Source organism: Salinicola salarius (genome assembly GCF_003206135.1).
Taxonomy (GTDB): domain Bacteria; phylum Pseudomonadota; class Gammaproteobacteria; order Pseudomonadales; family Halomonadaceae; genus Salinicola; species Salinicola salarius.
In genome coordinates this window covers 7250-118495 of record NZ_PZJT01000006.1, presented here as the reverse complement: position 1 = coordinate 118495, position 111246 = coordinate 7250, and the positions used below count along the sequence as shown (strand labels likewise).

The following is a 111246-nucleotide window of genomic DNA, read 5'->3' as shown; positions in this document are numbered from 1 at the left end:
TCTTGATCGCCAGCACCAGACGGTTACGCGACGATTCACGCAGCGCCGTCATGAAGTGGCGCGCATTGCGGAACGCCTCCAGATGCAGCAGCAGCGCCCGGCAGCGCCCGGATTGATTCAGGTAGTCGATGACATCCGGCAACTGGACGTCGAGGCTGTCTCCCAGCGTCACCAGATGGGAAAAGCCGACCTCGCGGCCAGCGGCCCAGTCGATCATCGCGTTGCCCAGCATGCCCGACTGGCCCAGGTAGGCAACGCTGCCATCGCCAATCGGCTGACTGGCGTAGGTCGCGTTGAGCCGCATGGAGGGAACCGCGACGCCGAGACACTCTGGCCCCAGTACCCGCATGCCGGATTGCAGCGTTGCCTTTTGCAGCCGCGCCCGCAGCGATCCTTCCCCCCGGGAGCCACGCAGCGATCCTTCTCCACGGGATCCAGCGAGCCCCTCGGCACCTTCGCCAAGCGACGCTCCGCCCGACACGATCAGCGCCGCCCTGACCTGCCTGGCACCTAGTTTTTCCAGGACCTCGGGCACGCCGTGCAAGGGCGAACAAATGATGGCGAGATCCGGGGTTTCGGGAAGGTCGGCAATACGCCGGAAGCAGGCCACGCCATGAACCTCCTTGTAACCGCGCGGATTGACCGCCCAGATCGGGCCGGGAAACCCTGCCAGAAGCAAGTTTTGAAGAACGACTCCCCCGGTCGACTCGGGCTTGGGGGAAGCTCCGATCACCACCAATGAGCGCGGAGCGAAAAATCGGCGCAGAAACTGCGTGGCCACGGTGGACCTCACGACGTTGGTTATGAGGTTTTCAACCCTACACGGTCAGGCCGTCGAGGTTTACCTCATAGACCAAAGTCGAAGCGCAACGGTGTGACGCAGCGCACCGCTCTCGCCCAGAATGGAGCGACTTCGAATCGGCTGGCGAGACCCATGATCACTTCGTATCTCACTCATCCCGACATCGCGCTGCACGACATGGGCTCTCACCACCCCGAGTCTCCCATGCGCCTCGAGGCCATACGTGCCAGGCTCATGCTGAGCGGCCTGCTGCAGCAGACGATGCAGTCGGAGCCCGGACCGGCGACGCGCCTTCAGCTCGAGCGAGTGCACGCCCCAGACTACCTCAGCGCGCTGGAGGCACAGCGACCGCAAAGCGGCCTTCAGCAGCTCGATAGCGACACGCGAATGGGACCGTATTCGCTGGAGGCCGCAGCGCTGGGCGCCGGTGCGGCGATCCGGGGTGTCGACCTGGTCTGCGGCAACCGTGCCGACAACGTCTTCTGCGCCATGCGTCCGCCCGGTCACCACGCCGAGCGGGCGCTGGCGATGGGTTTCTGCTTCTATAACAACGTAGCCGTGGCGGCCGCCCACGCTCGCGCCGTTCACGGCATCGAGCGCATCGCGATCCTCGATTTCGATGTCCACCAGGGCAACGGCACGCTGGACATCTTCCACGACGACCCCTCGATTCTGGTCTGCAGCAGTTTTCAGGAAGCGTTCTATCCCTGGCGCTATCTGACGGGCGAGTGGCCCAACATCATCAATACGCCTCTGGCTGCCGGCACGGGCAGCCTCGGCTTCAGGAGAGCGGTGGAAGCCGCGTGGCTGCCTGCCCTGGATCGGCATCGGCCCCAGTTGGTGCTGCTCTCCAGCGGCTTCGATGCCCACCGAGACGACCCGCTGGGTCAGCTGGCGCTCGATCACGAGGATTTCTACTGGATTACCACGCTGGCGATGGACGTCGCGCGGCGGCATGCCGGCGGCAGACTGGTCTCGGTGCTGGAGGGCGGCTATCACCTGAAGACCTTGCCGTTGAGCGTCGAAGCCCATCTGACGGCACTGCTGGGCCACCCCTATTCGGCCTGACTTCGTGCCGAGCGCTTTCGGCGCAGGGCCTGGGCGCCGCGCTGTGATATTCTTGGGCCATCAATGCTGCACAATGATTTTCCCACGCTCCTGACAGAGAGTTTCATGGCCGCCAGTAACGATCAGGATGCCGCACTGCGCATCGCCGCCGGTCGCAAAGCCTTCGTCGAACCCCTTCGCCTGGGCGAGCGGCTCAAGGAGATACGGCTTTCGAACCATTGGACGCTGGGCGACGTCAGCGCCCGCACCGGGCTGGCCCGCTCGACGCTGTCCAAGATCGAGAACAACCAGATCTCGCCGACGTTCACCGCCGTTCAGAAACTGATCACCGGCCTGGGCATCGACCTGCCGCAGTTGCTCAAGCCCACCAAGCCCAAACGGCAGTCCAGCGGCCGGCGCGACCTCACCCCGCGCGGCGACGGCAAGCAGCACCCGACCCCGACCTACGAGCACGAGCTTCTCTCGTGCCAGCTGGCCCAGAAGCGGATGATTCCGTTCAAGACGATCGTCCGCGCTCGGCACTTCGAGGAGTTTCAGGAGTGGGTTCGCCACGATGGCGAAGAGTTCCTGATGGTTCTCGAGGGCAGAATCCTGATGTATTCGGAATTCTACGAGCCGCTGGCGATGGTCGCCGGCGATTCGCTCTACTTCGACAGCGACATGGGCCACGCCCTGGTTTCCACGAGCGAGAACGACGCCGTGGTGCTTTCGGTCTGCACGCCCGGCGACACGGACTGACGACGCGACGCTTCCACCGTGATTAATCCCCGATTTCATCTCCAGCAACGACGGGAGTCCCCGATGCATCACCTCGACGACCAGACCCGCACCGAACTCGAAGCCGCCGCCTTTCGTCGTCTACTTCGTCACCTGGACGACAACAAGGATGTCCAGAACATCGACCTGATGATCCTGGCCGACTTCTGCCGTAACTGCCTGTCCAAATGGCTGGTCAGCGCGGCCGAAGCGCGCGGCACCGAACTGGATTACGAGACGGCGCGCGAATATGTCTACGGCATGCCCTATTCCGAATGGAAAGCGCACTATCAGGCCCCGGCCAGCGACGAGCAGCTCGCCGCGCTGGAAGCGCGCCAGGCTCGCAAGGCCGAGGCCAATGGCGGCAAGGAAAATTCATGAGCGACTCGACCCTGATTCCGCTATCGATCGCGGTCCTGACGATCTCGGACACGCGTGACGAAAGCAGTGATCGTTCCGGGCAGACACTCGTCGATGCTCTCGAGGCGGCCGGCCATCGGCTCGCCGAGAAGCGTATCGTGCCGGACGACGTCTACCGGATTCGTGCCGTGGTCGCCGGATGGATCGCCGATGACGACGTGCAGGTCGTACTGACGACGGGCGGCACGGGTTTCACCGGACGCGACTCCACCCCGGAAGCGATCGCCCCGCTGCTCGACAAGCGTATCGAAGGCTTCGGCGAACTGTTTCGTCAGCTCTCGTTCGAGGAGATCGGCAGCTCCACCGTCCAGAGCCGCTGCCTGGGCGGTCTGTCCAATGCCACCGTGATCTTCTGCCTGCCGGGTTCGACCGGCGCCTGCCGCACCGGCTGGGATCGCATTCTCAAGGAGCAGCTGGACAGCCGCCATCGTCCCTGCAATTTCGCCAACCTGGTGATTCCCGAGCGGGGGACGCATAGCCATGGCTGAGCAACCCCAAAGTGGACTCCAGAGTGTCGAGCAGGCACTAGAGGCGCTGCTCGACGGCGTCGGGCGCCTGGAGAGCGAGCGAATTGCCTGCCTCGATGCCGACGATCGCGTGCTCGCCGAAGATATGGAAGCCGCCATCGACGTGCCGCCGGCCGACAACAGCGCCATGGACGGCTATGCGCTGTTCAGCGCAGACAGCGGCAAGCGCTTGCCGATCTCCCAGCGCATTCCCGCCGGCCAGCCGCCGCAGCCGCTGACGCCCGGCACCTGTGCTCGAATCTTCACGGGGAGCGAAATACCGCCTGGCGCGGATTGCGTGGCGATTCAGGAAAACGTCGAGCTGGACGGCGACGACGCGATCGTCCCGGTGACCCAGATTGGCCAGAACGTGCGTCGCCGTGGGCTGGACGTGGCCACGGGGCAGCCTCTGCTGGCCGCCGGCACGCGGCTCGGCGCCGCGGCCCTGGGGCTGCTCGCCGGACAGGGTTTCTCGACGGTGAATGTGGTGCGGCGGCCGAAGGTGGCGCTGCTGCTCACCGGCGACGAGATCGTCGAGCCCGGCCAGGCGCTGGCGCGCGGACAGATCTACAACAGCAACGGGCCGATGCTGGCGACGTTGATCCGCCGCTTCGGTGGCGATCTCGTCAGCCAGGTCAAGGTGGCCGACGATTTCGATACCACCCTGGCGCGCCTGCGGGAAGCTGCGGCCAAGGCCGATGTCATCGTCACCACGGGCGGCGTCAGTGTCGGCGAGGAGGATCACGTCAAGCCGGCGCTCGAGCAGTTGGGCGAGCTCTCGCTCTGGCGCCTGGCGATGCGGCCGGGCAAGCCGCTGGCGTTGGGAACGATCGGCCGGACCCGACTGGTCGGCCTGCCCGGCAATCCGGTTTCGAGCTATGTCGGTGCCTGGCTCTATCTGCGCCCGCTGCTGGGCAAACTGCAGGGCTGCAACGACAGGCTGTCGCTACCGGTGGTCAGCGCCGAAGCGCAGTTCGAAACCCGGACACAGGGGCGGCGCCATTACATGCGTGCCAGTCTGGCGTTCGAGGGAGAGCGAGTCACTGCCAGCCTCTATCCCGAACAGAGTTCGGCGGTACTGACCTCCTGCGCGGCCACCAATGCCTTCGCCGTGATCCCGTCCGACAGCCATATCCGTCCCGGCGATCGTGTCGACTGTCTCTGGCTTCAATACTGAAGACTGGCGGCAAGCGTCGGTTCAGTCACGGAACCGGCGCTGCATGTCGGGCCATAGCGTGACGAAAGCGGCTTCGAGATTGTCGTACTCGTCACGCAGCCAGGGCGTCAGCGCGGCGAGCTGGTTGGGGCCGCGCAAGCGCTGGCCGATGCCGGCGATGGCGCGACAGGTGAAATCGAAATCGGCATAACATCGCAGCCAGTCGCCGTCGATCAGCGTTGGCACCATCCTCTCCAGGCGCGCCGGCGCCTGCCGCTCGCCAAGGACCCGGTAACAGCGTTCCACCAGTGCCGCATCCGGATGACGGCTGGCGAGAAAATGATCCCACACCACATCCAGCGCGATACCGGCGAAACGCCGCTGGGCTTTCGGCGCCATCTGCAGCAGGCGCAACACTTCCGCGTGCCGATCGATGGCGGCATCGACCTGACGGTGATGACGAATGCCAGACGCGACCGCTGCCGGCCACGGTTGGAGATCCGCCCCCTTGACCCCGTCGGCGATCAGGTTGCCGTAAAGGAATTCATCGCTGCCGTGGCGCGAAAGCCAGGCGTGAGCGAGAAAGTTCATGAAGTCTGGTAACCGGCGCTAGAGACAGTTGGTCGGCTTGGGCAGGCCGGCCAGCCTGGCGCCGACCTTGGCCGGGCTTTCGGGGAACAGTTGCATCAAGTAGATCGAGCTGCCCTTCTCCTCGCCCAGCGACTGCTTCACTGCCTTGACCAAGGGGCGCATGGCCGGTGCGGCCTCGAAGCGCTGGTAGAAGTCTCGCAATACCGCGATCACTTCCCAATGAGCCGGCGTCAGCTCACGACCGTCATCCGCCGCCAGCGCTTCGGCGACGCTTTCCGACCAGTCGTCGAGAGAGACCAGGTACCCCTCCGGGTCCAGCGCGATGGGCTGCCCTTCCACCAACAGTGTTCTTGCAGTTGTCGTTGCCATTAGAACCAGCTCACACAGCGTTGATGGCTTTCCGTCAGCGACAGAAAGCCGTTCATGTCGACGACCGCGATGGCCGGGCTGACCCGCTCGGCCAGCCCCCGGGATGCCAGATCCTCCGCCAGCACCGACACGCGCCCCTCGAAGGGTTCGAGCGCGGCACTGGCCGACGGCAGCGCCGCGTAACAGGCGTCTTCGATCAATAATAGATGATCGTCGGCCCCGAAGGCTTCGCCCAGTTCTCGATAGACGGATAGCGACTGCGGGGATCGATTGAGCAGATGCAACAGCATTGGCGTCGTTCCAGGCCTGGAAGATCGAAATGAAGATCCTAGAAGATCAAAGCATGAGGGTGGAGCGCAAAGCACTCGGCCACCGCCTCGGCATTCAGGGGCACCACCGGCAGCATCAGGTCGTCGGCCGAAAGCCCCCGCTCGGCGAGCGCCGTCTCGCTGGCCCAAAGCGTGTCGATGTCATACATCTCCAGCATCGCTATCTGCGGATGGGTGCCCTTTTGTCCCAAGGCGCCCGCCTGCTGACCTTTCAGCAAGGCATAGACCCCATCGCCCTGAAACAACAGCCCGACTCGCTGGCCGAAGGCAGCCGCCACCAGCGCGACATCGAGCCCCTCGCGAAGCCATTGCGAGCCGTGTGGCGGATGGCGCAGCACGATAAGCAGATCCTGCGGCACGGTTTCTACATCAGAAACGGTTTCCATATCCGAAAAAGTCGTCATGGCGCAAAGGTGATCAATCGATCATTGGCGAGCATGGCATCGACCAACTGGCCGACGCCGGTCAATTCGAACGGTGGCTCGACGCTATGCACAGCCAAGCCGTGACGGCTGGCCTCGCTGGTATCCAGCACACCCCGGCGCAACCCCGCCGCCACACAGACTAGCAGTTCGGCACCATGCGCTTCGTGGAGCCGTTTCCAGCCATCGGCCAGATGGACTTCGTCCTGGGGCGGTGACATCAGCGCCGAGGCGTTGTGGACCCCGTCATGATAGAAGAAGACCGTTTTCAGACGGTGCCCCCCCGCCACGACGGTCTCCGCGAAACGCAGCGCCGAAAGCGCCGCCTGATGACTGTAAGGCGCGGCGTGCAACAACAGAGCGTAGGTCAGCATCGGCAATCGGTCGCTCCGTTTCGTGAATCCAATGACACCATGGTACCAAACGACAAGGCCCCACCGTAGTGGGGCCTCGATGCCGTCGATGGAATCATCGAGCCGGATCCTAGTCGTCGGACATTACGCCCAGGATCGACAGCAGGCTCACGAACAAGTTGTAGATCGACACATACAGCGTGATGGTCGCGAGAATGTAGTTCGTCTCACCCGCGCGATTCACGATCTCGCTGGTCTGGTACAGGATCGCCGCCGAGGAGAACAGCACGAAGCCTGCAGATACCGCCAGCGCCAGCCCCGGGATGTTGAAGATCAGCGCCGCCACCATGGCCAGTACCAGCACGATGGCACCCGCCATCATGAAGTTACCCAGGAAGCTGAAGTCCTTGCGCGTGATCAGTGCAACGGCTGACAGACCCAGGAACGTGGCCGCGGTCATGCCCAAGGCGGTCATCACCAGTTGCGCGCCGTTGGGGATCGACAGGTAGAGATCGATGATCGGCCCCAGCGTGAAGCCCATGAAACCGGTGAAGGCAAACGTCGCCGCAATACCCGCGCCGGAATTGGCAGTCTTGTGTACCAAAAACATCAGGCCGTAAGCGCCGATAAAGAATACGAAGATGTTGAGTTGCGTAATGCCCATGGCCACGGCAGCGCCTGCGGTCACGGCGGAGAATAGCAGTGTCATGGCCAGCAACATGTAGGTGTTGCGCAACACCTTGTTGGTGCTGACCGCGCTCGATCGACGATCGGCGACGTCGTGCGATGTTCGAAAATCCATTGTCGTCCCCTCAGTTCTGTTGAAACTCACCCATAGACCAGAATGCCCTTGCAAAGTTCCCCTGACAAGCGCTATGGAAGCCCCGGAGAAAGAAATAACTTATTGAAAGCTAAAGAACCTATTGACGTTTTCGAACGAGCTGGTAGTATGCCTCGCCGTAAGCCGGAGGGATGGCAGAGCGGTTGAATGCACCGGTCTTGAAAACCGGCGTAGGTTAATAGCCTACCCAGGGTTCGAATCCCTGTCCCTCCGCCACTTTTTCGAGAAAGGTCAGCTACTTAGCTGGCCTTTTTTCGTTTCTGAATGGCTTAATCCATTGCTTTCTGGCTGCTGCCATCTCGATATAAAAATGCGCATGCTTTTTGGTCGTCGTGCTGCCGAAGTTCCCAGCCACCCTCATTTCAACTTTGCTCCGACATCCCCCCAGCGGGCTTTGTGAATAGCCCAGCCAAAACGCCGGCCCACGCTAGAGAGCAACCGTCAAAACTGTCATAGTGGGTAGCCTCCACTACAAGACAGGTAGCGTTTTGAATTCCATGAAAAATATTCTCGTTGCCGGGGCGCTGGGCGCCATCATCGGGTCAACCCAGGCGTCTGCGGCCGACTTCGAATGCTCGGCGGATAGCTTGATGGAGCATATCGGCGAGCAGACCCAGCAGATCGAGGCGTACATTGCCAGCAGTGACGATCCCCAGCAGACCCAGCAGGAACTGGCGAACATGGCGAGAGGCTTGCGTGAGAATGGTCGGGTTTCCAATCATGACGAGGAGATGAAAAAGCTGGCGAGCGGAGCCGACTTCCAGCCCTCCCAGTCGTTCTGTGACGATATGCAGACCACCATGTCCGCCATTCAGTCATACATGGAGAGCCACCCGCACTGAGTTCGCTTTCAGCACCGGAAGCCGTGCGGGCTTGGTTCGATATGGCGATGCAAGGCGTAGGTCCGATCGAGCGTCCCGTTTGTGTTCGCCTCTCTCCTGATGGATACTGTATGAATGAACAGTTATCTCGGAGCGTTCGATGGTCATCCCCTTCCCAACGCCTGAATCCAGACTCGTACGCCGGGCGGAAAAGCTCATCTCGCTGGCGCACGCCAATCGTCGTCATCAGGTGACGATCAGCCGAGGGGACGAAGAGCCCGTCGATGCCTGGGAGCGGCTTGTCGAGCAGTTCGAAGACAGTGACAGCATCCGTGTCATCCACATCACCCGCCATGACGTATTGCTCAACTGGCGCTCGCCCACCTCGGGCCTCGCTTCGTGACGCTGATCGCTGAAGACGTCTGCATGGGGTCGGAACCGAGATATCCGCCAGCCACTTTTTTTGATTGAGGGTGCGGATAAGGGGCCGGACGGTGCTACCCTGCGACTAGTCTCTAATGATGTTGCCAATGCACCGCGCGCTAATCTTCTTTCTCGTTTCCCTTCTATTGGCAGGCTGCGTGTCGGTGACGCCGCGGCTGACGGCCACGAATTTCCTGCAGGACAGCAATACCTGCGAGCGTCAGACGCACCAGATCGCTGGCGAACGCGAATATCAGCTATGCATGGCGCGCCTGGGCTGGCCGGACCCTCAGAGGCAAATGGCACTGGAACAGGCTGACGATAGCCGCAACGGTCAAAGTAGCGGCTTCATCGACGAAGCGATCAATGGCCTTCAGTTCGGTTTGCAGTGGGATCTGGACCCGGATTGAAGGCCGCTGAATTCGCTGTACAACGCCAGTGTCTCGACTACCCTGAAGGTCGATGTCTTTCCTGGAGGATTCCATCATGGCAGAACCGTTCGTCGAGATCAGAAAGACACATCTACCCGGCAACCCCCAACAAGTCAGCTATGAGGTCTACGATGGCGACACGGGTGGCAGCCTGGGGCATTTTCCGGAAGCTGCCCAGGCGCAGAAGCGAGCAGACAGCATGAACAGCATGACGTCTCGGGAGACTGGCAAGCGGCTGGACCACCCGACCGACGATGCAGACGTCGAGTAATACGCTTTTTCGACTACACAGATGCCGCTACGGAGCCATTCATGCAGAGCAAGGCCCCGTAGCCTTGATTCAGAAGCCTTGATTCAGAAGCTTTGATTCCGAAGCGAAGCCCAGCCGCTTCGATGGTCAATGATAGAGACGTAGACCCACTCGCGTGACGCGATTCCCTTCCATCTCGCTGACGACCCAGTGGAACCCATGCCAGTCGACGTCGTCCCCGACCACGGGATGACCGCCGACGCGCAGCGCCACGAACTCCCCTAGCGTCATCTCCTGCTCTCCGGGACTCAGCGTCAAACCGTAGGCGTTGGCCACTTCCTGCATCAGGGCCTCGCCATCCAGCGTGAAGGTACCGAAGAACGCACGCTCCCGCTTGAGCTTGGCCTCCCCGTTGAACAGCCGGTTGAGCGATGGCAGATCGCCGGTCCGCCCGATCAGACAAATCACGTCACTCAGCCGCAAGCGCGTACTCCCCTTGGGATGCAGCATGGCGTGCTGGCGAAAGATCGCCGAGATCAGCGTGCCGGATGGCAGGCGAAGCAGGCGAATCGGTACGTCATCGAGAGATTCGTTCTCGACCTTGTAGACGAACATCTCGTAGTCGTTTTCCGGCAGCACGCCCAGTTGCCCGCGCCGATCGGGCGTCGTGGTTTCCGGCAGCACCACCCGCATCCAGCGGGCAACCCGCGCCAGTGTCGAGCCCTGCAGCAGCAGCGAGATCAGCACGACGAAGAACGCCACGTTGAAGTAGAGCGTGGCGTTCTCGACACCGCTGATGACCGGGAAGATCGCCAGCACGATGGGAACGGCCCCGCGCAGGCCGACCCAGGAAATGAAACCGATCTCGCGCCATCGGAAATTGAAAAACGGCACCAGTGAAGCCATTACCGCAACGGGACGCGCCAGCACGATCAACGCCACGGCCAGAATGGCGCTCGGTACCGCGTAATCGATCATCTCCGACGGTGTGACCAGCAGGCCCAGCACCAGGAATAGCCCGATCTGGCTCAGCCAGGCCAGCCCGTCGTGGACGGGAAGAATGTGCGTGAGGTGACGTCCGGGCTGATTGCCGATCATCAGACCGGTGAGATAGATGGCCAGGAAGCCGCTGCCGCCAGCAGCGCTGGTTGCGCCGAAGATGCAGAACCCAAGCGCCAAAGCCAACAGCGAATAGAGACCGGGCGCCAGATCCAGGTAACGCAGCAGCTTGGCCGATACCCAGCCGCCGCCCAGCCCGACGGCGAGCCCCAGCCCGAACTGCAGGAAGAAGCGCATCAGCGTCTCCCATACGCCTCCGACGGCACCGGTCAGCAATTCGGCGAGAGTGATGGTGAGAAAGATCGCCATCGGATCGTTGGTACCGGATTCGATCTCGAGCGTTGCCCCCACGCGCTCGTTGAGATTGACGCCCTGCCCCTTGAGCATGGAGAAGACCGCGGCGGCGTCCGTCGAGCCGACGATCGCCCCCACCAGCAAGCCTTCGGTAAGCGTCAGATCCATTAGCCACATGGCCAGCAGGCCCAGAATACCGCTGGTCAGGAAGACCCCGATGGTGGCCAGCGACAGCGCCGGCCTGAGCCCCACGCGGAAGGTTCGGAAGCGCGTGCGAAGGCCGCCGTCGAGCAGAATCATCGCCAGCGCCAGGTGGCCGATCAGAAACGCCTGGGAGTAATCATCGAACTGCAGGCCTAGCACGCCTTCCTCGCCGGCGAGCATGCCCAGGCCCAGAAAGAGAACGAGCAGCGGTACGCCGATCCGGGACGACACCCGGCTGGCCAGAATACTGAGGGCTATCAGTGCCCCACATACAAGAAACAGGCTATTGATCGAGTCCAATTCTCAGCCATCGGTTATGAGTCGGGATGATCCAGGGTCTGTTGCCGTTCCGGCGCGGCCGTGCGTGAAACGGCAACAGGCCTTAGTATGCCATGCAGACGAAGTCTTGCGTGGTCGAAAATTGCTGCAAATTTAATCTTTTAGCCAGTGTGGATGGCCGATTACCCGGTCCCCGGCGCCTTCTCCATGCAACCCCAGCAGCACCGCCAGCGCCCGCATTCCGGGGCGATAATCGGTGAGATCCGGTATCGAGTGATAACGGCCATAAGCGGCGATGAAGGCATCGCGCTGGCCGGCATTTTCGAGCAGCAGTTCGAGCAGGCAGAGATCCAGCTCCAGCGGCGCCCACACCAACGCTTCCCAGTCGCTCCATAACCAGTCCGTCGCGCCTTCGAGAAATTGATCGCTGCGCAGATCCGGCAGGCACCAGACGCTCTTCGAGGGCTGCGGCCAACTCGGCACGTGGCCTATCCAGTCGCGCCGGGGGTGGTGCTCCACGAACGCGCGGGCACGCTCCGGCCAACTCGACAGCGGCAAGATGTCACCGACGGGATGACCAAACCCCGGCTGTGCTTCCCGATGCAGTAGCGCCAGTTGATCGCCGAGCCGCGCGGCCAGCGTCTCGCTCATCACGGGCGGGGCGGCATGGCGCCATGGCAGGCTCCAGAGCGGCGCCTGCTGCAACCGGTCGAGGAACGTCATCGGCAACGGCGCCATCGGCAAATGGGGTGGCAGCCATCCCGGCACGCGGGTCAGCGCTTCGGGAACCTGCCAGCGGTCGAACCCGAACAGCTGTCGGATCCCCCACCAGAAGCCGTCGGTCGCGGGCGATCTCCTCGCCAGCTTCAGCAACTGCGGAGAAAGCTCTTCGCTGCGCCACAGCCAGTTGGCGCTGTCCGGCCAGCGTAGCGCCAACGGCGTCAGCGACTTGCCCGTCAGCGCCGCCATGCGCCGGGTCAGTTCGTCATCCGCGCGGATCGCAACGTCTCGCATCGTCAATGCACTTCGTCCTTGTGTCGGTCCGATCATCGCCGGTGGGCAGGCGGTGACGGTCGGCGTACAATCGCAGGCACTGGATAGGGGTGCCCATGCGACGGGCTGAGAGTGCGGTATGCACAACCCTTGAACCTGAACCGGCTAATACCGGCGGAGGAAATGCCAGCAGTTCTCGCATGACTTCGCCCGGCCCCGATGGGAGTTGTCATGCCACCACCCGGACTCGTCGTCCGCCAGGCCTCGCTGACGTTCGGCAATCGCCCGCTGTTTCACGGGCTTCAGGCCCGGTTCGACGCGGGCAGCTGGACTTGCCTGCTCGGTCGCAGCGGCAGCGGCAAGAGCTCGTTGCTGCGCATGATCGCCAGCCTGAGACTGCCTGACAACCATCATCTCGATCTCGCTACCAGCGACGGTGCGCCGCTGACGGGCCGTCTCGCCTGGATGGCGCAGCAGGATCTCCTCGTTCCCTGGCAGCGCGTGGTGGGTAACGTGATGCTGGGTTCGCATTGGCGAGGACGACCCGCGCCTGAGGACCGGCAGCGTGCCCAGCGCCTGCTGGACCAGGTCGGTCTCGCCGACAAGGCCGGTCAGTGGCCGGACGAACTCTCCGGCGGGCAACGCCAGCGCGTCGCCCTCGCCCGTACGCTGTTCGAGGATGCCAGCGTCGTGCTGATGGACGAACCCTTCTCGGCGGTCGATGCCATTACCCGGCTGGAGCTGCATGACCTTGCCAGCCGACTCCTGGCCGACCGCACGGTGATCATGGTGACGCACGACCCGCTCGAGGCGCTGCGTCTGGCCGATCGAATCCTGATCCTGCAGGGCGAGCCCGCCCGCCTGGTATCGATACCCGTACCCGAAGGCGCTCGCCCGCGCCCGCTCGACAATATCGACCTGCAGCGTCGTCAGGCCGAGCTCGTCACCCGGCTGCGGGAGTCGGCTCATGCTTGAGAAGATCGCACCGGGCCGACTCGTTCGCCCCGTGGTGGCGCTCGTCGTCCTCGCTGCCATCTGGCAGCTGGTACTGATACTGACCGGCGTGCCGCGCTACATTCTGCCCTCGCCGATGGCCGTCGGTAGCGCCTTGATCGAACAGCGTGCGTTGCTTGCCCATCATGCCGGCATCACCGCGATCGAGATCGTGGCCGGGCTGATCGGCGGCATCCTGCTGGGGCTGGCAACGGCGCTGGCGCTGGCTCGCTTCCGCGCCCTGCGCCGCACGTTGCTGCCGCTGCTGCTGATCAGTCAAGCCATCCCGCTGTTCGCGCTGGCACCGATCCTGATGCTGTGGCTCGGTTACGGCCTGGGGCCGAAGATCCTGATGGCCATGGTCATCATCTACTTCCCGGTCGCATCGACCGGCTACGACGGGCTGCGCCAGACACCGCAGGGCTGGCTCGATCTGGCTCGCACCTTCGGGTTGAGCCGGCGCCAGCAGCTGCTGAAAGTCCAATTGCCGGCCGCCCTGCCGTCGCTCGCTTCCGGGCTGCGGATGGCGGCCAGCGCGGCGCCGATCGGTGCGGTGATCGGTGAATGGGTCGGCTCCAGTCAAGGGCTGGGCTACTTGATGCTCAACGCCAATGCACGATTGCAGATCGACCTGATGTTTGCCGCCCTGGTCGTGCTCGTGGCGTTTGCCGTCCTGCTCTACTTCGGCGTCGACGCTGCACTGAGGCTGTCGATGCCCTGGCACCGGGATCGTGTGGAATCCGGATCCTGAAACGAGATCACACCGGCTCTTTCTAGCGAATCGTAGCAACCATGCATGTCTTCATGAATACATCGAAATGACAGGGGAACAAACCATGGCAATCCAACCTTCGACACTATGGCGGCGCGGACTGGCGATGAGCCTGGCGCTGCTGGGCCTGGCCCTGGCGACGCCGACCTTGGCGCAGCAAGACGAAAATGCCCTGGCGCCGCCACAGATGATTCCGCTGAGCGTGATGCTCGACTGGTACGTCAATCCGGTTCACGCACCGATCGTCATCGCCAAGCAGCGCGGGCTGTTCGAGAAACGCGGCCTGGATGTCGACATTCAGGCCCCGGCCGATCCCAGCGTCCCGCCCAAGCTGGTCGCTGCCGGGCGGATCGATCTTGCGGTCAGCTATCAGCCGCAGCTGCATTTGCAGGTGGATCAGGGGCTTCCGGTCGTACGCGTCGGTACGCTGATCGCGACGCCGCTGAATGCGCTGCTGGTACGCGCGGATAGCGGTATCGAAGACCTGTCCCAGCTCGCCGGGAAAAAGGTCGGATACTCGGTCGGCGGCGTCGAGGAGGTTCTGCTGTCGGCCATGCTCGAGCACAGCGGCCTGAGCCTGGACGATGTCGATATGGTCAACGTCAACTTTTCGCTGACACCGGCGCTGATCAGCGAAAAGGTCGACGCCGTCACCGGGGCCTTCCGCAACTTCGAACCGGCGCAGATGAAACAGGAAGGCGTCGAAGGCAAGGCGTTCTATATCGAGGAACAGGGCGTGCCCACCTACGATGAACTGATCTTCGTCGCCAATCGCGAGACGCTGGATCAACACCGCGAGGCCGACCGCCGCTTCATGGATGCCATCGGCGAGGCGACATCCTGGATAATCAATCATCCGGACGACGCGTGGCAGAGCTTCATCGCCTACGATCCCGCGCTGGATACGCCGCTCAACGCGGCCGCCTGGAAAGCCACACTGCCCCGCTTCGCCTTGCGGCCGGCGGCGCTGGATGCCAAACGCTACCGCGATTTCGAGGCATTTTTGCTCGAACGCGGCCAGATCAAGGCCCAGAGTCCGGTCTCCCGCCTCGCGGTGGATCTCAACGCACCCTAGCGGAGGATCGTCTAGATTGGTGATATGAGTTCAATATCATCGCGTTATGACGCATTGCATTACGACCCGCGGCAGGATCCGACCCAGGCGCTGCCGAGCACGACCGTCGACGATCTGGGGGCGTTGCCGGCGCGGCCCGGGGTCTACGTCTTCTTCGGTCAGAATGAACTGCCGCTGTACGTCGGCAAGAGCATCAACATGCGCAGCCGTGTTCGCAGTCACGTGCAGCAGCCGGTTTCCCGCCGCCATGACCAGATGATGGCGCAGACCCGACGCATCGCGTGGATGCGAACCAGCGGCGACCTGGGCGCTCAGTTGCTGGAGGCCGACCTGATCAAGCGATGGGTGCCGCTCTACAACCGGCAGCTACGCAAGCGTGTACGCATGGTGAGCTGGAACTGGCCCGACGGCGATGATCGCCCGACGCTCACCGACGGCCAATGGGTGGTAACGGCACGGACACGGTTCTACGGCCTGTTTCGGAATCGCCGCGATGCCCAGATGACGCTCCGGGACATCGCCAACGACGAATCGCTGTGTCTGCGTGTCCTGGGGCTGGAAGCCGGACGGGGCCGCTGCTTCGGCTATCAGATCGGCCGTTGCCTCGGCGCCTGCTGCGGGAGGGAAAGTCTGGAGGAACATACCTGGCGAGCGCGGGATGGAATGGAGAAACTGCGCATCGAGAACTGGCCCTGGCCCGGCCGCGTCGCCTTCAGGGAAAGCGATCGTCAGGGCGAGGTCGGCCTGCATATCGTCGATCACTGGCACTACCAGGGCAGTGTCGAACGGCTCGACGATCTTGACACCTTGCCCGACACCCGCGGTTTCGATATCGATACCTATCGTATCCTCAATCGCTTCATCTCGTCCGAAGACGCGAAGATCGAGCCGATCCCGATCGATGGCGGAATCGACCCGTTATAGCGCCGAGCCGACATGACGTCGAATCGCTATGCTTACCCTTCGGGCCAGCCTTCGGCTGTTACTCCCTACGGTCGTTGCGCCTTGTCTGGCTATCGCTCGTCGATTTTCAGACAGAGCTTAGGAGCCGGTGGTGAAGCGATTCACGGCCTCCCGAAACGCCTCCGGCTGTTCGGCGTGCAGCCAGTGGCCGGCGCCTTCCAGGGTCTGCCATTCGACGTTGGGCATGACCGCGGCGACCGCGTCGCGATGACGATCCCGCACATAGTGGGAATCACCGCCACGAATCAGCAAGGCCGGACCTTCGAAGGGCTGATCGCCATCGGGCGGTGCGATGATGTCCTCGTACCCCGCGCCGATCTCGTCGAGCCCGACCCGCCAGCGCATGATGCCATCGTCGTCGCGCACCAGATTGGTCGCCAGGAACTGACGCGTGGGAGCGCTATCGATCTCTTCTTCCATTATCGCCGCGGCTTCGCGACGGGAGGTCGGCTGCCCCGTCTCGACCCGACGCATCGCCGCGAAGATCTCGTCATGGCCGTGCTCGTACGCCACCGGCGCGATGTCGGCGACGATCAGATGCGCTACCCGCGCCGGGTTGAGCCGTGCCAGCGTCATCGCGACCTTGCCGCCCATCGAATGCCCCAGCAGGTCGAAGCGTTCGATATCGAGCTCGTCCAGCAACATGATGACATCGGACGCCATCGCCGCGTATCGCATCCCCTCGACGTGAGGCGAGCGGCCATGATTGCGCAGGTCGACGGCGATCACGCGTCGATCGACCTGCCACTGCTTGATGTGGGAGCGCCAATTGTCGGCGCTACCGAACAGCCCGTGCAGCACGACCAGCGGAATCGCGGTATCGCCGCTCTCCGCGATTCCGGTATCGATACAGTGAAGTTGCAACGTCATCCCTCCTGAAATCCGATCCGACGGCTCGAGAAGCCGCCAGCTCGGTCAAGGATAACAAAACCCGGGGTTCGGCTCCGCCCCCGCGCAGGCGGACACCGCCAGCGCCCGATGGACGGCGTTGTGCGGCGACAAGCGGATGACTGCTATCCGCGCTGGCGCGACACGCCGGGCAGATTGAATCGATCTCCCTGGGCCAGCAGTCGACGCCCCAGGTAGGCCAGCAGAACGCCGTACAGCGGCAGGAAGAAGATCAGACTGATCGACAGCTTCACCGCGTAGTCGAACCAGGCGATCTCCACCCAGTGCTCGCGCATGAACGGATCGGGGCCCTGCCAGAAGGCGATGGCGAAGAACGCGAAGGTATCCGCCAGATTGCCGAGAATGGTCGAGAGCGTCGGCGCGACCCACCAGGCGCGAAGCCGGCGCAGCCGGTCGAACACGTGAATGTCGAGCAGTTGGCCCAGCACGTAAGCCATGAAACTGGCCAGTGCGATTCGGCCGACGAACAGGTTCCACTGGGCCAGCGCCTCCACCCCCTGGAACCGCCCCTGCTGAAACAGCACCGATACTGCATAGGAGATCAGTAGCGCAGGCACCATGACCCTGGCGATGATCCTTCTTGCCGGCGCCTTGCCGAACAGGCGGACCGTCAGGTCGGTGGCCAGGAAAATGAACGGAAAGCTGAACGCCCCCCAGGTGGTATGGAGCCCCCACAGGGTGAACGGTAGCTGGACCAGATAGTTGCTGGCAGTGATCACCAGCACATGGAAGCTGACCAGCCATAGCAGGGCAAGTCGGCGCTGGCGTTTGTCGAGTGTCAACATGAGTAACCTTTTTCGTTTGCCGTAGCTCTCATTGTCAAAGAGCTATTACCGGAGTTGGCCGAGGGGTTAGGGAACCCTCTGGAATGGCAGCAATGTCTGAATCGCTTGGAGCGGGCGCGAATTATAGGGATCAGCCGAAGAGATCGCTAGCACCACCACGGAGATACGCGCCAAAAAGCATTGTAACTTTACGTTACGTCACGCTAATATCAGTAACGACTGAACAGTGGGTTCAGTGTAGGCGATCCGCCAACGCGCACGCGGAACTTCATGATGACGACAATGATTACCCCACTTGGCGACCACCAGATCGGTCCTGCCACTGCGACTCTCAAGGCGATCGCCAATGAGAGCCGGTTGCGTATCCTTTGCCTGCTGATGCAGGGTGAGCATTCCGTGACCCAGATCAACAGAGAAATGACGCTGAGCCAATCGGCGCTATCACAGCATCTTGCCGTGCTGCGCCAGGAACGTCTGGTCGCGACCCGTCGCAGCTCTCAGGTGATCTACTACTCGCTGAACGGCGACGTGGCCGAACGCCTGATCCAGACGCTCGGCAAACTGGATATTGCCTGAGCCGCTTTCGCCCGGCTTGCCTATGCCGGGCGATGCCGAGCGGGTCAACGGCGTTGCCAGCGCAGATCTTCGACCCGCTGGAGAATATGGTCAATGCTTCTTTCCAGACCGCTCTCCATGCCTTTACCCAGTTTGCCCATCAGGCCAGCGCGTGATGCCAGCGACACATTGAGCACGCGTAGCTGCTGGCGCTGCTTTTCCAGCAGATAGGCGTCACTGGTACCCACCGCATCGATCAAGCCGGCGTCGAGCGCCTCGCTGCCATACCAGATCTCCCCCGTCGCGACGGTTTCGATATCCAGCGCTGGCCGCCGCTGGGCCACGTAATGCTTGAAGAGATCGTGGGTGGATTGAAGATCCTCGAGAAACTTGGCGCGCCCCTCTTCACTGTTTTCGCCCAGCACCGTCAACGTGCGCTTGTAGCGCCCGGCAGTCAGCAGCTCGACATCCACATCGTGCTTCTTGAGCAGCCGATGGACATTGGGAATTTGCGCCACGACGCCGATCGAGCCGATGACCGCGAACGGAGCGGCGATCAGGTGATTGGCGCAACACGCCATCATGTAGCCGCCGCTGGCCGCGACCTTGTCCACGCAAACGGTCAGACGAGCGCCGGCATCACGCAGGCGATCCAGCTGTGCCGCGGCGAGGCCGTAGCTGTGTACCAGGCCACCGCCGGACTGCAGACGCAACACGATCTCGTCCCCGCTCCTGATCTCTTCCAGCAGCAGCGACACCAGTTCGGCCAATGCCGACGTTCCGGAAGCTTTCATGTCACCTTCGAAATCGAGCACCCAGACACGCTCGGCCTCGCGTTTGGCCTCCTGCTTGTGAGCCAGTTTGGTGGACTTGCGCAACTGCTTGGCCAACCGGCGTCGACCCGCCTTGGGCACCGCGGCCAGATGCAGCTGACGACGCCGACGCTGAAAGCGCTCGTCCAGCTCGACGATCTTCAGTGTCGATCCGGCGCTGCCCTGCCCTTTGCGACGCCCATGGGCGATCAGCGTCAGAATCACGCCGAGGGCGATCACCAGTGTCATGGTCTTGGCGAGGAAGAGACCGTAGTCGGCCAACCATTCGATCACGTCATACTCCTTGTTCTAGCCATTCTGAACATTCACTGCTCTCGACGGAGGCATCGAAGAAAATCGCGTTCCCCGCTTCCGCCGCTTGCATGGTACTACCGGCGATGATTTGCTTAGCGCTTTCGCTGCAGGAGACGCCCTCATGGATGACGAACAATTGATCGCCAAACTTCGTGCCCGGTTCGATACCAATGCCGCCGAGTCGGTCTCGGCCATCTATCAGTTCGATCTCGATGATGTCGATGACTACTACATGACGATCGATCAGGGCTCGCTCGATATCCAGGCGGGCCGTCATCCCGAACCCAGCGTCACCATCTCGAGCGATACCACGACACTCATGAAGCTGGTGAGAAAGGAACTCAACGCCATGCAGGCCCTGCTGACCGGCAAAGTAAAGGTCAAGGGAGATATCGGTCTTGCCAGCCGGCTTCCCAAGCTGTTCGGTAAATCCTCCGTCTGAACCGACACATTCAGCGTATTGCGACCGCCTTGCGATGTGTCTCGATCAACTGCCGCGAAATCGAGTAGGTTGGCGGCAGTTGAGGCGGTTTTTCCGGGGTGAACCAGGCCGCATCGACGATCTCCTCGCCGTCGATCCGTATCCGCCGGCTGGCCGCCTCGGCGAAGAATCCCATCATCAGCGAATGCGGGAACGGCCAGGACTGGCTCTTGAAGAAACTTACCCGCCCTACCTCGACGCCGACCTCTTCCATCACTTCCCGCCGCACGGCCGCTTCCACCGACTCTCCGGGTTCGATGAAGCCCGCCAGCGTCGAGTAGCGCTGCGGTGGAAAGCGCGGGCTTCGCGCCAGCAGCATGTCTCTGCCGTGCGTCACCAGCGTGATGATGCAAGGCGAAATACGGGGATAGCCGCGCAGGCCGCAGTTGTCGCACTGCATGGCAAACTCGTGGGACAGCCGCCGCGTAGCGTGACCGCAACGGCCACAGAAGCGGTGATCCTGCTCCCAATGGGTGACCTGCAGCGCGGTCGCCAGCAGTTCGCTTTCGGAGGCCGACGCCTGTGCCAGCCAGTCGCGAAACGGTGGCCAGTCATCGCCGTCCGTCTCGACAACCACGGCCACCGGCTCGCCGTGCCAGTATCCCAGCCGCAGCGCCTGTTCGGGCCATCGTTCGCAGTAGACGAGCATGCTGCCGGATTCAGCCGGCGCGACTCCGCTCTCGCCCATGCGCAGCAACCAGCCGCCGACGACATCGGCCGGCGGTATTTCGCGGTGTAACATCAGTGCTGAGCCTCCGGCATTTCCAGGGCATCCCATTGGCATTGCCCGGCCGACTGGCGGATCTGCTCGAGCCGTTGCTGATGGGCCTGCCACTCGGCTTCGCTCGGCTTGAGCACCGTCAGCGGCATGCCGTTTCGCTCGACCCGACGCACGCCGCTGGCAGCACCAGGTTCGCGGCCGTCGCCCTCGTCATTGCCGGCGAGTGACAGTGCGGTCTGGCCCCCGGTCATGGCCAGGTAAACCTCGGCCAGGATCTCGGAGTCCAGCAGCGCTCCGTGCAGTACGCGCTGGCCGTTGTCGATGTCGTAACGCTTGCACAGCGCATCGAGACTGTTGCGCTGTCCCGGATGCATCTCCCGCGCCATCTTCAGCGTATCCAGCACGCTGCAATGCTCGGCCACGGGGCCCAGCACTGGCTCGCCACGCACAGCGTTCAGCAGCTTGAATTCATGATCGAAGAAGCCGACGTCGAACGGCGCATTGTGAATGACCAGCTGCGCGCCGCGCATGAACTCCCAAAGCTCATCGGCGATCTGGGCAAACACCGGCTCGTTGGCGACTCGTTCATTGGTGATGCCGTGGATCTCGACGGCTTCCGCCTCGATGTCCCGCTCCGGATTGACGTACTGATGATAGGTGCGCCCGGTAAACCGGCGGTTGACCAGTTCGATACCGCCGATCTCGATGATGCGATGGCCTTCTCGCGGGTCGATACCAGTGGTTTCCGTATCCATGACGATCTGGCGCATACGTTTTCCTCGCTTGTGCCTGACGGCAGTCATTCGTGTTTTGACGACAGGATCACGACTTCTGGTGTTCGGACCGCCGCATGAAAAACCGGATTATCGTGCCGAAGACCGACGCTTCGCGATGACTTCGTCGATCGCCTCGTTGACCAGCCGGTCGGCGGCCTCGTTTCCCTCATGGCCGCTGTGGCCCTTGACCCAGTGCCATTCGATGGCGTGGCGCTGCGTTTCGGCAAGCAGTTCCCGCCAGAGTTCCGCATTCTTGACCGGCTGCTTGGCCGCGGTCTTCCAGCCGCGTTTCTGCCAGCCGTGTATCCATTCGGTGATGCCCTTGCGAACGTACTGGGAATCCGTCCACAGAGCGACGCGACAGGGGCGGTCCAGCGCACGCAGGGCCTGGATCGCCGCCATCAGTTCCATGCGATTGTTGGTGGTTTCGGCCTCGCCGCCCTTCATCGGCTTCTCGTGCCGACCGGAGACCAGCAACGCCCCCCAGCCGCCGGGGCCGGGATTGCCGCGGCAACCTCCGTCGGTATAGATGGTCACGGCGGGCATCGTCGGCGATTCGGAATTCGGAGCGGGCAAGACGGACTCTCTTCTGGTGATGACGCTTCTGGTAATGAGGCTTCTGATCTTCTGGTGAAACGGGCTGTCGATGATGACAGGCGGTCGTTGAGGTCAGGCATCGTCTGCGGGGATCTGGCGGACGCTTGATCCCGGCGCTCGGCGTGGTCACGTTTCGACGAGAGACTCACGTTTCGACGAGCGACACGACTCGCCTTCCGTTCCCGGCGCCGCAGCGTCGACCGCCATGCAGCCTGCGGCCTGTATCGGCGTGCGATACGATTTCTGGCAACCGTGATGACCGGTCGGCCGGGTCTCCCTGGCCAGCCCCAGCCAGGCCCCTGACTTGCCGCCACCGAGTACCGGGTCGCGCAGCTTGATCGGCTGGACCGGGACACTGCGCCGGCTTGCCACCACCAGGTAGGCCGAGGACAGCGGCAGATTGTAGCGGCGCCCGAGCGTCTCCAGACGATCGCTGCCCAGCGCACGGCCGGGCAACCGGAAACCGCAATAGTCTACCCGCTCGATCTCGAAATCGACAAACGTCAGCCAGTCCCGCAGGCGCGCTGGCGTTCGCCACTGGTGCTGCCACGGCGCGGGGTGATAGCGCCGACGAAGGCCGGTCGGTCCGAAGGGATGCCAGCCGAATATCACCAGGCGACCGTCGCCGCGCGTCACGCGTGCCGCTTCCTGCAGAACGTGGTGAGGTTGATCCACGGCCTCCAGCAGGTGATGCAGCAACACCAGATCGACACTATCGTCGGCGAGCGGCAGGCTGCCGGGCAGGCAGACCAGACAGTTCTCGGTGCGAACGAGTTCGGTGGAAGGCGCCCAATCGAGCGAATGGCGAATCGGACACATGTCGCTCATCAGCGGCGCCATGCCCAGTTGCAGGCTCACCATGCCGCGATGCTGCTCGCAATGCGGCCCGAGACAGGCGCGCTCGGCGCGCCACAACGCCTGTCCGGGCGGCGATGCCCAGAACCGGCGTCCCTGGCGGACGGCTGCCTGCAGGCTTTGATCCGGCGGCGAGATTGACACGGACGGCTTTACTCCCCAAGGTTATCGCTTTTTGGACGGCAGCTCGCCGCTGAACCTGACGGCGTGAAGGCTTGCGGGAACCCGCGCGTGCTGCACGGGGTCAGACCAACGGCTCGACCCTCGATACCCGAATCCACAGACGAACCTGCCGGAGAAGAATGCCACATGTTGACCGTGAAGCCGATTCCCGCGTTCCAGGACAACTACATCTGGCTGCTGCGCCAGGACTCGCAGGAGCGCGTCGCTGTCGTCGACCCCGGTGATGCCAAACCCGTCATAGCCTGGCTGGAACAGGAAAATCTGACGCTCGACACCATCCTGATCACCCACCACCATCAGGATCACACGGGCGGGTTGCAGGCGCTGATCGAGCGCTACGCTCCCACGGTCTACGGCCCCGCCAACGACGCCATCTCCGGCATTGACCATCGCGTCGGCGAAGGTGACGAATGTCGCGTGCTGGGGCGCCGCTTCGAAGTCTACGCCGTCCCCGGCCACACTCTGGATCATATCGCCTTCCATGCGCCCGGCACACCAGGGCTTTTGTTTGCCGGTGATACGCTCTTCTCCGGCGGTTGCGGGCGCTTGTTCGAAGGTACTCCCGAGCAGATGCGGGACTCGCTGGCGAAACTCGACGCACTGCCGGAAGACACCCTGGTGTTTGCCGCCCACGAATACACCCTCGCCAACCTGGCTTTCGCCGCCGCCGCCGAGCCCGACAACGCCGCTCGCGACGCCTACCGGCGCGAGTGCCAGACCGCTCGCGACCTGGATCGGCCCACGCTGCCGACCACGCTGGGCCGCGAACGCCAGATCAACCCGTTCCTGCGCGTCGACGAGCCAGGCCTGCGCGAGACATTGCATGAGCAAGGGCCCGTCGATGACAGCATGGCCGCCTTTGCCACGCTGCGCGCATGGAAGGATCGTTTCTAGCATCGCAGAGCGAGACGACGTGATTCGCTGTCGACCTGACCACTGCGGTGACCGTGTTACCAAGGATCTTGAACGAATGAATTTCCCACCGAGGCGCTGCCATGTCTTCGTTGGCCTCGCCGGTAGCCTGCTGCTGTCCGCGCTTCCCGTGGCCGCCATGGCAAAAACGGCGCCGGAGGCCGCAAGCGGCGCTTCACAACGTACCTTCTGGTCTTCGCTGGTGCTCCAGGAGCGTCGAGCGCCCGATGTCTGGAACCGCCTGCGCAAAGGGTTCCGGATGTCCCACGAGACGGCCAACCCCCGCGTGGCCGAGTGGCTGGCGTGGTATCGCGAGCACCCGCAACACGTCGAGCAAGTGGCGGAACAGGCCAAGCCCTGGCTTCGCTGGGTCACCCGGCGACTGGAGGCCCATCAACTGCCCAGCGAGATCGCGCTACTGCCCTTCATCGAAAGCGGCTACGACCCGACGGCCACCAATCCGGGCGGGGCAGCGGGCCTGTGGCAGTTCATGCCTGGCACCGGTGATGCCATGGGCCTGTCGCGCACGGCCTGGTACGACGGCCGCCACGACGTGGTCGCCGCCACCGACGCCGCCATGAACTATATCAAGCAGCAGGCCGACCGCTGGTATGACGGTGACATGCTGCTGTCGCTGGCCGCCTACAATGCGGGCGCCGGCACCGTGAATGCCGCTCGGAACGCCGCGGCCAATCGCGGTGACCCGATCGACTACTGGCATCTGCGCCTGCCTGCGGAGACTATGGCGTACATTCCGCGTCTGCTGGCGCTATCGGCAGTGATCGCCGAGCCGGAGCAGTACGGTGTAGCGCTGCCCTCGATTCCCGACAAGACCCAGTTCGCCCAGGTCGATACCGGCGGTCCGCTGACGCTGTCGATGGCAGCGGACCTCGCCGGCGTCGACCCGCAGACGCTGCGCGATCTGAACCCCGGCTTCAAGCGGGCCTCGACGCGCCCGCGCGACGACGCCAGCCTGCTGGTACCGGCGGCAGCAAAGCAGCGTTTTCTCGCCAACCTGGCGACGCTGCCCACTGCGGAACGCACAGTGCTCAACCACTATGTAGTTCGTCGCGGCGATACCCTCTCGGCCATTGCCGTGCGCTTCGGCGCCAGCGTCAGCGAGATCCGTCAGGAAAACGGCCTCAAGGGGAGCATCATCCGTATCGGGCAGACGCTTTCCGTGCCCGCCACGACATTGGCGCAGAACGGCGATCATCGATAGCGTTTTTCCCTTGATCGCGCTTTGACAGGGCAGCGTTTAGCGGTACAACGATTTACCACGTCTGGCGCCCACACGGGCGCTCGCACCGAGATGAAGGATATCGAAGATGGCTGGATTCCGATGGCTCCTGGCTGCTGCCGCGCTGGCGCTGACCATACCGCTGTCGGCGCCGGTCAGCGCCCAGCCGACAGAAACGCCGGGGCAGAGCGCTGGCGTACCTACCGTGCATGCCATCGCGCTCTATGACGATCCGGCACTGCCCGCCGACTTCGACCACCTGCCCTACGCCAACCCCGCCGCCCCCAAGGGCGGGACGCTGCGCCGGGCAGCCAACGGCAGCTTCGACTCCACCAATCCCTTCATCATCCAGGGCACGCCTGCCGACGGCCTCAACCAGATCTACGACACGCTGATGGAATCCAGCGCCGACGAGCCTTTCACCATGTACGGGCTGCTGGCCGGCGGTATCCGGCTCGATCCCGACCGCCACTGGATGGAAATCGATCTCCGGCCCGAGGCGCGCTTCCACGACGGCACGCCGGTCACCGCCGAGGATGTCGTGTACAGCTTCCGGCTGCTCCGCGACAAGGGCTCGCCCTTCTATCGCGCCTACTACGCCAGTGTCGAATCGGCTTCGGTACTCAGCGAACGCACCGTGCGCTTCACCTTTTCCAACAACCAGTCGCGGGAACTGCCGCTGATCCTGGGGCAGTTGCCCGTACTGCCCAAACACTACTGGCAAGACAAGGACTTCACCAAACCGACCCTCGACAAGCTCCTGGGCTCCGGTCCCTACGAGATCGACGAAGTCGACCCCGGCCGGCGTATCGTCTATCGGCGCGTCGACGACTACTGGGGGCGGGATCTGCCGCTCAATCGCGGGCGCTACAATATCGATCGGCTGGTCTACGACTACTTCCGCGATCAATCGGTGGCGCTGGAGGCGTTTCTCGCCGGCGCGCTGGACATGCGCATCGAAAGCAGCGCCAAGAACTGGGCGACCGCCTACGATACGCCGGCCGTCGAGGACGGCGCGATCCAGCGGGTAATCGTGCCGGATGGCCAGCCGGCAGGAATGCAGGGCTACGTGTTCAATACGCGCCGCGACAAACTATCGGACCCTCGTGTACGCCGGGCGCTGGGGCTGGCGTTCGATTTCGACTGGCTCAACCAGCATCTCTTCTACGGGGCCTATCAGCGCACCGAGAGCTTTTTCCAGAATTCCGAGATGGCCGCAACCGGGTTGCCCAGCGACGGCGAGCTTGACTTGCTCGCACCCCATCGCGACCAGCTGCCCGCCGCGGTATTCGACCAGCCCCTGCCGATGTCCCGCCCCGAGGCGCTGCGTCCGCGCCTGCGTCAGGCGCTCGAACTGCTGCGCGAGGCCGGCTACGACGTCCGCGACGGCAGACTGGTGAACCTCGAGACGGGCCAGCCTTTCACGCTGGAGTTTTTGCTCTACGACAGCCAGTGGGAGCGCATCACCCAGCCGTTCATACGCAATCTGGAGCGGCTCGGCATCCAGAGCAAGATCCGCGTGGTCGACGTCAACCAGTACCTCGACCGCCTGCGCCACTTCCAGTTCGACATGATCGTCGGCAGTTTTCCGCAATCGGCCAATCCCGGTAACGAGCAGCGCGACTTCTGGACCAGCGACTATGCCGACGTCCCCCAGAGCCGCAACCTGGCGGGCGTGCGGGACCCGGTAGTGGACGCTCTGGTCGATGAACTGATCCAGGCGGACGATCGAGAGACGCTGGATGCCGCCTCCCGGGCACTCGACCGGGTTCTGCGGTGGGGCTTCTATGTGGTGCCGCAATGGAATTTCGACGGCACTCGCGTCGCCGTCTGGGACAAGTTCGACTACCCTCGACCGTTCCCGCGCTATACGCCCGATTTCACGGTGTGGTGGGTCGATCCCGACCGCGCCCAGGCCATCACCGCGCGCCAGCGCGGCCAGGAGTGATTGCCCGCCATGGCCAGCTATATCGTTCGTCGCCTGCTGCTGATGATTCCCACCCTGCTGGGGATTCTGCTGCTCAACTTCATCATCGTGCAGGCCGCCCCCGGCGGACCGATCGACCAGATGATGGCCCGCTTCGAAGGTTTGAACAGCAATGCCAGCACCGGTCTCGAAAGCGGTGGCGGCGACGGCAATAATGGCGGCAGCGCGCAGCGCCTTGCCGGTGTCAACGAGGAACTGCGTCAACAACTGACCGAAGAGTACGGCTTCGACAAGCCGGCCTGGGAACGCTTCGGCCTGATGCTCAAGGACTATGCCACGTTCGATCTGGGCGAGAGTTTGTTCCGGGGGCAGCCGGTGCTGGACCTGGTACTGGATCGGCTGCCGGTGTCGATTTCGCTGGGGCTATGGACGACACTGCTGGTCTATCTCATCTCGATCCCGCTGGGCATTCGCAAGGCCCTGCGCCACGGCAGCGCCTTCGATGTCTGGTCGTCGGGCGCGGTGGTGGTCGGCTACGCGATCCCCGGCTTCCTGTTCGCGATTCTGCTGATCGTGGTCTTTGCCGGCGGCAGTTACTTGAACTGGTTCCCGCTGCGCGGGCTGACGTCCTCCAACTTCAGCGAGCTGTCGCTGCTCGGCAAGATCCAGGATTACTTCTGGCACATCACGCTGCCGGTCCTCGCCTCGGCCATCGGCAGCTTCGCCACCCTCACCATGCTGACCAAGAACAGCTTTCTCGACGAGATTCACAAGCAGTACGTGCTGACGGCTCGCGCCAAGGGCGCCTCGGATCGGCGCGTGCTCTACGGCCACGTGTTCCGTAACGCCATGCTGATCATCATCGCCGGCCTGCCCTCGGCGCTGATCGGCATCCTGTTCACCGGCTCGCTGCTGATCGAGGTGATCTTCTCGCTCAACGGCCTTGGCCTGCTGGGATTCGAGGCCGTCATGCAGCGCGACTACCCGCTGATCTTCGGCACGCTCTACCTCTATACCCTGATCGGGCTGGTACTCAAGCTGATCTCGGATCTGACCTACGTCTGGGTCGACCCACGCATCGATTTCGGCACCCGGGAGTCGTGATGACATCGAGCCATCGCCGGCGCTTGTCGCCAATCACTCAGCGTCGCCTTCAGGTCTTTCGCGGCAACCGACGTGCCGTCTGGTCGCTCTGGATCTTCGGGTTGCTGTTCATCGTCAGCCTGGGCGCCGAGCTGGTCGCCAACGACAAGCCGATCGTGATGCAGTACGACGGCCATTGGTACGTGCCGCTGCTGGTGGACTATCCCGAAACCGAGTTCGGCGGTTTCCTACCGACGACCGCGGACTATCGCGACCCCGTCGTCTACGAGCAGATCGCCGACAATGGCTGGATGCTGTGGCCGCCGGTGCCGTTTTCCTACCAGACGCTGGACCGCGACGTGCAGGGGCCGGTGCCTTCGCCGCCCGGCAGCCGCCACTGGCTGGGGACCGACGACCAGGGCCGCGACGTCTTCGCCCGCGTTCTCTACGGATTTCGGCTGTCGGTGGCCTTCGCCCTGGCGCTCACCCTCGGCTCGATCTTCCTCGGCGTGGTGATCGGCGGCATTCAAGGCTACTTCGGCGGCAAGATCGACCTGATCGGCCAGCGCCTGATCGAAATCTGGTCGGGATTGCCGGTCCTGTTCCTGCTGATCATCCTGGCCAGCCTGGTCGAACCCAACATCTGGTGGCTGCTGGGCATCATGCTGCTGTTCTCGTGGCTGGGCCTGGTCGATATCGTTCGCGCCGAGTTCCTCCGCGCCAGGAATCTGGAGTACGTGAGAGCCGCGCGCGCCATGGGGCTACCCTCGCATCTGATCATGCGCCGACACGTGCTCCCCAACGCGATGGTCGCCACGCTGACCTTCATCCCGTTTCTGTTCACCGGCGCCATCACGACGCTGACGGCGCTGGATTTCCTCGGCTTCGGGCTGCCACCGGGCTCGCCGTCGCTGGGCGAACTGGTCGCCCAGGGCAAGAACAACCTGCAGGCGCCCTGGCTCGGCGTGACCGCTTTCGTCACCCTGAGCGTAATGCTGTCGCTGCTGGTATTCATCGGCGAGGGGCTGCGCGACGCATTCGATCCACGCCATATCCTCACCGCGAGCCGGGTCGACCGACCTGCCGCCCCACTCGATAGCCCGCGTCAGGAAAGCCTGCCATGAGCGACAAGCGACTGTTCGAACTGCGCCAACTGACCATCCGCTTCGGTGCCCAGGCGGCGGTAACCGCGCTGGATTTGCATGTCGATCGAGGAGAAACCGTCGCCGTGGTCGGGGAGTCGGGGTCGGGCAAGTCGGTCAGCGCACTGGGGGCGCTGGGCCTGTTGCCGGCGGGCACCGACATCCAGGGAGAGCGCTATTTCGACGGCCGCGATATCGGCCATCTCTCGCCTCGCCAATGGAACGCGCTGCGCGGCGGGCAGATCGGTTTCATCTTCCAGGAGCCGATGACGTCGCTGAATCCGTTGCATAGCGTCGGCAAGCAACTGGGAGAAACGCTGCGCCTGCATCAAGGGCTTCGAGGCGAAGCCGCCAGACGCCGCATCAAGGAGCTACTGACACAGGTCAGGCTGCCCCGGGTCGAGGAGCTGATCACGGCCTGGCCCCACCAGCTCTCCGGCGGGCAACGCCAGCGGGTGATGATCGCCATGGCGATCGCCAACGACCCGAAACTACTGATCGCCGACGAGCCCACCACGGCGCTGGACGTGACGGTTCAACAGGAGATTCTGGCGCTGCTGGACGACCTGCGGGATCGTCACGACATGGGCCTGCTGCTGATCAGCCACGATCTCAACCTGGTGCGTCGCCATGCCGACCGGGTCGTCGTCATGCGTCGTGGCGAGCGCGTGGAGACCGGCCCCACGCCCGTCGTCTTCGACACGCCGCAGGCCGCCTACACGCGACAACTGATCGATGCCATTCCCAGCGGTCGGCCGACGCCTCCGGAACAGGACGGCGAAACACCGCTGCTGGCCGCCGATCGCGTCAGCGTGGCGTTTCCCCGACCCAAGCCCTTCCTGCGGCCGCGCCCTCCGGCTTTCGTCGCCGTCGAGCCGTTGTCGCTGCAACTCCGTAAAGGGGAAACACTCGGCATCGTCGGTGAATCCGGCTCCGGCAAGACAACGCTGGCCTCGGCCCTGATCCGGCTGCTGCCCGCCAGCGGCGAGATCCGCTTCGCCGGACAGCGGCTCGATACCTTGAGCGGCGATGCGCTCAGGCGCCAGCGACGCGGGTTCCAGATCGTGTTCCAGGACCCCTACGGCTCGCTGTCACCGCGCATGCCGGTTGCCGATATCATCAGCGAGGGGCTGCGTTTCCATCATCCCGAGCTCGACGAATCGACCGTGGCCGAGCGCATTGCCGAAGCGCTCCGCGACGTCGACCTGCCGCCAGACTGCGGCGACCGCTACCCTCACGAGTTCTCCGGCGGCCAGCGCCAGCGTATCGCCATCGCCCGCGCCCTGATCCTCAAGCCGAGTCTGCTGGTCCTCGACGAACCGACCTCGGCCCTCGATCGCACGGTGCAGAAGCAACTGATCGAGCTGCTGCGCAACGTCCAGGCCAGACACGGCCTCGCCTATCTGTTCATCAGCCACGACCTCGCCGTGGTCAGGGCGATGGCGCACAACATACTGGTGCTGAAGGACGGCAAAGTCGTCGAACAGGGAGAGTGCGAGGGGCTGCTCGAAAACCCGCAATCGGCTTACACACGAGCGCTGATCGACGCTTCCTCCCTCTCCCCGCCTTGATGACGAATTCGAGGCAGCCTGAAGGTGTTTTTCCAAAACAAGATAACGGTATAAAAATTGAAGCCCGCGCTCCCGCTTCCCGCTGGAAGGCATTCAGAACGCGGCTATCTCTTCCGGGCGCAGATAGCGACATTCGCCGGGTTCGAGATCCGGGTCGAGCTCCAGCGGCCCGATCGCTTCACGGTGCAGCGTCTCGACCGTGTGCCCCACCGCCGTCAGCATGCGCCGGACCAGGTGGTAGCGGCCTTCGGTGACGCCGATCAGCACTTCGGTATCACCCACGGCTTCGAAGGTGGCCGGCCGGGTCGGCCTGTCGTCACCGTTCAACTCGACGCCCTCGGCAAACTGTTCCGCGATGCGCTCAGCCTCGCCCGCTATCAGAGGTTCACCCAATGTCGCCCGATAGCGCTTCACACAGGCGCGGTTCGGCGAGGTCACGCGGTGCGTCCACTTGCCATCGTCGCTGATCAGCAGCAGTCCCGAAGTATCGAGATCCAGCCGCCCTACCGGATGCACCCGCTCGATCTGCGGGATATCGATCAAACTCAGCACGGAGGGATGATGCGTCGGGCGCAGGGAGCACTCGACACCTACCGGCTTGTGCATCATCAAATATCTCCAGCCGACCCGTTCCAGTATGTCGCCCTGCCAACGCACCACCTGGTCGTCGGAAACCTGATACGAGGCGTCTCGCGTCACTTCGCCGTCGACGCTGACCTCGAACTGGCGCAGTGCGCGCTTGGCCTGGCTGCGCGTGAGTTCCGTGGCCTCGCTAAGAAATCGATCCAACCGCATTGTCAGTCATCCCAGTGAAAAGGTCAGTCACCCCAGTGAAAAGTGTCGGCATCTTGCCACGCCGGGAACTTGTCGCGAAACGTCTTTAACGCATCGCTGGAAATCGTGACGGTTTCGACGAACGCCTCGCCCGGCGGATGATCGGCCAGCGGCTCGCCCTTGAAGTCCACCACCATGGAGTCGCCGGCGTAAGGCAGCCCGTTGCCATCCTCTCCCACCCGGTTGACGCCGATCACGTAGCTCAGATTCTCGATGGCGCGCGCCTGCAGCAGCGTTCGCCACGGGTGTCTGCGCGGCGCCGGCCAGTTGGCGACGCACAGCAGCGCGTCGTATTCGAAAGGTTGCCCAGCGCCGGGTTGCTGGCGCAGCCATACCGGAAAACGCAGGTCGTAACACACCGACAGCAGGATACGCACGCCCTTGATCTCGACCACCTGGCGCCGGGTGCCCGCCGCGTAATGCCTGGGCTCATCGCCCATGCGAAACAGATGACGCTTGTCGTAATGGGTCATCACCCCTTCCGGCGTCATCCAGATCAGCCGGTTGTAGCGGCGCCCACCGTCGGCGATCGCCAGGCTCCCGGTGATGGTGCAGCCTCGCTCCTGCGCCTGGCTGCGCATCCAGTCCAGCGTCGGGCTGGCGTCGAAGGGCTCCGCCATCGCTTCGGCATTCATGGTGAACCCGGTGGCGAACATTTCCGGCAGCACGATCAGATCGGTCCGGCTGCCATCCAGCGTCCCCATGCGGCCATCCAGCAGGCGTCGATTGGCTGCCGGATCCTCCCAATGCAGCTCGCTCTGTACGAGGCTGACGCGTAACTCGTTCATGGCTTTCCTCTTTGAAATCGCCGCCTTCGTCTGACACGGAACATTCCGGTACATTTCCCGTCGACATCGGGCAGCCTGCGTGACGTTGGTCATGATAGATTACGGGCCCGAGATATGGAGCGTCGATCATGTCGAGCCCTGCAATGGATGATTCCCGACCTCGAACCACCGAGACGGCAGCCCCCGAGCGGCAGGCTTCCGCGAGCGATGCGCGCCTTGGCGTCGTGTTCGGCGTCGGCGCGTACGCGATGTGGGGCTGTTTTCCCCTGTTCTTTTCGCTGTTCGATGGCGTGCCCGCGTTCGAGGTACTGATCCAGCGCATCCTCTGGTCCTGCGCCTTCCTGATCGTCGTGGTCACGCTGATGAGACGCTGGGCCGTGTTGGGCCGTAGCTTTCGAAGCCCGCGCGATCTGGTCCGCGGGCTGAGCTGGAGCCTCGGCTGCGCACTGCTCATCGCGCTGAACTGGGGGCTCTATATCTACGCGGTGGAAACCCACCACGTGCTCGAGGCGAGCCTGGGCTACTTCATGACGCCGCTGGTCAATGTGGCGTTAGGGATGCTCGTGCTGCGCGAACGGCTGGGGCGCTGGCAGATGCTGGCGATCGGCCTCGCGCTCGGCGCCGTTCTGCTGCAACTGGTGATACTCGGCAAGCTACCCTGGATAAGCCTGGTGCTGGCCATGACATTCGGCACCTACGGGTTGTTGCGCAAGCGTGTTTCCCTGGATGCGCTGTCGGGTCTGTTGGTAGAAACAAGCCTGCTGCTGCCATTGAGCCTCGCCGCGTTGGCCTGGCTGGCCTGGCATGGCCAGTCCCATTTTGGCGAGACATCGAAAACCACCGCGCTGATGATCATCAGTGGCGTCGTCACCACCCTGCCACTGCTCGCCTTCGCTGGCGCCGCGCGACGGCTGACGCTCTCCACCGTCGGCTTTCTGATGTATCTCAATCCGACGCTGCAGTTCCTGCTGGCGCTATGGGTATTCGACGAAACCCTCTCGTGGCCCCAACTGACCACCTTCGTCCTGATCTGGATCGGGCTCGGATTCTACTCGGTGGAAACATGGCGCCAGCATCGCAAGCGTGGTGTCTGATGAACGCGAAAAGCCCGGCGGTCAAACGACCGCCGAGCTTCGGTGAAGCGCAAAACGAGGCCGGAAAAGCGCCTTAAATCTGCAGCCCCATGATTTCCTTGTACGCGGTCACGAGGCGATTACGTACCTGGACGCCCATGTCGAAGGCCACGCTCGCCTTCTGGGAATCGATCATCACGTCGTTCAATGCCACGTCGGGATCGCCGGCCTGGAAGGCCATGGCCTGCTGATTGGCGGACTGCTGCATCTGATTGATTCGTCCGAGCGAGGCCTGCAGTTCCCCGGCGAAGCTGCCGTGAGTCTCGGCAGCAGGGCTCTGCGCGCTCATGCCCTGTCCGCTCGCCTGAGCCGAGAGAGCCTGCATTTGCTGAAGCGCCGCTTGAATGGCTGGAGCACTCATGAAGTTTTTCCTGTATGACGGCGCCCCGTGGAAAGACGACACGACCGCCGGTGGATTCGACGCTGGCAGCCTATCAATAGCAAGCCAAACACTATCGCGGTAAATGCGCGTGAAAACATCGGCTTTTCCCACCTTCGCCATTAACGCATCGACACATAATGGCTGCCATCAAACTAACGCCCCGGCCAGGGCCGCGTCGGACTGACTCTCCGAGCGTGTCGAGGCACGGATGAGCAGACGCGTTGCAGGGAGCAGACTACTGCTATGTTGTCGAGTCGCACCACGTGCCATGAGCGGAGTCCGACATGAGCACGGCCACGTCGTCCAACGACGCTCAGAATTCAGCCAATGCATCCGCCCGGAATTCGAATCGCCAAGCCGCTTCGGAGACGACCTCCGGCGGCCGCGACTGGTTGAACAGATTGCAGCGGAACCCCCGTATCCCGCTGATCGTAGCCGGCGCCGCCGCCGTGGCTATCGTGATCGCCTTGCTGCTGTGGGCTCGCAGCCCGGAATATCGGGTTCTCTATTCGACGCTGACTGACGCCGACGGCGGTCGAATCATCACCCAGCTCGATACCATGGGCATCCCCTACGAGTTCAGCGAGGGCGGCCAGGCCCTGCTCGTCCCGGCCGATCAGGTCCGCCAGACTCGTCTCCGGCTGGCCGAACAGGGGCTTCCCGAAGCCAGCGGCGTCGGCTTCGAGCTGATGGACGACCAGGCATTCGGCATCAGCCAGTTCGCAGAGCAGGTCAACTACCAGCGGGCCCTGGAGGGCGAGCTGGCCCGTACCATCGGCACGCTGGGCAGCGTCGAGCGGGCCCGTGTCCACCTCGCCATGGCCAAGCCGTCCGTCTTCGTCCGCGAGAGCGAACCCGCCTCCGCCTCCGTCGTCCTCGATCTGCAGCCGGGTCGGGTACTGGGCGAAGGCCAGGTCAACGCCATCGTCCACATGGTCTCCAGCAGCGTGCCGCAACTGGCCATCGACGACGTCACCGTCATCGATCAGAACGGCGATCTGCTGAGCCGCTCCAACCGCAACAACAACCAGCTGGATGGTAGCCAGCTCGATTACGTCAACAATCTCGAAGACCAGTACGCCCAGCGCATCGAGGCGATCCTGGCGCCGATCGTCGGCGCCAGGAACGTGCGCGCGCAGGTCACCGCGCAAATCGACTTCTCCCAAAGAGAGCAGACCGCAGAGCGTTACGGCCCCAACCAGGCGCCGAACGAGGCCGCCGTACGCAGCCAGCAGACCAGCTCGTCGTACCAGAGCAATGGCGATCTCGCCATGGGCGTACCGGGCGCGCTGAGCAATCAGCCGCCGGGCGTTGCCGCCTCCCCGATCAACGCGCAGGGCACCCAAGCCCAGACCGATGGGGCCGACGATGCCGATAATGCCGACAACCAGAACGCGGATACGCAAGGCACCGAGACCGCTGACACCACCGACACCGGCCGGGCACGCCATGACAGTACCATCAATTACGAAGTCGACCGTACCGTAGAGCACGTCAAAGAGCACAGCGGCGACATCGAGCGCCTGTCGGCAGCCATTGTCGTCAACTATCGAGACGGCGTGGATGAAGACGGCAATCCGACCCAGGTCGCGCTGAGCGATACGGAGATGGAGCAGATTCGTGGCCTGGTTCGTCAGGCGATGGGTTTCTCGGCGGCTCGCGGCGATGCGCTCGAGGTCGTCAACAGCCCGTTCCAGATCGATGCACAGGATTTCGATACCCTGCCCTGGTGGCAGACGCCGGAAGTCTGGAGTCTCGGCAAGAGCGTACTGAAGTATCTCGTCGTCGCCCTGGTCGCCCTGTTCCTGTGGTTCAAGGTGGTGAAACCGCTCCTGCGTCGCCAGACCGCAGAGCCCGCTCCCGCGCCGGTGGCGGCACCGACACCCGCCACCGGCGCGGCGGCAGCCGCCGGTGCCGCGAGCTACCAGGCAGTCAGTGACAGCGGCGTCAGCGACGAGCCTGTAGAAGGCTCGAGACGCGAACGCAGCCGTCGCGGCGCCTCGAGCTACGAGCAGGATCTCAAGGAAGTTCGTGAAATCGCCCAGGAAGATCCCCGCCTGGTCGCCATGGTCGTCAGAAGCTGGATGGACAAATCATGACGGTGGAAATGACTGGCGCTCGACGCGGCGCCATCCTGTTGCTCTCCCTGGACGAAGACAGCGCAGCGGAAGTCTTCAAGTACCTCTCCAGCCGAGAGGTGCAGGAGATCAGCCAGGAAATGGCCAAGCTCGGCCAGGTCTCTCATCAGGAGATGGCGGCGGTATTACGCGATTTCTACGAGGAAGCCGAGCAGTTCACGGCCATCAATCTGCACTCCAGCGATCATATCCGCGCGGTTCTGACCAAGGCACTGGGCAGCGAACGCGCCAGCAGCCTGATCGAGGACATTCTCGAGACCAGCAATACGGCGTCGGGCATCGACTCGTTGAATCTGATGGAAGCGTCGATGGTCGCCGAAATGATCCGCGACGAGCACCCGCAGATCATCGCCACGATCCTGGTGCATCTGGAGCGCTCTCAGGCCGCCGATATTCTCGAACTGTTCGGCGACAAGCTGCGCGAAGACGTCATGCTGCGCATCGCCACCTTCAGCGGCGTACAGCCGGCAGCGCTGCAGGAACTGACCGAGGTACTCACTTCGATGCTCGACGGCACCAACCTGAAGCGCAGCAAGATGGGCGGGGTCAGGACAGCGGCCGAGATTCTCAACCTGATGAACTCCACTCAGGAAGAACAGGTCATCGAAGTGGTTCGCGCGCACAGCGAAGATCTGGCGCAACGCATCATCGACGAGATGTTCCTGTTCGAGAACCTGCTGGATATCGACGACCGCGGCATCCAGATGATCCTGCGCGAAGTCGAAACCAACTCCCTGGTGATTGCACTGCGCGGTGCCGAAGAAGCACTGGTCGACAAGTTCACGCGCAACATGTCTCAGCGTGCGGCGCAGCTGATGCTCGAAGACATGGAAAACCGAGGACCGGTTCGTCTATCGCAGGTCGAAAACGAACAGAAGTCGATTCTGGCGGTCGTACGGCGTCTGGCGGATTCCGGCGAAATCGCCTTGACGGGTGGCGACGATGGCTACGTCTGATCGCGGCAATCGGACCGGATCTGACCGTGTCGAATGGCACCGCTGGCAGATGGAAGAGCTCGCGCGCGCCCCGTCCCCGGCTCCCGGTCAATCCGCCGCAAACGCCGAAGCGCAGCGTCGTCGCCGGCAACGGGAAGACGCCGAGGAGAAGGCGCGCCGAGCGATCGCCGAAAAGGCCCGGCAACAGGGTTACGAAAGCGGCTACAGCGAAGGGCACGAGCAAGGCTATCAGGCAGGTTACAAGGAAGGTCTCGAAGCGGCCAACGCAGCCGCCGAACTGGAATTCAACAAGCGCCTGGACATGACGCTGCGCCCCCTTGCCGAGCTGGCCGACAATTTCCGCCAGGCATTGGCGACGCTGGATACCGAAGTCGCCGATCAACTGGTCGAGCTGGCGCTGATCACAGGCCGCCAACTGGCGGGCGAGTCGCTGGCCGCGAACCCTGAACATATCCTGAGCGTGGTGCGCGAGCTGCTCGATGCCGACACCACCCTGAACGGCAAGCCCCGCCTGTGGCTGCATCCGGATGACCTGGAGCTGGTAACGACGTCCATGGGCGACTCTCTCGAGGCCAGCGGCTGGGAGTGTCATGCCGACCCTTCGCTCGAGCGCGGTGGCTGCCATGTCACCAGTGCCGCGGGCGGACTCGATGCCAGCTTGAGCACCCAGTGGAAAGCGATTCTCGACCAGCGGCGCCAACGCAAGACGACGTCGAGCGGCCAACCGGCGGAGCCTGAATCTCAGGACAGCGAGCTCGAGTCAGGCCATGACCGCGCCCGCCGTGACGGCGCGAAGCAAGAAGGTGCCGATCACAGCGGTAGCCACAACGGCAACGGTCGTAAAGGCCTCGGTCACGAGAGTGCCGATGGCGAGGGTTTCGGTGGCGAGGGTTTCGATGGCGAGAGCTCCGATGATGAGTGACGCCACAGAGTCCTCGATCTCGTCGGGAGTCTCCCAGCACCACCAGCATTGGCGTCAAGTGCTGGGCAAGATCAGCCATCGTGTCGAATCACTCTCCCATTACCGCCACGAAGGCCGGGTGACTCGCGCCACGGGGCTGGTGCTGGAAGCCATCGGCATCCGCCTTCCGCTTGGCAGCGCCTGCCTGATCGAACTCTCCCCCGGCAACGGCCACGACGACGAACGCTTCGCCGAGGCGGAGGTGGTCGGATTCGCCGGGGACAAGCTGTTCCTGATGCCATTGGCAGACACCAGCGGCCTGTTGCCGGGCGCGCGGGTACTCGCGCTCAGCGGCAACCGCCTGGACATCGCCAGCGCCAGGCGCTTCCCGCTGGGCGACGGGCTGCTTGGCCGCGTCGTCGACGGTAACGGCCGGCCACTCGACGACCACGGCCCGCTCGAGCAGGCACCCCACGCCCCGCTGGACACGCCGCCGATCAACCCGTTGGCCCGTGCGCCCATCGATACCGCCATCGACGTGGGCATCCGTGCCATCAACGGGCTGCTCACCGTGGGCCGCGGCCAGCGCATGGGCCTGTTCGCCGGCTCCGGGGTCGGCAAGAGTGTGCTGCTGGGCATGATGGCGCGCTTCACCAATGCCGATGTCATCGTCGTCGGCCTGATCGGTGAACGGGGGCGCGAAGTTCAGGACTTCATCGAAAACATTCTGGGCGACGAGGGCCTGGCCCGAGCCGTGGTGGTTGCCGCCCCGGCCGATACCTCGCCGCTGCAACGCATGCAAGGCGCGGCCTACGCGACGCGGCTGGCGGAAGACTTTCGTGATCAGGGGCGCAACGTGCTGTTGATCATGGATTCGCTGACCCGCTATGCCATGGCGGCTCGCGAGATCGCGCTGGCCATCGGCGAGCCGCCTGCAACCAAGGGTTACCCCCCCTCCGTCTTCGCCAAGCTCCCGGCGCTGGTGGAGCGGGCCGGCAACGGCAAGCGCGGCGGTGGCTCGATTACCGCCTTCTATACCGTGCTGACGGAAGGTGACGACCAGCAGGACCCCATCGCCGACTCCGCCCGCGCGATTCTCGATGGCCACATCGTGCTTTCAAGACAGCTGGCGGAGAGCGGCCACTACCCGGCCATCGATATCGAGGCCTCGATCAGTCGTGCGATGCCGGCGGTGGTCGACACCAGGCGCCTGCGCCAGGCGCAAGGCTTCAAGCAGATGATCTCGCGCTACCAGCGCAACCGCGACCTGATCAACGTTGGCGCTTATATCACCGGCCAGGACCCCCAATTGGATCGCGCAGTCGCGCTCTATCCACGACTCGAGGCCTTCCTGCAACAGCGTATGAACGAGATCGCAGAGCTGGCTCCTACCCAGGCCGACCTTGACCGACTCATACCGATCGACGACTGACCTTCCGCCGCCCCCTCGAGTGGCAAATCGGCGCGCGCTGTTCCGGAATAGTGGCATTTTTCATCGCTTATCAATCCTTTGACGGGACGGCCCGAGCGCCACAATGGCAATCGGTGGATTGTCCCGGTGGATTGTCCCGGTGGATTGCCCCGATGGATCGCCACGGTGAATCGCCCCGGTTGACGGACGGATAGGAGGTAACGCTTTGGCCAACATGCACGCCATGCAGATGCTTCGTGATCTGGCGCAGCGCAGCAGCGACAAGGCTGTCGAGAACCTGGGTCATCTGCAGCGTCAACAGCAGGAGGCTCAGAATCAGCTCGGGCAGCTGCAGCGTTATCGTGACGAGTACCAGCGCAAGCTCCACGACAGTCTGACCCGGGGTGTCTCATCAAGCCAATGGCGGGACTATCAACAGTTCATCGCCTCTCTCGACAAGGCGATCGAACAGCAACAGCGCCGGCTCGGCGAGCACCAGTCTCGCGTCGAGAACGGCAAGCAGCACTGGCAGGGCGAACGCCGAAAACTCAACGCCTATGACACGTTGCACACACGCCGCCAGCATGAAGCGGCCCGCCACCAGGCGCGTCACGAGCAACGTCACAGTGACGAGATGGCCGCGCAGTTACGCCGCCGTCAGCAGGACGCCGGGCACCAGTGGTAATACCGAGACACTGAATGGAAGCCCTGCTCAGCAGCACCGATTAGAAGCTCTATCCGATAACGAAACTGGCGGCGTAGTCCATGGAACTTTCCTCTCTCATCAGCGTGACCTCATCCTCGACGCGTGGCGCCAATACCGGGAACAGCGCGTCCAGGGAAACGGCCAGCGCGCCCTTCGCCGATGTCATGCAGCGGGCCGCAGGGGCAGAAAAACCCCAGCGATCCGCAGCCGGTGGAAGTTCAGCGTCACAGGCAACGAAAACTCCCGAGCGGTCGAATACCCAAGAAACCGATGACACATCCCCGGCCCTCGCCTCCAGCCGCCAGCCGACAAAGGATTCGCAGGTAGCGGATGCCGAATCCGATTCCACTCGACAGACGAGCGAGGATGCACGCGAGATTCTGCAAGCCCTGGAAGAGGGAGACATGACAGGGCTTCACGCCGTCCTGGCCAGCCTCGAAGGCAAGACCGACGGCAAGGCGCCATCGAGCTCCGAGGCGAGCGATAGCGACGCAGGGCCGATCGACGCGGACGCTCTTGCCGCCATCTTCGCCGCGCTTCCGCTGACGGCGGGCACGCAACCCGCCGGTAACGCTTCGGCGGCTGCCGCCGGCAATGGCGCCGCGGCACTCGGTGCCGGACAATCCGCCTTGCAGCAGATGACCCTGACGGCCGGCGACGCCGCACGCAACGTGGCCGCGATGCTGTCCGGCAAGATGTCGGATGAGGGCGAGCGACCCGGCTCCTCGACTCGCGTCAATGCGACTTCCGGACAGCCTGGGCTCAGCGAGCTGCTGTCGACAGTCGAAGGAAACCGTAACGGCAATCCGACCTCGTCGTCGGGGCTGCTGGCAGCGGCCGGCCAGGTTCTGTCACAATCCTCGTCAACGGGAGACCCTGCCGGTGCAGCGCTGACGGACGCGCTTGCGGACGCCCTATCGGCATCCGGCGCGAAACGTGACGGACTGGATAGCGCCCTCTTCACGAGCCCGCGGCCCGATGGCGGATCTCTGTCGCATCTGACGTCGCCGCTATCGAACGGTACGGGATTGGCATCGGCAGCAACGATGACCAACGGCGCCATCTCGACCCCGGTTCAGTCACCGCAATGGCCAGCTTCATTCGGCCAGCAAATCCTGCAGATGCATCAGCGTGGCGACCAGCAGATGTCGCTACGCCTCCATCCGCAGGAGCTCGGCCCGCTGAGCGTATCGCTGACGGTACAGGACCAGCAGGCACAGCTTCAGATCCTTTCTGCCCACGCGCCGGTTCGCGCTGCCGTCGAGGCCGCAATGCCTCAGCTCCGCCAGGCGCTCGCCGATAGCGGCATCGCTCTGGGTGAAGCGATGGTCGGCGATCAGGGGCAGTTCCAGCAAGGCCAGTCATCGGACGACGATCGTCCGCGTGGCACGTCGAGCGCCTCCGGCCCGCTGCTTGCCGCATCGGGAGTCGATACGAGCGATGACGCCACCCTGCGCCAGGTTGCCCTCACCCCTAACGGCAATATCAACCTTTACGCCTAGCCAGCGCTGCCGATAACACGGATAGCGGCGGGCACTCCCGCCGCGACATCAAGTCATGCGGCGCCGTTCGCGATTGGCACGCCTTCATCTTCCGACCCCGGCGCATGAAAGGGGAAGTTAGCAGACCGGAAGGCGTCTTTTCCGTCGATCGCGACACCCTCTAGCACCGCATAATCCGCTGCAACTTTCAGAGATCACCGTAATGGCAGAATCAATGGCCGCATCCCGTAAAAGCCGCTCCCTCTTGTTGATAGGGCTACTGATCGTCCTGCTGGCGGTCACCAGTTCGGTCGCCGTGTACTTCTTCCTCGACGCCCGCGACGGCAGCGAGGCGACCAAGGTCGTCAATGACGAGCCGGTTGAAGCCCCGGTGCCGATTTTCGTGACCATCAACCCCTTCACCGTCAATTTGCAGAGCGATTACGGCGACCGCCTGCTCTACGTCGGGCTGTCGCTGCGCGTCGGCGATGAGGCGACCAGCACGTTTCTCACCCAGAACATGCCCGAGGTTCGCAGCCGGCTGCTGATGCTACTATCCGGCAAGAGCGCCGAAGAGTTGATCAAGCCCGAAGGCAAGGTCCAACTGAAGCAGCAGATTCTCGACTTGTTCAACGAGCCGATCACCACGCCGCAGCCCACGTTATCCATCGACGACGTGCTGTTCTCCGATTTCATCGTGCAGTAAGCGGACGCCAGGCCAATCATGTCCCAAGACGATTTGCTGTCGCAGGAAGAGATCGACGCCCTTCTCAACGGTGTCAGCGGCGATACCGACGCGCCCGCCAAAGCGCCCGAGAGTAACCGTCGCGACGCGCGCCCGTTCGACCCGGCCAACCAGCACCGGGTCATCCGTGAGCGTCTGCAGGCGCTGGATATCATCAACGAGCGGTTCGCGCGTCTCTTCCGGGTGGCCCTGTTCAACCTGATTCGACGCAGCGCCGATATCACGGTCGCCGGCGTGCGCTACCAGAGCTACAGCGAGTTCGCGCGCAACCTGCCGGTACCGACCAACCTGAACCTGATCAGCCTCAAGCCGCTCAAGGGCACCGCCCTGCTGGTGTTCCCGCCGGGTCTGGTCTTCATGGTGGTGGACAACCTGTTCGGCGGTGATGGCCGGTTTTTGACCAAATCCGACGGTCGCGAATTCACCGCCACCGAACAGCGAATCATCCAGCGGCTATTGTCGCTGGCGCTGGAGGGTTACAGCGACGCCTGGAAATCGATCTATCCCGTGGACGTCGATTACATGCGTTCCGAAATGCAGGTGCGCTTTGCCAACATCACCAATTCGCCGAACGAGATCGTCGTCAACAGTACGTTCCATCTCGAGGTCGGCAACCTGACCAGCGACTTCAACATCTGCATTCCCTTTTCCATGATCGAACCGATCCGGGACATTCTGTCCAGCCCGATCGGAACGCTCGACAGCGACGATACCCAGTGGGAGTCGCGCATGGCCGGCGAGATCAAACAGACCCAGGTCGAATTGATCGCCGATTTTGCCGAGATACCTTCGACCATCGGTGACGTGATGGCACTGAAGGTCGGCGACATTCTCCCCTTCGATCTCCCCAAAGCCATCGACGTGCGTGTCGACGGTGTACCGGTCATGGCCTGTGAATACGGGACCCGGCAAGGTCAACGCGCGCTACGGGTGAAGCATCTTATTGACCATGGTACGTACTCCGCCATGAAGGACTTCGACAATGAGTGATGATCAAAAACCGGGATCCCAGAAGGGAGCTTCCGATACGGCCAGCGACAACAACCAGGATGCCGACGATCTTTGGGCAGCGGCCATGGCGGAACAGGGTGTCGAGCCTGAAGCCGACGAGTCCGAAACGGTCGAGGAAGCGACCAAGCCCACCGGCACGGCGGGTTCCGGCGAGGCACAATCGGCGGAAGCCGGCGTTTTCCAGTCCTTCGATCAAGGCAGCGGCAACACTCGCGAGGCTCGGGATCTGGCCGTCGTCATGGATATCCCGGTCAAGCTCTCGGTCGAGCTGGGCCGAACGCGCATCACCATCAAGCAACTGCTCGAACTGGCCCAGGGCTCGGTCGTGGAGCTGGACGGACTGGCCGGTGAACCGATGGACATCATGATCAACGGCTATCTCGTCGCCCAGGGCGAAGTCGTCGTCGTGGATGACAAATACGGCATCCGGATCACCGAGATCGTCACGCCGTCCGAACGCGTCCAGAAACTGAATCGATGAACGACGATACGCTACAGCAGGCGGCGCAGACCACGGCCGGCAGCGGCGACAGCATCGGCCTTCTGATGATGGGCAAGACGGCAATGTCGTTGCTGATCGTCGTGGCGATCATCCTGGCCTGCGCCTGGCTGCTGAAGCGTATCGGTCCTAACCGTCGTGCCGGAACGCAGCATCTGCGTGTCGTGGCCAGTACGCCGGTCGGGCAACGCGAGCGCGTGGTCATCGTCGAGGTCGATGATCGCTGGCTGGTTCTGGGCGTCGGTGGCGGTCAGGTAACCAAGCTGGACAGCATGACCCCGCCCCCCAATACGCCTGTCGCCTCTGGGTCGGCACCCTTGAGCGGCTCCTTTGCCAGTCGCCTGGGTCAAGCCCTCAAACAGAATGCGAGTGACTCGCTCAAGCGCCAAAAGCCCAGGCGGGACAACGGGGTCGACAACTAGTGGCTATTGCGGCTAATTCCAGATTGCGTGGCGTCGTCGTGGGGTTGGGCGCCCTGGCGGCGTTGACGGCCAGCCAATGGGCGGTGGCGCAGGCGATTCCCGGCATTGTCAGCGAGCCGATGGCGGACGGCGGTCAGCGCTGGTCGCTGAGCCTGCAGACGCTGCTCTTTTTGTCTTCGCTCGCCTTTCTACCGGCGATGCTGCTGATGATGACCTGCTTTACCCGGATCATCATCGTGCTGGGGCTGTTGCGTACCGCCATGAGCACGCCCTCGGCGCCGCCGACGCAGGTTCTGCTCGGGCTCGCGCTGTTTCTGACGTATTTCGTCATGTCGCCGGTACTCGACCGGGCCTATGAAGAAGCCTGGCAACCGTTCTCGGCCGAAGAAATTTCGATGGAGGAAGCGCTGGAGCGAGGCAGCCAGCCATTCCGCGAGTTCATGTTCGCCCAGACCCGGCAGGCCGATCTGGCAATGTTCGCCCGCATCGCCGATGTCGGCGAGATGCAGGGTCCCGAAGACGTGCCGATGCGTATCCTGGTGCCAGCCTATGTCACCAGTGAGCTGAAGACGGCCTTCCAGATCGGCTTCACGATCTTCATCCCATTTCTGATCATCGACCTGGTCGTCGCCAGCGTACTGATGGCTTTGGGGATGATGATGGTGCCACCGGCCACGATCTCGTTGCCGTTCAAGCTGATGCTGTTCGTGCTGGTCGATGGTTGGCAGCTTCTGATCGGCTCGCTGACCCAAAGTTTCTATTTCTCGTGAGTCGCACAGACACGAACCGTGTCGTCAGCCCCCGCTTCGCGACTGCATGGAGGTAAGCAATGTCTCCCGAAATGGTAATGAGCATGGCCTACCAGGGCATGAAAGTAACCCTGATGATAGCCGCTCCGCTACTGCTGACCGCGCTACTGGTCGGCCTGCTGGTCAGCCTTTTCCAGGCGGCGACCCAGATCAACGAAATGACGCTGACGTTCATTCCCAAGATCCTGGGCGTCTTCGCCATGCTGATCCTCTCCGGCGCCTGGATCATTCAGCTCCTGGTCAACTTCACTCGGGAACTGCTGCAGAACATTCCCCAGATGGTGAGCTGATTCGTCAGCGCGATCGATGATCGATATTACCTCAGCCCAGTGGGAAAGCTGGATACGGCTCTTCTTCTGGCCCACGGTTCGCATTCTTGCCTTCTTCATGGCTTCACCGCTGTGGAACTTGCCGAGCGTACCGACGCCGGTAAAGGCGCTGCTTGGGGCCGCAATCGCTGTGGCCATCGCGCCTGCCCTGCCACCGATGCCGGCGATTCCTCTGTTCTCGCTGGAAAGCTTCGGCATCATGCTTCAGCAGATCCTTATCGGTATCGCCATGGGCCTGGTGCTGCGGATCATGATCGCCGTGGTGCAGACTGCCGGCGAGTTCATCAGCATGCAGATGGGCCTCGGGTTCGCGACCTTCTATCAGCCGGATGCCGGCACCAATACGATGGTGCTGTCGCGCCTGCTGGAAATTTTGACGCTGCTGACGTTCCTGGCGATGAACGGACACCTTATCACGATCGAAATTCTCGCCTGGACCTTCGAGGTGCTGCCCATCGGCTCGACCTCGATCGATGCCAGCTTTGCCGAAACGCTGGCCCGCTGGGGCGGCACCATTTTCTCCTCCGGCCTGCTGATGGCGATTCCCATCGTCACCGCGCTGCTGTTGATCAATCTCTCGCTGGGCATTCTCAATCGTGCATCGCCACAGCTGTCGATCTTTTCGGTGGGTTTCCCGATGACACTGACCGCCGGCCTGGTGCTGATTACCGCACTGATTCCGGATATGGGAGGCTTCTGGAGCGATCTGTTCGAGCAACAGCTTCGTTTCATGCAGGGCATGATCGAACAGATGGCCGGCACGCCCTGACCCGAGATCACAACGGGGCCAATCTCTCCCCGAGCTCCTTTCCAATGTTCGAAATCGCCAACCGACGGCTCACCCAAACAAAAGGGGCGCATCCTGCAGGATGCGCCCCTTTGACTTTGACCGGGCCGTTAACGGCCCGATCCGTTGGCGATTGAAATCCGACGCCGCGTCAAGTCGAACGTCGCGTCAGACCAAACATCACATCAGGTCGAACAACGAAGTCCCCTGCAAATCGACGAAGGCTTTCTGCGACGCCTGCAACCCCACCTGCCGCAGCACATAGTCCGAAATGGCGGTGGTGTAATCCAGATCGATCAGATCGCTCTGGGTCTGGGTGTAGCTGATCTTGCGATCGCCCCCTACGGTATCGAGCGTGTCCAGTTCGTTGAGTCGAGCACCGACGGACGCGCGCACGGTCAGCACGTTGTCCAGCGCGTTATCCAGCTCCCGGCTGGAGGTCGACAGCGTATTGGCGAAGGCCGCCTTGTCGGCGTCGGAATCCAGCGGGTTCTCGAGGGCAGAGAGCATGTTCTCCAACGTCGTAAAGACGTCAGGGTCCATATCCTCGGCTGGCCCCACCGCAAGCGTGTCACTTGGCTCGGGCGTTCCTTCCAGCGTCAGACGAATCCCACCGAACTCGAGCGAGCCACTCTCGCCGTTATAGGTGCCGGTGATGTCGCCATCGGGATATCCCTTCACGGTGTAGTCGTAAGTGCCATCCCCGTTATCGCTAAAGCTGATCTCGTAGCTGCTGCCATAGCCATCGGCGGTCGTGTCCGTCACCTGGGGGCCGGTGAAGGTCAGGGTGCCAGTATTGCCGTCGCCAGCCTTGGCCAGATAGCCGGAGCCTGCCGCCACCGACTGGAAGACGTCTTTCCCGGTATCTCCCACTTCCATCATCCGCGAAGAGTCGACCTTCTGCTGACGAACCTGATCGGAGCCCTCGTACTCCACGGCACCGGAGTCATTCTGGACGAAGGGCGCGGAACTATCCTTGTAACCGCCGAAGAGATAGCTGCCATTCCCATCGGTGGAGTTGGCCTGCCCCAACAGCGCCTCGTAGACGCCACGCAGCTCCGACGCCTGGGACTGACGGTCGGCGTCGCTCAGCGTGCCATTGCCGGCCTGGATCATGAGCTCCTTAGCCCGCGTCAGAGCATCGGAAACACTGTCGAGAACGCTCTCTTCCTGGCTCAGCGAATTGCGTACCGTCACCCGGCTGTCGCTCTGCTGAGCATTGGTGGCCAGCGATTGCGATACCCCGACCGCACGTGACGCGGCCTGCGGATCGTCGGAAGGGCGCACCACACGCTTGCCGGAAGCGATCTGCTCGCCGACTTCCATGAAAGCGCCCTGCTGGCGGCTCATCGAGCTGACACTGCGCTCGAACATCATCACGGTGCTGACACGCACGGCTCTCTCCTCGAAGGCACCCGATCAGGGCGCGCTCAATCATTATTCAAAAACGGCGCTTCGACAGCTCTCAAGCGCGCAGCCCCAAAATCGTATCCAGGATGGCCGAACCGGCTTCGATGACCTTGGCATTGGCCGAGTAGTACTGCTGATACCGCATCAGGTTGGCGTACTCTTCGTCCAGGTTCACGCCCGAGTCGGCCTGCTGGTAGGCGTAAAGCTGATCGCTCAGCCCCTGCTGGGTCGTCAGGTTGGCCTCGGTGATGGCCGCCCGGTTGCCCACATCGCTGACCAGCGAAGCGTAGCCGCCACTGAAGGTCGCACTACCGCCAACTAGCTTCTGATTCTGCAGGTCGAGTAACGCCAAGGCATTGCGGTTGTCACCGGAGTCACCGCTTTCCGAAGCGGCGATCTGGCTGGTATCACTCAGCGCCAGATCGAATCCGGCAGCCGCATTGCGCGTCGGCTGTAGCGTGAAGACGTCGCCTTCAGCCGGGGGCGGGGTACCGGGAGCCAGCGTCACCCCGCCGAAGGACAGATTGCCATCAGCATCCGGAGAGACATCAGGAAGCTTCTCGCCGCTGCTCAGGTTCTCGACCTTGAGGGAGCCATCCGCCTGATAGGTCAGCTGATAGTCGTCCGCCGTCAACTGGCTGATGTCGCCATACTCGGCATCCAGCGAACCGCTGCCTGCGTTATTGGCACTGGCAATGATGGTCGGGCCACCGATTTCGAAAAACGCTTTGCCGGAATCACCGTTGATATCCACGCCAGCCTCATGCTGGTCATTGAATTCCACTGCCAATGTCACCGCCAACTGACCGAGCTGGTTCTGAACGCTGTCGAGGGTTTCGCTACGAAAGCTCAACAATCCACCCAGTTCACCGCCTTGAATGACGGATTCCTTGAGTGGCGAACGCGAGCCGGCACCATCTTCGTAGGCGATCGTGATATTGGAAGGATCTTCATCGCTCTTGACGGCGACGAGATCGAAGGACTTGTTGCCGGCGACCAGCGGCGTGCCGTTGGATAGCGATACCTGGTAGGTCGAACCATCCTGGACCTGCACGTTGACGTCGACCAGCTCGCCGAGATCACTGACCAGCTTGTCGCGTTGATCCAGCAGCGCGTTGGGCTCCTCGCCGCTTCTGGCACGGGCCAGCGTCACCTGCTTGTTGAGATCGGCAATCTGGTCGCTGAGATTGTTGACCTGGGTGACCACGTCGCCAATCTGGCCGTTGATGCCCTCACGCATGTCGCTGAGATAGCCATCGTAAGCACGGAACTGTGCGACCATGCTGCGAGCGCTGCCCAATACCCCTTCGCGCGCGGCTGCGTCCGAAGGCGCACCGGTCAGATCCTCGAGGCTGGAGAAGAAATTCTGCATCAGCGTGGTCAGACCGGAATCGCTGTCCGCCAGCAGATCGTCGATCTGGTTGACCTGGCTCTGGTAGGTTTCCAGGGCCGACTCGCGGCTATTGACCTGATTGAGCTGCGAACTGATATAGCTGTTGTACTGGCGCTGGATGCCGTCGACGCTGACGCCGGAACCGCCACCCTCGCCGCTGCTGTTCTGTCCCAGCAGCGTCAACTGTCGGCTATAGCCATCGGTGTAGACGTTGCTGATGTTGTTGCTGGTCGTCGAGAGCGCATTCTGCGCCGCGCTCAAACCGCTAAGGCCAATCGAAAACAGGCTCATATCGCTATCCCGTGAAACGCCATGACGATGCTGGCGATGTCCGTGCAAGGTTATGATTTTTATCGGCCGCGAAAGCCGCTTCTTGACCCCTTCAGACAGCGATTTCGCAACCAATTGTTAACGCCGATCAGAAAATCGCCGTGGGCAGATCGTCGGGGCCGAACGGATTGCCGGCATTACTCGCAGTCGCCAGCAGATCGCGACCTGCCCCGGCTTCTAGCGTGCCCAATTGCGCCATGATGCCGCGAAGCTTCTCGGCATAGCGTGGATCCGTGGCATAACCGCCCTGCTGCAACGCCTGAGCCGCCTGGTCGGGTGTCGAAGCCGCCACGACCCCCTGATAGCGAGGGTTGTCGCCGATCAACCTGGCGTAATCGTTGAAGGCATCGGTATAGGAGTCATAGACGCGGAAGCGATCGACCATCTTGACCGGCCGCCCGTCGACATACTCGGTGGTGGTGATAGCCGTGGTGTCGCCCTGCCAGGACTGTCCGGCCTTGATACCGAAGAGATTGTGGCTGTTGCCGCCGCTGGCGGTGGGAATCTCCCGCTGACCCCAGCCGGTCTCGAGCGCGGCCTGGGCCAGAATCAGCTCGGCCGGCACGCCCGAGGACTGTTCCGCCTGCCTGGCCGGACCTGCCAGACTGTCGAGGAAGGCGCGGACGTGCGCCGGACGATCGTCGGCCTCGTCTGCCATCAATGCCGATGTCGATGACGAGCCGTTGGCCGTGGCAGCGCTGGCAATCTCATGCCGTGACAGATCCGGCGCAAATCCCGGCGTGCGAAGGCCACCATGCAACAGCCGTGGCGTACCCCGCGGAATGCCGGCGATCAGGGCCGAGGCATCGTCGCCCGTAGCGCCCGAGGCGGCGGGCAGTGCCGAGGTGCCCGGCAGGCCGCTACCCTCGAGCTGCGCCACCAGCTGATCGGCAAGCCCCAGCCCCTTGCCCGCCAGCTGCTGCGCCCACTGCTGATCCTGCATCGAGCGCATCATGTCCATCTGATTGCTATGTAGTAGACCGGACTGGGGGCTGGCATCGCGCATGCTCTTGAGCATCATCTGCAGGAACACGGCCTCGAACTGGCGCGATGCTTCCCTGAGACTCCCCTGCGGCGAGTTGGCCGCACTGTACTTGAGCTTCTGCACGCTCTGGACGTCGAGCGCAAACTGCCCCGAAAGATCGTTGGTGATCGCCATCAGATGATATCCAGCTCGGCGTTGAGCGATCCCGCAGACTTCAACGCCTGGAGAATCGACATCAGATCCTGGGGAGAGGCGCCCAATGCGTTCAGCGCGTTGACCACATCCATCAGATCGGCACTGGTCTGAACCATCTGCAGCGCACCGCCCTCCTGCTGTACGGTGATGTCGGCGTTGGGAACGACCGTCGTGTTGCCACCAGCCAGCGCATTGGGCTGACTGACCTGGGGATTGGAATCGATGACGATCGACAGGTTGCCGTGGGCCACCGCGGCACGATTGAGCGTGACGGTGTCCGACAGCACCACCGAGCCGGTACGCGCATTGACGATTACCTTGGACGGGCCACGCTCGGTAGTGACGTTCACCCCCTGCACGCGAGCCAGAAAGGTAACGCGGTCATTGTCGTTGGCCGGCAGCTTCAACTGCACCGTGCGTCCGTCGAGCGCGGCGGCGACCGGCGCGCCGAACTCCTGATTGATCGCCGCGACCATGCGTCGGGCATTCTCGAAGTCGGCATTCTTGAGGAACAGATCCAGCGTGCCACTGGCGTCGCCCAGTCGCATCGGCACTTCCTGCTCGACGAGACCGCCTCCGGGAATACGGCCCGCGGCCAGGTGATTGACGGAAACACTGCTGCCCGCCGCTTCCGCCCCGGCGCCGCCGACGTAGACGTTGCCTTGAGCCAGCGCGTAGACGCGACCGTCCGCCCCCTTCAACGGAGTCATCAGCAGCGTGCCGCCGCGCAGGCTGTCGGCGTTGCCCATCGATGACACGGTGATATCGATCTCCTGCCCCTGGCGGGAGAACGGCGGCAGTCTGGCGGTCACCATGACGGCCGCCACGTTGCGCAGCTGCATGTTGGTGCCCGCTGGCACCGTGACGCCCAGCTGCGACAGCAGGTTGGTGATGCTCTGCCCCGTGAACGGCGCCTGAGTGGTCTGGTCACCCGTTCCGTCGAGACCGACCACCAGGCCATAGCCGACCAGCTGGTTGTCACGTACGCCGGCGAAATTGGCCAGATCCTGAATGCGCTGCGCCTGGGCGCCCAGACTGAACAGCAGGATCGCCAGGAACAGAAGCGCTCTGGCCAACGGCGAGCGACGCAACTGGAATGAACGAAACAGAGCGGACATAGGCATCAGAACGGCGAAATGTTGAGGAAGAAGCGCTGCAGCCAACCCATGGTCTGCGCTTCGTTGATATAGCCATCACCGACATATTCGATACGGGCGTCGGCGACCTGCGTCGACTGCACGGTGTTGGAACCGCTGATCGCGCGTGGATTGATCACGCCGGAGAACCGGATATATTCGGTGCCCTGGTTGATCGCGATCTGCTTTTCCCCGCGAACCTTCAGGTTGCCGTTGGCCAGCAGATCATAGACGGTCACGGTAATCGTCCCGGTAAAGGTGTTGTTGGCATTGGCGCCCCCCGAACCGTTGAAGATGTTCTCGCCTTCGAGGTCCATGCCATAGTCGCTCAGTTTATCGAGAGGGTCCGGCACCAGCGTCGGCGTGAACGTCGCCGAACCGTCTCGTGACGCATTCGCCGCCGAGCTCTTGCTGGCACTGACCTGTTCGTCGAGCACGATGGTGATGATGTCCCCGATCTGACGCGGACGGCGGTCCTCGAAGAGCGGCTGGAAGCCGAAGCGCGCCTGATAGATCGAGCCGTTGGCCTGCGTCGGCGGTGTCGACGGTATTTCCACCGGGGACGAATTCTCGACCACGGAGTGGCGCGGAATCTGGGCACAGCCAGCCACGATCAGCACCAGACAGAGGCCGGTCAGCATCAATACCCTGCGCCACACCGTGGCCAATTCTGCGGTCAGCAACACGCGCCCTTCCCCGGTTTATAGCTGTGTCAGACGCTGGAGCATCTGATCGGATGTTTCGACGGCCTTGCTGTTGATCTCGTAGGCGCGCTGCGTCTCGATCATGCTGACCATCTCTTCCACCACATTGACGTTGGAAGTCTCGACGTATCCCTGATAGAGCACGCCGGCCCCATCCAGACCGGGGTTGAGATCGTTACGCGGACCAGAGGCGTCGGTTTCCAGGTACAGGTTCTGGCCGATGCTCTGCAGCCCCGTCGGGTTGATGAACGTGGAGAGCATGATCTGCCCCACCTCGTTGCTCTGGGAAGTCCCCGGCTGCATCACGGAAACCACGCCATCCTGGCTGACAGTGATCGACAGCGCGTTCTGCGGGATCACGATCGGTGGATCGACCGGATAACCGCCCGCCGTCACCAGCTGGCCGTTCTCGTTGACCTGAAAGCTGCCGTCACGGGTGTAGCCCGTGGTGCCGTCCGGCATCTGCACGGCAAAGAAGCCCTTGCCGTTGATCGCGAGATCGCGGGAGTTCTCGGTATTCTGCAGACCGCCCTGGGTGTGCAGCCGCTCGGTGGCGACCGGACGCACGCCCGTACCGACCTGCATGCCGGATGGCAGCGTATCGACCACCGAAGATTGCGCACCGGGCTGACGCACGTTCTGGTACAGCAGATCTTCGAAGACGGCGCGAGACCGCTTGAAACCGTTGGTCGAGACGTTGGCCAGGTTGTTGGAAATCACATCCAGCTTGACCTGCTGCGATTCCAGGCCGGTCTTGGCCGTCCATAAAGACTTGATCATGACAAAACCTCATTGTCGGTAAGCCAGCCAGCGGCCAGCCTCAGCTGGTCAGGGTCAACTGGTCAGAGAAAGCAGGCTGTTGGCGCGTTGTTCGTTCTCGTCCGCGCTTTCGATCACCTTCATATGCATGTCGTAACGTCGAGCGCTGTCGATCATCGAAATCATGGCGTCGGTGGCGGTGACATTGCTGCCTTCGAGCGCCCCGGGAACCAGACGCAGGGTATCGTCGGCCGGGATCGGCGCCGCCACGTCCTGCCCCTGGGCCGGTGGCATCCGAAACAGGCCGTCTTCGCCACGCACCAGATTGTCGTTCCCCGGCGCGACCATCTTGAGACGCGCCAACGGCGCGATCGCATCCGGGTTCTGGCCCGGCTCGAGCACGCTGATCGAACCATCCGGCGCGATCGTCACGTCGCCCCCCAACGGTACGACGATGGCCTGGCCGTTGTCGGAGAGCACCGGGTTGCCGAGCGATGTCAGCAGGCCGGTGGAATCGACCTGGAGGTCGCCACGGCGGGTATAGGCTTCGCCGCCGTTCGGCGACTGCACCGCCAGCCAGGTATCGTCGCCCTGCAGCGCCACATCGAGACTGCGCCCGGTGGTACTGATGGTGCCCGGCGTGAAATCGGCGCCCGGCGTCGTCATCATCGAGGCAACGCGGGTCGGCAGGCGCGCCTCGCCTTCCACCGGCACGGCACGAAACGCCATCAGCTCGCCGCGAAACCCGGGCGTGCTGACGTTGGCCAGATTGTTGTTGACCACCGATTGCTGCGCCATCGTCTGGCTCGCGCCACCGCCGGCGGTGTAGAGAATTCTATCCATGCCCTATGCCTTTCATATCGGCGCCTTTCATATCGGCGCCTTTCATATCGGCGCCTTTCATATCGGCGCCTTTCGAAACCGTGGCTATCGAAACAGTGCTTGCCGAAATCGTATCTATCGAACCCGGCCTATCGAAGCGGGATCGTTGCCGGCCGACTCGCGACCGGCAACGCCACTGCTGTTGGCGACAGAACTATCAGCGCAGCTGCGCGATCTGATCCATGACTTCGGACTGGGTACGGATCGAGTTGGTGTTGGCCTGGTAGTTGCGCTGCGCAATGATCAGGTTGACCAGCTCCTGCGTCAGATCGACGTTGGAGGCCTCCAACGTTTCGGACTCGATCGAGCCCAGCGTGCCGGTACCTGCAATGCCCAGCAGTTCGTTACCGGAAGCCGCCGTCGCCGCGAACAGGTTGTCGCCGGAAGGCGTCAAACCCTCGGGGTTACGGAAGGTGGCCAGGGCAATCTGGCCCAGATCGACGGTCTTCTCGTTGGAATAGTTACCGACGATGGTGCCGTCGTCAGCGAAGCTGATGCCGACCAGTGCGCCGGCGGCATAGCCATCCTGCGCCAGGCTCTTGACAGTGGAGTCACCAGCGAACTGCGTGCTGCCCGCCATGTTGAAAGTGGTCGTGATCGTCTCGACGCCACCGCCCAGCTGTCCAGACCCGTCAGCAGCGGCAGTAAACGTCAGATCGGGCCATTCGACCGGATTGGCCGTTGTCTCTGCGCCGTTAATGGTTGCGAGCTTGCCGGAATTGTCGAACTCCAGTTGCAACGCCGGCGTCGTCGACGTCAAAACACCGTCAAGCGCCGTGCGTGCATCCCAAGTATTTTCACCGGTCTTCTGGAAATAGAGCGTCGCGTTATGCTGCGCGCCCTGGGAATCGTAGACGGTGAAGCTGGTGGAGTAGTTGTAGGCGATAGAGGTCTGCTGGTCCGTATCCTCGGTGGTCTTCGCATCGAGGTTGTCATATAGAACCGCCGTCGAGGTATCGTCGGCAACCGTGGCGGAATCCAGGTTGAGCAGGATGTTGATACCGGTGCCGGTGGCGCCCGTCGCGCTGGCCGGCATATCGGCCGCAGGGATGTTGAGCACGCCCGGCTGGCCGCCGGTAACGACGCCGGAGTTGACATCGGTGGCATCGGCCAGCCCATAACCCATCAGCCGCGCACCCTGGGCGTTCTCCAGGTAGCCGTCCGCGGTCATCGTCAACTGGCCGTTACGCGAGTAGCCCACCTGGCCTTCCTGCTGGAAGCGCAGGAAGCCGTCACCGGCGATGGCGATATCCAGGTTGCGCCCGGTGGCTTCCAGGCTGCCGCTGCTGAAGTCCTGCAGAATGCCGGAAACCCGGGTACCCAGGCCTACGGCGCTGTTGGCGAAGACGTCGGAGAACTGCACCGAGCCGCTCTTGAAGCCTTTGGTCTGCGAGTTGGAAATGTTGTTGCCGATGACATCCAGCTGCTGGGAAGCGGCGTTGACGCCGCTCAATGCCTGTGAAAAGCCCATGATTCATCCCCTACGTTTATCGGTTGCGTACGCTCAAGCGGTTTCGTGTCGTCAATGCTTTTGCTCAGAGAATCTGACGCACTTCCGAGAGCGCCACGGGATCCCGAGCAGGTCCCAAGTCCAGTTGCGGTCCACTGGCATCCTGGATCACGCCATTGACCAGGGCGTAATTCAGCGCTGCCGGTGCGTATGTCTCGTCTCCCACCGTCGCCGTCAGGGAGGCGGTATAGATACTGTCGGTGGAGGCCTTGGAACCATCGGCCAACTGACCATCCCAGCTGAAGCTGTGCACGCCGGCCTCGAGCGGACCGGTAGAGAAGCTGTCGATGATCTCGCCGCTGGGACCGCGAATATCGATCTGCAGATCCTCGACGGCGCTGTCCAGATTCACGCCGATCGGCGTCGCGACAACACCTCCCGTGTCATCGGTCGCCCCCACCAGAACCTCGTTGCCCGGCACCATCACGCCCTGCCCGATCAACGCCGTCGCCTGCAGGGCCTGCCCCGCATCGATCTGGTCGTTGATTCTGGTAAGGCTGTCATTGAGCTTTTCGATACCACTGACGGTACTGATCTGCGCCAGTTGCGCGGTCATGTCCGAGTTTTCCATCGGACTGGTCGGGTCCTGATTCTTCAGTTGGGTAACCAGCAGCGTCATGAAGCGATCATTGAGCTCGCTGCCGGATTCCATTCCCGTAGTGGCACTGCTGGCGGCCGTGTCATTGATATTGGCTAGCGTACTGCTACCGATCACCGGACTGGACATGACATCTCCTTGATGTGGCCCGACACCGATCAGCCTTCGCCGATGGTGAGAGTTTTGGTCATCAGCGTCTTGGCGGTATTCATGACCTCGACGTTGGCTTGGTAAGAGCGGGAGGCTGCGATCATGTCGACCATCTCGTTGACCGGGTCGACATTGGGCATCTGCACGTAGCCCTGCTCGTCGGCCAGCGGATGCCCCGGGCGGTACTCCATGCGCATCGGTGTGACGTCGTCCTCGACCACGCCGGTGACGCGAACGCCGCCCGTGCCGCCGCCCTGCTGGCTCAACGCCTGGAACATGACCTGCCTGGCGTGGTAGGGCTCTCCGTCCGGCCCGGCGACGCTATCGGCATTGGCGAGGTTGCTCGCGGTGACGTTCATGCGCTGCGAATTGGCCGACAGCGCCGAACCGGAAATATCGAATACACTGAACATAGACATCGTGTTACTCCGGCTGCATGGCTTTCTTCAGCCCCTGGATCTTGCGACTGACGAAAGTGACGTCCGCCTGATAGCGGAGCGAGTTGTCGGCAAAGGCCGAGCGCTCCCGATCCATATCGACCGTATTGCCATCGAGGCTCGGCTGATCGGGAATGCGGTAGAGCAGGTCCTGAACACCCGACCCGCCTGACGCCTGCCCCGGAATGTGTCGAGCGGATGTCCGAGCCAGCGACAGCCCGCCGGAGCCCTCGCTGCGCCCCTGCTCCATGACCCGATCCAACTCTGCGCGGAAATCGAAATCCCGCGCCTTGAAGTTGGGCGTATCGGCATTGGCGATATTGTTGGCCAGCACCTGCTGACGTTCTGCGCGCAGGTTGATGGCCTCCTGCTGGAAGCGCAGCGCGTTATCCAACTTGTCGAACATGCCGTGCACCTCGGATGGCGTTCGCTGGAAAATTGACAGGATGGAGAATAGCGGCGGGCGGCGCGATTCAAACCCGTAAACAGACCGTCAATTGCGCGCCATTTTCATCAATGCTCGATGGCGAGCACGCCTACAATCGTTTTCCAATGTGGGGGATTGCGTCCACCGGCTTGCCATGTCGGGACGCCCCGGCCCGGATCCATGATCTGGTTCGGATTTCCAGAACCGCCCCGCCGAGACCCGCGAACAGCCCGAGCTCCGTGACATGCGTGCCGACCCGACTGAAGCGTTTCCGCGAAACCGGTTGAAACATCGACCGTCCCGCCAGCTCGTGTTCCGAGCCGGCGCCGTCACGCTGATGGCGCTGCTTTTCGCGCTATCGTTGCTGCCGCTTCCCTCGATCGCCCGCGCGGCATCGGCGGATGAACCCTCCGACGCCGTCGTCGCCAGCGTGCGTCAGTTCCTGAAGGAGCGCACTGCCTCTCTCGGCGACCAGGTGACGATCGATATTCGGGAAAGCGACGTCGATCTCGGCGACTGCGCGACACCGCAACCCTTCCTGCCTCGCCCCGGAGTGCCTCAGGGCCGGGTTACGGTAGGTGTTCATTGCGACAGCGACGGCAGCCGGACGCGCTATCTGCAGGCCACGGTTTCGGCGATAGTTCGCCACCTGGTCGCACTCCAGCCGATTGATCCCGGTCAACGGATCGATGCGACGATGCTGGATTGGCAGGAGGCGGATATTTCCCGCCTGCGCCGCGGCTACCTCGATGATCTCGACCAGGCGGTCGGCAGGGTTGCCACGCGACGCATCCCGACCGGAGCGACGCTGACCGACACCATGATCAGAAAGCCGTGGATGGTGAAACGCGGTGATACGGTCGTATTGACCGCCGTGGGCCAGGGGTTTCGCATCAGTCGCAGCGTCGAGGCGCTGGATAACGGTGAATTAGGCAGCACCATTCGCCTCAAGACGGAGGATGATCAGATTCTACAGGGAAGAGTGACGGGACAGGATCGGCTGCGCGTCGACCTGTGAGCCGTCCAGATAATTTTTTTAACAAATCTCTGTTCGAATTTCGTTCAGCTTCCGCTGGCCTTGCCGATAACGTAAGCAAGTACGTGATTGTGCATCCAGCCATGAGGTAATGACCTTGAAAATCGATCAAACGCAACCGCTGACTCGCCCGACCCAGAACGAGGCCGCCGAGCAGCGCAAAAGCGCGGAGTCGCTGGGAGCCGCCAAGACGACGGCCGGTTCCAGGACGACGCTGAGCCAGATCCCGCGGGGCGACGAGAGCGGAGACATCGACACTGCCCGTGTCAACGATATCCGCCAGGCGATCTCCGAAGGCCGGCTCGAACTCGATACCAGCAAGATTGCCGACGGCCTGATCCAGAGCGTTCGTCATATGCTGGGTGAGCAATAATCCCTGACTTCAGGCCCAGTGCCAGGAATTCTGCATGACGCCAGCTGAATTGATTGCCGAACAACATGCCTTGTTGGAAAGGCTCGTGGAAACACTCGATGCGGAGGCCGGCTGTCTCGGCGCCGGCAGGGCCGACGGGGAACGTCTCGGTGAGCTGGCAGCGCTGAAGCAACAGCAGTTGAATGACCTCGATCAAATCGAGAGTCTCCGGCGAGAGCATCAGCAATCGCAAGGATTCGGCATGGGGAGCCGCGGTGCGGAGCAGTTTGCCCAGTCACTGGACAGGCAGGAAACCTGGCAGCGGATTCGAGAACTGGCAGAGCGGGTCCGTCGGACCAATCGCCTCAATGGCCACATCATCTCCACACGGCTGGAGCACAATCAACAGGCCATCGATTTTCTGAATCGTGCCATCGGGGGCAGCGTCTACGGCCCCAAGGGCGAGTCGCGCCACAACGGCTTCGGCGGCATCAGCTCCAAGGCTTGAGGTTCGCTTGAGGTTCGAGAGCCGCTAAATACGAAACCCTCCGCCGTTGTATCTCGGCGGAGGGTTTTGTTTTGACCAAGCGCATGAAAAAGCGCCCAAGCGCATGAAAAAAGGAAAAGGCGCTTAGTCTTCCGTCCTGACGACCCAGGACTCGACGGTATCGCTGCCGTGTTCGTCTTTCCAAGCCTTCAAGGTCTTGTGATTGCCGCCACGTGTCTCGACGACTTCCCCGGTGTTGGGGTTCTTGTAAATCTTGAGCTTGCGCTTGCGGCGGCTACCGGCCGATCCGGTCTGCACAGCAGCGGGCTGAGCGTTGTCAGCTTTCGGGTTCAACAATTCAATGACGTCACGCGTCGTCTTGCCATACTCCGCCATCAGAGCTTCGAGTTTCTCCTTGAACTCGAGCTCGGACTTCAGACGTTGATCACCCTCCATTCGCTTCAGCTCTTCTTCAAGCTGCTTCAGGAGCTGTTCTTTCTTGACGTAATCGCTAAGTAGAGACATTCGTTGGTCCGTTGCGGGTAGGTTTAAGCGTGTGCATTATTGCGGATATTTAAAAACTTTCAAGCCTTAGCGAGAGGTTTTTTAAAGCGCAAGGATTACCAGTATTTATTTAACTCCCGGCTCGTTAATGACTTAGCGTAATATCGACCTTCCGGCCTCGCAAAGTTGGCGCTTCTTTTATCGGTTGCCGATCCCGCTATATACGTCATCCCAATCCCGCTTTGCAAGGGGTAAACGCCCCAGATAAAAATCACCGCTATCGTGGAATCCGAACGGCGTTATCAGGACGCACGGAATCTAAAAATTACCAATCAGCAAATGATTGTAGATAAGAGCGCTCTAAATCAATGATATCTAATTGGTTATACGTATCGAGAGTGAGCTACAATTTCCCGCCCTGCCGTCGCTATTGAACGGAAGACTCGCTTCACTTCAGGCTTCATACGAATGGATTCGATTTTCGGCTGTCTGACGACGCCAGGCGTTTTCGATGACCAGGACATCGGTTCAGGACATGACAAAAAAGAAAAGTCGCTTATCGACCCGTACGATAGTGGAATTGGCTGGCATCTGGCTGGGTTCCTCTCTGTTGATGCTGGGCGCGGCTTGGCTGGTTGGCGCCGGCGGGCCATTCTTGATTGCCGTGCTGGTCTGCCTCTTCAGTGGGCTGTCGGGCCTGGTTGCCAGTTTCTGGCTATTCAATCTTCGACTGCTGGCCCCGGTCAGGCGGCTGGCAGATCACGTGCGCTTTGTGCATGAATTCCGCGACACGCCGCGCGACACGCCGCAGCAGATGCCCTTCGATCTTTCCCGCCGCTCCGACGCCGTGGGCTTGCTGACGCGGAACCTGCAGAAGCTGATCGAAGAGTCGAGAAGTGACCACGCCGCTCTGCTGGAACAGACGCTGAACGATCCACTGACCGGACTCGGCAACCGGCGCATGCTGGAAAGCCAGCTCGACGTGCTCATCCCTCTCAGCCGTCGCCTGAGCTGCACGGTGTCGGCGATGATGATCGATGTCGATCACTTCAAGGCATTCAACGACCACTACGGCCACCCGGCCGGCGATGTATGCCTCGTGGATATCGCTGGCGTGCTGAAAGACACCTTCCGTCGAGAAACCGATGTGGTGGTACGCCTGGGTGGCGAAGAGCTCCTGGTACTGCTGATCAATGCCGACAAGGACGAAGCCTGGGCACTGGCCGATGCCATGCGCGCCATGATTCAGGCGCTGGGCATTCCTCACGAATATTCCTCGGTGGCTTCCGTGGTCACCGTCAGCGTCGGGGTGGCCACCAGCCCTCATGGCTTGCTGGTCGATATCGACGACATGATCGCCCATGCCGATGAGGCGCTTTATGACTGCAAGGCCCGGGGCAGAAACCAGGTGGCATCCAGGCTGATGGGGGCCGACACTACGCTCGAGGGATCTCAGCCGTCCATCGAATCCACGGCATGACCCGTTCGAGACAACAATCTTTGAAACAACAATCTTTGAGACAATAATCTTTACAGCAGAATACTGGATATAAATACAGTCTTTCTTTACCTTATCCTCATCGACGTTACCGATACCGCCATTGCGGTTATAGTGATTTTTGCGCATAAGCGCAAAAATAGCTTTTTTTGGCTATAGTTATGGCCGTATGAATGGCTATCGATGAGGAGCCTCATGTCAGTGATTGGCGTGCTCAGCGGGGATATCGTCGCGTCGCGCGATATCAGCGACAAGCGCAAGCTTCGGCGGGCAATAGATACCGGTATCGAACGCCTCGGACAGTCACTGGGCGCCGTGGGTACCCGGTTTCGGGGGGATGCGTTCCAGGTGGCGATTCCCGAGTCGCGGGATTCGCTCGCCGCCGCCGTGATCATGCGCGCCAGCCTGATCGAGCACTCCCCTTCCAGACAGCAGATGTGGGACGCAAGAATCGCGGTCGGTATCGGCGAGGGCACGGTGCCCACGCTCGAGAATTTCATCGATGCCGATGGCGAAGCGTTCATCCGTTCCGGGCAGGGGCTGGATGCGTTGAGCCAGGGCGATCGACGCCTGGGGCTGTTTCTGGCGACCCCGCAACCCGAACTGGACCTGCTGATCCGGTTTGCCGACGACATCGTCAGCCACTGGAGCCATAACGCCGCGGAAGTGATTCGCTTCAATCTGACGACCGACCATTCGCAAAGCGAACTTGCCCGGCGTCTGGGTCGTTCTCAACCGACGATCAACCGGCGCCTGAGTGCCGCACGCTGGCCGCTGATCCGTGACTTTCTGGCGTTCAGCCGGCAGCGCCTGGAGACACTGACATGAACGAGACGAGTCTGTCGCTGCTGTTGGCGTTGCTGCTGTCGCACACCATTGCCGACTTTCTGTTGCAGAGCGATACCTGGGCGGCTCGGAAGCAGCAGCACCATTTCCGCACGCTATCGCTTTACTGGCACGTCGGCATTCACATGTCGCTGAGCCTCGCCGTGTTGCTCGCTTTCGGTACCGGCGTGCACGCCGCACTGATCGCCACCTCGGGAATCGGCGCATCCCACTGGCTGATCGATACGTTGAAGAGCTACGCCCCGGCGCACCGGGTTCGCTTTTTCCTTCTCGACCAGTTTCTGCATCTGCTGATACTGGGACTCGTCTGGTGGTGGGTCGTGGACGGCGACATGGCCGTGCCGATGGTCCAGCTGGCGCTATTGTGGCAACCCCGGACGCTGCTCGTCGCGCTGGCTTATCTGGTGGTCCTGCGCCCTGCGTCGATACTGATCGCGCTGATCATGCGGCGCTGGAGCGAAGGCGTCGACACACGCGGCACGCTGGCCGATGCAGGCGCCCGGATCGGCATGCTCGAACGCTTTCTCATTCTGACCTTCGTTCTCAGCCATCAGATGGCCGCTATCGGCTTTCTGCTGACCGCCAAGTCAGTGCTTCGCTTCGGCGATCTCTACGAAGACCGCGATCGAAAGCTGACCGAGTACGTACTGCTCGGCACCATGCTGAGTTTCTCGATCACGCTTACCCTGGGTCTGTTGACCCGTTATCTGCTGGGTGTGCTATGAAGCCTCGACGACAGGTTCATCCGCGCAGAGCCGGGAGCCTGCTGGCCGGCTGGATGCTGCTGACGATACTGGCCGGCTGTGCCGGCTCACCGACGATGGAGACCCGAAACGGTTATATCGCCGACCGCGCGCACCGCTCCGATGCCTACAACCAGCGCATTCGCTATCTGATTCTGCATTACACCGACTCAGAGGCGTCCCGGGCGATGCGCACCCTGCTCGGGCCCGATGTCAGCTCACACTATCTGGTGCCCCGCTCCCCCTCCCTGTCGGATGATCTGCCGCAGATCTGGCAACTGGTCGACGAGAAAGACCGCGCCTGGCATGCCGGCGTCAGCGCCTGGGAAGACCGCACCCAGCTCAACGACACCTCCATCGGCGTGGAGATCGTCAACCGTGGCCCGCAGGAGACGCTCGAAGGTCAGCGATGGGAGCCTTATCCCGAGGACCAGATCCGTGCGGTCATCGCCTTGGCGAAGGATGTGATTCGCCGCTATCGGCTGCCGCCGACTGCCATCCTGGGACACTCGGACATCGCGCCGTCGCGCAAGATCGACCCTGGCCCGCGCTTTCCCTGGAAACGCCTGCATGATGCCGGCGTCGGCGCCTGGCCGAGAGACGAGGATATCGCCAGCTTTCGTCATCGATTCGCCCAGTGCTCGCCCTCGATCACGCAATATCAACGATCGCTGAGCGCGTACGGTTATTCGCTGGCGGCGACGGGGGTGATCGACGGCGAGACACGGGACGTGACGCGCGCCTTCCAGATGCACTTTCGCCCGGCCAGCTATTCAGGCCAGCCGGATCACGAGACGGCAGCGATTCTCTGGGCACTGCTCGCCCGTTATCGACCGCAAGCGCTGCTGGATACCACGCTGGCCGAACCCGCAGGCTGCAGGAAGCCGGAAGAAGACGACCCATTCACGCCCGAAACGGCGCCTCAGCCGCTGAAGGGATAGTGAATCAGATCGTGGATTTTTGCCGGCTCCGGGTTGCGATTGCGGTACGCATGGGGCTGATCCGCGGGAAATCGGACCGCGTCGCCGGCGGATAATGCCTGCCAGCCGCCGTCGACGAAGAGCTCCATTCGCCCTTCCAGCACGACCAGATGCTCCACCACGCCAGCGGCGTGGGGCGCGGACTCGCTCAAGGTATCCTGGAGCAGCTCGATCGCGAACATCTCGAACCCCAGAACCGGATCGAACGCAAACAGTGGAGTCACGATCATCCCCGAGGCATCGTGATGGCGAGGCATCGCCTCCATCCGCTGCAGCGCGAGGCCCTCGGGCACCAGGAATTGCGACAGCGGCACCTGCAGGCCACTGGCGATCTTCCAGAGTGTGGAGATGGTCGGCGTCGACTCTCCCCGCTCGATCTGCCCCAGCATCGCCTTGCTCACTCCGCAGATATCGGCCGTCCGGGATAGGCTCCAGCCACGCTCGGCGCGTCGTTTTTTCATGTGTCGGCCGATCGCCGAGACATTCGCGTCCATCTCTCCTCCGCCCGCTTCCTGTCATCGCCTGGTGCTTGCGCCCTGCCTGATGTCGCCAGTACGAAACTCGTATGCACTCACGTCTATAGGTTTTATTTGTGCTCATGTGCGTTATAGCGCACGTTGCCGAGATCGCGCAATGTACGTTATAACGCACATTCCTTCCGATTTTCAGGAATGTGTTCATGGCACGTTTACCGGCCGACCGTCGGCACGGCACGACGATAACGGCTTCCCACGTCACGGCGGGATTCGTCGCAGTCCTCGTCGGCTATACGAGTTCGGCAGCGATCATTTTCCAGGCGGCTGCGGCAGCTGGCGCGTCACCGATCCAGATCGGCGGATGGCTGAGTGCGCTGGGACTGGCCATGGGCGTCACCTCGATCGGCTTGTCGCTACGCTACCGGCAACCGATCCTGACGGCCTGGTCGACGCCGGGGGCCGCGCTCCTGGCCGTCAGCCTGCCCGACCTGCCATTGAGCGAGGCGATCGGCATCTTCGTTTTCTGCGCCGTGCTGATCCTGATCTGCGGCATTACCGGCTGGTTCGCCAGGTTGATGCAGATCATTCCGCAATCCATCGCCGCGGCCATGCTGGCGGGGGTGCTTCTGCGCTTCGGCCTGGATGCCTTCGGCTCGCTGAACGGCGACTTTGTGCTGGTGTCGTCGATGTTCCTGATCTATCTCGCCGCCAAGCGCTGGCTACCGCGCTACGCCATCGTGCTGGTGCTGCTGGCAGGGCTTGGCGTTGCGGGGCTGCTGGGCGAAATCGATACACGGCAGGCACAACTGATCGTCAGCGTACCCCATTGGATCTGGCCAACCTTCTCGCTGTCGAGCCTGATCGGCGTAGGCATCCCGCTGTTCGTGGTGACGATGGCCTCGCAGAACGCGCCGGGCGTGGCGACTCTGCGTGCCGCGGGTTACGACGCGCCGATTTCTCCGTTGATGATCTGGACGGGGCTGGCCACCCTGGTCCTGGCGCCTTTCGGTGCCTTCAGCGTCTGCCTGGCCGCGATTACCGCGGCGATCTGCATGGGGCCGGATGTCGACCCCGATGCCGACCGACGCTATCCGGCGGCGATCTGTGCAGGAGGCTTCTATTTACTGGCGGGTCTTTTCGGCGGCTCGATCGGCACGCTGTTCGATGCCCTGCCCCAGGCGCTGGTGCTGGCAATCGCCGGGCTGGCGCTGCTCTCGACCATCGGTGGCAGCCTTCATCGCGCCCTGCTGGAGCCTCATCACCGCGAGCCGGCACTGATCACTTTCCTGGTTACCGGTTCCGGCGTGACGCTGTTCGGGGTCGGCGCTGCCTTCTGGGGCCTGGTAGCCGGCATGCTGGCGCTGCTCGTGGCGCCGAAATCGCGACCGGCCTGATTCGGAAGCCGTTCAGGCAAGCGGGAGCGATTCAGATAGACGGGTGCGATTCAGATAGGCGAGAGCGATTCAGATAGGCGGCGGCACTGCCGGACCGAATTCGATTCTCGACACCGCCTGATCCAGCGTCGCGACCCGCTCGACGATGGGCGCTTGCGCCTCTGCAGCGAGATCGTGACCGGTACGTGTCTCGATCATCGAGGCCAGCGAGTCGGCGCTCAAATTGCCCTCGTAATGGACGCGATCGATCGACGCCTCATGGGAGCCCGGGAGATAGATGGTGTTGTTGGAAAAATCCACGGCATAGGCGATCACGCCCGGCACGATGAACAACAAAAGGCCCAGCCCGTCGGCAATCGCCACGCCGGGATCGATACGCCCCTGCAGTTGCCCCTTGCGCTCGGGATAGAAGAGCGTGCCGCAGCCGGTCAGCGGCAGAATCAGGCCGATAACGACAGCGCCAGCGATCAGGCGTCGAAACGGAGGTTGCATTGCGAAATCCCAGTGACGGAGAGGTAACGCGGAGTAACCTAATCCATCGACCCGGGTCGAGTCCAGATGCTGTCGGCCCCAAAACGGCGCCCGCCATAGGGGCGGGCGCCGAGCGTCGAAAGAATCGTCGGAAGTCAGACCAGCGAGGCGCCGTAACCCCACAGCAGCACGGTGATCGCCAGCAACGCCTCGAGCACGAGAATGCCGATCGCCAGCGCCGCACTCGAGGCACGTACGCCCTCGTGCTGATCGATACCCAGAAAGGATGGCAGGCCTGCATAGACGAGGTAGACCGTATAGCAGAGCCCCGCGATGCCGGCCAGCAAGCACAGCCATATCAGCGGGTAGAGCGCGACCACGCCGCTCAGGAACATCGGCGTCGCCATGTAGCCGGCGAACACCACGCAATGGCTGAGATCCGGTCGCTCCGGATAGCGACGCGCCAGCCAGTGAATCACGTTGCCCATCAGCCAGACGGCGCCCAGGATCAGGGCATAGAAGATGATCGCCAGCAGCACCGCAGTCGCAGGCGAGACAGTCACGGTCTTCGCCAGTCCCTCCTTGGTCGTGCCGAAGTGCCAACCGACCACCGTAGTGCCGATGAAGGCGCAGACCACCGGAATGGCTGCCATCACCAAGACATGGGAACCGTAAAAGTGCGATACGGTTTCGTTTTCGCCGCGGATCTGCTGCCACTCGCGATTGGGATGCGTAAGCAGTCCCCAGACGTGATGAATCATGACACACCTCCCTCCGGCGCGGGCCGCCAACGACGGATTTCCGATGGTGTCCTGTTCCGCTCGCCTTCCCGGCGATGCCGGATGCGACCCTGACTCTCACTATAGGAAAGATCGGCAAAGTGGGTAGAGCAATCGCGACGCCCGGCGCGAACTGCCATCCTCGGCCCTTGCACCACCTCGTTTGCGGGAGGTTTTTGCCGCTCGCCCTTCCCCGTCCGCTGCTCGCATCTCTATACTGACGACCCTACGAATGACTGCAGATCACGCCATATCGAGGATATGCCGCGTTCCGCTTACGCTGATGAATACAGGAAAGAACACTCAATGCGTGCCAGCCAATTACAGATCTCGACCCTCAAGGAAACACCGGCGGACGCGGAGATCGTCAGTCACCAGCTGATGCTGCGTGCCGGCATGATCCGCCGTCTGACATCGGGGCTCTACACCTGGCTGCCGGTGGGCGTGAAAACGCTGCGCAAGGTCGAGCGTATCGTCCGCGAGGAGATGGATCGCGCCGGCGCGCAGGAAGTCCTGATGCCGGCAGTACAGCCCGCCGAGCTATGGCAGGAATCCGGCCGCTGGGACGAGTACGGTCCGGAATTGCTGCGGCTCAAGGATCGTCATCAGCGCGACTACTGCGTCGGCCCTACCCATGAAGAGGTCATCACCGACCTGGTACGGCGCGAGATCAGCAGCTACAAGCAACTGCCGACCAACTTCTATCAGATCCAGACCAAGTTCCGCGACGAGATCCGCCCCCGCTTCGGCGTGATGCGCTCGCGCGAGTTCATCATGAAGGACGCCTACTCGTTCGACAGCGACGAAGCCGGCCTCAAGGCGTCCTATCAGCGCATGTACGACGCCTACGTGCGGATCTTCACCCGGCTGGGTCTCGATTTCCGCCCGGTACTCGCCGACAACGGCTCCATCGGCGGCACCGGCTCGCATGAATTCCACGTGCTGGCCGACTCCGGCGAAGATGCCGTGGTCTTCTCCACCGGCTCCGACTACGCCGCCAACATCGAAAAGGCCGAGGCGCTACCGCCCAGGGGCGCCGAGCGTGCCGCGCCGCAGGAACCCATGCGCCAGGTGCCCACGCCGGGCGTGCGCACCATCGCTGCGCTGGTCGAAGGCTTCGACCAGCCGATCGAGAAGACCGTCAAGACGCTGATCGTGCATGCCGCCGACGGCGGGCTGATCGCGCTGATGGTACGCGGCGATCATCAGCTCAACGAGATCAAGGCCGAAAACCTCGATGCCGTCGCAGCGCCGTTGACCATGGCCAGCGAAGAGGAAATTCGTGCCGCCATCGGCGCCGGCCCCGGCTCGCTGGGTCCGGTGAATCTGCCGCTGCCATTGATCATCGATCGCAGCGTCGCGCTGATGAGCGACTTCGGCGCCGGCGCCAACGTCGACGATCATCATCTGTTCGGCATCAACTGGGAGCGCGACCTGCCGCTGCCGCAGGTCGCCGATCTGCGCAACGTGGTCGAGGGCGACCCGTCGCCGGACGGCCAGGGCCAGCTTTCGATCACCCGAGGCATCGAAGTCGGCCACGTCTTCCAGCTCGGACAGAAGTACTCCAAAGCGATGAACGCCACGGTACTCGACGACAACGGCCAGCCGACGACGGTCTGGATGGGTTGTTACGGTATCGGCATCACCCGCGTGGTGGCTGCGGCCATCGAGCAGAACCACGATACCGGCGGTATCATCTGGCCCGATGCCATTGCCCCGTTCCAGTTGGCGATCGTACCGATGAACGCCCACAAGTCGGACCGGGTTCGCGAGACCGCCGACAGGCTCTACCAGGAGCTGACGGATGCCGGCATCGACGTGCTGCTGGACGACCGCGACCTGCGCCCCGGCGTCAAGTTCGCCGATCAGGAGTTGATGGGCATTCCCCATCGACTGGTGATCGGCGACCGCGGTCTCGACAAGGGCGAGCTCGAGTACAAGGGCCGCCGTGACAGCGAGGTCACCATGGTGGCGCTGGACGAACTTCGCGCATTCCTGGACGCCCGGTTCGCCTGATCGGAGGGATCGTGCCGGCGCGACTCACCGCGACACTGGCGACGGCGAGCTGGCTCGTCGTCGCCAGCCTGTTCACGGCTGGCGTGACGCTGGCCCAGACGAACGCGCCGTCCGTCGGCAGCCCGAGCGAGCCGCCATCCCCCGCGCTGCTGGAGTCGCTGTCGCGGGTCATGGCGGCACCGGATGGCTTCGAGGATGCCTTCGACGCCCAGGTGTGGCTGCTGGACATGCAATCCCGCCTGGCCCGACGCCAGCCCGAAGCCTATCCGTCACGCCATGATCGCCTGGCGCTGCTGGAGCGCATTCATGCCGAAGCGCGGCGTGCCCAGCTACCGCCCGAGCTGGTGCTGGCACTGATCGATGTGGAGAGCCGCTTTCGACCGAACGCGGTCTCGTCGGCGGGTGCGCTGGGGCTGATGCAGGTCATGCCGTTCTGGAAAGCCGAGATCGGCCGTCCGCAGGACGATCTGCACGATATCGATACCAATCTGCGCTACGGCTGTACCATCCTCGCTCACTATCTGGCACGCGAGCGTGGCGACTGGACCCAGGCCCTGGCTCGCTACAACGGCAGCCTGGGCCGCACGGTCTATCCGGAGCAAGTCATGCAGGCCTGGTTCACGCGCTGGTGGGTGGATCGCTGAGAACCCGTTCACAATCTGCTGCGCGTCGGCCAAACATTGTTGAGTCGGAGCCCTGCGGAGACAACAGCCGGAGGCTGGCCCGCAGAGTGAGCAAAGCGAATCAAAGGACTTCGGGATACTCATTTACCCCTATGTAAACTCGTGCGCGAGCCCGGTCCTTTCCTCAGTCGTTTTCGCCTAGTTTGATCCTAGCTCGCGAGATTGTGAACAGGCTCTGAGAAGCGCCGCCCCGCTATCGGCGGCCAGTCTTTTCAGGAAGAACTGGTCCGCTCAGAAAGAGCAAGCCCCTCAGAAAATGCAAGTCCCCCAGAAAGAGCAAGTCCCTCCGGAAAACTACCGTTTGCGATCTTCGACTTCGGTGTGCGAGGTTCCCGGCGGTAGCGGATGCCCCTTGGCCAGCTCGGCCCGCGTCGCCTCGCGTACCTCGAGAATCTCGATCTCGTAGGTCAGCGTCTCGCCGGCCAGCGGGTGGTTGGCGTCAACGGTGACCTGCGCCTCGTCGACCTCGACCACCGTCACCGTCCGTGGGCCGTCCGGCCCCTGCGCCTGAAAGCGCTGGCCGGCCTGCAATAGCTGATCTTCCGGAAAAGCCGATCGCGGGCTGGCGCTGACCAGCGCTTCGTCGCGCTCACCGTAGGTATCGGCAGGCGCCAGGGTGACGCGCAGCCGCTCGCCCGCCCGGCGCGCGGCCAGTGCCGTTTCCAGCGCCGGAAACAGATTGTCGTGCCCGTGGAGGTACTCCAGCGGCTGCTGGCGTGCCCGGGAATCGTCGAGAGTGCGGCCTCGCTCGTCCGCGAGAACATAATGCAGGGACGCAACGAGAGACGGTGCGATGGCGAACTGGCTCATGATGACTCCAGGGTGACGGTAGAAATTCGTGGCGAATGAGGGATGATGGCGGCTTGGAGCGGTTTGCCGGAAGTTCGAGGAATCTAACGGCTAGGAGTGCTTGCGCAGGGCATCGACAGGCACTTCGAGGCGCTGGGCCTGCTGCAGCAGGTTGAGCAGCACAATGGCGCGCTCTTCGCCCTTCTGCGCCTCGAACACGGCCTGCAGGGCACGAAACGGCCCGTCGGTGATCTCGACGATATCGCCCTGGCGATAGTAGACGTTGGCGCGGTCGCGGCTAGCGTCGGCACTGACGCGATCCCGCAGGGTATCGACCAGCGCATCCTGCACGAACACCGGCTCCTGGCCGAAACCGACCAGTCGCAGAACCCCCCGCGTGGAGCGAATCGGCCGCCAGTTGCTGGCAATGCGATCGAGACGGATGAACAGGTAGTGCGGAAACAGCGGCTCGGCGACCCAGGTCAGCTTGCCACGCCGGCGCTTCTGCACCTCGAGCACCGGGTGGAACACTTCGTAGCCCTGGTTGTCGAGATGCTCACTGGCACGAAACGACTCGCCGCCCTTGCACTGGATCACATACCAGCGTGGCAACGACTCGCCATCCTGCGCCGATTCACTGGTCATCGATATACCTTCCCTGATCGCCGCCACTGATCATGACCTCTGATCATGATTACTAATCATGACCTTTAAAAAAGACAATCCCTGTCATCGCCCGTTTCGACGAGGCAGAATCACGCGTTATTGCGAGATCGCCAGCGTGGCATTCGGGCCAGACGCGACAGGCCATCTAGCGTACCATTTTCGATCCGACACGTCCGCCCGCGGCGTGCCGATCCGGTTTATTGGAAACACTGAATAAATCGTCGAGCAGGATGAAGTGGGCGGCATTCCGTCGCAAGGCGCACGGAGCGCAGCAACCGGAGCCTATGGGGTGTAGTGAGGATCCGACCGGGCTGGCGCTCCAGCACCGCGCAACGCAGCGATTCGCCTGCGCAGACATTTAGGCAGCGTTTCCTTTGGAGGTTGCATGCAACGCAAGCCACGTGACTGGCTGACATCCTTGCGCGTCTACCTGCGGGCGCCGGTGGTGACCTTGCTGTTCCTGGGGTTTTCCGCCGGGCTACCCTATCTGCTGGTGTTCTCGACACTCACCGCCTGGCTCGAGGATAGCGGCGTCGAAGTCGCTGCCATCGGCTTCTTCAGCTGGGTAGGGCTGCTCTATTCGATCAAGCTGTTCTGGGCGCCGATCGTCGACCGGGTGAGGCTGCCGCTGATCGGGCGCTGGCTGGGCCAGCGTCGCAGCTGGATGCTGCTGGGGCAGACGCTGATCGCCGCCGGCCTGCTGGGGCTGTCCGGGCTCGATCCCGCCGGACACCTGCCGCTGGTGGCGGCCTTCGCCCTGCTCACCGCCTTCGGCGCGGCGACCCAGGACATCGTCATCGACGCCTACCGTATCGAATCCGGCGAAGCGGCAATCCAGGCCGCCATGGCCTCGACCTACATCATCGGCTATCGCATCGGTATCGTCATGGCGGGGGCCGGTGCGCTCTACATCGCCGACGCCGCGTCCTGGGCAGTAGCCTATCTGAGCATGGCCGCGCTGGTCGGCATCGGCATGGTCACCGTGCTGGTACGCCCGGAACCGCCGCGTCCGCAGAGCCTCACCGTAGTGCTGTTCCATCCTCGGGTGAAGCGCTTTCTCCGCCGTAGCGCGAACCGCCCCGGCTGGCAGCGACAGACCGGTGTCTGGCTGATCGCGGCTATCGTCTGCCCGATCGGAGACTTCTTCCAGCGCTATGGCCGCCTGGCGCTGTGGCTGCTGGTCTTCATCGGCATCTACCGCATCAGCGACATCTCGATGGCGGCGATGGCCAATCCGCTCTACCTGAGTCTGGGCTTCACCAAGAGCGACATCGCCAGCGTCACCAAGGTCTTCGGCGTGCTGATGACCATCGGCGGCGGCGTTCTTGGCGGGCTGCTGGTGGTCCGTTATGGTCTGGGCCGGATGCTGATCGTCGGCGCGCTGGCCGTGGCACTGACCAACCTGCTGTTCGTGCTGCTCGCCACCGGCGGCGACAGCCTGCCGCTGCTGATCGTGGCCATCACCGGCGACAACCTGGCCAATGGCCTCGCCAGCACGGTGTTCATCGCTTTCCTGTCGAGCCTGACCTCCCGCACCTATACCGCCACCCAGTACGCACTGTTTTCCTCGCTGATGACGCTGCCCGGCAAGTTCATCGGCGGCTTCTCCGGCGTAGTCGTGGCCGATGTCGGCTATGCCAGCTTCTTCGGGATCGTCTGTCTGCTCGGTCTGCCGGCCGTGGCGCTGGCCTGGTGGCTGAGCCGCCGGCTGCCGACGCTCGATACCAATAGTGAAGGCGACGAAGCGGCCGATGAGGCGGGGGCGGCCTCGAAAACCCAAGCACGGGGCAACGGACAGGAAAGCGGACGGGAAGACGGCGAGCCCGCCAGCACGCGCTGACGGGTACGGACAGGAATGAGAAATGAAGAGGCCGTTGCCAGCGAACCTCAGGAGAGCGCCCGACGCTGCCGGGCGAGCCAGTCCAGGGCGCCCTCCGAAGCGAGCCACTGGTCGCGCATCAGCTGACGATACTGCCACGCCTCCGCGCGCGTGCCCGGCTCCGGCATGTCGTCGCCGAGTCGTGCCGGCCGCGGGCGGTCTTCACAGAGAATCGGCAATATGTAGGGGTTGGCCGAATAGACCTCCCGCAGCACGGCGAGCGCGTCCTCCCGACGCGACAGGCGATAGAGCGCCAGTACCCGGCCCATCTGCACGCCCAGCATCTCGGTTCCTTCCGGCCCCTGTTCGCTGACCGCCAGCGCCTGTTCGTCGTTGCCCTCACGCAGCAACTGGTCGATCACCAGCTCGCGCAGGCCCAGGCTGTCCTCCTCGTCCAGCGCCAGCAGCCGCTGCGCCAGCTTCCGCGCCTCCTGCCCCGCGCCACGCTCCATGCCGATGACCAGCGCCAGGCCGGTTCGCAGCAGCGTCGCGTTGTCTGCATCGTGCCAGGAAAAGCTGCCACCGGCGTCCTCGAGCTGGTTGAGCCAGAAGCCGTAGCGCTCCGCCAGCGGCGTGAAGAAGGTATCGACCATCCAGGGCAGGCTGCCGAAGCGACTCGCCAGCGCCAGGGTCAGCGCCTGCATCACGCGCGGCGCGTCCAGCCATTCCGGGTTGGCGCACAGTGCCTGCAGCCACTGCGGCGCCGTTACCCACGGGTCGCCCAGAAACCCGAGCGCGGCATCTTCGTCGATCTCGACCTCGCAGGCATCGGCCCAGCCACTATAGAGCGATGCCTCGCGAGAGCTGGGTTCATACAGCAGCGCGCCTTCCTCGGAGTGGGCCAGTTCGAGACGGGGCGGACGCTGCTGGGTATGCAGCAGCGCCTGCAGCGCCGTCAACGGGCCGGCCAACGCCTCCTCCGAGTGGATGACCTGCTCCGCCAGCGCCGCCTGAGGGTCGTCGGCCAGCTCGGCGATGAATTCGAGCTGATCCGGGTCCAGATGATGCTGGCGCGATAGCCGTCGCCACCAGAAGGCCGCACGCTGACGCGCCTTGCCGACATTGCCCTCGTGGAGCAGCACCATCGCCTCGATATACGCCAGCGACGGCGAATCCGGCAGGGTTCGCTGGGCGCTCTGGAAGGCGTCCCGCGCGCTGGCCAGATCGCCGCTGTCCAGATGCATCAGGCACAACCGCTCGAGGGCGGCACCCCGCAGGAACCCCGGCCCCTCGGCCATCACTCTCTCGACCAATGCCGCCCGCTTGCGATGAAAACCGCGCTCCTGATAGAGATCGACCAGGATTTCGAAGGCCGGCTCGATCTGCTCTTCCAGCGCCGCCCAGTCGCGATCGCCGGCAAACAGCGACTCCAGAATCTGCTGGGCGCGGCCGTTGTTGCCGCTCTCCGCCGAGACGATGCCGGCTTCCAGCAGCGCCTGCGGTGGCGCCTTGCGGCTGTCCAGCGCGGTCTTCAGCGTCTCGCCACGCCATTCGCGCAGCGACAGCATCCACATCAGGTGTCCGGGAATGACGCTGGGCATCTCGACCCGCGCACAGCAGTCGCGATAGAGCCGTCCCGAATCGCACCAGCAGGGTTCGTCCCGCTGCGGCTCCGCCAACGGCTCGGTATCGAAGTCGCGCCGAACCAGCGGAGTCTGGTTCCAGATGAGCGGAGCGAGCGCCTGAGCCAGGTCGAGACTGCCGCCGCAATGCTCGACCCCCTCGGCTCGGGCCCATGCCATCATCGTCGGGTAATATTCATTGGCGCGAATCGTCTCGAGGGCGCCGCTGGCAAAACCCAGCAGCTGTTCGACCCAAGCTGTCAGCATGGCATTCCTCCATTTGCTCGCTCCATCCTAGCATGCCGGGCAACAGCGCTGGCGAGTGCCGGCATGGGGTGATAATTTAGCCGCCGCTTGCCCTGTCGGGGTCGGCAGGGCCATCGTCGCCGTCAGCCCGGTTGCCGGTGCCAACCCGGTCGTCGCTGTCAGCCGGTCGCCGTGACGAGCCGACCACCGTACCCATCCATCGTCGTCACCAGAGAGGAGCGCCCGTGCTCTTGCCGATTCCGTTTCGTCGCCCTTCGCAGTCGGCCGCCAGCGATGCACCACAGGTAAGGCTGGAACGGGAAGGCCGTGACGAGATTCGGCGCATCACCGCGGCGGTCGAGAAAGTCCCCTGGACCGTCAGCCTGCTGCAGATCCTGTGGACCGCCGGGCCGGTCACCCTGCTGGGCGCCTGGGGCGGTTACCTGCTGGGATACGGCAAGGCGCCGACGCTCGAGAACTACATCTTCTTCATTTCGTTCACGGTCATCACCGGCGCGGCGGGGATCATCGCCAATCTTCTGCATCACCTGACGGGCGGGAGACGGCTGGAACGAACCTCGAGTCGCATCGAGCGCGTCATCAAGACGCTGCCGGAGCTGCTGCTGGCGACGCGCAATCTCATCGTCGAAAGCCTCGAGGGCGATGCCCGGCGCCGTGAAGCGGCCGCCATGCTGTTGCGCAAGCAGGATCTGTCGCCGGAAGGTGTCGAACTGGCGGCGCTCGAGTTGCTGGACGATCACGAGAGCGCTCGCGTGATTGGCCAGATCGATGTCTACCGCCGGGTGGGCCTGCACGCGCGCGTCAGCGATCTGGTCGAGATCTACCGCGACGACATCGAACCCCGCCTCACCGAACTGTACGAACTCGCGCCGGTGGCGATCACCCTGCTGCGCGAGCGCTTCGAGGGGCACGCCCCGGACCCACGCTACGGCGTGCCGCGGGACGAGCACTTCATCGAACGTGTCATGGCCGCCATCGAGCACGACAACGACCTGCTGATGACGCTGCAGGACGTCGAGGAGATGGTGATCCTGGCGTTCGAGCTGATCAGCGGCCGGGAGATTCCGGTGCTGTCGTTCGAATATCGCGGACGCTGGAAGCTGGCGCGGGCGTTCGACAGCCTCGAGGAAGCCCGTGCTCGTCACCGCATCGCCCAGGCGACCGGGCTATCCCGCCTCAAGGCGCTGAACACCTATCTGATCGAGCATTCGGTGACCCCGCTTGCCGAGAACGTCTCCGGCCAGCGCGCCGATGCCCTGCTGGCCCACAGCGTCGCGGCCATCGACGAATTGAGCGAGCAGATCCAGACGTTGGCCCATGCCATCCACACCGGGCGCAGCGACGATCGCCAGACCCTGCGCCACCAGGCAGAGGTGCTGACCAACGCGATCAAGCTCTACAAGAGCGTCTCCAGCGCCTACAACGAAGTCGGGCGCAGCCACGCCCATCGCCTGCGCATGGCCCAGCGCTGGGAGGCGGTGAGCGCCGATCTCTCGGACGACACCACCCGCCTGCGCCTGGGGCCGGGACGGCGCGGCCTGCGCATTCGCGAGAGCAAGATCGCCCTCAACGACGAGGCCAAGGCAGTGGTGTGCAAGCATCTCGGCCGCCATCTCGAGAAAGCCAATATCGGTACGCTGCGCGAGCGGCTGCGCCAGGCCGAGCGGGACACCCAGCTCAGCGTGGGGGTCGAAAGTGCCAAGCGCGTCGCGGTAGAGATATTCCTGGCGCTGGAGCCCCACGTGCATCTGTCGCGCCCGGCCGTCCAGCGCGCCATCAACAGCACCAACGCCGCGGATTTCGGCCAGCTCGAGCCCAACCTGTCGATCGCGGCGAAAGCCGCGATGGGATCCGCCATGGTCCGCGAGATCGAGACCGACCTGTCGCGCACGGCGGAGTCGCTGGCCCTGGCCCTGGTCAAGCACTACCGCGTCGCGCTGGAACCGGAAGCGATGGCGTTTTTGCAGCGTCAGTACGGCGCGCGGGAAGCCACGCTGCAGATGCTGACCAACGTCAACCTCGACCGTGGCGAAACCCCCAACGTCAGTTACCTCAGCATGGCGCCGCCCGCCGTGGGTACGCCGCATCGCCAGTGGTATCGGGCACTGGTTCGCGCTCGTCGCCATCTCGAAAAATGACTGCCGAACGGATCGACCACCGCCACCTGCCGGAGCCCGCGCCATGCGTTTGATCGTCGCCGAAAAGCCGAGTCTCGCCCGCGCCATCGCCGATGCCCTGCCGGTCAAGGCGACGCGCCGCGATGGCTATCTCGAGGCCGGCGATACCGTCGTGAGCTGGTGTCTCGGCCATCTGCTGGAACAGGCGCCGCCCGAGCGCTACGACCCGAGATACAAGCAGTGGAGGCTCGATGACCTGCCGATCATTCCCCAGCGCTGGCAACTGGTTCCGAGAAGCCAGGCAAGATCGCAGCTGGCCGTGCTGCGCAAGCTGATCAAGAGCGCCGACAGCGTCGTGCACGCCGGCGACCCGGATCGCGAGGGCCAGTTGCTGGTGCAGGAAGTGCTGGATCATCTGGGCTGGCGCCGGCAGACCCAGCGGCTGCTGGTTCAGGATCTCAATCGGCCCGCCGTAGTCAAGGCGCTCGCCAGCCTCGAGGACAACCGCCGCTACCAGCCGCTCCATGCTGCCGCCGAGGCCCGTTCCCGCGCTGACTGGCTGTATGGCATCAACCTGACGCGCGCCTGGACCTTGATCGGTCGTCAGGCCGGCTTCGACGGGCTGCTGTCGGTGGGTCGCGTGCAGACGCCGGTGCTGGGGCTGGTGGTCCGGCGCGATCGCGATATCGCCGCGTTCGAGCCCAAGCCCTTCTACGTTCTGTGGGTCGACCTTCAGGTCGCCAGCGGCTCGTTGCGGGCCTGGTGGCAGCCCGGCGAACACCGTCCGCTGGACGGCTCGTGTTTTGATGAGCAGGGCCGCCTGCTCGATCCGCGTCCGGCCGAGGCGCTAGCGCAACGGCTTGTCGGCGCCCGCGGCCATCTCGCCGAACTCGACCAGAAGCGCAAGCGCCAGGCCGCGCCACTGCCCTACTCGCTGTCCGCGCTGCAGGTCGATGCTGCACGACGCCACGGCCTTTCCGCGCAGCGAGTGCTCGATGTCTGCCAGTCGCTCTACGAGCGCCACCAGCTGATCACCTATCCCCGCTCGGACTGCCGCTACCTGCCCGCCGCGCACCATCGGGAAGCGGCCAAGACCCTGACCAGCGCCTGTCAGCTAGACGACCAACTGCAGGGATGGGTCGAGCAGGCAGATTTCGGCCTGCGCTCCAAGGCCTGGGACGACGCCAGGGTTGGCGCTCACCACGCGCTGGCGCCAACGGGCCGGCCGGCGGACATGGACAGGCTGAACCGCGACGAGGCCAACCTGTTCCGGTTGATCGCGCGCAACGTCCTCGCCCAGTTCTATCCGGCGCTCGAGACCTACGAGACCCAGGCGATCTTCGAGCTCCTCGACGAGCGCTTCAAGGCCCAGGGGCGGGAGATCCTCGAACCGGGCTGGAAGCCGCTGTTCACCACTCGCGACGACGTTCCCGCGCTGCCTCCGCTGACGCGTGGCGAGCCGGCCACGGCGACCGATGCGAGCAGCGAGGATCGCGAAACCCGGCCACCGGAGCCGTTCACCGACGCCAGCCTGATCAAGGCGATGATGAACATCGCCCGCTACGTCGAGGACCCCGCGGTCAAGCGTACGCTGCGCGAGTCCGACGGTCTCGGCACCGAAGCGACCCGGGCCGGCATCATCGAGACGCTGCTCACGCGGGGCTATCTGGTTCGCGACAGAAAAGCCATCAAGGCCACGCGCACCGGCCATGCCCTGATCGACTCGCTCCCGCCTGCGGCGACCCGGCCGGAACGTACCGCGCTGTGGGAGCAGCGGCTTTCGGCGATTGCCGACAATCAGGACGCGCCGACGCCTTTTCTGGAAGCGCTGGTCAGCGACCTGCGCGCGCTGTTGGGCCAGGCAGACGCCAGCCGGCTCAATCAGGCGCTCAAGCTCGCGGCGCAGGGCAGCGCGCCGGAAGCCCCGGCAGCAAAGCGCGGCGGACGCAAGACCAGCGCCGGCCGCTCGCGGCGACGATCGACGGGAACTCGATCGAAGGCAGTGTCATCGAAAAGCGAACAGTCGAAAACCACCGCCAAACCGGCACGCGCCCGCCGTGCCAGGAAGCCCGGCTCATGACGACTCGACCCGAACACGCCCGACCCGCGACGTTAGCCGACGGCGACCCGTGGCTGATCGTCGGCGCCGGCGCGCTCGGCCAGCTGTTTGCCGCCGCCCTCGCGCCGACGCATCCCGTGATCCTGCTCGGTAGACGCCCGGCTCCGCCGGCCATCCGGCTGCGCACGCTGGAAGGCCGGGATCGGCAGATAGCGTTGCCACGCGGGCAGTTGAATGATTGGGCGGATCGGCCCGCCGGCAACGAAGCGCCCGCGCTGGCGATACTGGCGACTAAATCGCACGACGCACAGGCGGCCCTGGACGCGCTGGCGCCCCGTCTCGCGCCGGCCACGCCACTGCTGCTGTTGCAGAACGGCTTTCGCAGTCAGCCGGACATCACCGAACGCTGGGCCGGACCGGTACTCTGCGCCTCGACCACCGAAGCCGCCTATCGTCCCGGACCCGACCCGGATAGCCTTCTACCCGATGTGGTTCATGCCGCTACCGGGCAGACCTGGATCGGCGATCTCGCCGCCCGCCACCGCGCCCTGGCGGCCAGCGTTGCCGAGCGCCTGACCCGAGCCGGCATCACGGCCGCGCCATGCCGCGATATCCGCCAGCGACTCTGGCAGAAGCTCGCGATCAACGCCGTGATCAATCCGCTGACCGCCAGTCATCGTGTTCGCAACGGCGAACTGGCAGCGCCCCGATTCCGGCCTCGAATCGTCGCGCTGGTAGCGGAGATCGCCCAAATCATGCAGGCCGAAGGCGTCTTACCACCCGACGCGGGCTGGCAGGCGCTCATCGACGCCGTGATCGAAGCCACTGCCGCCAATCGGTCTTCGATGCTGCAGGACGTGCTCGCCGGACGCCCCACGGAGCGTGATGCGATCCTGGGGCCGCTGATCGAGGCGGGGCGCCGCCATGGACTCGAAGTCGCCACGATCGATGCGCTCTATCGAACGACGCCGCGCTAGCGTCGAACCGATGGCGGGAAACGAATACGGCCGGTCAATATGACCGGCCGTATCGTTCATCGTTGAGCGCGTCAGGCGATCATTCTGCAGCGCTGGCCGCTCCAGAAGTCTCATTTGAATCGACCTTGGCCCTGTCCGCCGGGAAAAAGATGCCCTTCTTGAGATCGCTCTCGATCTCTTCGAGCGAGCGCCCCATCGTCTCGGGTACGTAGCGGATGATGAAAACCAGGGCGATCGCAGTGATCACGGCATAGAGCCAGAACGTGCCGGAAGTGCCCAGCGCGCTGATCAGCGACAGCGTGGTCAACGTGACCAGCAAGTTGAATACCCAGTGGCTCAGCGCGCCCATGCTGGCGCCTTTTCCCCGCACGAACAGCGGATAGACCTCCGCGTTGATCAGCCACAGGCAGACACCGAAACTGCAGTTGAGCGCCATGTAGATCGCCAGGCACGCCACCAGCGCATACTGACTGAAAGCGTCCTCGGGTGCGCCACCGATAAACAGTAGTCCCATAAGGAACAGCGCCACCGCCGAACCCGGCACCATCCACAGCAGGAACCGCTTGCGGCCAATGCGGTCAACCAGAAAGATGCCCAGGATCGTCGCCAGATTGATCAGCACCGCGCCACCGATGGCCGCCAGCACCGAGGCACTGTCACCGAAGCCGGCCTGGCTCAGGATGGTCGGCGCGTAGTAGATCAGCGCGTTGTTGCCGGTGATCTGCGAAAACATGGCGATCCCCACGCCGGCCACCAGCGCGGGGCGGATCCAGGGCTGGAACAGATCGCGCCAGGAACCTTCGGGGCGCGCCGAGACCTCCTTGATCTCGTCCATTTCGGATTGAGCCCCTTCCCGACTGGCGCGCACGCGTTCGAGAATGGCCAGCGCTTCCGGTTCACGCCCCTTGCCTACCAGCCAGCGCGGACTCTCCGGCAGAACCAGCATGCCCAGCATCAGAATCACCGCCGGGATGATGCCGAGACCGAACATCCAGCGCCACTGCTCGCCCAGGCCATAGCCCACGAGATAGGCGACGAGAATGCCGAATACCACCATGAACTGGAACATCACCACCAGCTTCCCGCGGTGCTCCGGCGGCGTGACTTCGGCGATGTAGACCGGAATGATCTGCGTGGCGCTACCGGCGGAGAGCCCGAGAATGAATCGCGCCGCGATCAGCATGCCGACGCTGGTCGAGGCCGCCGACAGGATCGAGCCGAGGATGAACACCGCGCCGACCAGCACGATCGTCCAGCGGCGGCCGAGACGATCGGACAGCCGCCCGGTACCCACGCAGCCGAAGATGGCGCCCAGGATGATAGCGCCGGTGACGAGCTGCTTGAGGGTATCGTCGAGTGCAAACTGCTTCGACAGTCCCAGCAGAGCCACACCGATGATGCCGGTATCGTAACCGAACAGCAGGCCGCCCAGCGCGGCCACGACAGATACCATGACGACCAGCCCCTTGCGCTGCGGGCCGCGACTGGTGGAAGCATTTGCGTTCATGTCTCTCCTTGCCTCTTTCCTTATGTTTTTCCATAAACACCGAGCAAGCCGGATGACGCGTTGGCTTCGCCCGGCGGGCGATCACACCGATTTGAACCGTATGCTGGAACCGTTCCACCACAACTGGCGATCCGCGCTGGCAGCCATGGCCTCGATGCGTTCGGCGTTGAGGGCATCGGTCGTTCGCACCCACTCCCGTGCCTGCCGTTCGGTACGGCCGAACTGCATATGCCGAGCCACCAGGCGCTCTTCCCGCAGCTCCCGATCGACGTCGAGAAACCAAACTTCGTCCAGCATGGCACGCACTCGAGGCCAGGGTTCCTCCTCGAGCAGCAGATAGTTGCCTTCGGTAATGATCAGAGGCGATCCCGGCGTGACCGCGATACTGGCGGCGATGGGTTCCTCGATTTCCCGATAGAAGCCGGGGGCATACACGGTTTCGCGATTGCGATAGCTAGCGCGAAGACGATGCAGCAGATCGCGGTAGCCGAACGCATCGAAGGTGTCCGGCGCACCCTTCCTCTGGGCACGCCCCAATGCGTCCAGTTGGCGATTGGAAAGATGGAAGCCATCCATCGGCACGACTTGCGCCTGATCCCCCAGCGCAGCGAGCAGTGCCTCCGACAGCGTGCTCTTGCCGGAACCCGGGGCGCCGACCAGGCCGAGGATTCGACGCTTTGATGAATCGATTAAGCTACGGGCGGCATCGAGAATCAGCGGGTCGATATCGATCGATAGCGCCCGCGTTTCCATTATCGTGATTGGCATGGGGGAATCGCAGAAAAGCGGGAAGTCAAAACAAGCGTAGCATGCTCATTTTGATGACGAGAGTGGTTTTTCTGCGACAAGACTATAGTCGTAAACTTACCAACATAGCCCATGACCGGGAGCTATTTGGCGACTCTCCCGGCCGATATTCAGGCTATTCAGCTGCAAAGCCGTTTCATGACGCGGCAACGATATCGAAAAACCGCCCCTAGTTTTCACCGACTTTCTGACGCAATCTTGCCACCTCATCCATCAGTTCGAGCGCCAGCGCCGCCCCGGCCAGATTGACACCGAGATCCCGTTGCAGTCGCTTTACGACCTTCACGCGGTGCAGGCTAGCGCCATAGAAACGCCACTGCTCGCGCCGACGCCCGCTGGGCTCGATGATGCCTTCGTCGACCAGCTCGATGACCCACTCCGCGTGGACCGTGCAGGCTCGGCATAATTCGCCCAGCGTCAGAACGGGGGTTTCGTCGAGATTGTCGACCGGCATTTCAGTGAGGTCGTGGATGGTCATGATCCGTTCTCCGCGTCCGCTCTGGGGTTGAAACCTGCCACCGCCGCCAGCTGGCGATAGGCTGCCTTGACGTCGTCACGCTTCGCCGAAGGCAGGACGACCTCCAGGGTCACGTAGCAATCCCCCGGCGGCTGACCGGGTATACCGCGACCCTTGAGTCGCAGGCGCCGCCCGCTCTGGGAGTCCGGTGGAATCTTCATCTCCACGGAGCCTTCGGGCATCGGGACCGTAACCGTGGCGCCCAATGCCGCCTCCCAGGGCGCAACGGGGAGCTTCACCGTGACGTCGCGCCCTTCCACCTGATAGCGCCGATGCGGCTCGAATTCGATCTCCAGGTAGAGATCGCCGGCCGGCCCGCCTCCAAGGCCCGGCTCGCCCTGCCCGCTCAATCGGATCCGCTGGCCCTGCTTCACACCCTTGGGAATACGCACTTTCAAGGTGCGATGACGGGACCGCAGCCTGCCCTGCTCGTCGATTTCGCCGCTCTGGAGCGTCAGCGTCCGCGTCGCACCGCGATAGGCATCCTCGAGTGCAATCGAGACCTTGGCGTGATGATCCTCGCCGCGCACATTCGCGCCGCGGGTACGATACCGGGCACCGTCGGACTCGCCATGCGCGAAGCCGTCCGAACCGAAGCCCGTCGAATCAAAACCCGTCGAACCAAAGCCCGTCGAGCCATAACCCCGGCGCTGGCCGAACAGGGACTCGAAGAAATCGCTGAAAGCCGCACTGTCTTCCCGAGCATAGCCTTCCTGCGTGTAGCCACCGCCTCTGAACTCGAATCCGGTATCCCAGTCTGGCGGCGGCCGGAAATCCTGCCCGGCCCGCTGGCCTCGACCCACCTGATCATAGGCGAGACGCTTTTCCGGATCCTTCAGCACCTCGTACGCCTCGCCCAGCTCCTTGAAGCGGGCATCGGCGTCGGCTTCCTTGCTGACGTCCGGATGATACTTTCGCGCCAGCTTGCGATAGGCCCGCTTGATCTCATCCTGGGTGGCATCCCGCTCGACCCCCAGCACCGCATAGTAATCCTTGAACTCCATGCCGCACTCCCCGTGACCGAACCGACGGTGACCGCGCCCGGATGACGGAGGACGGACCGACCAGCCGTCGGTACGCCCTCGATCGCGTCTCGCAGTCACTATCCTTATAGCAGGATTCCCTATAGCAGGATTGGCAAAGCTCGGTGGCTAGCCGGTATTACGAAGGCCAGCGGCGATGCCCGCCATCGTGACCATCAGCGCCCGCGTGAGCTCCGGGGTAATGTCGCCGTCCGCATCGCGGTTGCGTTGCAGCAGTTCGGCCTGAAGGCCATGCAACGGGTCGATGTAGGGGTTGCGCACCTCGATGGCCTGACGAATCAGCGGCGTATTCTCGAGCAACTGGCGCTGATCGAGTATTCGCAGCAGCACGGCCTCCAGATCCACCAGGCGCTGACGCAGCGACTCGCCCAGGCGCGTCAGGGCGGGATCGTCGACCAGGCGGTTTTCGTAGTAGGCGGCGATGAGCGGATCCGACTTGGCCAGCAGCATCTCGAGCATGTCCAGGTAAGTGCCGAAGAATGGCCACTGCTCGCGCATCTCGCGCAGCCTGTCGAGCCCGCCATCTTCTTCCAGCCGCTGCGAGAATGCTTCGCCGCTCCCCAGCCAGGCCGGCAACATCAGGCGGGTCTGCGTCCAGGCGAAGATCCAGGGAATGGCACGCAGCGTTTCGATACCGCCCTCCTGACGCCGCTTGGCGGGACGCGAACCCAGCGGCAGCCGGCCCAGCGCGCCTTCCGGCGTTACCGCCCGGAAATAAGGCACGAATTCAGGATCCTCGCGCACGACGCCAACGTAGGCGCGGTGGGCGATACCGGCCAGGCGGTCCATCTCCTCGCGCCAGACCGGCTGCGGCGCGGGCGGCGGCAGCAACGTCGCTTCCAGCACCGCGCAAACGTAGATTTCCATCGAGCGCAGGGCGATATCGGGCTGGCCGAACTTGAAGCGGATCATCTCGCCCTGCTCGGTCACCCGCAGGCTGCCGTTCACCGAGCCGGGCGGCTGCGACAGGATCGCGGCATGGGCCGGACCGCCGCCACGACCGACGGTGCCGCCACGGCCGTGGAAGAGGGTCAACGACACGTCGCCTTCACGACACACCTCGACCAGCCGCTCCTGGGCCCGATACTGGGCCCAGGCAGCGGCCAGCTGGCCGGCATCCTTGGCCGAATCCGAGTAGCCGATCATCACTTCCTGGTGATCGCCGGCGACCTCGCGATAGCCCGGTAGCGCCAGCAGGCGTTCGATCACGTCGCCGGCTCGATCCAGATCGTCCAGCGTCTCGAACAGCGGCGCGATGGGCAGACGCACGCCGTTGCCGGCTTCCTTCATCAGCAGCGCCACCGCCAGCACGTCGGAAGGTTGCTGCGCCATGGAAATGACGTAGGTGCCCAGCGCCTGACGATGCTCGCGGCCGATGACACCGAAGGTATCGAGCACTTCCCGCGTCTCGGCCGAGCACGCCCAGCGCGAGGGAATCAGCGGTCGCGGCGAGGCCAGTTCCTCGAGCAGAAACGCCTGCCGCGCCGGTTCGTCCCAGTCCTGATAATGGCCGATGCCGAGGTATTGGGTCAGCTCCTCGAACACCTGAGCGTGGCGGGCGCCATCCTGGCGTACGTCGAGCTTGGCCAGGTTGACGCCGAAGACCGCCACCCGTCGCAGTGTGTCGAGCAGCACGCCGTTGGCGATGGTTTCCAGCCCCACGTCGCACATCGAGCGGTAGCAGGTCAGCAACGGCGCGAAGAGCTGTTCGCGCGTTTCGATGGTCGGCGCGTCGCCGGGCACTTCACCGTCGAGTCGTGCGCGTGACCAGGCCCGGGTCGCCTCCAGCCGGGTCGATAGCCGCTTGAGCAGGGCGCGATAAGGTTCTGCTGCTTGTCGAGAATCGCGCTCGGAACCGTCCCCGATCTCGGCCCGCAGCGCATCGCTGGCCTTCCACATCGACAGCTCGGCCTTGAGCTGTTCGAGATCGCGCAGGTAGAGATCGGCCGCCATCCAGCGGCCCAGCAGCAGGACTTCTTCGGTCACGCTGGCCGTGACGTTGGGATTGCCGTCCCGGTCGCCGCCCATCCACGAGGCGAAGCGGATAGGCGAAGCTTCCAGCGGCAGGCGCTCGCCGGCGGTCTCCATCAGCAACGTGTCCAGGTCGCGGTGGAACGTCGGCACCGCTTCCCACAGCGAATTCTCGATCACTGCAAATCCCCATTTCGCCTCGTCGACGGGCGTGGGACGTTCATGCCGGATCTCGTCGGTGTGCCAGGACTGGGCGATCAGTTCTTCCAGGCGGCCGTGCGCGCGCTGCAGCACTTCCGGATGGTCGGCGCTGGTCTCGATGATCTGCAGGCAGTGATCGATGGCGTCGTATTTCTGGATCAGGGTGCGGCGAATGACTTCGGTGGGGTGCGCCGTCAATACCAGGTCGATTCGCATGTCGGCGATGGCATCGACCAGCTGGCGCGGGGAATGCCCCGACGACGCCGCCCGATGGAGCAGCTCGCCGAGATCGGGCTGGGTGCCGGGCTTGTAGTCCTCGACCCGCCGAAAGCGCGCCCGATAGTGCTGTTCGGCGATATTGGAGAAGTTGAGAAACTGGTTGAACGCGCGGGTGACCGGCAGCAGTTCCTGCTCGGGGAGCGCGCGAAGGTAGTCGATCAGCTCGCGGCGGTCCGCCTCCTCCGCGCTCTGCCGCCCTTTCTTGGCCAGGGCGCGGATACGTTCGATGCGGTCCACGAACTCGCTGCCGAGATCCTTGGCAATAGTGCGGCCGAGACTATCGCCCAGCAGCCTGACATTGTCCCGCAACGACTCATGCAGCGACGTTTCCGTTTCCGAGTTCATGGCATCCCTCCCAAGATGGTGGCGCAGGGACACCGCGTGGCGACCCTGCCCGGACAGACCGATATCGTCAAAAGCCCTTTAGGGTTCAGCATAACGATCTGCGGGACGGAGTCGACCGGCAGGAAAAACGACATTAGTCGTAAATTTACGACCTCAACGAAGGATTCAGGCGTTTTCGTCCTGCTTCGCCGCCTGCCAATGGCGCTCCATCTCTTCCAGCGAGGCATGCTCGATGAACAAGCCATCTGCCGCCAGCGCCCGTTCGACATGACGAAAGCGGCGCTCGAACTTGGCGTTGGTGCGGCGCAGCTGCTGCTCCGGGTCACACCCTAGACGGCGCGCCAGGTTGACCACGGCGAACAGCAGGTCGCCGACCTCTTCCTGGGCGTGGGCCCGATCGCCTTCGGCCAGCGCCGCTTCGACCTCGGAGAGTTCCTCGCGGATCTTGTCGATGACGCCACGCTCATCCGGCCAGTCGAAGCCCTGGCCGGCCGCACGCTTGCTCAGCTTGGCGGCACGGCTCAGAGCCGGCAAGGCGGTCGGAACGTCGTCCAGCGCCGAGGCTCTGCCTCGATTCGAAGTATGGCGAACCTCGCGCTCCTCGGCCTTGAGCGCTTCCCAGCGCGCCTTCACCCGGCTCTCGGCGATCTCGTCATCGCCTCGCCGGGACTTTAGCGTGCCGTCGGGGAAGACGTGCGGATGGCGGCGCAGCATCTTTGCCGTCAGCGTATGGACGACATCGCCGAAGTCGAAGCGCCCTTCTTCACTGCCGAACTGGCTGTAGTAGACGACCTGGAACAGCAGATCGCCCAGCTCGCCGGGGAGTTCGTCGAAAGCCCGCCGCTCGATGGCGTCGGCGACCTCGTAGGCTTCCTCGAGCGTATGCGGGACGATGGTGTCCCACTCCTGCTTGATATCCCACGGGCAGCCGTGCCGGGGATCTCTCAACACGGCCATCAGGGTCAGCAGGTCATCGAGCGTATGCCGCCGAAAATCCTGGCGGCCAGCCTCGGGCGATAGTGTCGTGTCCTCGTCCTTCATTGCGATGCCTGTCCCTGAGCATGGCCTTGGCGCAGCCGTTTGACGTCGATCACGTTGGGCAACTGCTGGATGCGCGAGAAGATGCGCTCCAGTGCCTCCAGCCCTTCGATTTCCAGGGTGATCCGCATCCGCGCGATGTTGTCCAGCTTGTCCGTCACCGTGTTGACCGAGGTCACGTTGACGCGATCGCTGGAGAGCACGTGGGTGACATCGCGCAGCAGCCCGGAGCGATCCCACGCCTCGATCTCGATATCCACCGGATACTGGGCGCGCACTTTCTGCCCCCATTCGACATCGACGATCCGCCGTGGCTCCTCGCTGCGCAGCTGCAGCACGTTGGCGCAGTCCTGGCGGTGAACGGTGACACCGCGACCCTGGGTGATGTAGCCGATGATCTGGTCCCCCGGCACCGGGTGGCAGCAATTGGCCATGGCCGTCTTGAGATTGCCGACGCCGAGTACGGTGATGCCGTCGCTGGGCTCCTTGCCCTGGTGCCGCCTGGGCTTGGTCAGCAGGCGGTCGAGCTGCTCCTGGTCGTCACTCTCGCCGAACAACTGCTGTGCCTGATGCAGCACCTGGCCGATGCGAAGATCGCCGGCGCCGATCGCGGCGTACATGTCATCCACCGAGGTGTAGTTGACCGCCCCTGCCAGGCGTTCGAGATCGACGCCATCGATATCGAGCCGGCGGAACTCGCGGTCGAAGATCGCCTTGCCCTCGTCGAGGTTCTGCTCCCGCGCCTGCAGCTTGAACCAGGCCTGGATCTTGGAGCGCGCGCGCGAGGTGCGGACATAGCCCAGGTTGGGGTTGATCCAGTCGCGGCTCGGCGCACTCTTGGTCGCGGTCAGGATCTCGACCTGCTGGCCGGTCTTGAGCAGGTAGGTCAGCGGGACGATTCGGCCATCCACCTTGGCCCCGCGGCAGCGGTGGCCGATTTCGGTATGGACGCGGTAGGCGAAATCGATCGGCGTGGCGACCTGCGGCATGTCGATGACGTGGCCGTCCGGAGTGAACACGTAGATCCGGTCCGGCGCCACATCGCTCGCCAGCCCTTCGCGGAAATCGCCGACGTCGCCGACCTCCTCCTGCCACTCGAGCACCTGGCGCAGCCACGCGATCTTCTCTTCGTAGCTCCGGCTCTTGGCGTTGGTGTCCATCCCCTTGTAGCGCCAGTGCGCGCAGACGCCGAGCTCCGCCTCCTCGTGCATGGCGAAGGTACGCACCTGGATCTCGAGCACCTTGTTCTCGGGGCCGATGACCGCGGTATGCAGCGACTGGTAGCCGTTCTTCTTGGGATTGGCGATATAGTCGTCGAACTCGTTGGGCACATGGTGCCAGCGCGAATGCACGATACCGAGGGTGGTATAGCAGTCAGCGATTTCCGGCACCAGAATGCGGACTGCGCGTACGTCGTAGACCTGGGAGAAATCGATACGCTTGCGCTGCATCTTGCGCCAGATCGAATAGATATGCTTGGCGCGACCGTCCAGGTGATATCGCAGTATTCCCTGACGTTCGAGCAGCGTTTCCAGAGTATGCACGACCTCCTGGATATAACGGTCTCGATCCAGCCGTTTCTCCGCCAACTGCTTGGCGATCGATTTGTATTCGGTTTCGTGCAGGTAGCGGAAAGCCAGATCCTCCAGTTCCCACTTGATCTGGCCGATGCCCAGCCGATGGGCCAGCGGCGCATAGATATCGAATACTTCGCGCGCCACGCGTAGCCGCTTTTCACGCGATGCATCCTTGACCTGACGCAGCATGCAGGTGCGTTCGGCGATCTTGATCAGCGCCACGCGGACGTCGTCGACCATGGTCACCAGCATCTTGCGCAAGTTGTCCTGCTGGTTGTGCTGCGACAGACCGTGCTTGGGGGCCTGCAACTGGCTGATCGCGGCCATGCTGAGCACACCTTCGATCAGCTTGGCGACTTCGCCACCCATCTGCTTGGAGACACTATCGAGACTCAACAGGCCGCGGCGGACACTGCGATACAGGATCGCGGCTTCCAGCGTGGGTTGGTCCAGCTTGAGCTGGCTGAGAATGTCGGCCATTTCCAGGCCAGTGAGCAGCGTCTGATCAGAGAGCGCTTCGGACACGCCCTGGGCATCCCGCTCGCTGGCCCGGAGAGCCAGGTCGCAGGCCTGGCGTATACGCTCGGGCGCTCGCAGCTCGACATCCTGCTGCAGTCGTTTCAGCCACAAATCCAGATCGACGCTGCCATCGACCAGCGGTTCGCTCTCTCGCACTTTCACCATGCTAGTGCTTGCCTCCCGAAATCGGACTTTCGAGACCGCCAACCCGCCGCCGTGGCCGCTCGAACAACGCGAGCGACTCCAGATGGGCGGTATGCGGAAACATGTCGGCCATTGCCAGACGCGACAGCGAATAGCCGCCCGCCAGCAGATGCGCCGCGTCTCGCGCCAGCGACGCGGGATCGCAGGAGATATACGCCACCCGCGCCACGTCGCTTTTCGCCAGCCGTCGGCAAACGGCATCGGCGCCGTCTCGCGGCGGATCCAGCAATACCGTGTCGTGCTCGGCAATCAGGGCATCGATCGTCGCGCCCGGCGCGCTGAGATCGGCCTGCAATGCCGAGACGTTCAGGCCGTTGCGGCTGGCATTGTCTCGCAGCCGTTCGACCATCTCATTGCTACCTTCGACAGCCGTGACGCTGGCAACGTCATCGGCCAGCGCCAGCGAGAAGTTGCCGATGCCGGCGAACAGGTCGAGCAGCCGTTCCTCGCCACGAGGTGCAAGCCAATCTCGCAGCGTGTCGACCAGGCGCTGGTTGATCTCGGCGTTGACCTGCAGGAAATCCCCCGGCGCCAGCGAAAGCGACACCGGCCGGCAACCACCGCCGTCGACCGTCGTGGCCAGCTCCGGGCGGTCGCCAAGCCAGACCAGGCTGGTCGACTCGCGGCCTCGGCGCAGCGCGCAGGCGAAGCCGTCGCGGGCGGCGAACGCTCGCCAACGCTGCTCGTCTCCGGGTACGTCGCGCAACTGCCGCACCACCACGGTGACCACGTCGGCATCGGTCAGCAACAGTTCGAGGTGCCCGACATGACGCGGCGCCTCGAGAGACTCAAGCTGGGCGCGCAGTCGCGGCAGCAGGGCCGCCAGCGGCGGCGCCAGCACATGGCAGCTGTCGATGTCGACCAGTTGCTCGCTGCCTCGCGCGCGGAACCCGAGATGCACCTGACCTTGCGCATCGCACTTGACGCCCAGCCTGGCGCGACGACGATAACCGGCATCGTTGCCAGCCAGCATCGCGATGGCTTCCGGCGAATCGATGGCTTGGCGCTTGAGCAGATCGACCAGCGCCTGGCGCTTGTGCTCGCGCTGGCCCGCGACGCTCAAGTGCTGAAGATCGCAGCCGCCGCAGCGCGCCGCGTAGACACAGGGCGGTTCCACACGCTGTTCAGCCGCGTTGAAGCGCTCACGGACATGAGCCTCGTCATAGCGCTTGCGCTGACGATGAATCGCGATATCGACCCGCTCTCCCGGCAACGCGGCATCGACGAACACCGTCTTGCCTTCGGCGTTTCGCGCCACGCCGCGCCCGTCATGCGCCAGTCGCTCGATGGTCAGCGAGCCGTCGTCGGCTTTCGCTGCCGGCGCATGCCGCGACGGCTGGCGTTCACGCCGCACGGACGGCGATCGTCTTTTTCCCAGCATCGCCATGATCAGGCGTCCGGCGCGTAGAGGCCGGTGGAGAGATAGCGATCGCCACGGTCGCAGACGATGAACACGATCACGGCATTGTCGACCTGCTCGGCGACCCTCAGCGCCCCCGCCAGCGCTCCGCCGGAGGAGACACCAGCGAGAATCCCCTCTTCCCGTGCCAGGCGGCGCATGTGCTCCTCGGCTTCCTGCTGGCCGATGTCCAGCACGCTGTCGACCCGCTGCGGTTCGAAGATGTCGGGCAGATACGCCTCGGGCCAGCGCCGGATGCCGGCAATGCTCGCGCCGTCTGCCGGCTGCAGGCCGACGATCTGGATCGACGGATTGCGTTCCTTGAGATAGCGCGAGGTCCCCATGATGGTGCCGGTGGTTCCCATGGCGCTGACGAAATGGGTGATGCGCCCTGCGGTCTGCTCCCACAGTTCGGGGCCGGTAGTACGGTAGTGGGCCAGCGGATTGTCGGGATTGGCAAACTGGTTGAGCGGTTTGCCTTCGCCCCGGGCGATCATCTCGTCGGCCAGATCCCGCGCCCCTTCCATGCCGGCTTCCTTGCTGACGCCGATCAGCTTGGCGCCGTAGGCCGCCATGGCCTGCTTGCGCTCGCTGGAGGCGTTGTCCGGCATGATCAGGATCATGCGATATCCCATCACCGCGGCGGCCATGGCGAGCGCAATGCCGGTATTGCCGGATGTCGCTTCGATCAACGTATCTCCCGGCGAAATATCGCCTCGGGCTTCCGCTTCGCGAAGCATGGACAGCGCCGGACGATCCTTGACCGATCCTGCCGGATTGTTGCCCTCCAGCTTGGCCAGAATCGTATTGTCGCGTCCGGCATTGATGCGGGCGAGTCTCACTAGTGGTGTATTGCCAACGGTCTGCGCAAGCGTGGGGAATGCCATAGAAAAGTTCCTGGAGCCAGAGCTTGTACGGTTCAAGGCCAGACCGACGAAGAAAACGGCCGGCCGAGAACGGTAAATGGAATGGTAATAGTATATCGAAGCCAGCGGGGGACATGACAGCGATCATCCAGGACACGGCAACGACTCGTGTGCCGGTCTCGCGCCCTGATTCAATGATGGGCGATCCTTTTTATGGCATCGCCTCATGGCACGGCAGGTTCGAATCACTGGCAGGGCTATGGTTTTTCGGGCCTTCGCCGATAAACTTGATGGAAACGCAATAGCTGCAGGGTTTAATGATTTCACGCTGGCTGGTCATTTTTTTCCTACTATTTTCTTCGCTGTTGCTCGGCTTGGCCGGGTGGCACGCCTGGGAATGGCGCCGTGCCAACGATCAGATGCTGTCTCGGCGACTGCAAAGCATCAATCGTGTCTTCACGCCGTCGCTGGCCGAGGCCGCGCAGAACGAGGACATGGCTCGGGTGCATGAGCTGCTGGCCCGCCTGACCAGCGATCCGGCGATCGTCAACGCCACCCTGCGGGATGAAAGCGGTAACGTTCGGGATTTCACGGGGGCGATTCCTTCTTCCATGCCATTGGAGGCGCTTCCTTCGGCATTGCACACCGGGAATCACGAAGGGATCCAGCGCTGGATACAGCCTCTGGAGACCTTCGTTGTCCCGCAGTCATCGCACCGCTACTGGCTGGATCTGAGTCTCGATCCTCTGCGTGCCAGCGCCGTCCCTGACCGCCCTTTCTTCGGCCCCTGGATGTCGCTGCTGGCACTGGTGCCACTATTCGCGCTGGCGCTGACCTGGCGGCGATCACGCCATCTTGGTCGTACGAGGCGTGGCCGCACGGCATCCGATACCAGATCGCCGCTTTTCCCGGCGTCATCGCTGGCTCACGCATCGGCAGTGAGCGCGGACGACGATCTTGCCTATGTGAGTCATGAGCTCCGCGCGCCGCTGTCCGGGGTGCTGGGGTTCTGCCGCCTGCTGGAGAACAGTCCTCTCGATGCGCAGCAGCGGGAATGGCTGCGCCACATTCATCTGGCTTCCACCGGGCTGCTCGATACCGTCGATCATGTGCTGGGAGACAATCGCGGTCGGGCAGATAATGTGTTCGATATTTCAGAGGTGCTCTGGGAAATCCTGTGTCTGCAGACACCGTTGGCGCAAGCGAAGCGCATGACCTTGCTGGCTACCGTCTATGACGACGTTCCCCCTCGCCTCGTCGGTGCCGACATCGGCATCCGCCAACTGCTGACCAATCTGATCAACAATGCCATCAAGTACGGCGAGGAAGGCGATATCGTCATTCGCGTCGTTCTCGAGAGCCGTGAAGGTAGCGCGGTCCGCTTGCGCTTGAGTGTCAGCGATGGCGGCAGCCGCGATCCATCACATCGACAGCGCCTGAAGCGAGCGCTCGAAAGAGGGCGAGCCAAGGCAGTCGATGGCAAAACCGGCATGGGTATCGCGATCTGCCAGCGGCTGGCAGCGGAGATGAACGGGTCGCTGGCCCTGGGGGCCCGTTCGGGCAAGGGCAACACGGTCATCGCCAGCATCGGACTGGAGGCCTGCGAGCCCTATGTTCGCCCTGCGGAATTCGATCTGGAAGGCGCGGAGATCGCGATATGGCAACCCCATGCCCGGCTGGCGTATAGGCTCGACTATGCGCTCAAACGCTGGCGTGCACGCCCGAAATCACTGAGCGAACCGGATTCCTTGAGCGCGACGGGTGACACGAGTCAGCTATCGATCATCGGCATCGATGAGAAGGCTCTCGAGCCCGAGGCCCACCGAATCTGGCAACAGCGCTTCGATGCCATGCGTCGCCCTTGTCTGCTGATGGCCAACCTCGCCCCGACGCGGCCGATAACCTGGCGCCTGCCGGAAGGAAGCACCATTCTCCGACTGCCGATATCCCGATACAGCCTGGGGCGAGCCCTGGCCAGGATGCTTGCCGAGCATCGTCAGCGGGATTTCCCCCCGCGCCCTCGAGTGCTGGTCATCGATGATGACGAGGTGTCGCAGCATTATCTCGATACGGTACTTACCGCCATCGGCGCGGAAGTCGTGGCGGCGCGTAACGCCGCCGAGGCCGTTGCCCTTGCCTCGGAACTCACCATCGATCTGGTACTGGTGGATCTGCATTTGCCCGATGCCAGCGGCTTCGAAGCGACCCATCGTCTACGACGATCGAATCGGGAATGGGAGGGCAAGCCCGTCATCGCCATGACCGCCGAACCGAACGCGCACCAACGAGGCCGATCGACGGACGATATCGACGAGATACTGATCAAGCCGCTGGAAGAAAGTCTGCTGAGAAGCGTGCTGGCGCGGTACCTGACGATGCCCCTGCCCCCGCCCTCGCCCTCGCCCTCGCAACAGATGCTCTCGGCGTCAGATACAGATGTCCCCCGAACGCCACCCCCCTTGCACGCGGGCGACCTGCCGGTCGTCGACAAGGCCCAGGCCCGCCGGATCAATGGCGATCGCGAGGTGCTCGCCGAAGAAATGCTGGCATTGCTGATCGCAGACTTGCCCAGATATCGACGCGAACTGAACGCGGCATGGCACCACCGCGATACCGAGCAGCTTGCCGAAATTGCCCACCAGCTCGGCGGCGGTTGCTGCTACTGTGGCGCGCTCCAGCTGGCCGCGGCTTGCGAGACATTGGAGAGCCGCGCTCGCCGACACCCGCTGGACGCGTGTGGCGAAGCATTTCGTGAAGTGATGACCGCTTGCGACCGCCTGGTCATCTGGGCCGACGACCAGACAGCCACGAACATTCATTGACCCGTTTATGCGTGGTCGTGGTCGTGGTCGAAGGATTCGATCTGGGCGACGAGCCCCGACTCCTGGCCGGCCACCATCAGCCGTTTCATTTCCGCCACGGCCTCCTTGAGCCCGACGAACAGCGCTCGCGCAATGATCGCATGGCCAATGTTGAGCTCGTGGATGCCGGGAATCGCCGCAATCGCCTCGACGTTGTGATAGTGCAGGCCGTGCCCGGCGTTCACCACCAGGCCCAGTTCGTCGGCGAATTCCGCCGCCGCGGTCAGTCGTTCGTACTCGAGGCGCTGCGCCTCGCCGCTGGCTTTCGCATAGCCACCGGTGTGCAGCTCGACGACCGGGGCGCCGACCTCGAACGCCGCCTGAATCTGTGCCGGCTCGGGATCGATGAATAGCGAAACCCGACACCCTGCCGCCTCGAGCCGACGACAGGCGCTGGCGATGGCATCGCGACCGCCCACGACATCAAGCCCGCCTTCAGTGGTCAACTCTTCCCGCTTTTCCGGCACCAGGCAGACGTCGGCGGGTTGCAACCGCTCGGCCAGGGCGACCATCTCCTCGGTGACCGCCATTTCCAGGTTCATGCGCGTGTTGAGCACGGCGGCGATCAGCTCGACGTCACGCTCCTGGATATGGCGCCGATCTTCGCGCAGATGCAGGGTAATGCCATCGGCACCGGCCTCCTCGGCCAGCAGCGCGGCCTGGACCGGGTCGGGATAGCGAGTGCCGCGCGCCTGACGCAGCGTCGCGACATGGTCGATATTGACCCCCAGTTGAATACGAGTGGCGATCATGGACTCGAACTCCTTGATGTAATAAGCCGTGGTGAAAACGTCGTCGCGGCGGGATTGCGAATTCGGCGTCGCCGTATCAGGTATCACTGCCCTGACGGCGGCGCTGATTGAGGCGCTGCATCAGCTCCCGGGAACGCAGTGGCTGATTGCCGATCAGCGGCGCCAGGGCGGCACGGGTCAGTGCCTTGCTCAAGCCCGCCAGCCCCGGCACGTCCCAGTCACCCCGTGCCAGCAGCTTGAGGCTGCGACCATCCCAGCCGGGCTGCTGGGCCGCGATCGGCATGAATCGGCGATTATCGGGCAGGTAGGTATAATGCGTGGCGGGATCGAGCGGCCGATCCTCGAGGTCGAGAAATACCGGCTCGGCGTCCAGTGTTTCCAGCAGCGTGATCTCGAGACGCCTGAGGCTGGTCGCGCGCTCGGCCGGCCGCGTCAGCCGCTCGATCGCCCAGGCATAGATGGCGAACACGTCCGCCGCGGGCAGCCCCACCGGCAGCGCTCGCGTCAGCAGCTCGTTGGCATACAGCCCGCAAAGCAGCCCCTCGCCGGCCAGCAGCACTGCGCTCTGCGTGGTTTCCATCATGCGCAGGCGCTTGAGATCGCCATCCCCGACCCAGGTCAGGTGCAGGGGCGCGAATGGCTGCAGCTTGGCCCGGGATTTGCTCCCCGCGCGCTGCACGCCTTGTGCCACCGCCCGCACGTGACCATGTTCCAGCGTAATGACATCGACCAGCGCGCTGGTTTCCCGATAAGCCCGCTTGTGCAGCAGATAGGCCGGCTGAGGTTGCATGCCGCTCAATCGAGGTCGTAGCCCAGGCTCTTGAGCGCTCGATCGTCGTCCGACCAGCCGCGTTTGACCTTGACCCACAGGTTGAGCATGACCTTGCTGTCGAAGGCTCGCTCCATCTCCTGGCGCGCCTCGATGCCGATCTTCTTGATCCGCTCTCCCTTGTCGCCGATCAGGATCTTCTTCTGGCCCTGGCGCTCGACCAGCATCAATGCGCTGATATGGATGACCTTGCCTTCGTCGCGAAACTCCTCGATCTCGACGGTCATCTGGTAGGGAAGCTCGTCGCCCAACTGGCGCATGACCTTTTCGCGGACCAGCTCGGCAGCCAGGAAGCGCTGGCTCTTGTCGGTGATCTGATCGTCCGGGAAGTAGTGCACGCCTTCGGGCAGGCGCTTGCCGACTTCGCCTTCGAGTTCCGGCACGTTGGTTCCGTGCTTGGCGGAGATCGGCAGGATCGCGGCAAATTCACGCCTGGCGGAAAGTGACTCCAGCCACGGCAGCAACGTCGTCTTGTCCTCGAGCCAGTCGACCTTGTTGACCGCCAGAATCACCGGCGCCTCGACGTGGGTGAGCTTGTCGAGAACGACCTGATCCTCTTCCGTCCAGCGCGTGCGATCGACCAGAAACACGACGCAATCGACATCGCGGAGCGCCTGTGACGCAGCCTGGTTCATGAAGCGATTGATCGCCTTGTTGCGATCGCGGGTCTGCAGATGGATACCGGGCGTATCGACGTAGATGAATTGCGCTTCATCTACTGTCTTGATGCCCATCACCTGGTGGCGTGTCGTTTGCGGACGCCGCGAGGTGATGGAAATCTTCTGCCCCAGGATGCGGTTCATCAGGGTCGATTTACCCACGTTGGGACGCCCGACGATAGCGACGAAACCACAGCTCTGTGTCATTGGCGTTTGCCCTTTGATGGTTCGAGTTTGGACAACGCAAGCTCAGCGGCCTGCTGTTCGGCAAAACGTCGGCTCGTCCCCTCTCCCAGCGTCGGTGACTCGCCCAGCATGGCCACGTGACACTCGACGCTGAAGGTCTGGGCATGAGCCTCGCCTTCCACCGAGATCACTTCATAGCGCGGCAGTGCCTGCTGACGTGACTGCAGAAACTCCTGCAGGCGCGTCTTGGGATCCTTCTGCGTATTGTGCAGGTCGATCGCTTCCAGACGGGTCCCGAACCAGGCCAGTACGCGACTGCGCGCCACGTCCATGCCGGCATCGAGATAGATCGCCCCGATCACCCCTTCCAGCGCATCGGCCAGGATCGAATCGCGCCGATGACCGCCGCTCTTCATCTCGCCGGACCCCAGCCTGAGACACTCGCCCAGGTCGAATTCCCGCGCCACCACGGCCAGCGTCTGCCCCTTGACCAGCCCGGCTCGCAGGCGGGACAACTGCCCTTCCCGCGCGGCCGGAAAGCGCTTGAACAGCGCCTCGCCGATCACGAAATTGACGATCGAGTCGCCCAGAAACTCGAGCCGTTCATTATTGGCGCCGCCGACGCTGCGGTGCGTCAGCGCCAGTTCCAGCAGCGCCGGATCACGAAAGTCGTGGCCAATTCGGCGGCTGAAGCCTTGCAGAGGATCACTCACGTCATTCCCATTGAGTCGTTATCTTTGAAACAAAGAATCGTTGTCTTTGAAGCAAAGCGGGCGCGGGATAGCCCGTCGCCCGCTTTGCGAGTTGCGTGTCTTGCCGCTGCTTAAAGAACGGGACCGTCATGGTTCCGCAGCCAGAGCCGGCGGCCGACACGCTTGAATTCACCAGCTATATAAGAATCAGTTTATCTGGCGTACCGTGCTGAAGCTAGGCAATCCACCATCCCAGTGCATCCAGACCGCAAACGCCTTGCCGACGATGTTCTTTTCCGGGACGAAACCCCAGTAACGGCTGTCGTTGGAGTGGTCGCGGTTGTCGCCCATCATGAAATACTCGTGATCGGGAACGACGATCTCCCGCATCTGGGGCCCGGGGCTCTGGGGATTGTTGAAGATACTGTGCTCGACGTCACCGAGGTGCTCCTCGAACAGTTCTTCGCCCGGTGCTTCTGCCGGGTCGGGATCGGTCATCGACTTGGGCACCGGCTTGCCATTGACGTAGAGCTGCTTGTTTTCGTAGCGAATGTGATCCCCCGGCAGGCCAATGACGCGCTTGATGAAATTGACCGACGGATCCTGCGGGAAACGGAAGACCATGACATCGCCGCGCTCCGGCTCACCGATATCCAAGATTTCGGTGTTGACGACCGGCAGGCGGAGACCGTAGCTGAACTTGTTGACCAGGATGAAATCGCCGACCTCGAGTGTCGGCCGCATCGAGCCCGAAGGGATCTGGAACGGCTCGATCACGAAGCTGCGCAGCACCAGGACGACCAGCAACACGGGGAAAAAGGAGCGGGCGTAGTCGACCGGCCAGGGATCCTTGTAGTCGACCGACTTTTCGCCGCCCTGTGTCTCTGCGGCGGCCTGCTGGCGCTGGTGACGCGAGCGTCGCCAGAACAGGCTGTCGAGCAACCAGACGAGCCCCGTGATGGCGACAGCCAGCACCAGTAACAACGAAAAATCCATGAGGTGTTTTCCTACTCGTTCACTTTGAGAACGGCAAGGAACGCATCCTGGGGGATTTCGACACGGCCCACCTGCTTCATGCGTTTCTTGCCGGCTTTCTGCTTCTCCAGCAGTTTCTTCTTGCGCGTCGTGTCGCCGCCGTAGCACTTGGCCGTCACGTTCTTGCGCAGTGCCTTGACCGTCGAACGGGCCACGACATGGCCGCCGATCGCGGCCTGAACCGCCACGTCGAACATCTGACGGGGGATCAGCTCTTTCATCTTGTCGACCAGGATTCGACCCCGGGAATGGGCGTGGTCGCGATGAATGATCAACGCCAGTGCATCGACGCGATCACCATTGATGAGAATGTCCAGGCGAACCAGTTTGGCCGCCTCGAACCGCTCGAAGCTGTAGTCGAGGGAGGCATAGCCCTTGGAGATCGACTTGAGCCGATCGAAGAAGTCCATGACGACCTCGGCCATCGGCAACTCGTAGACGAGCTGCATCTGGCTACCCAGCACCTGCATGTTCAACTGCACGCCACGACGATTGACGCACTCGGAGATGACGTTGCCCACATACTCCTGCGGCACCAGGATGCTGGCCCGCACGATCGGCTCGCGCATCTCGGCCACGTTGGCCATGTCGGGCAGCTTCGACGGGTTGGAGATGGTCAGCAACTCGCCGTTGTCCATCAGCAGCTCGTAGTTGACCGTCGGCGCCGTGGTCAGCAGGTCGATATCGTATTCGCGCTCCAGGCGCTCCTGGACGATCTCCATGTGCAGCGTGCCGAGGAAGCCGACGCGAAAGCCGAACCCGAGCGCATCGGAGTTTTCCGGCACGTAATCGAGCGAAGCATCGTTGAGCGCCAGCTTCTCGAGCGCATCGCGGAAATCTTCGTAATCATCGGAGCTGACCGGGAACATTCCGGCGTAGACCTGCGGCTTCACTTTCTGGAAGCCCGGCAGCCGCGGTACGTCCTTGGTCTTGGTATGGGTGATGGTATCCCCGACCGGCGCACCATGGATGTCCTTGATGCCGGCGATGACGAAGCCGACTTCGCCGGCCCGGAGGATGCCGGTGGAGTTCTGCTTGGGCGTGAAATAGCCGATGTCGGTCACTTCCCAGTCGCGACCGGTCGACTTCATCTGGATCTTGTCGCCCTTCTTCAAGGTGCCGTCGAACAGCCGCACCAGCGACACGACGCCTTGATAGTTATCGAACCACGAATCGATGATCAGGGCCTGAAGATTGCCCTCGCGATCGCCTTTGGGCGGCGGAATATCGCGTACCAGACGCTCCAGCAGGAGATCGATGTTGAGACCGCTCTTGGCCGACACCCGTACCGCGTCATGGGCATCGAGACCGATGATCTCCTCGATCTCGTGCGCCACCTTCTCCGGATCCGCCTGCGGCAGATCCATCTTGTTGAGGACCGGAAGCACTTCCAGATCCTGCTCGATGGCGGTGTAGCAGTTGGCAACCGACTGCGCCTCGACACCCTGAGCGGCATCGACCACGAGCAAGGCCCCCTCGCAGGCGTAGAGCGAGCGCGACACCTCGTAGGAGAAATCGACGTGCCCCGGCGTGTCGATGAAATTGAGCTGATAGGTATGACCGTCCTGCGCCTGATAGTCGAGCGTGACCGACTGCGCCTTGATGGTGATACCGCGCTCGCGCTCGAGATCCATCGAATCGAGCACCTGCTCCTTGAGTTCACGATCCGTCAGGCCACCGCAGAACTGGATGATTCGGTCTGCCAGCGTGGACTTGCCGTGATCGATATGGGCGATGATCGAGAAGTTGCGGATGAACTTCAGTTGCTCGTTGCTTGCAGCGTCTGCCATTGAAACCTTACCGGTAATTTGTACGCACGCGGTCCGCACGATGTGCCATAGCCAGGAAAACACCAACTGATTCGTCGAGCGGGATGAAACGCGCGACACGCGGTGCGGGAAACGCCGGCCATGACGCGGGGTCCGGTCAGCAGCCGAGCAGCGCACGACGCAGCGATTCGCCCGCGCCGGTACTGAGATACCGTTGTTTTCCAGTCGCGCGGTTGATTACGAATTTGGCGCATTGTACCGACATGGCCGTGGCAAAGACAGCGACAACCGGAACGCACACAGCCTCGCAAAGCGAGGCTGTGTGACGGGCCTGGCCCGGACCTGTCGTCGTCCGGCGCGACTCAGTCGCCGGCCTTCAAGCGCAACGCTACGAACAGCGAAGTTCCATCCCGGACGATACGCACCGGAATGGCACGATCGCCGTCGGCCTGCTTGACCGCATCGATCAATTGATCGGCGCTGTCGACCGCTTTCTGATCGAAACTGACGATGACGTCACCAGGCTGAATGCCGGCCGCCGCCGCCGCGCCACGCGGGTCGACGCGACGCACCAGGGCGCCATTGTCGATGTCCAGCTGTTGCTTCTCCTGATCGCTGATATCGCTGATCGCGATTCCCAGCTTGCTCTGGTCATTGGTAGATCCGCTGGACGGCGAGCCATCGTCCGCCATCTGCTCCGGCCAATCACCCACGGTCACGTCGATCTTGCGCTGGTCACCGTCGCGCATGACCTGCAGAGTGACCTCGTCTCCCGGCGCCACCTGGCCAATCAGACGCGGCAGGGTCGTGGAGTCATCGATATCGGCCCCATCGGCGCTCAGAATGACATCACCGGCCTTCAGACCCGCCTTCTGTGCCGGGCTGTCATCGCTGACATCGGAAACCAGTGCTCCCTCGGTGCCATCGAGCCCGAACGATTCGGCAAGATCCTTGGATACCGGCTGAATCACCACGCCCAGCCAGCCGCGGCTCACATGACCTTCGGTGCGCAGCTGATCGGCAACGTTCATGGCAACGCTGATCGGCACGGCGAACGACAGCCCCATGAAACCACCGCTACGCGTGTAGATCTGCGAATTGATCCCCACGACTTCACCGTCGAGGTTGAACAAGGGGCCACCGGAGTTACCCGGGTTGATCGCCACATCGGTCTGGATGAAGGGTACGTAGGTCTCGCTCGGCAGTGTGCGGTTGATCGCGCTGACGATGCCGGCCGTTACCGAATGATCGAAACCGAACGGAGAACCGATGGCGGCGACCCATTCGCCGGCTTCGAGGTCATCGGAGTCGCCGATCTTGAGCGTGGGAAGATCGTCGGCATCGACCTTGAGCAAGGCGACGTCGGTTCGCGCATCGGCGCCCACCAGCTTGGCCGGCAGCTCCCGCCGATCGTTGAGACGCACCATGATCTCGTCGGCATCCTTGACCACATGGGCGTTGGTCAGGATGTAACCATCCTTGCGGATGACGAACCCGGAGCCCAGTGACTTGCGCTCCTCCTCGCCCTGCGGCGCGCCAGGCATCGGCGGCATCTGATCACCGAAGAACCGGCGGAATATCTCGGGGACGTCTTGCTGACCATAGGGCCCATTGGGCGCACTGACGCTACTGGTGGTGGCGATGTTGACCACGCCGGGAGCGGCCTGCTTGACCAATCCGGTGAAGTCCGGCAAATCGCGGGCCTGCGCCGTCTGGAAAGATAGCAACGTGACGGCCATCAATAGCCAGGGAGCAAACCATCTTATCATGCGTTCCATTAAACACTCCTAAACATTCGATGAAGACTCTGGCGAGTCGCACGTAGATAGATCGATGTTCATAAGGGATAAATCGGCGATAACGAACCTCACGCCATCGAATCGTCGCCGCGCCCGGTCAAGGCACGGCGACCACTTTCATTGATGCGAAAATACGCCAAGAGTTCAACGGGATGTAAAGTTTCTTTGCGCTGAAGAGCGAAAAGCCCCCGTCACCGACTGACTGCAGAACTGGCTGAAGAACTGACCAAAGAGAAAAGGCGAGAGACTAGGGGCTGTTGACGTCTCAGCGCGAACCGCGTTGCTGCGCCAAATGGCGCCAGGCCAGGCGCGGGATGCAGAGAAGGGTGGTTCCCTTTTCCAATCCCGCAACGCCGCATGGCGCTATTTGCCGCGCAACCAGAAGGGCCGGGCCAGTTTTTTCACGGTGCTGCGTTATTCGTCGTTCATTTGGAACGACCAAACTACGCTCCTCACGCCTTGCCCCGCACAAAAACTGGCTTCGGCGCGGCCGTGCATGAAACGTCAACAGTCCCTAGGAACCGGCGGCGGGAGCACTCGCTTCAGGCTCGTCCCGAGCTCCGGAGATATCGGCGGACGGTCCGACATCGCCTTCGTGCCAGGTCACTCGCGCAGCGATACGTGCCAGAACCTCGGCCGGTGCCTCGCCCAATACCAGTATCTGCATGGGCCGGCCCTCATGATTCACATGACGAACCGCTGCATAGGAGATACCCAGTCGATGCATGCCGGGCAACAAGGAACGCCGGTTACCGGTAATGGGTTCGACGAACAAGCTGATGCTGGTCAAACCGTCGCTGTAGAGCTGGTGCTCTATCCGTGCGCTCTGATCAGGACTATCAGGCGGGATCGGTTGGGAGGTAAATCCGGCAGGCAGCCACTGCGCGTGCCACGGAGAATTCGCCGGTGGCTGGCCAGGGCCGAGACGGAGCGTATCAGGATAAAGCGTGGGGGCACGCAGATCGGTTATCTGAAAGGTTTCGAGAATCTGGCCATCGATACCGATCATTTCACGCTTGAGCGGCAGCGATGTCTCGCGATCCAGCCAGAGACGGTAACCGTAGCGGAGCTCGTCCTGCGGCTCGATGTCGAGACGCCATGCCGCGCGTCCGGCAATTCGCTCGATTTCCATCGGCTGGAGGTCGTAATGTCCGGCGATCTGCCGGGTCAAGGCGCCAGGCGCGAGACCGGCGGTGAAATCCAGCATTCCCTGGCCCGCGGCATCCTGGCTCACGCTACCCCGCTTTTCCACAGCGACGGGCGGGCCATCCAGAAATCTCGCGGCCTCGGTCTCCACCCCCTGCTGCACGCTATGCGTCAGCGCCAAGGTCCTGACGCCATCGAAACTGATACGCACGGCCCGTGCACTGAAGTTATAGCAGTGGCTGGCCCAGAGACTGCGTTGAAACAGCGCCTCGGGGGAGATATCGCTATCGCTCGCCGCGGCCAGGTCGCGACAATCGAAAGTCTCCGGCACCGCCCGCTCGTCGGCGGACGCTTGAGCCTGAGCGGTACCGGAAACCGCAAGCAGAGGAAGTATCGCAGCCAGGGAGGCCCGGGGAGAAAACCGAAACATCAACGCGCTTCCGTGGCTCCGACACGGTCGACCTGAGCGGACAATGCGCCCGGCGTGCGCAGCAATGGCATCCAGTTGTCGCCAGTGCTGTAGGCAGCCCCGACGGAGTGACGCTCCAGATACGATTGCAGCGTCTGCGCCTGCTCCATATCGACGTTGGGGGACTGGCGCGTGCTCGACGACAGGAACATCGGCTGCATCACCTGCTCGCCGACCGTCATCAGGCCACTGTTATTGCCAGCGCCGAGACTTCCGCCGCCAAAGCTGCCGCTGCCCAGCGAATAGGGCAGCCCGCTGGAGACCGGCGCCTGCATGGAAGCCTGCATCGCCCCGCTCTGGTCGTCGGCAACGCTTCCGGAGGCCAGCGAGGCACGGGCACTTTCATTGACCGCAGAAGTACCCGTGGCGGCCGCCACATCCGAGGACGTGGTGGTGTCGCCACCGAAGCGGCCGTTGTAGACCTGAACGCCGGTAATCACCATGAGCGATACCGCCGCCGCCACGGCAGCGCCGCCCATCATGGAAAACGAGTGGCGCCTGACCGGCTCGCTGGCCGGTTCCGCGACGGGCCGGGGTTCGTCCGCCAGCGCCGCCATCACGTCGCCGGAGATATCGATATCGACGATCGCATCCCGCTCGCGCCGCATCATGCTGCGGGCCAGGTGATATCGACGCCAGGTATCGGATTCCTGCGGCGACGTGCCCAGCGTCTTGAGCGCTCGCCTCAGATCGAATTCATCGGCCTCGTTATCCATCAATGCGGAGAACGATTCGTGTACCTGCTTCATAGTCACACCCTCACACTCGCCTTGCGGCTTGCCACGTGTTGAATGACGGCGACACTCAGGGCGACATCTGGGGGCATGCCATTGCGATCCTCGAAGGCCGCAATGCCCTTGCCCGCTACCTGCGTCACCGGCCCGTCGTCGCCGGATTGTCTCCAGCCGACGACGGCTTGGCTATTACCTGCCCCACTATGACGACAGAAATCGATGACAGTTCATTTTCGATTCATCTTTCTCGATTCGATCCGCCGTCAGCGCCCGGATCCGATGGTCCTGCATCGCTCAAGCGTCGTTGATCGCGTCTCGCCCACCGTGCTCCAGCAACGGTTCGATATGCTTGTCGACTGCCTCGCGCGCCCGGAAGATACGCGATCGGACGGTTCCCACCGGGCACTCCATGATCGTGGCGATATCTTCATAGGAAAGCCCGTCGAATTCACGCAGCGTGATCGCGGTGCGCAGATCGTCCGGCAGCTGTTCGATCGCTTCGAACACGGCCGCTTCCAGTTGATCGCGGGCGATCGCCGCCTCCGGCGATTCGATATCCGACAGACGCCCGCTCTGGTCGACGATCTCGGCATCGCTGATATCCAGATCGCTACCGGGAGGACGCCGCCCCCGCGATACCAGGTAGTTCTTCGCCGTGTTGATGGCGATGCGATACATCCAGGTATAGAAGGCGCTTTCGGCACGAAAGCTGCCCAGGGCACGATACGCCTTGATGAAGGCTTCCTGGGCAACGTCCTGAACTTCGGAATGGTCCTGAACATAGCGGCTGATCAGACCGAGAATCTTGTGCTGATACTTCTTGACCAAAAGATCAAAAGCTCGGGTGTCCCCTTTCTGGGCGCGTTCGACGAGTTGCTGATCGGTCTCTCGGACACCCATTCAACGCCTCCCCGTACGACTGGGCACCGGAAGCTGCAGGACCTGGAGCAGGGAAATGACACAGCGATGACGAGTGTGGTGACTAGGAGATAATACGCTCATGATCCCACCTGGAGCCCTTTGAGCTCACGATTCAATGACAGGCGTGCAAGTTATAACAGAAACGATGGATTAGCACGCGAAGCCGGCCAGTGTTCCTGTTTTAGCCCGCCTCATCAAGTCGCGCCTCGGCGCCGATTTCCCCGGCATGCAGGGCACAACCGGGCCGGAAAGTTGATTTTTGCACCTTGCAGCCCCCATAGTACGCGCTCCACGCGCAGTCACTATCAGAGTCAACGGGCCCCAGCATGTCGGAACAGCAGGTCAACAATCTCAACGTTCTTTCCCAGGATGTCCTGATTACCCCGGAAGCGTTGAAACAGAACATTCCGCTTTCGGAATCCGCCGAGCGCACGGTCATCGAAGGACGCCAGACCATCCAGCGCATTCTCGATCGCGAGGATCCTCGCCTGCTCGTGGTCATCGGCCCGTGCTCGATTCACGATCCGGAAGCCGCACGCGACTACGCCAGGCGCCTTCGCAAGCTCGCCGATGCCGTCAGCGACAGTCTGTATATCGTGATGCGTGTCTACTTCGAGAAGCCGCGTACCACGGTCGGCTGGAAGGGCCTGATCAACGATCCGCACCTGAACGACTCGTTCGAGATCGAGGAAGGCTTGCATATCGCTCGCCGGCTGCTGGTGGATCTGGCGGAAATCGGCCTGCCGCTGGCCACCGAGGCGCTCGATCCGATTTCGCCGCAATATCTGCAGGACTGCATCAGTTGGTCCGCGGTAGGGGCTCGTACCACCGAATCCCAGACCCACCGTGAAATGGCTTCCGGTCTTTCCGGCCCGGTCGGCTTCAAGAACGGCACCGACGGCAGCCTGGACGTGGCGGTCAATGCATTGCAGTCGGTCGCCAGCCCGCACAATTTCCTGGGCATCGATCAGGCGGGCCAGGTCGCGGTGATCCGGACTCGGGGCAACGCCTACGGCCACGTCGTCCTGCGGGGTGGCAACGGCAAGCCCAACTACGACAGTGTCAGCGTCACCCTGGCCGAGCAGGAACTGCACAAGGCGGGGCTGAAAGCCAACCTGATGGTCGACTGCTCCCACGCCAACTCCAACAAGGACCCGGCGCTGCAGCCGCTGGTCATGGAGAACGTGACGCACCAGATCCTCGACGGCAACCGCTCGATCATCGGCCTGATGATCGAATCGAACATCGGCTGGGGCAGCCAGAAGATTCCCGAAGACCGCAGTCAGCTCGAATACGGCGTCTCGATCACCGATGCCTGCATCGACTGGCCGACTACCGAGCGCACGCTTGTCCAGATGGCCGAGCAATTGAAGCCCGTGCTCCAGTCGCGCCAGCGTTCCGACGACTGATCCCGGGACGACGACCGTTCAAGCAGAACGCCCGGTGCCGCAATTCACGGCACCGGGCGTTTTTCGTTGGCGGCAGCGGCAACGCGGCCCGCGTCAGTTCCTGGCCGGCTCGCCCGCTTCCCCCCCTTCGATCTGGCGCCGAAACGGCGGCAGCGCGTCCAGCAGCGCCTTGCCGTAGCGCCGGGTCAGCACACGTCGATCCAGCAGCGAGATGCGGCCGCTGTCGTTCTCCTTGCGAATCAGCCGCCCGCACGCCTGCACCAGTTTGATCGATGCATCCGGCACCGATATCCGCATGAACGGGTTGCCGCCCTGGCTCTCGATCCACTCGGCGAGCGTGGCGCCGACCGGATCGTCCGGCACCGAAAACGGCAGCCGGGTAATCACCACGTGGGTCAGGTAGCGACCGGGAAGATCGATCCCCTCGGCGAAACTCGCCAGCCCGAAGATCAAGCTGCCGCTGTCGGCGTCGACCGCAGCGCGATGGCGCTCCAGCAGTTCGCGCTTGGGCAGCCGATCCTGTGACAGCAGGCGCGACGCCCAGGGTTCCGGCAACGCATCGGCCACACTGCGCAGTTGCTTGCGGGAGGAGAACAGCACCAGCACGGCTTCGTCGTCTTCCAACCCTTCGATGAACTCGACGATGGAACGGTCGTGCGCCTTGGCGTCGCCGGGCTCGACCGCTTCCCGCGGCACACTGAGGATGGCCCGGGAATAGTCGAAAGGGCTCGGCAGGCGCTGGTAGCGATAGCGGTTGGCCAGGCCGGCCCGCTCCTGCAGCCGCTCGAAACGATTGAGCGCCGTCAGCGTCGCCGAGGTCACCACCGCCCCGTAGCAGGTTCCCCAGAGATGTCGGGCCAGCGTCTCCGCCGCCGATACCGGGCTGGCCGAAAAGGTCAGCTCCGGCTCGCCACCGAAGTTCTGGAACGTCAACCACCGCGCTTGCGGTGCCTGCCCCGCCGGGTCCGGCTTGGCCATGGCGGACCATAGTGCATGCGCTTCCAGCGCGCGGCCGTGGAGCAGCGCCGTCAGCGGCAGCCACGGTTCCGCCTGCTCCCGCGGGAGACCGGTGGATTTGTCCGGGTCGAGACTCTCGCGAAGGATATCGCTCATCGTTTCCAGATCGCGCGATAGCTCGGCGAACGGAATGACCAGCTGCTGGGCCAGATCGACCAGCGGCTCCGGCGCCCGGCCATTGGGGAAGCGGAAATGCTGCGTCTCCTCGCCCGCCCCGGAGCCGAGTCCGGCAATCTGATGTCCCATGGCGTAGGCATCGCCGAGCCTTGGCTCCAGCGCCGCGATGCGTTCGGGAAAAGTCGCCAGCAAGCGGCCGAGTGTCGGCTGGGCGCCGAGCGCGGTGTTCAACTCCGTCAGCGACTTCTTCAACGTCCGCAGCCAGCGCAACGTGCCGTTGATTCCGAAGCGATGATAGAAATGATCCAGCGCCTTGTCCGGCAGGTGATGCCCCTCGTCGAAGACGTAGATACAGTCCTTGGGCGACGGAAGCACCATGCCTCCGCCCAGCGCGAGATCCGCCAGCACCAGATCGTGATTGGCGACGATGATGTCGGCCTGCTCGAGATGCCGGCGCGAGCGGAAATAGGCACAGGCGCCGAAATGGCCGCAGCGCCGATTGGTGCACTGACGATGATCCACGGTCAGCCGTCGCCAGTCGCGATCGTCGATGGCGACCGGCCAGCTGTCCCGATCCCCTTCCCAGTTGCCCGAGGCATAGGTATCGGCCATCTCCTGGATCAACTGCGGGAAGTCACCGCCGGCGTCCGTGGCGATGGTCTGCTCGAACAGCGACAGCGTCGGGTTGGGCTCGGCGCCTTCCAGCGCCTGATCGAGCTTGGCCACGCACAGGTAACGTCCCCGGCCCTTGGCCAGCGCGTATTCGAAATCGAGCCCGCTGTGCGCCTTGAGCATCGGCAGGTCCTGATTCAGCACCTGCTCCTGCAGCGCCACCGTCGCGGTGGCGACCACCAGTCGCTTGCCCCGCGCCTTGGCCACCGGCAGCGCCGCCAGCAGGTAGGCGAGCGTCTTGCCGGTGCCAGTGCCCGCTTCCAGCACGCAGACGTGTTCGTTGGAGGTCCGCCGCCCCTGCTCGTCCTGCTCGATCGACGCCAAAGTGCGCGCGATCTCCGCGATCATCAGGCGCTGGCCATAGCGCGGCGTGAGCTCCAGTCCTTCGAGCACATGCCGGTAAGCCTCCTGGATCTCTTGCTTGAGGGGTTCGTCGAGCATGCGCATTCCGGGGAAGGAAGGTCAGAAACAGATCGCCCACCGGCGGTGGACGATCGAGAGAGCCGAACCGTTGACGATGTCAGCCGCTCAGGACAGCATCGGCTCACGACATCATGGACTCGGGCGGATGCTCGCAGGGCAGCTTGCCGTTGATGTAGTTCTCGATCTCCGGCAGCGAGAAGGCATCCTCTTCGCCGACGAAACTGATCGACACGCCCTTGGCACCCGCGCGGCCGGTCCGCCCGATACGATGGACGTAGTCCTCGGGATCTTCCGGCAGCGTGAAGTTGATGACGTGGCTGACATCTTCGATATGGATGCCACGACCGGCGACATCGGTCGCCACCAGCACGGTCACCTCACCTTCCCGGAAACGCTCCAGCGTCTTGATCCGCTGGCTCTGCGGCACGTCGCCCGAGAGCATTGCCGCATTGATGCCCTGATCGCGCAGCATCTGGTCCAGTTCACGCACCAGATCACGACGGTTGCCGAACACGATCACCCGCTCCATCGCTTCCTGGCTGACCAGGTTGAACAGCAGCTTGCGCTTCTCGCTGTCGCTGACCAGATAGACCCGCTGGTCGATATTGGCCGCGTTGTCGGTGGTCACCTCGATCTCGACGTGGGCCGGATTCTGGGTCCACTGCTCGGAGAGGTTGAGGATATCCGGCGTGAAGGTCGCCGAGAACAGGAAGGTCTGGCGTTCCTCGCGCTTGGGCGTATAGCGGATGATGCGCTTGACGTCCGGAATGAAGCCCATCGACAGCATACGGTCGGCTTCGTCCAGCACCAGCACCTCGACCTGGGAGAGATCGATGTCGCGCTTCTGCTGGAAATCGAGCAGACGCCCCGGCGTGGCCACCAGAATGTCCAGGTTCTTGCTCAACTGATCCCGCTGCTTCTGGTAGTCCATGCCGCCGACGACGCTGGCCACATGCAGAGACGTGAAACGGGCCAGCGCCTTGGCGTCCTTCTCGATCTGCAGCGCCAGTTCGCGGGTCGGCGCGATGATCAGCGCCCGCGGCGTTCCCGGCTTCTGGCCATCCGGCGCTTCCTCTTCCAGGAAGTAGGCCAGCATCGAAATCAGGAAAGCTGCGGTCTTGCCGGTGCCGGTCTGCGCCTTGCCGACCACGTCGCCACCGAGCAGCGTATGCTTCAGCGCTTCGGCCTGGATCGGCGTGCAGTATTCGAAACCTTCTGCCTGGATCGCGCGCATCAATGATGTCGGCAGGTCGAAATCATGAAACCGCCAGCGTCCGGCAACGGGCTCGACCTGAAACTGTTTCAGCGACCAGTTGGAAGCGTTCCGCGACTGCGATTTACGTGGCTTGCGCCGACGCCGCTTGGGTCTGCGGTTCTGTGCCGGGGCCTGGGTGTTGTCAGACTCACTCATAGTTATGACGAATGTCCGAAATCGATTGACGGTTTGACTCGCGACGGCTGGCGTTCTGCTCGGCGGCGCCACAACCAAGGCACGGCGGGCCGGCATTCACGCCATCAAGGACGAACCCTCGACGCGACGATGATCGACTTCGCCGGGGCCATGCCCGGCGCGAGCCGAACGTATTGTACCAGTTCTGGCCCGCTAACGTCGCGAGCCCA

Annotated in this window: 113 protein-coding genes, 1 tRNA gene and 1 riboswitch (1 of these 115 running past the window's edge); of the genes, 53 read left to right on the top strand and 61 right to left on the bottom strand. The window is 63.1% G+C overall.

The window, feature by feature from the left end:
* A protein-coding gene (locus tag DOM32_RS07045) for a bifunctional acetate--CoA ligase family protein/GNAT family N-acetyltransferase (protein WP_110632689.1) crosses the window boundary here: on the bottom strand, positions 1-781 show its 5' portion. It extends 2042 nt beyond the left edge of the window; the window shows 781 of its 2823 coding nt (coding positions 1-781); it begins with the start codon at positions 779-781; its stop codon lies beyond the left edge, outside the window.
* 153 nt (positions 782-934) lie between these two features.
* Between DOM32_RS07045 and DOM32_RS07040 the strand changes: the two genes are divergently transcribed.
* From DOM32_RS07040 to DOM32_RS07020, 5 genes are all read left to right on the top strand, one after another.
* On the top strand, positions 935-1870 hold the full coding sequence (locus tag DOM32_RS07040) for a histone deacetylase family protein (protein WP_110632686.1): 936 nt from the start codon (positions 935-937) through the stop codon (positions 1868-1870).
* Positions 1871-1975: 105 nt separating this feature from the next.
* Positions 1976-2608 (top strand): helix-turn-helix domain-containing protein, encoded by a 633-nt coding sequence (locus DOM32_RS07035; protein WP_071231210.1) that lies wholly within the window; start codon positions 1976-1978, stop codon positions 2606-2608.
* Between the two features lie 63 nt (positions 2609-2671).
* Complete coding sequence (locus tag DOM32_RS07030) at positions 2672-3007, top strand: DUF1244 domain-containing protein (RefSeq protein WP_071231211.1); 336 nt, start codon at positions 2672-2674, stop codon at positions 3005-3007.
* Positions 3004-3534, top strand: coding sequence for a molybdenum cofactor biosynthesis protein B (gene moaB / locus DOM32_RS07025; RefSeq protein WP_110632683.1), 531 nt, complete (start codon positions 3004-3006; stop codon positions 3532-3534). The genes DOM32_RS07030 and moaB overlap by 4 nt, the downstream gene beginning before the upstream one ends.
* Positions 3527-4729 carry a molybdopterin molybdotransferase MoeA gene (locus DOM32_RS07020; protein WP_110632680.1) on the top strand — a complete coding sequence of 401 codons (1203 nt, stop codon included), beginning with the start codon at positions 3527-3529 and terminating at the stop codon, positions 4727-4729. Before moaB ends, DOM32_RS07020 begins: the two co-directional genes overlap by 8 nt.
* Before the next feature lie 21 nt (positions 4730-4750).
* Here DOM32_RS07020 and DOM32_RS07015 read toward each other — a convergent pair whose 3' ends face one another.
* The 6 genes from DOM32_RS07015 to DOM32_RS06990 form a co-directional block, all read right to left on the bottom strand.
* Complete coding sequence (locus DOM32_RS07015; RefSeq protein ID WP_110632677.1) at positions 4751-5299, bottom strand: acyl carrier protein phosphodiesterase; 549 nt, start codon at positions 5297-5299, stop codon at positions 4751-4753.
* An 18-nt stretch (positions 5300-5317) separates the two neighbouring features.
* Positions 5318-5668 (bottom strand): TusE/DsrC/DsvC family sulfur relay protein, encoded by a 351-nt coding sequence (locus DOM32_RS07010; protein ID WP_087720365.1) that lies wholly within the window; start codon positions 5666-5668, stop codon positions 5318-5320.
* Entirely contained in the window at positions 5668-5958 is a 291-nt protein-coding gene (tusB, locus tag DOM32_RS07005; RefSeq protein WP_110632676.1) for a sulfurtransferase complex subunit TusB, read from the bottom strand. Before tusB ends, DOM32_RS07010 begins: the two co-directional genes overlap by 1 nt.
* Positions 5959-5996: 38 nt before the next feature.
* Positions 5997-6401 carry a sulfurtransferase complex subunit TusC gene (gene tusC, locus DOM32_RS07000; protein ID WP_244179838.1) on the bottom strand — a complete coding sequence of 135 codons (405 nt, stop codon included), beginning with the start codon at positions 6399-6401 and terminating at the stop codon, positions 5997-5999.
* A complete protein-coding gene (tusD, locus tag DOM32_RS06995; RefSeq protein WP_110633351.1) occupies positions 6398-6790 on the bottom strand; it encodes a sulfurtransferase complex subunit TusD in 393 nt (130 codons plus the stop codon). Before tusD ends, tusC begins: the two co-directional genes overlap by 4 nt.
* Before the next feature lie 112 nt (positions 6791-6902).
* Positions 6903-7574: a Bax inhibitor-1/YccA family protein gene (locus tag DOM32_RS06990; RefSeq protein ID WP_110632673.1), complete on the bottom strand. Its 672-nt coding sequence runs from the start codon at positions 7572-7574 to the stop codon at positions 6903-6905.
* 164 nt (positions 7575-7738) lie between these two features.
* Between DOM32_RS06990 and DOM32_RS06985 the strand changes: the two genes are divergently transcribed.
* From DOM32_RS06985 to DOM32_RS06965, 5 genes are all read left to right on the top strand, one after another.
* Positions 7739-7829, top strand: a tRNA-Ser gene (locus DOM32_RS06985).
* A 281-nt stretch (positions 7830-8110) separates the two neighbouring features.
* On the top strand, positions 8111-8455 hold the full coding sequence (locus DOM32_RS06980; RefSeq protein WP_110632670.1) for a hypothetical protein: 345 nt from the start codon (positions 8111-8113) through the stop codon (positions 8453-8455).
* Between the two features lie 139 nt (positions 8456-8594).
* On the top strand, positions 8595-8837 hold the full coding sequence (locus tag DOM32_RS06975; protein ID WP_110632667.1) for a DUF1654 domain-containing protein: 243 nt from the start codon (positions 8595-8597) through the stop codon (positions 8835-8837).
* 127 nt (positions 8838-8964) lie between these two features.
* Positions 8965-9267, top strand: a complete 303-nt coding sequence (locus DOM32_RS06970; RefSeq protein ID WP_110632664.1) for a hypothetical protein — start codon at positions 8965-8967, stop codon at positions 9265-9267.
* A 76-nt stretch (positions 9268-9343) separates the two neighbouring features.
* Positions 9344-9559, top strand: coding sequence for a hypothetical protein (locus tag DOM32_RS06965; RefSeq protein ID WP_139284269.1), 216 nt, complete (start codon positions 9344-9346; stop codon positions 9557-9559).
* A gap of 126 nt (positions 9560-9685) precedes the next feature.
* Here the strand turns inward: DOM32_RS06965 and DOM32_RS06960 are convergent, their stop codons facing one another.
* Both DOM32_RS06960 and DOM32_RS06955 read right to left on the bottom strand, forming a co-directional pair.
* Positions 9686-11395, bottom strand: a complete 1710-nt coding sequence (locus tag DOM32_RS06960) for a potassium/proton antiporter (RefSeq protein WP_110632661.1) — start codon at positions 11393-11395, stop codon at positions 9686-9688.
* Positions 11396-11527: 132 nt separating this feature from the next.
* Complete coding sequence (locus DOM32_RS06955) at positions 11528-12394, bottom strand: hypothetical protein (RefSeq protein ID WP_110632658.1); 867 nt, start codon at positions 12392-12394, stop codon at positions 11528-11530.
* Between the two features lie 69 nt (positions 12395-12463).
* Positions 12464-12567, top strand: a riboswitch (TPP riboswitch).
* A gap of 31 nt (positions 12568-12598) precedes the next feature.
* Between DOM32_RS06955 and DOM32_RS06950 the strand changes: the two genes are divergently transcribed.
* The 4 genes from DOM32_RS06950 (at position 12599) to DOM32_RS06935 (ending at position 16131) form a co-directional block, all read left to right on the top strand.
* The gene (locus DOM32_RS06950) at positions 12599-13342 is read left to right on the top strand and encodes an ABC transporter ATP-binding protein (protein ID WP_110632656.1); all 744 of its coding nucleotides are present in this window, start codon (positions 12599-12601) and stop codon (positions 13340-13342) included.
* Positions 13335-14111 (top strand): ABC transporter permease, encoded by a 777-nt coding sequence (locus tag DOM32_RS06945; protein WP_110632653.1) that lies wholly within the window; start codon positions 13335-13337, stop codon positions 14109-14111. The genes DOM32_RS06950 and DOM32_RS06945 overlap by 8 nt, the downstream gene beginning before the upstream one ends.
* An 85-nt stretch (positions 14112-14196) precedes the next feature.
* The gene (locus DOM32_RS06940) at positions 14197-15207 is read left to right on the top strand and encodes an ABC transporter substrate-binding protein (protein WP_244179837.1); all 1011 of its coding nucleotides are present in this window, start codon (positions 14197-14199) and stop codon (positions 15205-15207) included.
* Between the two features lie 24 nt (positions 15208-15231).
* Complete coding sequence (locus tag DOM32_RS06935; RefSeq protein ID WP_157957032.1) at positions 15232-16131, top strand: hypothetical protein; 900 nt, start codon at positions 15232-15234, stop codon at positions 16129-16131.
* Positions 16132-16248: 117 nt separating this feature from the next.
* On the opposite strand, the gene DOM32_RS06930 is transcribed toward DOM32_RS06935, so the two are convergent.
* On the bottom strand, positions 16249-17040 hold the full coding sequence (locus tag DOM32_RS06930; RefSeq protein WP_110632644.1) for an alpha/beta fold hydrolase: 792 nt from the start codon (positions 17038-17040) through the stop codon (positions 16249-16251).
* A 143-nt stretch (positions 17041-17183) separates the two neighbouring features.
* Positions 17184-17864, bottom strand: coding sequence for a 7-cyano-7-deazaguanine/7-aminomethyl-7-deazaguanine transporter (locus DOM32_RS06925; protein ID WP_110632641.1), 681 nt, complete (start codon positions 17862-17864; stop codon positions 17184-17186).
* Between the two features lie 273 nt (positions 17865-18137).
* Here DOM32_RS06925 and DOM32_RS06920 point away from each other — a divergent pair, with 273 nt between their 5' ends.
* Positions 18138-18440 (top strand): ArsR/SmtB family transcription factor, encoded by a 303-nt coding sequence (locus DOM32_RS06920; protein ID WP_244179836.1) that lies wholly within the window; start codon positions 18138-18140, stop codon positions 18438-18440.
* Positions 18441-18484: 44 nt separating this feature from the next.
* Here the strand turns inward: DOM32_RS06920 and sohB are convergent, their stop codons facing one another.
* A complete protein-coding gene (sohB, locus tag DOM32_RS06915) occupies positions 18485-19525 on the bottom strand; it encodes a protease SohB (protein ID WP_110632636.1) in 1041 nt (346 codons plus the stop codon).
* 142 nt (positions 19526-19667) lie between these two features.
* Here sohB and DOM32_RS06910 point away from each other — a divergent pair, with 142 nt between their 5' ends.
* Entirely contained in the window at positions 19668-19988 is a 321-nt protein-coding gene (locus DOM32_RS06910) for an SCP2 sterol-binding domain-containing protein (RefSeq protein WP_110632633.1), read from the top strand.
* A gap of 10 nt (positions 19989-19998) precedes the next feature.
* On the opposite strand, the gene nudC is transcribed toward DOM32_RS06910, so the two are convergent.
* The 4 genes from nudC to DOM32_RS06890 form a co-directional block, all read right to left on the bottom strand.
* The gene (nudC, locus tag DOM32_RS06905) at positions 19999-20769 is read right to left on the bottom strand and encodes an NAD(+) diphosphatase (RefSeq protein ID WP_110632630.1); all 771 of its coding nucleotides are present in this window, start codon (positions 20767-20769) and stop codon (positions 19999-20001) included.
* Positions 20769-21518, bottom strand: coding sequence for a DNA polymerase III subunit epsilon (dnaQ, locus tag DOM32_RS06900; protein ID WP_110632627.1), 750 nt, complete (start codon positions 21516-21518; stop codon positions 20769-20771). Before dnaQ ends, nudC begins: the two co-directional genes overlap by 1 nt.
* A 93-nt stretch (positions 21519-21611) precedes the next feature.
* Entirely contained in the window at positions 21612-22070 is a 459-nt protein-coding gene (gene rnhA, locus DOM32_RS06895) for a ribonuclease HI (protein WP_110633348.1), read from the bottom strand.
* A gap of 177 nt (positions 22071-22247) precedes the next feature.
* Positions 22248-23120 carry a methyltransferase domain-containing protein gene (locus tag DOM32_RS06890; protein WP_110632624.1) on the bottom strand — a complete coding sequence of 291 codons (873 nt, stop codon included), beginning with the start codon at positions 23118-23120 and terminating at the stop codon, positions 22248-22250.
* A gap of 165 nt (positions 23121-23285) precedes the next feature.
* Between DOM32_RS06890 and gloB the strand changes: the two genes are divergently transcribed.
* From gloB to DOM32_RS06860, 6 genes are all read left to right on the top strand, one after another.
* Positions 23286-24053, top strand: coding sequence for a hydroxyacylglutathione hydrolase (gene gloB / locus DOM32_RS06885; RefSeq protein ID WP_071231235.1), 768 nt, complete (start codon positions 23286-23288; stop codon positions 24051-24053).
* 76 nt (positions 24054-24129) lie between these two features.
* Entirely contained in the window at positions 24130-25293 is a 1164-nt protein-coding gene (locus DOM32_RS06880; protein WP_167400651.1) for a transglycosylase SLT domain-containing protein, read from the top strand.
* Between the two features lie 106 nt (positions 25294-25399).
* Complete coding sequence (locus DOM32_RS06875; RefSeq protein WP_110632617.1) at positions 25400-27259, top strand: extracellular solute-binding protein; 1860 nt, start codon at positions 25400-25402, stop codon at positions 27257-27259.
* 9 nt (positions 27260-27268) lie between these two features.
* On the top strand, positions 27269-28342 hold the full coding sequence (locus tag DOM32_RS06870) for a microcin C ABC transporter permease YejB (protein WP_071231238.1): 1074 nt from the start codon (positions 27269-27271) through the stop codon (positions 28340-28342).
* Entirely contained in the window at positions 28342-29445 is a 1104-nt protein-coding gene (locus DOM32_RS06865; protein ID WP_110632614.1) for an ABC transporter permease, read from the top strand. Before DOM32_RS06870 ends, DOM32_RS06865 begins: the two co-directional genes overlap by 1 nt.
* On the top strand, positions 29442-31034 hold the full coding sequence (locus DOM32_RS06860; protein WP_110632611.1) for an ABC transporter ATP-binding protein: 1593 nt from the start codon (positions 29442-29444) through the stop codon (positions 31032-31034). Before DOM32_RS06865 ends, DOM32_RS06860 begins: the two co-directional genes overlap by 4 nt.
* A gap of 93 nt (positions 31035-31127) precedes the next feature.
* Here the strand turns inward: DOM32_RS06860 and DOM32_RS06855 are convergent, their stop codons facing one another.
* Both DOM32_RS06855 and DOM32_RS06850 read right to left on the bottom strand, forming a co-directional pair.
* Entirely contained in the window at positions 31128-31829 is a 702-nt protein-coding gene (locus tag DOM32_RS06855; RefSeq protein WP_071231241.1) for a pseudouridine synthase, read from the bottom strand.
* Between the two features lie 23 nt (positions 31830-31852).
* Positions 31853-32656, bottom strand: a complete 804-nt coding sequence (locus DOM32_RS06850) for an amidohydrolase (protein WP_110632606.1) — start codon at positions 32654-32656, stop codon at positions 31853-31855.
* A gap of 128 nt (positions 32657-32784) precedes the next feature.
* Here DOM32_RS06850 and rarD point away from each other — a divergent pair, with 128 nt between their 5' ends.
* On the top strand, positions 32785-33750 hold the full coding sequence (gene rarD / locus DOM32_RS06845; protein ID WP_244179835.1) for an EamA family transporter RarD: 966 nt from the start codon (positions 32785-32787) through the stop codon (positions 33748-33750).
* Positions 33751-33823: 73 nt separating this feature from the next.
* On the opposite strand, the gene fliE is transcribed toward rarD, so the two are convergent.
* Complete coding sequence (fliE, locus tag DOM32_RS06840) at positions 33824-34150, bottom strand: flagellar hook-basal body complex protein FliE (RefSeq protein ID WP_071231244.1); 327 nt, start codon at positions 34148-34150, stop codon at positions 33824-33826.
* Between the two features lie 305 nt (positions 34151-34455).
* On the opposite strand from fliE, the gene fliF reads away from it, so the two are divergent.
* The 5 genes from fliF (at position 34456) to fliJ (ending at position 40262) form a co-directional block, all read left to right on the top strand.
* Positions 34456-36270 carry a flagellar basal-body MS-ring/collar protein FliF gene (gene fliF, locus DOM32_RS06835; protein ID WP_110632603.1) on the top strand — a complete coding sequence of 605 codons (1815 nt, stop codon included), beginning with the start codon at positions 34456-34458 and terminating at the stop codon, positions 36268-36270.
* The gene (fliG, locus tag DOM32_RS06830; RefSeq protein ID WP_071231246.1) at positions 36267-37265 is read left to right on the top strand and encodes a flagellar motor switch protein FliG; all 999 of its coding nucleotides are present in this window, start codon (positions 36267-36269) and stop codon (positions 37263-37265) included. The genes fliF and fliG overlap by 4 nt, the downstream gene beginning before the upstream one ends.
* On the top strand, positions 37252-38187 hold the full coding sequence (locus tag DOM32_RS06825) for a flagellar assembly protein FliH (protein WP_110632600.1): 936 nt from the start codon (positions 37252-37254) through the stop codon (positions 38185-38187). The genes fliG and DOM32_RS06825 overlap by 14 nt, the downstream gene beginning before the upstream one ends.
* Entirely contained in the window at positions 38180-39598 is a 1419-nt protein-coding gene (fliI, locus tag DOM32_RS06820) for a flagellar protein export ATPase FliI (protein WP_071231273.1), read from the top strand. The genes DOM32_RS06825 and fliI overlap by 8 nt, the downstream gene beginning before the upstream one ends.
* 214 nt (positions 39599-39812) lie before the next feature.
* Positions 39813-40262, top strand: a complete 450-nt coding sequence (gene fliJ, locus DOM32_RS06815) for a flagellar export protein FliJ (protein ID WP_244179861.1) — start codon at positions 39813-39815, stop codon at positions 40260-40262.
* 49 nt (positions 40263-40311) lie between these two features.
* Here the strand turns inward: fliJ and DOM32_RS17720 are convergent, their stop codons facing one another.
* Positions 40312-40449, bottom strand: a complete 138-nt coding sequence (locus DOM32_RS17720) for a hypothetical protein (protein ID WP_157957031.1) — start codon at positions 40447-40449, stop codon at positions 40312-40314.
* A gap of 238 nt (positions 40450-40687) precedes the next feature.
* Between DOM32_RS17720 and DOM32_RS06810 the strand changes: the two genes are divergently transcribed.
* The 8 genes from DOM32_RS06810 (at position 40688) to fliR (ending at position 46348) form a co-directional block, all read left to right on the top strand.
* Positions 40688-41785 carry a flagellar hook-length control protein FliK gene (locus DOM32_RS06810; protein WP_157957030.1) on the top strand — a complete coding sequence of 366 codons (1098 nt, stop codon included), beginning with the start codon at positions 40688-40690 and terminating at the stop codon, positions 41783-41785.
* Positions 41786-41999: 214 nt separating this feature from the next.
* On the top strand, positions 42000-42470 hold the full coding sequence (gene fliL / locus DOM32_RS06805; RefSeq protein ID WP_244179834.1) for a flagellar basal body-associated protein FliL: 471 nt from the start codon (positions 42000-42002) through the stop codon (positions 42468-42470).
* 18 nt (positions 42471-42488) lie between these two features.
* Positions 42489-43499, top strand: coding sequence for a flagellar motor switch protein FliM (fliM, locus tag DOM32_RS06800; protein ID WP_110632589.1), 1011 nt, complete (start codon positions 42489-42491; stop codon positions 43497-43499).
* Entirely contained in the window at positions 43492-44001 is a 510-nt protein-coding gene (gene fliN / locus DOM32_RS06795; protein WP_071231251.1) for a flagellar motor switch protein FliN, read from the top strand. The genes fliM and fliN overlap by 8 nt, the downstream gene beginning before the upstream one ends.
* Positions 43998-44441, top strand: a complete 444-nt coding sequence (fliO, locus tag DOM32_RS06790) for a flagellar biosynthetic protein FliO (protein WP_071231252.1) — start codon at positions 43998-44000, stop codon at positions 44439-44441. Before fliN ends, fliO begins: the two co-directional genes overlap by 4 nt.
* 38 nt (positions 44442-44479) lie before the next feature.
* The gene (gene fliP / locus DOM32_RS06785; protein ID WP_420855067.1) at positions 44480-45211 is read left to right on the top strand and encodes a flagellar type III secretion system pore protein FliP; all 732 of its coding nucleotides are present in this window, start codon (positions 44480-44482) and stop codon (positions 45209-45211) included.
* Positions 45212-45270: 59 nt separating this feature from the next.
* Positions 45271-45540, top strand: coding sequence for a flagellar biosynthesis protein FliQ (gene fliQ, locus DOM32_RS06780; RefSeq protein WP_071231254.1), 270 nt, complete (start codon positions 45271-45273; stop codon positions 45538-45540).
* 16 nt (positions 45541-45556) lie between these two features.
* Positions 45557-46348, top strand: coding sequence for a flagellar biosynthetic protein FliR (gene fliR, locus DOM32_RS06775; protein WP_110632586.1), 792 nt, complete (start codon positions 45557-45559; stop codon positions 46346-46348).
* 198 nt (positions 46349-46546) lie between these two features.
* Here the strand turns inward: fliR and flgL are convergent, their stop codons facing one another.
* The 12 genes from flgL to flgB all read right to left on the bottom strand — a co-directional run bounded on the left by flgL (position 46547) and on the right by flgB (position 57261).
* Complete coding sequence (gene flgL, locus DOM32_RS06770; RefSeq protein ID WP_110632583.1) at positions 46547-47761, bottom strand: flagellar hook-associated protein FlgL; 1215 nt, start codon at positions 47759-47761, stop codon at positions 46547-46549.
* A 70-nt stretch (positions 47762-47831) separates the two neighbouring features.
* The gene (gene flgK, locus DOM32_RS06765) at positions 47832-49460 is read right to left on the bottom strand and encodes a flagellar hook-associated protein FlgK (RefSeq protein ID WP_110632579.1); all 1629 of its coding nucleotides are present in this window, start codon (positions 49458-49460) and stop codon (positions 47832-47834) included.
* A 127-nt stretch (positions 49461-49587) separates the two neighbouring features.
* On the bottom strand, positions 49588-50658 hold the full coding sequence (flgJ, locus tag DOM32_RS06760; RefSeq protein WP_110632576.1) for a flagellar assembly peptidoglycan hydrolase FlgJ: 1071 nt from the start codon (positions 50656-50658) through the stop codon (positions 49588-49590).
* Positions 50658-51797, bottom strand: coding sequence for a flagellar basal body P-ring protein FlgI (locus DOM32_RS06755; protein ID WP_416221185.1), 1140 nt, complete (start codon positions 51795-51797; stop codon positions 50658-50660). Before DOM32_RS06755 ends, flgJ begins: the two co-directional genes overlap by 1 nt.
* A 5-nt stretch (positions 51798-51802) precedes the next feature.
* Positions 51803-52456: a flagellar basal body L-ring protein FlgH gene (locus DOM32_RS06750; protein WP_071231275.1), complete on the bottom strand. Its 654-nt coding sequence runs from the start codon at positions 52454-52456 to the stop codon at positions 51803-51805.
* Positions 52457-52516: 60 nt separating this feature from the next.
* The gene (flgG, locus tag DOM32_RS06745) at positions 52517-53299 is read right to left on the bottom strand and encodes a flagellar basal-body rod protein FlgG (protein WP_071231260.1); all 783 of its coding nucleotides are present in this window, start codon (positions 53297-53299) and stop codon (positions 52517-52519) included.
* Between the two features lie 54 nt (positions 53300-53353).
* Positions 53354-54121: a flagellar basal body rod protein FlgF gene (locus tag DOM32_RS06740; RefSeq protein WP_071231261.1), complete on the bottom strand. Its 768-nt coding sequence runs from the start codon at positions 54119-54121 to the stop codon at positions 53354-53356.
* Entirely contained in the window at positions 54114-54209 is a 96-nt protein-coding gene (locus DOM32_RS18360; RefSeq protein ID WP_420876618.1) for a pentapeptide repeat-containing protein, read from the bottom strand. Before DOM32_RS18360 ends, DOM32_RS06740 begins: the two co-directional genes overlap by 8 nt.
* Positions 54210-54317: 108 nt before the next feature.
* The gene (gene flgE / locus DOM32_RS06730) at positions 54318-55631 is read right to left on the bottom strand and encodes a flagellar hook protein FlgE (RefSeq protein WP_110632572.1); all 1314 of its coding nucleotides are present in this window, start codon (positions 55629-55631) and stop codon (positions 54318-54320) included.
* A 64-nt stretch (positions 55632-55695) separates the two neighbouring features.
* A complete protein-coding gene (locus tag DOM32_RS06725) occupies positions 55696-56397 on the bottom strand; it encodes a flagellar hook assembly protein FlgD (protein WP_110632569.1) in 702 nt (233 codons plus the stop codon).
* A 29-nt stretch (positions 56398-56426) separates the two neighbouring features.
* On the bottom strand, positions 56427-56837 hold the full coding sequence (gene flgC / locus DOM32_RS06720) for a flagellar basal body rod protein FlgC (protein WP_071231264.1): 411 nt from the start codon (positions 56835-56837) through the stop codon (positions 56427-56429).
* A gap of 4 nt (positions 56838-56841) precedes the next feature.
* Positions 56842-57261: a flagellar basal body rod protein FlgB gene (flgB, locus tag DOM32_RS06715; RefSeq protein ID WP_110632567.1), complete on the bottom strand. Its 420-nt coding sequence runs from the start codon at positions 57259-57261 to the stop codon at positions 56842-56844.
* 304 nt (positions 57262-57565) lie between these two features.
* On the opposite strand from flgB, the gene flgA reads away from it, so the two are divergent.
* The 3 genes from flgA to DOM32_RS06700 all read left to right on the top strand — a co-directional run bounded on the left by flgA (position 57566) and on the right by DOM32_RS06700 (position 59178).
* A complete protein-coding gene (gene flgA / locus DOM32_RS06710) occupies positions 57566-58300 on the top strand; it encodes a flagellar basal body P-ring formation chaperone FlgA (RefSeq protein WP_157957029.1) in 735 nt (244 codons plus the stop codon).
* Between the two features lie 115 nt (positions 58301-58415).
* Positions 58416-58691, top strand: a complete 276-nt coding sequence (gene flgM, locus DOM32_RS06705) for a flagellar biosynthesis anti-sigma factor FlgM (protein WP_208625335.1) — start codon at positions 58416-58418, stop codon at positions 58689-58691.
* Between the two features lie 34 nt (positions 58692-58725).
* Entirely contained in the window at positions 58726-59178 is a 453-nt protein-coding gene (locus tag DOM32_RS06700) for a flagella synthesis protein FlgN (protein WP_110632558.1), read from the top strand.
* Between the two features lie 123 nt (positions 59179-59301).
* Here DOM32_RS06700 and DOM32_RS06695 read toward each other — a convergent pair whose 3' ends face one another.
* Complete coding sequence (locus DOM32_RS06695) at positions 59302-59682, bottom strand: histone-like nucleoid-structuring protein, MvaT/MvaU family (RefSeq protein WP_110632555.1); 381 nt, start codon at positions 59680-59682, stop codon at positions 59302-59304.
* A gap of 559 nt (positions 59683-60241) precedes the next feature.
* On the opposite strand from DOM32_RS06695, the gene DOM32_RS06690 reads away from it, so the two are divergent.
* The 4 genes from DOM32_RS06690 (at position 60242) to DOM32_RS06675 (ending at position 63689) form a co-directional block, all read left to right on the top strand.
* Positions 60242-61141, top strand: a complete 900-nt coding sequence (locus DOM32_RS06690; RefSeq protein WP_157957028.1) for a sensor domain-containing diguanylate cyclase — start codon at positions 60242-60244, stop codon at positions 61139-61141.
* A 213-nt stretch (positions 61142-61354) separates the two neighbouring features.
* The gene (locus tag DOM32_RS06685) at positions 61355-61987 is read left to right on the top strand and encodes a hypothetical protein (protein WP_071232979.1); all 633 of its coding nucleotides are present in this window, start codon (positions 61355-61357) and stop codon (positions 61985-61987) included.
* Positions 61984-62730, top strand: coding sequence for a DUF3307 domain-containing protein (locus DOM32_RS06680; protein WP_071232980.1), 747 nt, complete (start codon positions 61984-61986; stop codon positions 62728-62730). The genes DOM32_RS06685 and DOM32_RS06680 overlap by 4 nt, the downstream gene beginning before the upstream one ends.
* Positions 62727-63689, top strand: coding sequence for an N-acetylmuramoyl-L-alanine amidase (locus tag DOM32_RS06675; protein ID WP_244179833.1), 963 nt, complete (start codon positions 62727-62729; stop codon positions 63687-63689). The genes DOM32_RS06680 and DOM32_RS06675 overlap by 4 nt, the downstream gene beginning before the upstream one ends.
* On the opposite strand, the gene DOM32_RS06670 is transcribed toward DOM32_RS06675, so the two are convergent.
* Positions 63671-64189: a helix-turn-helix domain-containing protein gene (locus DOM32_RS06670; protein ID WP_244179832.1), complete on the bottom strand. Its 519-nt coding sequence runs from the start codon at positions 64187-64189 to the stop codon at positions 63671-63673. The genes DOM32_RS06675 and DOM32_RS06670 overlap by 19 nt on opposite strands.
* 218 nt (positions 64190-64407) lie before the next feature.
* Between DOM32_RS06670 and DOM32_RS06665 the strand changes: the two genes are divergently transcribed.
* Positions 64408-65598 (top strand): benzoate/H(+) symporter BenE family transporter, encoded by a 1191-nt coding sequence (locus DOM32_RS06665; protein ID WP_110632546.1) that lies wholly within the window; start codon positions 64408-64410, stop codon positions 65596-65598.
* Positions 65599-65667: 69 nt separating this feature from the next.
* Here DOM32_RS06665 and DOM32_RS06660 read toward each other — a convergent pair whose 3' ends face one another.
* Together DOM32_RS06660 and DOM32_RS06655 are read right to left on the bottom strand one after the other, a co-directional pair.
* On the bottom strand, positions 65668-66090 hold the full coding sequence (locus DOM32_RS06660) for a hypothetical protein (protein ID WP_071232984.1): 423 nt from the start codon (positions 66088-66090) through the stop codon (positions 65668-65670).
* Between the two features lie 134 nt (positions 66091-66224).
* Positions 66225-66830: a Yip1 family protein gene (locus tag DOM32_RS06655; RefSeq protein WP_208625334.1), complete on the bottom strand. Its 606-nt coding sequence runs from the start codon at positions 66828-66830 to the stop codon at positions 66225-66227.
* Positions 66831-67154: 324 nt separating this feature from the next.
* On the opposite strand from DOM32_RS06655, the gene DOM32_RS06650 reads away from it, so the two are divergent.
* Positions 67155-68864 (top strand): proline--tRNA ligase, encoded by a 1710-nt coding sequence (locus DOM32_RS06650; RefSeq protein WP_110632542.1) that lies wholly within the window; start codon positions 67155-67157, stop codon positions 68862-68864.
* Between the two features lie 11 nt (positions 68865-68875).
* On the top strand, positions 68876-69508 hold the full coding sequence (locus DOM32_RS06645) for a lytic transglycosylase domain-containing protein (RefSeq protein WP_420855065.1): 633 nt from the start codon (positions 68876-68878) through the stop codon (positions 69506-69508).
* Positions 69509-69841: 333 nt separating this feature from the next.
* Here DOM32_RS06645 and DOM32_RS06640 read toward each other — a convergent pair whose 3' ends face one another.
* Positions 69842-70357: an FKBP-type peptidyl-prolyl cis-trans isomerase gene (locus tag DOM32_RS06640; protein ID WP_110632539.1), complete on the bottom strand. Its 516-nt coding sequence runs from the start codon at positions 70355-70357 to the stop codon at positions 69842-69844.
* Between the two features lie 90 nt (positions 70358-70447).
* Complete coding sequence (gene rfaH, locus DOM32_RS06635) at positions 70448-70981, bottom strand: transcription/translation regulatory transformer protein RfaH (protein WP_110632536.1); 534 nt, start codon at positions 70979-70981, stop codon at positions 70448-70450.
* A 406-nt stretch (positions 70982-71387) separates the two neighbouring features.
* Here rfaH and DOM32_RS06630 point away from each other — a divergent pair, with 406 nt between their 5' ends.
* Entirely contained in the window at positions 71388-72842 is a 1455-nt protein-coding gene (locus DOM32_RS06630; RefSeq protein WP_110632533.1) for an AmpG family muropeptide MFS transporter, read from the top strand.
* 47 nt (positions 72843-72889) lie between these two features.
* Here DOM32_RS06630 and DOM32_RS06625 read toward each other — a convergent pair whose 3' ends face one another.
* Positions 72890-74710 (bottom strand): SEC-C domain-containing protein, encoded by a 1821-nt coding sequence (locus DOM32_RS06625; RefSeq protein WP_110632530.1) that lies wholly within the window; start codon positions 74708-74710, stop codon positions 72890-72892.
* A gap of 224 nt (positions 74711-74934) precedes the next feature.
* On the opposite strand from DOM32_RS06625, the gene DOM32_RS06620 reads away from it, so the two are divergent.
* Genes DOM32_RS06620 through DOM32_RS06610 form a run of 3 tightly spaced genes read left to right on the top strand, consistent with a single transcriptional unit; the run spans position 74935 to position 79863 of the window.
* Positions 74935-76848, top strand: a complete 1914-nt coding sequence (locus DOM32_RS06620) for a hypothetical protein (protein ID WP_110632527.1) — start codon at positions 74935-74937, stop codon at positions 76846-76848.
* Positions 76849-76891: 43 nt separating this feature from the next.
* Positions 76892-78907 carry a DNA topoisomerase III gene (locus DOM32_RS06615; RefSeq protein ID WP_110632524.1) on the top strand — a complete coding sequence of 672 codons (2016 nt, stop codon included), beginning with the start codon at positions 76892-76894 and terminating at the stop codon, positions 78905-78907.
* On the top strand, positions 78904-79863 hold the full coding sequence (locus tag DOM32_RS06610) for a ketopantoate reductase family protein (RefSeq protein ID WP_110632522.1): 960 nt from the start codon (positions 78904-78906) through the stop codon (positions 79861-79863). Before DOM32_RS06615 ends, DOM32_RS06610 begins: the two co-directional genes overlap by 4 nt.
* Positions 79864-79942: 79 nt before the next feature.
* Here the strand turns inward: DOM32_RS06610 and DOM32_RS06605 are convergent, their stop codons facing one another.
* The 9 genes from DOM32_RS06605 to cysM all read right to left on the bottom strand — a co-directional run bounded on the left by DOM32_RS06605 (position 79943) and on the right by cysM (position 92157).
* On the bottom strand, positions 79943-81370 hold the full coding sequence (locus DOM32_RS06605; RefSeq protein WP_071232992.1) for a sugar porter family MFS transporter: 1428 nt from the start codon (positions 81368-81370) through the stop codon (positions 79943-79945).
* A gap of 81 nt (positions 81371-81451) precedes the next feature.
* On the bottom strand, positions 81452-82138 hold the full coding sequence (locus tag DOM32_RS06600) for a nucleoside/nucleotide kinase family protein (protein WP_110632519.1): 687 nt from the start codon (positions 82136-82138) through the stop codon (positions 81452-81454).
* Between the two features lie 208 nt (positions 82139-82346).
* Positions 82347-82655, bottom strand: a complete 309-nt coding sequence (locus DOM32_RS06595) for a chaperone modulator CbpM (protein ID WP_071232996.1) — start codon at positions 82653-82655, stop codon at positions 82347-82349.
* Positions 82652-83698 carry a DnaJ C-terminal domain-containing protein gene (locus tag DOM32_RS06590; RefSeq protein WP_110632516.1) on the bottom strand — a complete coding sequence of 349 codons (1047 nt, stop codon included), beginning with the start codon at positions 83696-83698 and terminating at the stop codon, positions 82652-82654. Before DOM32_RS06590 ends, DOM32_RS06595 begins: the two co-directional genes overlap by 4 nt.
* A gap of 147 nt (positions 83699-83845) precedes the next feature.
* Positions 83846-86533 carry a phosphoenolpyruvate carboxylase gene (ppc, locus tag DOM32_RS06585; protein WP_110632513.1) on the bottom strand — a complete coding sequence of 896 codons (2688 nt, stop codon included), beginning with the start codon at positions 86531-86533 and terminating at the stop codon, positions 83846-83848.
* Between the two features lie 165 nt (positions 86534-86698).
* Positions 86699-87574 carry a nucleoside triphosphate pyrophosphohydrolase gene (mazG, locus tag DOM32_RS06580; RefSeq protein ID WP_110632510.1) on the bottom strand — a complete coding sequence of 292 codons (876 nt, stop codon included), beginning with the start codon at positions 87572-87574 and terminating at the stop codon, positions 86699-86701.
* On the bottom strand, positions 87571-89832 hold the full coding sequence (relA, locus tag DOM32_RS06575; RefSeq protein ID WP_110632507.1) for a GTP diphosphokinase: 2262 nt from the start codon (positions 89830-89832) through the stop codon (positions 87571-87573). Before relA ends, mazG begins: the two co-directional genes overlap by 4 nt.
* A 1-nt stretch (position 89833) precedes the next feature.
* A complete protein-coding gene (locus DOM32_RS06570) occupies positions 89834-91258 on the bottom strand; it encodes a methyltransferase domain-containing protein (RefSeq protein ID WP_110632504.1) in 1425 nt (474 codons plus the stop codon).
* 2 nt (positions 91259-91260) lie between these two features.
* Positions 91261-92157 (bottom strand): cysteine synthase CysM, encoded by an 897-nt coding sequence (gene cysM, locus DOM32_RS06565; RefSeq protein ID WP_110632501.1) that lies wholly within the window; start codon positions 92155-92157, stop codon positions 91261-91263.
* A gap of 398 nt (positions 92158-92555) precedes the next feature.
* Between cysM and DOM32_RS06560 the strand changes: the two genes are divergently transcribed.
* Positions 92556-94958, top strand: a complete 2403-nt coding sequence (locus DOM32_RS06560) for a response regulator (RefSeq protein ID WP_208625333.1) — start codon at positions 92556-92558, stop codon at positions 94956-94958.
* A 5-nt stretch (positions 94959-94963) separates the two neighbouring features.
* Here the strand turns inward: DOM32_RS06560 and pdxJ are convergent, their stop codons facing one another.
* The 9 genes from pdxJ to DOM32_RS06515 all read right to left on the bottom strand — a co-directional run bounded on the left by pdxJ (position 94964) and on the right by DOM32_RS06515 (position 105082).
* Positions 94964-95749: a pyridoxine 5'-phosphate synthase gene (gene pdxJ / locus DOM32_RS06555; protein ID WP_110632495.1), complete on the bottom strand. Its 786-nt coding sequence runs from the start codon at positions 95747-95749 to the stop codon at positions 94964-94966.
* Positions 95750-95825: 76 nt separating this feature from the next.
* Positions 95826-96539, bottom strand: a complete 714-nt coding sequence (gene recO / locus DOM32_RS06550) for a DNA repair protein RecO (protein ID WP_071233010.1) — start codon at positions 96537-96539, stop codon at positions 95826-95828.
* Positions 96540-96544: 5 nt separating this feature from the next.
* Positions 96545-97444: a GTPase Era gene (gene era / locus DOM32_RS06545; protein ID WP_071233012.1), complete on the bottom strand. Its 900-nt coding sequence runs from the start codon at positions 97442-97444 to the stop codon at positions 96545-96547.
* On the bottom strand, positions 97441-98124 hold the full coding sequence (rnc, locus tag DOM32_RS06540; RefSeq protein ID WP_416221237.1) for a ribonuclease III: 684 nt from the start codon (positions 98122-98124) through the stop codon (positions 97441-97443). Before rnc ends, era begins: the two co-directional genes overlap by 4 nt.
* 198 nt (positions 98125-98322) lie before the next feature.
* Positions 98323-99111 (bottom strand): signal peptidase I, encoded by a 789-nt coding sequence (lepB, locus tag DOM32_RS06535; RefSeq protein ID WP_110632492.1) that lies wholly within the window; start codon positions 99109-99111, stop codon positions 98323-98325.
* An 11-nt stretch (positions 99112-99122) separates the two neighbouring features.
* Complete coding sequence (gene lepA, locus DOM32_RS06530) at positions 99123-100940, bottom strand: translation elongation factor 4 (protein WP_071233021.1); 1818 nt, start codon at positions 100938-100940, stop codon at positions 99123-99125.
* Positions 100941-101281: 341 nt separating this feature from the next.
* Positions 101282-102697 carry a DegQ family serine endoprotease gene (locus DOM32_RS06525; RefSeq protein ID WP_110632489.1) on the bottom strand — a complete coding sequence of 472 codons (1416 nt, stop codon included), beginning with the start codon at positions 102695-102697 and terminating at the stop codon, positions 101282-101284.
* A 535-nt stretch (positions 102698-103232) separates the two neighbouring features.
* On the bottom strand, positions 103233-104294 hold the full coding sequence (locus DOM32_RS06520; RefSeq protein ID WP_110632486.1) for a MucB/RseB C-terminal domain-containing protein: 1062 nt from the start codon (positions 104292-104294) through the stop codon (positions 103233-103235).
* Entirely contained in the window at positions 104294-105082 is a 789-nt protein-coding gene (locus DOM32_RS06515; RefSeq protein WP_110632483.1) for a sigma-E factor negative regulatory protein, read from the bottom strand. The genes DOM32_RS06520 and DOM32_RS06515 overlap by 1 nt, the downstream gene beginning before the upstream one ends.
* Before the next feature lie 35 nt (positions 105083-105117).
* Here DOM32_RS06515 and DOM32_RS17715 point away from each other — a divergent pair, with 35 nt between their 5' ends.
* Positions 105118-105375, top strand: a complete 258-nt coding sequence (locus DOM32_RS17715; RefSeq protein ID WP_139284362.1) for a hypothetical protein — start codon at positions 105118-105120, stop codon at positions 105373-105375.
* Here the strand turns inward: DOM32_RS17715 and rpoE are convergent.
* On the bottom strand, positions 105362-105967 hold the full coding sequence (gene rpoE / locus DOM32_RS06510; protein ID WP_071233026.1) for an RNA polymerase sigma factor RpoE: 606 nt from the start codon (positions 105965-105967) through the stop codon (positions 105362-105364). The two genes, DOM32_RS17715 and rpoE, sit on opposite strands and share 14 nt — an antisense overlap.
* A 347-nt stretch (positions 105968-106314) precedes the next feature.
* Here rpoE and DOM32_RS06505 point away from each other — a divergent pair, with 347 nt between their 5' ends.
* On the top strand, positions 106315-107397 hold the full coding sequence (locus tag DOM32_RS06505) for a 3-deoxy-7-phosphoheptulonate synthase (RefSeq protein WP_110632479.1): 1083 nt from the start codon (positions 106315-106317) through the stop codon (positions 107395-107397).
* Between the two features lie 93 nt (positions 107398-107490).
* Here the strand turns inward: DOM32_RS06505 and dinG are convergent, their stop codons facing one another.
* The 3 genes from dinG to DOM32_RS17915 form a co-directional block, all read right to left on the bottom strand.
* Positions 107491-109644, bottom strand: coding sequence for an ATP-dependent DNA helicase DinG (gene dinG / locus DOM32_RS06500; protein WP_110632476.1), 2154 nt, complete (start codon positions 109642-109644; stop codon positions 107491-107493).
* 103 nt (positions 109645-109747) lie between these two features.
* Complete coding sequence (gene rhlB, locus DOM32_RS06495) at positions 109748-111037, bottom strand: ATP-dependent RNA helicase RhlB (RefSeq protein WP_110632472.1); 1290 nt, start codon at positions 111035-111037, stop codon at positions 109748-109750.
* Positions 111030-111246: hypothetical protein (locus tag DOM32_RS17915; RefSeq protein WP_208625332.1), on the bottom strand; the 217-nt coding region annotated here is incomplete at its 5' end. The genes DOM32_RS17915 and rhlB, both read right to left, overlap by 8 nt.

What these genes read in the sequence shown, in the direction of transcription:
- DOM32_RS07040 (WP_110632686.1), top strand. Translation starts at nt 935, where the DNA reads ATGATCACTTCGTATCTCACTCATCCCGACATCGCGCTGCACGACATG.
- DOM32_RS07035 (WP_071231210.1), top strand. Translation starts at nt 1,976, where the DNA reads ATGGCCGCCAGTAACGATCAGGATGCCGCACTGCGCATCGCCGCCGGT.
- DOM32_RS07030 (WP_071231211.1), top strand. Translation starts at nt 2,672, where the DNA reads ATGCATCACCTCGACGACCAGACCCGCACCGAACTCGAAGCCGCCGCC.
- moaB (WP_110632683.1), top strand. Translation starts at nt 3,004, where the DNA reads ATGAGCGACTCGACCCTGATTCCGCTATCGATCGCGGTCCTGACGATC.
- DOM32_RS07020 (WP_110632680.1), top strand. Translation starts at nt 3,527, where the DNA reads ATGGCTGAGCAACCCCAAAGTGGACTCCAGAGTGTCGAGCAGGCACTA.
- DOM32_RS07015 (WP_110632677.1), bottom strand. Translation starts at nt 5,299, where the DNA reads ATGAACTTTCTCGCTCACGCCTGGCTTTCGCGCCACGGCAGCGATGAA.
- DOM32_RS07010 (WP_087720365.1), bottom strand. Translation starts at nt 5,668, where the DNA reads ATGGCAACGACAACTGCAAGAACACTGTTGGTGGAAGGGCAGCCCATC.
- tusB (WP_110632676.1), bottom strand. Translation starts at nt 5,958, where the DNA reads ATGCTGTTGCATCTGCTCAATCGATCCCCGCAGTCGCTATCCGTCTAT.
- tusC (WP_244179838.1), bottom strand. Translation starts at nt 6,401, where the DNA reads ATGACGACTTTTTCGGATATGGAAACCGTTTCTGATGTAGAAACCGTG.
- DOM32_RS06990 (WP_110632673.1), bottom strand. Translation starts at nt 7,574, where the DNA reads ATGGATTTTCGAACATCGCACGACGTCGCCGATCGTCGATCGAGCGCG.
- DOM32_RS06980 (WP_110632670.1), top strand. Translation starts at nt 8,111, where the DNA reads ATGAAAAATATTCTCGTTGCCGGGGCGCTGGGCGCCATCATCGGGTCA.
- DOM32_RS06975 (WP_110632667.1), top strand. Translation starts at nt 8,595, where the DNA reads ATGGTCATCCCCTTCCCAACGCCTGAATCCAGACTCGTACGCCGGGCG.
- DOM32_RS06970 (WP_110632664.1), top strand. Translation starts at nt 8,965, where the DNA reads ATGCACCGCGCGCTAATCTTCTTTCTCGTTTCCCTTCTATTGGCAGGC.
- DOM32_RS06965 (WP_139284269.1), top strand. Translation starts at nt 9,344, where the DNA reads ATGGCAGAACCGTTCGTCGAGATCAGAAAGACACATCTACCCGGCAAC.
- DOM32_RS06950 (WP_110632656.1), top strand. Translation starts at nt 12,599, where the DNA reads ATGCCACCACCCGGACTCGTCGTCCGCCAGGCCTCGCTGACGTTCGGC.
- DOM32_RS06945 (WP_110632653.1), top strand. Translation starts at nt 13,335, where the DNA reads ATGCTTGAGAAGATCGCACCGGGCCGACTCGTTCGCCCCGTGGTGGCG.
- DOM32_RS06940 (WP_244179837.1), top strand. Translation starts at nt 14,197, where the DNA reads ATGGCAATCCAACCTTCGACACTATGGCGGCGCGGACTGGCGATGAGC.
- DOM32_RS06935 (WP_157957032.1), top strand. Translation starts at nt 15,232, where the DNA reads ATGAGTTCAATATCATCGCGTTATGACGCATTGCATTACGACCCGCGG.
- DOM32_RS06930 (WP_110632644.1), bottom strand. Translation starts at nt 17,040, where the DNA reads ATGACGTTGCAACTTCACTGTATCGATACCGGAATCGCGGAGAGCGGC.
- DOM32_RS06925 (WP_110632641.1), bottom strand. Translation starts at nt 17,864, where the DNA reads ATGTTGACACTCGACAAACGCCAGCGCCGACTTGCCCTGCTATGGCTG.
- DOM32_RS06920 (WP_244179836.1), top strand. Translation starts at nt 18,138, where the DNA reads ATGACGACAATGATTACCCCACTTGGCGACCACCAGATCGGTCCTGCC.
- DOM32_RS06910 (WP_110632633.1), top strand. Translation starts at nt 19,668, where the DNA reads ATGGATGACGAACAATTGATCGCCAAACTTCGTGCCCGGTTCGATACC.
- nudC (WP_110632630.1), bottom strand. Translation starts at nt 20,769, where the DNA reads ATGTTACACCGCGAAATACCGCCGGCCGATGTCGTCGGCGGCTGGTTG.
- dnaQ (WP_110632627.1), bottom strand. Translation starts at nt 21,518, where the DNA reads ATGCGCCAGATCGTCATGGATACGGAAACCACTGGTATCGACCCGCGA.
- rnhA (WP_110633348.1), bottom strand. Translation starts at nt 22,070, where the DNA reads ATGCCCGCCGTGACCATCTATACCGACGGAGGTTGCCGCGGCAATCCC.
- gloB (WP_071231235.1), top strand. Translation starts at nt 23,286, where the DNA reads ATGTTGACCGTGAAGCCGATTCCCGCGTTCCAGGACAACTACATCTGG.
- DOM32_RS06880 (WP_167400651.1), top strand. Translation starts at nt 24,130, where the DNA reads ATGAATTTCCCACCGAGGCGCTGCCATGTCTTCGTTGGCCTCGCCGGT.
- DOM32_RS06875 (WP_110632617.1), top strand. Translation starts at nt 25,400, where the DNA reads ATGGCTGGATTCCGATGGCTCCTGGCTGCTGCCGCGCTGGCGCTGACC.
- DOM32_RS06870 (WP_071231238.1), top strand. Translation starts at nt 27,269, where the DNA reads ATGGCCAGCTATATCGTTCGTCGCCTGCTGCTGATGATTCCCACCCTG.
- DOM32_RS06865 (WP_110632614.1), top strand. Translation starts at nt 28,342, where the DNA reads ATGACATCGAGCCATCGCCGGCGCTTGTCGCCAATCACTCAGCGTCGC.
- DOM32_RS06860 (WP_110632611.1), top strand. Translation starts at nt 29,442, where the DNA reads ATGAGCGACAAGCGACTGTTCGAACTGCGCCAACTGACCATCCGCTTC.
- DOM32_RS06855 (WP_071231241.1), bottom strand. Translation starts at nt 31,829, where the DNA reads ATGCGGTTGGATCGATTTCTTAGCGAGGCCACGGAACTCACGCGCAGC.
- DOM32_RS06850 (WP_110632606.1), bottom strand. Translation starts at nt 32,656, where the DNA reads ATGAACGAGTTACGCGTCAGCCTCGTACAGAGCGAGCTGCATTGGGAG.
- rarD (WP_244179835.1), top strand. Translation starts at nt 32,785, where the DNA reads ATGTCGAGCCCTGCAATGGATGATTCCCGACCTCGAACCACCGAGACG.
- fliE (WP_071231244.1), bottom strand. Translation starts at nt 34,150, where the DNA reads ATGAGTGCTCCAGCCATTCAAGCGGCGCTTCAGCAAATGCAGGCTCTC.
- fliF (WP_110632603.1), top strand. Translation starts at nt 34,456, where the DNA reads ATGAGCACGGCCACGTCGTCCAACGACGCTCAGAATTCAGCCAATGCA.
- fliG (WP_071231246.1), top strand. Translation starts at nt 36,267, where the DNA reads ATGACGGTGGAAATGACTGGCGCTCGACGCGGCGCCATCCTGTTGCTC.
- DOM32_RS06825 (WP_110632600.1), top strand. Translation starts at nt 37,252, where the DNA reads ATGGCTACGTCTGATCGCGGCAATCGGACCGGATCTGACCGTGTCGAA.
- fliI (WP_071231273.1), top strand. Translation starts at nt 38,180, where the DNA reads ATGAGTGACGCCACAGAGTCCTCGATCTCGTCGGGAGTCTCCCAGCAC.
- fliJ (WP_244179861.1), top strand. Translation starts at nt 39,813, where the DNA reads ATGCACGCCATGCAGATGCTTCGTGATCTGGCGCAGCGCAGCAGCGAC.
- DOM32_RS17720 (WP_157957031.1), bottom strand. Translation starts at nt 40,449, where the DNA reads ATGACATCGGCGAAGGGCGCGCTGGCCGTTTCCCTGGACGCGCTGTTC.
- DOM32_RS06810 (WP_157957030.1), top strand. Translation starts at nt 40,688, where the DNA reads ATGACAGGGCTTCACGCCGTCCTGGCCAGCCTCGAAGGCAAGACCGAC.
- fliL (WP_244179834.1), top strand. Translation starts at nt 42,000, where the DNA reads ATGGCCGCATCCCGTAAAAGCCGCTCCCTCTTGTTGATAGGGCTACTG.
- fliM (WP_110632589.1), top strand. Translation starts at nt 42,489, where the DNA reads ATGTCCCAAGACGATTTGCTGTCGCAGGAAGAGATCGACGCCCTTCTC.
- fliN (WP_071231251.1), top strand. Translation starts at nt 43,492, where the DNA reads ATGAGTGATGATCAAAAACCGGGATCCCAGAAGGGAGCTTCCGATACG.
- fliO (WP_071231252.1), top strand. Translation starts at nt 43,998, where the DNA reads ATGAACGACGATACGCTACAGCAGGCGGCGCAGACCACGGCCGGCAGC.
- fliQ (WP_071231254.1), top strand. Translation starts at nt 45,271, where the DNA reads ATGTCTCCCGAAATGGTAATGAGCATGGCCTACCAGGGCATGAAAGTA.
- fliR (WP_110632586.1), top strand. Translation starts at nt 45,557, where the DNA reads ATGATCGATATTACCTCAGCCCAGTGGGAAAGCTGGATACGGCTCTTC.
- flgK (WP_110632579.1), bottom strand. Translation starts at nt 49,460, where the DNA reads ATGAGCCTGTTTTCGATTGGCCTTAGCGGTTTGAGCGCGGCGCAGAAT.
- flgJ (WP_110632576.1), bottom strand. Translation starts at nt 50,658, where the DNA reads ATGGCGATCACCAACGATCTTTCGGGGCAGTTTGCGCTCGACGTCCAG.
- DOM32_RS06755 (WP_416221185.1), bottom strand. Translation starts at nt 51,797, where the DNA reads ATGTCCGCTCTGTTTCGTTCATTCCAGTTGCGTCGCTCGCCGTTGGCC.
- DOM32_RS06750 (WP_071231275.1), bottom strand. Translation starts at nt 52,456, where the DNA reads ATGCTGACCGGCCTCTGTCTGGTGCTGATCGTGGCTGGCTGTGCCCAG.
- flgG (WP_071231260.1), bottom strand. Translation starts at nt 53,299, where the DNA reads ATGATCAAGTCTTTATGGACGGCCAAGACCGGCCTGGAATCGCAGCAG.
- DOM32_RS06740 (WP_071231261.1), bottom strand. Translation starts at nt 54,121, where the DNA reads ATGGATAGAATTCTCTACACCGCCGGCGGTGGCGCGAGCCAGACGATG.
- flgE (WP_110632572.1), bottom strand. Translation starts at nt 55,631, where the DNA reads ATGGGCTTTTCACAGGCATTGAGCGGCGTCAACGCCGCTTCCCAGCAG.
- DOM32_RS06725 (WP_110632569.1), bottom strand. Translation starts at nt 56,397, where the DNA reads ATGTCCAGTCCGGTGATCGGTAGCAGTACGCTAGCCAATATCAATGAC.
- flgC (WP_071231264.1), bottom strand. Translation starts at nt 56,837, where the DNA reads ATGTCTATGTTCAGTGTATTCGATATTTCCGGTTCGGCGCTGTCGGCC.
- flgB (WP_110632567.1), bottom strand. Translation starts at nt 57,261, where the DNA reads ATGTTCGACAAGTTGGATAACGCGCTGCGCTTCCAGCAGGAGGCCATC.
- DOM32_RS06700 (WP_110632558.1), top strand. Translation starts at nt 58,726, where the DNA reads ATGACGCCAGCTGAATTGATTGCCGAACAACATGCCTTGTTGGAAAGG.
- DOM32_RS06695 (WP_110632555.1), bottom strand. Translation starts at nt 59,682, where the DNA reads ATGTCTCTACTTAGCGATTACGTCAAGAAAGAACAGCTCCTGAAGCAG.
- DOM32_RS06685 (WP_071232979.1), top strand. Translation starts at nt 61,355, where the DNA reads ATGTCAGTGATTGGCGTGCTCAGCGGGGATATCGTCGCGTCGCGCGAT.
- DOM32_RS06680 (WP_071232980.1), top strand. Translation starts at nt 61,984, where the DNA reads ATGAACGAGACGAGTCTGTCGCTGCTGTTGGCGTTGCTGCTGTCGCAC.
- DOM32_RS06675 (WP_244179833.1), top strand. Translation starts at nt 62,727, where the DNA reads ATGAAGCCTCGACGACAGGTTCATCCGCGCAGAGCCGGGAGCCTGCTG.
- DOM32_RS06670 (WP_244179832.1), bottom strand. Translation starts at nt 64,189, where the DNA reads ATGAAAAAACGACGCGCCGAGCGTGGCTGGAGCCTATCCCGGACGGCC.
- DOM32_RS06665 (WP_110632546.1), top strand. Translation starts at nt 64,408, where the DNA reads ATGGCACGTTTACCGGCCGACCGTCGGCACGGCACGACGATAACGGCT.
- DOM32_RS06660 (WP_071232984.1), bottom strand. Translation starts at nt 66,090, where the DNA reads ATGCAACCTCCGTTTCGACGCCTGATCGCTGGCGCTGTCGTTATCGGC.
- DOM32_RS06655 (WP_208625334.1), bottom strand. Translation starts at nt 66,830, where the DNA reads ATGATTCATCACGTCTGGGGACTGCTTACGCATCCCAATCGCGAGTGG.
- DOM32_RS06650 (WP_110632542.1), top strand. Translation starts at nt 67,155, where the DNA reads ATGCGTGCCAGCCAATTACAGATCTCGACCCTCAAGGAAACACCGGCG.
- DOM32_RS06640 (WP_110632539.1), bottom strand. Translation starts at nt 70,357, where the DNA reads ATGAGCCAGTTCGCCATCGCACCGTCTCTCGTTGCGTCCCTGCATTAT.
- rfaH (WP_110632536.1), bottom strand. Translation starts at nt 70,981, where the DNA reads ATGACCAGTGAATCGGCGCAGGATGGCGAGTCGTTGCCACGCTGGTAT.
- DOM32_RS06630 (WP_110632533.1), top strand. Translation starts at nt 71,388, where the DNA reads ATGCAACGCAAGCCACGTGACTGGCTGACATCCTTGCGCGTCTACCTG.
- DOM32_RS06625 (WP_110632530.1), bottom strand. Translation starts at nt 74,710, where the DNA reads ATGCTGACAGCTTGGGTCGAACAGCTGCTGGGTTTTGCCAGCGGCGCC.
- DOM32_RS06615 (WP_110632524.1), top strand. Translation starts at nt 76,892, where the DNA reads ATGCGTTTGATCGTCGCCGAAAAGCCGAGTCTCGCCCGCGCCATCGCC.
- DOM32_RS06610 (WP_110632522.1), top strand. Translation starts at nt 78,904, where the DNA reads ATGACGACTCGACCCGAACACGCCCGACCCGCGACGTTAGCCGACGGC.
- DOM32_RS06605 (WP_071232992.1), bottom strand. Translation starts at nt 81,370, where the DNA reads ATGAACGCAAATGCTTCCACCAGTCGCGGCCCGCAGCGCAAGGGGCTG.
- DOM32_RS06600 (WP_110632519.1), bottom strand. Translation starts at nt 82,138, where the DNA reads ATGCCAATCACGATAATGGAAACGCGGGCGCTATCGATCGATATCGAC.
- DOM32_RS06595 (WP_071232996.1), bottom strand. Translation starts at nt 82,655, where the DNA reads ATGACCATCCACGACCTCACTGAAATGCCGGTCGACAATCTCGACGAA.
- DOM32_RS06590 (WP_110632516.1), bottom strand. Translation starts at nt 83,698, where the DNA reads ATGGAGTTCAAGGATTACTATGCGGTGCTGGGGGTCGAGCGGGATGCC.
- ppc (WP_110632513.1), bottom strand. Translation starts at nt 86,533, where the DNA reads ATGAACTCGGAAACGGAAACGTCGCTGCATGAGTCGTTGCGGGACAAT.
- mazG (WP_110632510.1), bottom strand. Translation starts at nt 87,574, where the DNA reads ATGAAGGACGAGGACACGACACTATCGCCCGAGGCTGGCCGCCAGGAT.
- relA (WP_110632507.1), bottom strand. Translation starts at nt 89,832, where the DNA reads ATGGTGAAAGTGCGAGAGAGCGAACCGCTGGTCGATGGCAGCGTCGAT.
- DOM32_RS06570 (WP_110632504.1), bottom strand. Translation starts at nt 91,258, where the DNA reads ATGGCGATGCTGGGAAAAAGACGATCGCCGTCCGTGCGGCGTGAACGC.
- cysM (WP_110632501.1), bottom strand. Translation starts at nt 92,157, where the DNA reads ATGGCATTCCCCACGCTTGCGCAGACCGTTGGCAATACACCACTAGTG.
- DOM32_RS06560 (WP_208625333.1), top strand. Translation starts at nt 92,556, where the DNA reads ATGCTGTCTCGGCGACTGCAAAGCATCAATCGTGTCTTCACGCCGTCG.
- pdxJ (WP_110632495.1), bottom strand. Translation starts at nt 95,749, where the DNA reads ATGATCGCCACTCGTATTCAACTGGGGGTCAATATCGACCATGTCGCG.
- recO (WP_071233010.1), bottom strand. Translation starts at nt 96,539, where the DNA reads ATGCAACCTCAGCCGGCCTATCTGCTGCACAAGCGGGCTTATCGGGAA.
- era (WP_071233012.1), bottom strand. Translation starts at nt 97,444, where the DNA reads ATGACACAGAGCTGTGGTTTCGTCGCTATCGTCGGGCGTCCCAACGTG.
- lepB (WP_110632492.1), bottom strand. Translation starts at nt 99,111, where the DNA reads ATGGATTTTTCGTTGTTACTGGTGCTGGCTGTCGCCATCACGGGGCTC.
- lepA (WP_071233021.1), bottom strand. Translation starts at nt 100,940, where the DNA reads ATGGCAGACGCTGCAAGCAACGAGCAACTGAAGTTCATCCGCAACTTC.
- DOM32_RS06525 (WP_110632489.1), bottom strand. Translation starts at nt 102,697, where the DNA reads ATGGAACGCATGATAAGATGGTTTGCTCCCTGGCTATTGATGGCCGTC.
- DOM32_RS06520 (WP_110632486.1), bottom strand. Translation starts at nt 104,294, where the DNA reads ATGTTTCGGTTTTCTCCCCGGGCCTCCCTGGCTGCGATACTTCCTCTG.
- DOM32_RS06515 (WP_110632483.1), bottom strand. Translation starts at nt 105,082, where the DNA reads ATGAAGCAGGTACACGAATCGTTCTCCGCATTGATGGATAACGAGGCC.
- rpoE (WP_071233026.1), bottom strand. Translation starts at nt 105,967, where the DNA reads ATGGGTGTCCGAGAGACCGATCAGCAACTCGTCGAACGCGCCCAGAAA.
- DOM32_RS06505 (WP_110632479.1), top strand. Translation starts at nt 106,315, where the DNA reads ATGTCGGAACAGCAGGTCAACAATCTCAACGTTCTTTCCCAGGATGTC.
- dinG (WP_110632476.1), bottom strand. Translation starts at nt 109,644, where the DNA reads ATGCTCGACGAACCCCTCAAGCAAGAGATCCAGGAGGCTTACCGGCAT.
- rhlB (WP_110632472.1), bottom strand. Translation starts at nt 111,037, where the DNA reads ATGAGTGAGTCTGACAACACCCAGGCCCCGGCACAGAACCGCAGACCC.